At 63.7% G+C, this 114,243-nt stretch carries 101 protein-coding genes (1 of these 101 running past the window's edge); 51 read left to right on the top strand and 50 right to left on the bottom strand.

All coding sequences use genetic code 11. The features are described from left to right. Positions 1-109: 109 nt before the first annotated feature. The 11 genes from rplQ to ACZ1JY_RS00840 all read left to right on the top strand — a co-directional run bounded on the left by rplQ (position 110) and on the right by ACZ1JY_RS00840 (position 10,878). A complete protein-coding gene (gene rplQ, locus ACZ1JY_RS00790; RefSeq protein ID WP_118074227.1) occupies positions 110-535 on the top strand; it encodes a 50S ribosomal protein L17 in 426 nt (141 codons plus the stop codon). A 136-nt stretch (positions 536-671) separates the two neighbouring features. Beyond that, positions 672-2,801 carry a prolyl oligopeptidase family serine peptidase gene (locus tag ACZ1JY_RS00795; RefSeq protein WP_465130038.1) on the top strand — a complete coding sequence of 710 codons (2,130 nt, stop codon included), beginning with the start codon at positions 672-674 and terminating at the stop codon, positions 2,799-2,801. A 65-nt stretch (positions 2,802-2,866) separates the two neighbouring features. Then, positions 2,867-5,101 (top strand): prolyl oligopeptidase family serine peptidase, encoded by a 2,235-nt coding sequence (locus ACZ1JY_RS00800; protein ID WP_465130039.1) that lies wholly within the window; start codon positions 2,867-2,869, stop codon positions 5,099-5,101. Between the two features lie 127 nt (positions 5,102-5,228). Continuing rightward, entirely contained in the window at positions 5,229-5,837 is a 609-nt protein-coding gene (locus tag ACZ1JY_RS00805; protein WP_465130040.1) for a hypothetical protein, read from the top strand. A 121-nt stretch (positions 5,838-5,958) separates the two neighbouring features. Beyond that, positions 5,959-6,507 (top strand): hypothetical protein, encoded by a 549-nt coding sequence (locus ACZ1JY_RS00810; RefSeq protein ID WP_465130041.1) that lies wholly within the window; start codon positions 5,959-5,961, stop codon positions 6,505-6,507. 114 nt (positions 6,508-6,621) lie between these two features. Beyond that, complete coding sequence (locus ACZ1JY_RS00815; RefSeq protein ID WP_039335200.1) at positions 6,622-6,945, top strand: DUF1476 domain-containing protein; 324 nt, start codon at positions 6,622-6,624, stop codon at positions 6,943-6,945. Continuing rightward, a complete protein-coding gene (locus tag ACZ1JY_RS00820; protein WP_039335197.1) occupies positions 6,945-7,178 on the top strand; it encodes a BolA family protein in 234 nt (77 codons plus the stop codon). Before ACZ1JY_RS00815 ends, ACZ1JY_RS00820 begins: the two co-directional genes overlap by 1 nt. Before the next feature lie 24 nt (positions 7,179-7,202). Next, positions 7,203-7,526 (top strand): Grx4 family monothiol glutaredoxin, encoded by a 324-nt coding sequence (gene grxD / locus ACZ1JY_RS00825; protein ID WP_118074223.1) that lies wholly within the window; start codon positions 7,203-7,205, stop codon positions 7,524-7,526. Positions 7,527-7,834: 308 nt separating this feature from the next. After that, the gene (locus tag ACZ1JY_RS00830) at positions 7,835-8,632 is read left to right on the top strand and encodes an NUDIX hydrolase (RefSeq protein WP_465130042.1); all 798 of its coding nucleotides are present in this window, start codon (positions 7,835-7,837) and stop codon (positions 8,630-8,632) included. A 400-nt stretch (positions 8,633-9,032) separates the two neighbouring features. After that, positions 9,033-9,494: a hypothetical protein gene (locus ACZ1JY_RS00835; protein WP_465130043.1), complete on the top strand. Its 462-nt coding sequence runs from the start codon at positions 9,033-9,035 to the stop codon at positions 9,492-9,494. An 85-nt stretch (positions 9,495-9,579) separates the two neighbouring features. Continuing rightward, positions 9,580-10,878 carry a metal-dependent hydrolase family protein gene (locus tag ACZ1JY_RS00840; protein WP_465130044.1) on the top strand — a complete coding sequence of 433 codons (1,299 nt, stop codon included), beginning with the start codon at positions 9,580-9,582 and terminating at the stop codon, positions 10,876-10,878. Here the strand turns inward: ACZ1JY_RS00840 and ACZ1JY_RS00845 are convergent. Then, positions 10,875-11,246, bottom strand: a complete 372-nt coding sequence (locus tag ACZ1JY_RS00845) for a winged helix-turn-helix domain-containing protein (protein ID WP_118074813.1) — start codon at positions 11,244-11,246, stop codon at positions 10,875-10,877. The two genes, ACZ1JY_RS00840 and ACZ1JY_RS00845, sit on opposite strands and share 4 nt — an antisense overlap. 66 nt (positions 11,247-11,312) lie before the next feature. Here ACZ1JY_RS00845 and ACZ1JY_RS00850 point away from each other — a divergent pair, with 66 nt between their 5' ends. Next, the gene (locus ACZ1JY_RS00850) at positions 11,313-12,449 is read left to right on the top strand and encodes an aminotransferase class I/II-fold pyridoxal phosphate-dependent enzyme (RefSeq protein WP_465130045.1); all 1,137 of its coding nucleotides are present in this window, start codon (positions 11,313-11,315) and stop codon (positions 12,447-12,449) included. Here the strand turns inward: ACZ1JY_RS00850 and ACZ1JY_RS00855 are convergent. The 4 genes from ACZ1JY_RS00855 to ACZ1JY_RS00870 form a co-directional block, all read right to left on the bottom strand. Next, entirely contained in the window at positions 12,446-13,486 is a 1,041-nt protein-coding gene (locus ACZ1JY_RS00855) for an alcohol dehydrogenase family protein (protein WP_465130046.1), read from the bottom strand. The genes ACZ1JY_RS00850 and ACZ1JY_RS00855 overlap by 4 nt on opposite strands. Positions 13,487-13,499: 13 nt before the next feature. Continuing rightward, entirely contained in the window at positions 13,500-14,726 is a 1,227-nt protein-coding gene (locus ACZ1JY_RS00860; protein WP_465130047.1) for an acyl-CoA dehydrogenase family protein, read from the bottom strand. Between the two features lie 11 nt (positions 14,727-14,737). Next, positions 14,738-15,475, bottom strand: coding sequence for an SDR family NAD(P)-dependent oxidoreductase (locus tag ACZ1JY_RS00865; RefSeq protein WP_465130048.1), 738 nt, complete (start codon positions 15,473-15,475; stop codon positions 14,738-14,740). Between the two features lie 119 nt (positions 15,476-15,594). Next, positions 15,595-18,018 carry a TonB-dependent receptor gene (locus ACZ1JY_RS00870; RefSeq protein ID WP_465130049.1) on the bottom strand — a complete coding sequence of 808 codons (2,424 nt, stop codon included), beginning with the start codon at positions 18,016-18,018 and terminating at the stop codon, positions 15,595-15,597. Between the two features lie 149 nt (positions 18,019-18,167). On the opposite strand from ACZ1JY_RS00870, the gene ACZ1JY_RS00875 reads away from it, so the two are divergent. Next, on the top strand, positions 18,168-19,217 hold the full coding sequence (locus ACZ1JY_RS00875) for an AraC family transcriptional regulator (protein ID WP_118074218.1): 1,050 nt from the start codon (positions 18,168-18,170) through the stop codon (positions 19,215-19,217). Here ACZ1JY_RS00875 and ACZ1JY_RS00880 read toward each other — a convergent pair. After that, the gene (locus tag ACZ1JY_RS00880) at positions 19,199-20,167 is read right to left on the bottom strand and encodes a LysR family transcriptional regulator (protein ID WP_465130050.1); all 969 of its coding nucleotides are present in this window, start codon (positions 20,165-20,167) and stop codon (positions 19,199-19,201) included. The genes ACZ1JY_RS00875 and ACZ1JY_RS00880 overlap by 19 nt on opposite strands. Before the next feature lie 100 nt (positions 20,168-20,267). Between ACZ1JY_RS00880 and ACZ1JY_RS00885 the strand changes: the two genes are divergently transcribed. From ACZ1JY_RS00885 to ACZ1JY_RS00910, 6 genes are all read left to right on the top strand, one after another. After that, positions 20,268-21,815, top strand: a complete 1,548-nt coding sequence (locus tag ACZ1JY_RS00885; protein WP_465130051.1) for an acetyl-CoA acetyltransferase — start codon at positions 20,268-20,270, stop codon at positions 21,813-21,815. Continuing rightward, positions 21,802-23,019: a CaiB/BaiF CoA transferase family protein gene (locus ACZ1JY_RS00890; protein WP_465130052.1), complete on the top strand. Its 1,218-nt coding sequence runs from the start codon at positions 21,802-21,804 to the stop codon at positions 23,017-23,019. Before ACZ1JY_RS00885 ends, ACZ1JY_RS00890 begins: the two co-directional genes overlap by 14 nt. Positions 23,020-23,161: 142 nt before the next feature. Beyond that, complete coding sequence (locus tag ACZ1JY_RS00895) at positions 23,162-25,108, top strand: TadE/TadG family type IV pilus assembly protein (RefSeq protein WP_118074811.1); 1,947 nt, start codon at positions 23,162-23,164, stop codon at positions 25,106-25,108. Next, on the top strand, positions 25,105-25,689 hold the full coding sequence (locus ACZ1JY_RS00900; protein ID WP_465130053.1) for a TadE/TadG family type IV pilus assembly protein: 585 nt from the start codon (positions 25,105-25,107) through the stop codon (positions 25,687-25,689). Before ACZ1JY_RS00895 ends, ACZ1JY_RS00900 begins: the two co-directional genes overlap by 4 nt. After that, positions 25,683-26,351: a TadE/TadG family type IV pilus assembly protein gene (locus ACZ1JY_RS00905; RefSeq protein WP_465130054.1), complete on the top strand. Its 669-nt coding sequence runs from the start codon at positions 25,683-25,685 to the stop codon at positions 26,349-26,351. Before ACZ1JY_RS00900 ends, ACZ1JY_RS00905 begins: the two co-directional genes overlap by 7 nt. A gap of 126 nt (positions 26,352-26,477) precedes the next feature. Next, positions 26,478-26,909, top strand: coding sequence for a CHRD domain-containing protein (locus ACZ1JY_RS00910; RefSeq protein WP_465130055.1), 432 nt, complete (start codon positions 26,478-26,480; stop codon positions 26,907-26,909). 875 nt (positions 26,910-27,784) lie between these two features. Here the strand turns inward: ACZ1JY_RS00910 and ACZ1JY_RS00915 are convergent. The 5 genes from ACZ1JY_RS00915 to ACZ1JY_RS00935 all read right to left on the bottom strand — a co-directional run bounded on the left by ACZ1JY_RS00915 (position 27,785) and on the right by ACZ1JY_RS00935 (position 33,733). Beyond that, a complete protein-coding gene (locus ACZ1JY_RS00915; RefSeq protein ID WP_168905413.1) occupies positions 27,785-29,014 on the bottom strand; it encodes an argininosuccinate synthase in 1,230 nt (409 codons plus the stop codon). A 102-nt stretch (positions 29,015-29,116) separates the two neighbouring features. Then, on the bottom strand, positions 29,117-29,293 hold the full coding sequence (locus ACZ1JY_RS00920; protein WP_162896088.1) for a hypothetical protein: 177 nt from the start codon (positions 29,291-29,293) through the stop codon (positions 29,117-29,119). Between the two features lie 107 nt (positions 29,294-29,400). Then, positions 29,401-30,744 (bottom strand): aldehyde dehydrogenase family protein, encoded by a 1,344-nt coding sequence (locus ACZ1JY_RS00925; protein WP_465130056.1) that lies wholly within the window; start codon positions 30,742-30,744, stop codon positions 29,401-29,403. 115 nt (positions 30,745-30,859) lie between these two features. Then, positions 30,860-32,377: an acyl-CoA carboxylase subunit beta gene (locus tag ACZ1JY_RS00930; protein WP_465130057.1), complete on the bottom strand. Its 1,518-nt coding sequence runs from the start codon at positions 32,375-32,377 to the stop codon at positions 30,860-30,862. A gap of 81 nt (positions 32,378-32,458) precedes the next feature. Then, the gene (locus tag ACZ1JY_RS00935; protein WP_465130058.1) at positions 32,459-33,733 is read right to left on the bottom strand and encodes a class I SAM-dependent methyltransferase; all 1,275 of its coding nucleotides are present in this window, start codon (positions 33,731-33,733) and stop codon (positions 32,459-32,461) included. A gap of 136 nt (positions 33,734-33,869) precedes the next feature. On the opposite strand from ACZ1JY_RS00935, the gene ACZ1JY_RS00940 reads away from it, so the two are divergent. Next, complete coding sequence (locus tag ACZ1JY_RS00940) at positions 33,870-35,918, top strand: S46 family peptidase (protein WP_465130059.1); 2,049 nt, start codon at positions 33,870-33,872, stop codon at positions 35,916-35,918. A 51-nt stretch (positions 35,919-35,969) separates the two neighbouring features. Here ACZ1JY_RS00940 and ACZ1JY_RS00945 read toward each other — a convergent pair whose 3' ends face one another. Both ACZ1JY_RS00945 and ACZ1JY_RS00950 read right to left on the bottom strand, forming a co-directional pair. Then, positions 35,970-36,344 (bottom strand): glycine zipper 2TM domain-containing protein, encoded by a 375-nt coding sequence (locus ACZ1JY_RS00945; protein WP_118074207.1) that lies wholly within the window; start codon positions 36,342-36,344, stop codon positions 35,970-35,972. Positions 36,345-36,557: 213 nt separating this feature from the next. Beyond that, positions 36,558-38,006, bottom strand: coding sequence for a porin (locus tag ACZ1JY_RS00950; protein ID WP_465130060.1), 1,449 nt, complete (start codon positions 38,004-38,006; stop codon positions 36,558-36,560). A 295-nt stretch (positions 38,007-38,301) separates the two neighbouring features. On the opposite strand from ACZ1JY_RS00950, the gene lepA reads away from it, so the two are divergent. Then, positions 38,302-40,119, top strand: coding sequence for a translation elongation factor 4 (gene lepA / locus ACZ1JY_RS00955; protein ID WP_118074206.1), 1,818 nt, complete (start codon positions 38,302-38,304; stop codon positions 40,117-40,119). Positions 40,120-40,125: 6 nt separating this feature from the next. Here the strand turns inward: lepA and ACZ1JY_RS00960 are convergent, their stop codons facing one another. Both ACZ1JY_RS00960 and ACZ1JY_RS00965 read right to left on the bottom strand, forming a co-directional pair. After that, positions 40,126-40,398 carry a hypothetical protein gene (locus tag ACZ1JY_RS00960; RefSeq protein ID WP_465130061.1) on the bottom strand — a complete coding sequence of 91 codons (273 nt, stop codon included), beginning with the start codon at positions 40,396-40,398 and terminating at the stop codon, positions 40,126-40,128. Positions 40,399-40,461: 63 nt separating this feature from the next. Beyond that, positions 40,462-42,234, bottom strand: coding sequence for a DEAD/DEAH box helicase (locus ACZ1JY_RS00965; protein WP_465130062.1), 1,773 nt, complete (start codon positions 42,232-42,234; stop codon positions 40,462-40,464). Positions 42,235-42,490: 256 nt separating this feature from the next. Here ACZ1JY_RS00965 and ACZ1JY_RS00970 point away from each other — a divergent pair, with 256 nt between their 5' ends. From ACZ1JY_RS00970 to ACZ1JY_RS00980, 3 genes are all read left to right on the top strand, one after another. Next, positions 42,491-43,402, top strand: a complete 912-nt coding sequence (locus ACZ1JY_RS00970; RefSeq protein ID WP_465130063.1) for a CmcJ/NvfI family oxidoreductase — start codon at positions 42,491-42,493, stop codon at positions 43,400-43,402. 57 nt (positions 43,403-43,459) lie between these two features. Beyond that, entirely contained in the window at positions 43,460-43,948 is a 489-nt protein-coding gene (locus tag ACZ1JY_RS00975; protein WP_465130064.1) for a flavin reductase family protein, read from the top strand. A gap of 254 nt (positions 43,949-44,202) precedes the next feature. Then, positions 44,203-44,898 (top strand): Crp/Fnr family transcriptional regulator, encoded by a 696-nt coding sequence (locus ACZ1JY_RS00980; protein ID WP_118074203.1) that lies wholly within the window; start codon positions 44,203-44,205, stop codon positions 44,896-44,898. A gap of 78 nt (positions 44,899-44,976) precedes the next feature. Here the strand turns inward: ACZ1JY_RS00980 and ACZ1JY_RS00985 are convergent, their stop codons facing one another. Continuing rightward, positions 44,977-47,448, bottom strand: a complete 2,472-nt coding sequence (locus ACZ1JY_RS00985; protein ID WP_465130065.1) for a TonB-dependent receptor — start codon at positions 47,446-47,448, stop codon at positions 44,977-44,979. Between the two features lie 312 nt (positions 47,449-47,760). Next, positions 47,761-48,447: an OmpW/AlkL family protein gene (locus ACZ1JY_RS00990; protein WP_118074201.1), complete on the bottom strand. Its 687-nt coding sequence runs from the start codon at positions 48,445-48,447 to the stop codon at positions 47,761-47,763. A 235-nt stretch (positions 48,448-48,682) separates the two neighbouring features. On the opposite strand from ACZ1JY_RS00990, the gene ccoN reads away from it, so the two are divergent. The 12 genes from ccoN (at position 48,683) to ACZ1JY_RS01050 (ending at position 61,624) form a co-directional block, all read left to right on the top strand. Next, positions 48,683-50,329, top strand: a complete 1,647-nt coding sequence (gene ccoN, locus ACZ1JY_RS00995) for a cytochrome-c oxidase, cbb3-type subunit I (protein WP_118074808.1) — start codon at positions 48,683-48,685, stop codon at positions 50,327-50,329. Between the two features lie 24 nt (positions 50,330-50,353). Further along, positions 50,354-51,103: a cytochrome-c oxidase, cbb3-type subunit II gene (gene ccoO / locus ACZ1JY_RS01000; RefSeq protein WP_465130066.1), complete on the top strand. Its 750-nt coding sequence runs from the start codon at positions 50,354-50,356 to the stop codon at positions 51,101-51,103. After that, positions 51,100-51,270 (top strand): cbb3-type cytochrome c oxidase subunit 3, encoded by a 171-nt coding sequence (locus ACZ1JY_RS01005; protein ID WP_118074199.1) that lies wholly within the window; start codon positions 51,100-51,102, stop codon positions 51,268-51,270. Before ccoO ends, ACZ1JY_RS01005 begins: the two co-directional genes overlap by 4 nt. Then, the gene (gene ccoP / locus ACZ1JY_RS01010; protein ID WP_118074198.1) at positions 51,263-52,198 is read left to right on the top strand and encodes a cytochrome-c oxidase, cbb3-type subunit III; all 936 of its coding nucleotides are present in this window, start codon (positions 51,263-51,265) and stop codon (positions 52,196-52,198) included. The genes ACZ1JY_RS01005 and ccoP overlap by 8 nt, the downstream gene beginning before the upstream one ends. Positions 52,199-52,221: 23 nt before the next feature. Further along, positions 52,222-53,739 carry a cytochrome c oxidase accessory protein CcoG gene (ccoG, locus tag ACZ1JY_RS01015; protein ID WP_465130067.1) on the top strand — a complete coding sequence of 506 codons (1,518 nt, stop codon included), beginning with the start codon at positions 52,222-52,224 and terminating at the stop codon, positions 53,737-53,739. Further along, positions 53,736-54,206, top strand: a complete 471-nt coding sequence (locus ACZ1JY_RS01020) for a FixH family protein (RefSeq protein WP_465130068.1) — start codon at positions 53,736-53,738, stop codon at positions 54,204-54,206. Before ccoG ends, ACZ1JY_RS01020 begins: the two co-directional genes overlap by 4 nt. Then, complete coding sequence (locus ACZ1JY_RS01025) at positions 54,203-56,326, top strand: heavy metal translocating P-type ATPase (protein ID WP_465130069.1); 2,124 nt, start codon at positions 54,203-54,205, stop codon at positions 56,324-56,326. Before ACZ1JY_RS01020 ends, ACZ1JY_RS01025 begins: the two co-directional genes overlap by 4 nt. Next, the gene (gene ccoS / locus ACZ1JY_RS01030; protein WP_039335141.1) at positions 56,323-56,472 is read left to right on the top strand and encodes a cbb3-type cytochrome oxidase assembly protein CcoS; all 150 of its coding nucleotides are present in this window, start codon (positions 56,323-56,325) and stop codon (positions 56,470-56,472) included. The genes ACZ1JY_RS01025 and ccoS overlap by 4 nt, the downstream gene beginning before the upstream one ends. Further along, a complete protein-coding gene (locus tag ACZ1JY_RS01035) occupies positions 56,469-56,729 on the top strand; it encodes a hypothetical protein (RefSeq protein ID WP_162896087.1) in 261 nt (86 codons plus the stop codon). Before ccoS ends, ACZ1JY_RS01035 begins: the two co-directional genes overlap by 4 nt. After that, a complete protein-coding gene (hemN, locus tag ACZ1JY_RS01040) occupies positions 56,719-58,068 on the top strand; it encodes an oxygen-independent coproporphyrinogen III oxidase (RefSeq protein WP_465130070.1) in 1,350 nt (449 codons plus the stop codon). Before ACZ1JY_RS01035 ends, hemN begins: the two co-directional genes overlap by 11 nt. A 133-nt stretch (positions 58,069-58,201) precedes the next feature. Continuing rightward, positions 58,202-58,816: a bifunctional 4-hydroxy-2-oxoglutarate aldolase/2-dehydro-3-deoxy-phosphogluconate aldolase gene (gene eda, locus ACZ1JY_RS01045; RefSeq protein ID WP_118074194.1), complete on the top strand. Its 615-nt coding sequence runs from the start codon at positions 58,202-58,204 to the stop codon at positions 58,814-58,816. Between the two features lie 24 nt (positions 58,817-58,840). Further along, positions 58,841-61,624: a phosphoenolpyruvate carboxylase gene (locus tag ACZ1JY_RS01050; RefSeq protein ID WP_168905426.1), complete on the top strand. Its 2,784-nt coding sequence runs from the start codon at positions 58,841-58,843 to the stop codon at positions 61,622-61,624. A 118-nt stretch (positions 61,625-61,742) separates the two neighbouring features. Here ACZ1JY_RS01050 and ACZ1JY_RS01055 read toward each other — a convergent pair whose 3' ends face one another. The 16 genes from ACZ1JY_RS01055 to ACZ1JY_RS01130 all read right to left on the bottom strand — a co-directional run bounded on the left by ACZ1JY_RS01055 (position 61,743) and on the right by ACZ1JY_RS01130 (position 76,769). Further along, complete coding sequence (locus ACZ1JY_RS01055) at positions 61,743-62,840, bottom strand: potassium channel family protein (RefSeq protein WP_118074192.1); 1,098 nt, start codon at positions 62,838-62,840, stop codon at positions 61,743-61,745. Between the two features lie 51 nt (positions 62,841-62,891). Next, entirely contained in the window at positions 62,892-63,956 is a 1,065-nt protein-coding gene (locus tag ACZ1JY_RS01060; RefSeq protein WP_465130071.1) for a HupE/UreJ family protein, read from the bottom strand. 43 nt (positions 63,957-63,999) lie between these two features. Continuing rightward, on the bottom strand, positions 64,000-65,346 hold the full coding sequence (locus ACZ1JY_RS01065; protein WP_465130072.1) for a tetratricopeptide repeat protein: 1,347 nt from the start codon (positions 65,344-65,346) through the stop codon (positions 64,000-64,002). 5 nt (positions 65,347-65,351) lie between these two features. Then, positions 65,352-66,077 (bottom strand): DUF4331 family protein, encoded by a 726-nt coding sequence (locus ACZ1JY_RS01070; RefSeq protein WP_465130073.1) that lies wholly within the window; start codon positions 66,075-66,077, stop codon positions 65,352-65,354. Next, positions 66,077-66,748, bottom strand: coding sequence for a hypothetical protein (locus tag ACZ1JY_RS01075; RefSeq protein WP_465130074.1), 672 nt, complete (start codon positions 66,746-66,748; stop codon positions 66,077-66,079). The genes ACZ1JY_RS01070 and ACZ1JY_RS01075 overlap by 1 nt, the downstream gene beginning before the upstream one ends. 177 nt (positions 66,749-66,925) lie before the next feature. Beyond that, positions 66,926-68,329, bottom strand: coding sequence for an SLC13 family permease (locus ACZ1JY_RS01080; RefSeq protein WP_118074805.1), 1,404 nt, complete (start codon positions 68,327-68,329; stop codon positions 66,926-66,928). Positions 68,330-68,401: 72 nt separating this feature from the next. After that, entirely contained in the window at positions 68,402-69,202 is an 801-nt protein-coding gene (locus tag ACZ1JY_RS01085) for a phosphoadenylyl-sulfate reductase (RefSeq protein ID WP_465130075.1), read from the bottom strand. Positions 69,203-69,225: 23 nt separating this feature from the next. Then, a complete protein-coding gene (locus ACZ1JY_RS01090; protein WP_465130076.1) occupies positions 69,226-69,657 on the bottom strand; it encodes a DUF934 domain-containing protein in 432 nt (143 codons plus the stop codon). Further along, complete coding sequence (locus tag ACZ1JY_RS01095; protein WP_465130077.1) at positions 69,650-71,302, bottom strand: nitrite/sulfite reductase; 1,653 nt, start codon at positions 71,300-71,302, stop codon at positions 69,650-69,652. The genes ACZ1JY_RS01090 and ACZ1JY_RS01095 overlap by 8 nt, the downstream gene beginning before the upstream one ends. A gap of 1 nt (position 71,303) precedes the next feature. Then, entirely contained in the window at positions 71,304-71,600 is a 297-nt protein-coding gene (locus ACZ1JY_RS01100) for a DUF2849 domain-containing protein (protein ID WP_465130078.1), read from the bottom strand. After that, positions 71,597-72,367, bottom strand: coding sequence for a uroporphyrinogen-III C-methyltransferase (cobA, locus tag ACZ1JY_RS01105; protein WP_465130079.1), 771 nt, complete (start codon positions 72,365-72,367; stop codon positions 71,597-71,599). Before cobA ends, ACZ1JY_RS01100 begins: the two co-directional genes overlap by 4 nt. Before the next feature lie 188 nt (positions 72,368-72,555). Next, a complete protein-coding gene (locus ACZ1JY_RS01110; protein WP_465130080.1) occupies positions 72,556-73,497 on the bottom strand; it encodes a mechanosensitive ion channel family protein in 942 nt (313 codons plus the stop codon). Then, a complete protein-coding gene (gene metC / locus ACZ1JY_RS01115) occupies positions 73,494-74,729 on the bottom strand; it encodes a cystathionine beta-lyase (protein ID WP_465130081.1) in 1,236 nt (411 codons plus the stop codon). Before metC ends, ACZ1JY_RS01110 begins: the two co-directional genes overlap by 4 nt. 39 nt (positions 74,730-74,768) lie before the next feature. Next, positions 74,769-75,611, bottom strand: coding sequence for a 3-mercaptopyruvate sulfurtransferase (gene sseA, locus ACZ1JY_RS01120; RefSeq protein WP_118074182.1), 843 nt, complete (start codon positions 75,609-75,611; stop codon positions 74,769-74,771). Positions 75,612-75,733: 122 nt separating this feature from the next. Continuing rightward, complete coding sequence (locus ACZ1JY_RS01125; protein ID WP_118074181.1) at positions 75,734-76,186, bottom strand: hypothetical protein; 453 nt, start codon at positions 76,184-76,186, stop codon at positions 75,734-75,736. Between the two features lie 370 nt (positions 76,187-76,556). Then, the gene (locus ACZ1JY_RS01130; RefSeq protein WP_465130082.1) at positions 76,557-76,769 is read right to left on the bottom strand and encodes a hypothetical protein; all 213 of its coding nucleotides are present in this window, start codon (positions 76,767-76,769) and stop codon (positions 76,557-76,559) included. Between the two features lie 257 nt (positions 76,770-77,026). Between ACZ1JY_RS01130 and queF the strand changes: the two genes are divergently transcribed. Then, a complete protein-coding gene (queF, locus tag ACZ1JY_RS01135; protein WP_118074179.1) occupies positions 77,027-77,479 on the top strand; it encodes a preQ(1) synthase in 453 nt (150 codons plus the stop codon). A 5-nt stretch (positions 77,480-77,484) separates the two neighbouring features. Here the strand turns inward: queF and ACZ1JY_RS01140 are convergent, their stop codons facing one another. Continuing rightward, positions 77,485-77,985: a helix-turn-helix domain-containing protein gene (locus tag ACZ1JY_RS01140; RefSeq protein WP_168905439.1), complete on the bottom strand. Its 501-nt coding sequence runs from the start codon at positions 77,983-77,985 to the stop codon at positions 77,485-77,487. A gap of 324 nt (positions 77,986-78,309) precedes the next feature. Here ACZ1JY_RS01140 and ACZ1JY_RS01145 point away from each other — a divergent pair, with 324 nt between their 5' ends. Continuing rightward, a complete protein-coding gene (locus ACZ1JY_RS01145; RefSeq protein ID WP_465130083.1) occupies positions 78,310-79,224 on the top strand; it encodes an aldo/keto reductase in 915 nt (304 codons plus the stop codon). A gap of 630 nt (positions 79,225-79,854) precedes the next feature. On the opposite strand, the gene ACZ1JY_RS01150 is transcribed toward ACZ1JY_RS01145, so the two are convergent. After that, positions 79,855-80,229 carry a hypothetical protein gene (locus tag ACZ1JY_RS01150; protein ID WP_162896083.1) on the bottom strand — a complete coding sequence of 125 codons (375 nt, stop codon included), beginning with the start codon at positions 80,227-80,229 and terminating at the stop codon, positions 79,855-79,857. A 287-nt stretch (positions 80,230-80,516) separates the two neighbouring features. On the opposite strand from ACZ1JY_RS01150, the gene ACZ1JY_RS01155 reads away from it, so the two are divergent. From ACZ1JY_RS01155 to ACZ1JY_RS01170, 4 genes are all read left to right on the top strand, one after another. Continuing rightward, complete coding sequence (locus ACZ1JY_RS01155) at positions 80,517-82,079, top strand: hypothetical protein (RefSeq protein ID WP_162896082.1); 1,563 nt, start codon at positions 80,517-80,519, stop codon at positions 82,077-82,079. 93 nt (positions 82,080-82,172) lie between these two features. After that, positions 82,173-84,851: a TonB-dependent receptor domain-containing protein gene (locus ACZ1JY_RS01160; protein ID WP_465130084.1), complete on the top strand. Its 2,679-nt coding sequence runs from the start codon at positions 82,173-82,175 to the stop codon at positions 84,849-84,851. Positions 84,852-84,947: 96 nt separating this feature from the next. After that, positions 84,948-85,307 (top strand): ArsR/SmtB family transcription factor, encoded by a 360-nt coding sequence (locus ACZ1JY_RS01165; protein WP_168905673.1) that lies wholly within the window; start codon positions 84,948-84,950, stop codon positions 85,305-85,307. Beyond that, positions 85,291-85,779 carry an SRPBCC domain-containing protein gene (locus ACZ1JY_RS01170; protein WP_465130085.1) on the top strand — a complete coding sequence of 163 codons (489 nt, stop codon included), beginning with the start codon at positions 85,291-85,293 and terminating at the stop codon, positions 85,777-85,779. The genes ACZ1JY_RS01165 and ACZ1JY_RS01170 overlap by 17 nt, the downstream gene beginning before the upstream one ends. 2 nt (positions 85,780-85,781) lie before the next feature. Here the strand turns inward: ACZ1JY_RS01170 and ACZ1JY_RS01175 are convergent, their stop codons facing one another. Both ACZ1JY_RS01175 and pobA read right to left on the bottom strand, forming a co-directional pair. Further along, on the bottom strand, positions 85,782-86,456 hold the full coding sequence (locus ACZ1JY_RS01175; protein WP_465130086.1) for a response regulator transcription factor: 675 nt from the start codon (positions 86,454-86,456) through the stop codon (positions 85,782-85,784). Positions 86,457-86,562: 106 nt separating this feature from the next. Continuing rightward, positions 86,563-87,732: a 4-hydroxybenzoate 3-monooxygenase gene (pobA, locus tag ACZ1JY_RS01180; protein WP_168905676.1), complete on the bottom strand. Its 1,170-nt coding sequence runs from the start codon at positions 87,730-87,732 to the stop codon at positions 86,563-86,565. A 113-nt stretch (positions 87,733-87,845) separates the two neighbouring features. Between pobA and ACZ1JY_RS01185 the strand changes: the two genes are divergently transcribed. Beyond that, complete coding sequence (locus ACZ1JY_RS01185) at positions 87,846-88,691, top strand: helix-turn-helix domain-containing protein (RefSeq protein WP_465130087.1); 846 nt, start codon at positions 87,846-87,848, stop codon at positions 88,689-88,691. A gap of 25 nt (positions 88,692-88,716) precedes the next feature. Here the strand turns inward: ACZ1JY_RS01185 and ACZ1JY_RS01190 are convergent, their stop codons facing one another. After that, a complete protein-coding gene (locus ACZ1JY_RS01190; protein ID WP_465130088.1) occupies positions 88,717-91,413 on the bottom strand; it encodes a TonB-dependent receptor in 2,697 nt (898 codons plus the stop codon). A gap of 78 nt (positions 91,414-91,491) precedes the next feature. Next, positions 91,492-92,448, bottom strand: a complete 957-nt coding sequence (locus ACZ1JY_RS01195; RefSeq protein ID WP_465130089.1) for a hypothetical protein — start codon at positions 92,446-92,448, stop codon at positions 91,492-91,494. Positions 92,449-93,117: 669 nt separating this feature from the next. On the opposite strand from ACZ1JY_RS01195, the gene ACZ1JY_RS01200 reads away from it, so the two are divergent. Genes ACZ1JY_RS01200 through ACZ1JY_RS01215 form a run of 4 tightly spaced genes read left to right on the top strand, consistent with a single transcriptional unit; the run spans position 93,118 to position 96,393 of the window. Then, positions 93,118-94,251: a cobalamin-independent methionine synthase II family protein gene (locus ACZ1JY_RS01200; RefSeq protein WP_465130090.1), complete on the top strand. Its 1,134-nt coding sequence runs from the start codon at positions 93,118-93,120 to the stop codon at positions 94,249-94,251. A gap of 5 nt (positions 94,252-94,256) precedes the next feature. Further along, positions 94,257-94,655 (top strand): nuclear transport factor 2 family protein, encoded by a 399-nt coding sequence (locus ACZ1JY_RS01205; RefSeq protein ID WP_465130091.1) that lies wholly within the window; start codon positions 94,257-94,259, stop codon positions 94,653-94,655. Beyond that, a complete protein-coding gene (locus ACZ1JY_RS01210; protein ID WP_465130092.1) occupies positions 94,652-95,395 on the top strand; it encodes an IclR family transcriptional regulator in 744 nt (247 codons plus the stop codon). The genes ACZ1JY_RS01205 and ACZ1JY_RS01210 overlap by 4 nt, the downstream gene beginning before the upstream one ends. Then, positions 95,395-96,393, top strand: a complete 999-nt coding sequence (locus ACZ1JY_RS01215) for a nucleoside hydrolase (protein WP_465130093.1) — start codon at positions 95,395-95,397, stop codon at positions 96,391-96,393. The genes ACZ1JY_RS01210 and ACZ1JY_RS01215 overlap by 1 nt, the downstream gene beginning before the upstream one ends. A 27-nt stretch (positions 96,394-96,420) precedes the next feature. Here ACZ1JY_RS01215 and ACZ1JY_RS01220 read toward each other — a convergent pair whose 3' ends face one another. The 8 genes from ACZ1JY_RS01220 to ACZ1JY_RS01255 form a co-directional block, all read right to left on the bottom strand. Further along, entirely contained in the window at positions 96,421-97,260 is an 840-nt protein-coding gene (locus ACZ1JY_RS01220; protein WP_465130094.1) for a beta-etherase, read from the bottom strand. A gap of 251 nt (positions 97,261-97,511) precedes the next feature. Next, entirely contained in the window at positions 97,512-98,900 is a 1,389-nt protein-coding gene (desA, locus tag ACZ1JY_RS01225; protein ID WP_465130095.1) for a syringate O-demethylase, read from the bottom strand. Between the two features lie 288 nt (positions 98,901-99,188). Next, positions 99,189-99,446 carry an ATP synthase F1 subunit epsilon gene (locus ACZ1JY_RS01230; RefSeq protein WP_039335066.1) on the bottom strand — a complete coding sequence of 86 codons (258 nt, stop codon included), beginning with the start codon at positions 99,444-99,446 and terminating at the stop codon, positions 99,189-99,191. 143 nt (positions 99,447-99,589) lie between these two features. Beyond that, positions 99,590-101,032: a F0F1 ATP synthase subunit beta gene (gene atpD / locus ACZ1JY_RS01235; RefSeq protein WP_465130096.1), complete on the bottom strand. Its 1,443-nt coding sequence runs from the start codon at positions 101,030-101,032 to the stop codon at positions 99,590-99,592. A gap of 28 nt (positions 101,033-101,060) precedes the next feature. Further along, entirely contained in the window at positions 101,061-101,933 is an 873-nt protein-coding gene (locus tag ACZ1JY_RS01240) for a F0F1 ATP synthase subunit gamma (RefSeq protein WP_465130097.1), read from the bottom strand. Positions 101,934-101,993: 60 nt separating this feature from the next. After that, positions 101,994-103,523, bottom strand: a complete 1,530-nt coding sequence (atpA, locus tag ACZ1JY_RS01245; protein WP_465130098.1) for a F0F1 ATP synthase subunit alpha — start codon at positions 103,521-103,523, stop codon at positions 101,994-101,996. Between the two features lie 31 nt (positions 103,524-103,554). Beyond that, positions 103,555-104,109 (bottom strand): F0F1 ATP synthase subunit delta, encoded by a 555-nt coding sequence (locus ACZ1JY_RS01250; RefSeq protein WP_465130099.1) that lies wholly within the window; start codon positions 104,107-104,109, stop codon positions 103,555-103,557. 167 nt (positions 104,110-104,276) lie between these two features. Next, the gene (locus ACZ1JY_RS01255; protein ID WP_465130100.1) at positions 104,277-105,833 is read right to left on the bottom strand and encodes a S1C family serine protease; all 1,557 of its coding nucleotides are present in this window, start codon (positions 105,831-105,833) and stop codon (positions 104,277-104,279) included. Positions 105,834-105,985: 152 nt separating this feature from the next. On the opposite strand from ACZ1JY_RS01255, the gene ada reads away from it, so the two are divergent. After that, entirely contained in the window at positions 105,986-107,032 is a 1,047-nt protein-coding gene (ada, locus tag ACZ1JY_RS01260; RefSeq protein WP_465130101.1) for a bifunctional DNA-binding transcriptional regulator/O6-methylguanine-DNA methyltransferase Ada, read from the top strand. Between the two features lie 3 nt (positions 107,033-107,035). After that, positions 107,036-107,905: a lysostaphin resistance A-like protein gene (locus ACZ1JY_RS01265; RefSeq protein WP_465130102.1), complete on the top strand. Its 870-nt coding sequence runs from the start codon at positions 107,036-107,038 to the stop codon at positions 107,903-107,905. A gap of 30 nt (positions 107,906-107,935) precedes the next feature. On the opposite strand, the gene ACZ1JY_RS01270 is transcribed toward ACZ1JY_RS01265, so the two are convergent. The 3 genes from ACZ1JY_RS01270 to ACZ1JY_RS01280 form a co-directional block, all read right to left on the bottom strand. Next, positions 107,936-109,483, bottom strand: a complete 1,548-nt coding sequence (locus ACZ1JY_RS01270) for a tetratricopeptide repeat protein (RefSeq protein WP_465130103.1) — start codon at positions 109,481-109,483, stop codon at positions 107,936-107,938. 90 nt (positions 109,484-109,573) lie between these two features. Next, positions 109,574-111,124 carry a cryptochrome/photolyase family protein gene (locus ACZ1JY_RS01275; RefSeq protein ID WP_465130104.1) on the bottom strand — a complete coding sequence of 517 codons (1,551 nt, stop codon included), beginning with the start codon at positions 111,122-111,124 and terminating at the stop codon, positions 109,574-109,576. A gap of 48 nt (positions 111,125-111,172) precedes the next feature. Continuing rightward, on the bottom strand, positions 111,173-113,338 hold the full coding sequence (locus ACZ1JY_RS01280) for a primosomal protein N' (RefSeq protein WP_465130105.1): 2,166 nt from the start codon (positions 113,336-113,338) through the stop codon (positions 111,173-111,175). A gap of 70 nt (positions 113,339-113,408) precedes the next feature. Here ACZ1JY_RS01280 and ACZ1JY_RS01285 point away from each other — a divergent pair, with 70 nt between their 5' ends. After that, a complete protein-coding gene (locus tag ACZ1JY_RS01285) occupies positions 113,409-114,092 on the top strand; it encodes a DUF4197 domain-containing protein (RefSeq protein WP_168905691.1) in 684 nt (227 codons plus the stop codon). Between the two features lie 94 nt (positions 114,093-114,186). Continuing rightward, a protein-coding gene (gene fsa / locus ACZ1JY_RS01290) for a fructose-6-phosphate aldolase (RefSeq protein ID WP_168905692.1) crosses the window boundary here: on the top strand, positions 114,187-114,243 show its start. 597 nt of this gene lie beyond the right edge of the window; 57 of the gene's 654 nt are visible here — the first part of the coding sequence; its start codon is at positions 114,187-114,189; the stop codon falls past the right edge of the window.

The raw sequence follows: 114,243 nt of genomic DNA on the forward strand, positions 1-114,243 counted from the left end.
ATGGTTTTAGCCGAGCCTGGCTTGGCGAATTACGGGATTTGGTCAGCCCGCTAACTGACCTGGATCGGGGTACCTCGTACGGCCCCCCTACGAACGGAAGGGAAATACCATGCGTCATAAACTTGGCCAGCGTAAGCTGGGTCGTACTTCTGCCCACCGCATCGCGATGCTGCGCAACATGGCTGCTGCGCTGATCAAGCATGAGCAGATCACCACGACGACGCCGAAGGCGCGCGAACTGCGCCCCTACATCGAAAAGCTGATCACGCTGGGCAAGAAGGGCGGCCTTTCGAACCGTCGTCTCGCCCATGCCCGTCTGCTTGACGACGCCCAGTTGCAGAAGCTGTTCACCGTTCTGGCCGAGCGTTATGCCGACCGTAACGGCGGCTACACCCGCATCATCAAGGCTGGCATCCGCGCTTCGGACGCGGCGCCGATCGCCGTGATCGAACTGGTCGACCGTGATACCTCGGCCAAGGGCCAGGATTCGGGCCCGGTGATGACCGCCGATGAAGACGAATACGAAGCCGCGTAATTCGCGTTTCGGTTCGACTGACGAGATTGACGGGCGGGGCCATTGGCTCCGCCCGTTTTTCTTGAGTGGGACTTGTGCGTGACAGGGAGGCGGCTAGTTTCGGCTGCAACCGAATGATTCACCGGAAAGCCTTCCCATGCCTTTGCGCCAATTCCTGTTCGCCACTGCGGTGGCGGCCGTCAGCCTGTCTGCACCTGCCCATGCCGGAGAAACAGCCGTGAACTATCCCGAGACCGACCGGGGCCCGGTGGTCGAGACCCATTTCGGCGAAAAGGTTGCCGATCCCTACCGGTGGCTGGAAGCGGACGTTCGCGTTGACAGCAAGGTTGCGGCCTGGGTCGAGGCACAGAGCAAGTTGACCGATGCCTATCTCAAGGCGCTGCCGGAGCGGGCCGGGTTCGAGAAGAAGCTCAAGGGGCTGTTCGACTATCCCCGTTGGGGCGTGCCCCGCGAGGAAGGGGGGCGGCTGTTTCACACCTACAATTCGGGCCTGATGAACCAGGCGCAATTGCTGGTGCGCGATGCAGCCTCACCGCAGGGACGCGTGTTGCTGGACCCCAATGGCTGGGCGAAGGATGGGGCAACCGCGCTTGACGCGTGGGAGCCTTCGCCGGACGGCGGAACCCTTGCCTATACGGTGCAGGACGGCGGTTCGGACTGGCGGACGATGAAGTTTGTCAGTGCGAGTGACGGGAAGGCGCTGTCCGACGAAATCAAGTGGGTGAAGTTCAGCGATATTGCCTGGGTCGGCAACGATGGCGTGCTCTATTCGCGCTTCGAGGCACCGAAGGAAGGCGAGGCGTTCCAGGCGCTGAACTACAACCAGACCGTGTGGTATCACAAGCTGGGCACGCCGCAGACCGAGGACCGGCCCGTCTTTGCGACGCCTGACAAGCCGAAGTGGGGACACGTGGCGCAGGTCAAGGGTAAGGGGCGCTGGCTGGTGGTGACGAGCCATGAAGGCACCGATCCCCTGTCAGCCGTGTTCGTGGCGCCCATCGGCAAAGCGGATTGGAAGTTGCGGCCGCTAATCCCCGACATGACCGCGCAGTGGGATTGTTTTGACGCGACAGGCGATACGCTGTGGTTCGTGACCAGCAAGGACGCGCCGCTCAAGAAAGTGGTGAAGGTCGACCTTTCGGGGGCCGAGCCGGTCTGGACTACGGTGGTGGAGCAGAGCGATGCGAACCTCGACGGGGCGGCGATCGTCGGGGGCAAGCTCTATCTCAATTACCTGCGGGACGTGAAATCGCAGATCAAGGTCTACGCCCTTGACGGGACGCCAGCGGGTGAGGTGGCGCTGCCGGGTATCGGATCGATCACCGGCTTCTCCGGCAAGCCCGGCGACCGGACCGGATACTTCGGTTTCACCAGCTTCACCACGCCCGGAACCGTCTACAGCTTCGACGCGGCCAGCGGCAAAGTGGCGTCGTGGCAGAAGGTGCCGCTGAACTTCGTGCCCGAGGACTACAAGGTCGAGCAGGTGTTCTATCCATCGAAGGATGGCACGAAGGTCCCGATGTTCGTGGTCAGGCGCAAGGATGCAAAGGGGCCGGTGCCGACGATCCTGTATGGCTACGGCGGCTTCAATATCTCCTTGCCGCCAGCCTATTCGGCGGCGCGCATGGCCTGGCTGGCGAGCGGTGGGGCCTATGCCGTTGCGAACCTGCGTGGCGGCGGGGAGTATGGCGATGCCTGGCACGATGCCGGGCGGCGGGCCCGCAAGCAGAACGTGTTCGATGATTTCATCGCGGCAGGTGAATGGCTGATTGCCAATGGCGTGACGGCGAAGACCGGTCTTGCGGTGGAAGGCGGATCGAACGGCGGGCTGCTGGTGGGCGCGGTGGTGAACCAGCGGCCCGACCTGTTTGCAGCGGCGCATCCGGCGGTGGGCGTGATGGACATGCTGCGCTTCGACCGCTTTACCGCTGGGCGCTACTGGACCGATGACTACGGCCGGCCCGATGTCGAGGCGGACTGGCGGGTGCTGCGGGCCTATTCGCCCTATCATAACGTGAAGGCTGGCACGCCATATCCGGCGCTGCTGGTGACGACGGCGGATACCGACGACCGTGTGGTGCCGGGGCACAGCTTCAAGTATGCCGCCGCGCTTCAGGCCGCCGGACTTGGGCCGAAGCCGCAACTGATCCGCATCGAAACCCGCGCGGGGCACGGATCCGGCAAGCCGATCTCGAAGCTGATCGAGGAAACGGCTGACGTCTATGCCTTTCTGGCGCATTGGACGGGGCTGAAAGCCACGGACTGAGGGATAAGGGCATCTCCCGCAGCACGTTGCGTTGTGCTAGGCTTGTGCCAACGATGATGCGGGAGATGGCAAGGTCTGCGCGCGGCCTGTTGGGCGGCGCACTTCTGTTGGCGGCGCTGCTGCCAGCAGGCCGGACAGTTGCGGACAGTTCCGAAGCGGCCTTTCCTGAGGCCACTGGCGGCTCCAGCCCCGGTAGCGGCAAGGCCATGCTTGTCCTGCCGAAGACAGCTTATCCAGCGACCCGGGCCGATGCGCTGGTCGAGCAGGTTTTCGGGCAGCGGGTTGCCGATCCCTTCCGCTGGCTTGAAGCCGATCCGCGCACCGATGGCGCGGTTGCTTCGTGGGTGGCGGAGCAGAACGCCTTGAGCGGGGAATATCTGGCAAGGCTCCCCGGCCGTGAGCGGTTTGCCGGTCGCATTCGCGCCCTGTTTGATTTTGAGCGCTATGGCCTGCCGCGCAAGGCGGGGCGCAGCTATTTCTACACACGCAATTCCGGGTTGCAGAACCAGTCGGCGTTGTGGGTCCGCAAGGGCGTGGAGGGCAGGCAGCGCCTGTTGATCGATCCGAATGGCTGGAGTGCCGATGGTTCACTGGCACTGGCGCAATGGGAGCCATCGCCCTCGGGAAGGTACGTTGCCTTTGCGGAGCAGGAGGCGGGCAGTGACTGGCGCACCTTGCGCGTCGTCGATGTCGGGACCGGACGCATCCTTGATGAGCGCATCGCCTGGGCCAACGACACGGATATTGCCTGGGTGGGCGACGAGGGTTTCCTCTATTCCCGCTTTCCCGCGCCACGGCCGGGCGATGATCCGCGGGCGCCGCGCTTCAACAAGGCGGTGTGGTTCCATCGGGTAGGCACTGCGCAGGATCGGGACGAACTGGTTCACGCAACGCCCGGGCAGCCGGAGTTGAGCCACAAGGCGCTGGTAACGAGTGACGGACGCTGGGCCGTGGTGATCAGCGAGGTCAGCACCGACAAGCGCAACGCGGTGCATCTGATCCAGCTTGGTGGCAGGCGGGCAGGGCAGTGGATCGTCCAGCCGCTGGTTCCGGAGATCGCCGACCACTGGCGCCTGGTGGCAGGAATTGGCAATCGCTTGTGGTTCCTGACCGATCGTGGCGCGGCGAACTATCACCTGGTCAATATCGACCTTGCCCAACCCCGGAAGGGCTGGGCCGTGGTCGTGCCCGAGCGCGGCAATACGCTGGAAGGCGCGCGGATGATCGGCGACCGCTTCCTGCTGTCCTACCTGAAGGATGGCCAGACAATTGCGGTGATGACCGATCGCAGCGGCAGACCAGGCAAGGCGATCACGCTTAACGGCATCGGCACGGCAAGCGGTTTCGGCGGACGGCCGGGCGATGCGGAGACGTTCTACCAGTTCACCAGCTTCAACCTGCCGCCCGCGATCTACCGCATGGACCTGCAGAGCGGCGCGGTGACACCGTTTGCTGTGCCCAAGATGGCATTCGATCCGGCAGACTATCTGGTCGAGCAGCGCCAGTACCCTTCGAAGGACGGGACGATGGTGCCGCTTTACGTCGTGCGCAAGAAGGCGCTGGCGGCGGCAGGCAAGCCGCTGCCGACCCTGCTCTATGGCTATGGCGGTTTCGACATTGCCCTGACGCCGGGCTATTCGCCGGTGCGCATGGCCTGGCTCGAGGCGGGCGGAGCGTTCGCCTTGGCAAGCATCCGTGGCGGCGGCGAGCTGGGGCGCACCTGGTACGAAGCAGGGCGGCGCGAGAAGAAGCAGAACAGCTTCGACGACTTTATCGCGGCAGGCGAATACCTTGTGAAGGAAGGCATCGCGGCCAAGGGCGGCCTTGCGATCCAGGGCGCATCGAATGGCGGCCTGTTGGTGGGAGCAGTCGTGAACCAGCGGCCCGACCTGTTCGCCGCGGCCAATCCCGATGTCGGCGTGATGGACATGCTGCGGTTTGACCGTTTTACCTCGGGCCGGTTCTGGGTGGACGATTATGGCCGTCCTGATCGCGAGGGGGACTGGCACACGTTGCGCAGCTATTCGCCCTATCACAACATCATCGGGGGCAGGACCTATCCGGCCATCCTCGTGACCACTGCGGATAATGATGACCGCGTGGTCCCGGCGCACAGCTTCAAGTATGTGGCGGCGCTGCAGTCGGCTGACATCGGTGAGCGGCCGCGCCTGTTGCGGGTGGAGGCCCGCGCGGGGCACGGGGCGGGCAAGCCGGTGGACAAGGTGATCGGCGCAGGCGCGGATGTGCTTTCGTTTCTGGCCTACTGGACAGGGTTGGCGGCTAACGCGCAGGGCAAGTGATATCGTTCAGGTTGGCTGGTGTTTATCTGAACAAACCCTGTCGGCCCGGTTCAGCGTCTTATCACGGCGAATCAGGCAAACCTTCATGCATGGCGGGAAAGGCCCGCCGCTTTGAAGGATCTGAGCCATGAAGACTTTTTCCAAGGCCCTGGTCGGAACTGCTGCCGCCGCCGCGGTCGCGGTGTCTTCGGCCTCTCCCGCAGTTGCCCGCGATCATCGCGGCGGCATCGACGGAGGTGACATCATCGCTGGAGCGCTGGTGATCGGCGGAATTGCCGCCATCGCTGCTGCGGCAAGCAACAACAACGACCGCGACTATGACCGCTATGGCTATGGCGATGACTGGCCCAATAGGGACTGGAGGGTCCGGGACGGTTGGAACGACGGGCGCTATCGCGATGGCTACTATGGCCGCGGCAACCCGCGCCAGGCAATCGAACAGTGCGTGCGCACGGCAGAGCGCAACGCTGCCCGGTACAGCTATGGCCGGGCCGACGTTACCGACATCCGCGACGTGAGGAACACCCGCTGGGGTTATGAAGTGCGCGGTCGTATCGCGGTGAACACGCGCGGGCGCGATTGGCGCAGTGGCGACCGCTACTACGGTAACGGTTGGGGCGGCGACTATCGCGGCTGGAACAACTCCCTGCGCGGTTACGACAGCGGCTCGTTCAAGTGCAAGGTGGAGCGGGGCCGGGTGGTCGATCTCGACTACAGCGGCATTCGCGGCCTCTGACGCATGAAAAGGCAGGCGGTTCAGGCATCGGAAAGCCTGGGCCGCCTAGCCCTGCAGGAATGACGGGCGCCGACGGCCAGCCCATGGATCGGGGCAGGCGGTCGGTTGTGGAGGGATGATGATGGCGGGACGTTTTTCCAGGATTGCAATGGCGCTGGCCGCGCTGGCGACGACGGCACTGCCGGTTGCTGCCGAAGCCCATGGACGCTGGGATCGCGGCGGCTGGGGCGGACGCGGATGGCACCGCGATCGCGGCGGCATTGACGGCGGGGATGTGCTGGCCGGGCTGCTGATCATCGGCGGCATCGCGGCGATCGCCACGGCTGCCAGCAAGGCCGAGAAGAAGCGCAATGCGCCCGAGGACGATGGCTATCGCTATCGCCCCGAGGTCGATCAGCGCAACGATCAGCGGGACGTTCAGCGCGACCGGCAGCCCGACGACTGGCGCGATGACAGCCGGGCAGGCGTCGGCTCGCGCGGATTGAACGACGCGGTGGATTCCTGCGTCACCGAAGCCGAGCGGACGGGTGAGGTGGACGAGGTCTACGACGCTACTCGCAATGGCGATGGCTACCGGGTGTCCGGCACGCTGCGCAATGGCGACCGCTTCTCCTGTGATGTGAGCCGCGAAGGCGGGGTCCTGCTCGACATTCGCCGCGGGCGGATCTGAGCCGGCCTGCCAGCCTTTCACACTCCGGGCAGTGTTTCTTTTCGTGACGCCTTGCAGGGAACGCGCTCGCTGATTATCGGCTGGAGAAACCCTTTTACGAAGGATATCCGGCCGATGACCACGTTCGACGATCGCGAGAAGGCTTTTGAAGCCAAGTTCGCCCGTGACGAGGAAATGATGTTCCGCGTCCACGCCCGCCGTAACCGTCTGCTGGGCACCTGGGCCGCCGAGCGCATGGGCCTCGATGCAGCCGAGACCGAGGCTTATGCCAAGTCGGTCGTGCAGGCCGATTTCGAGGAAGCCGGCGACGAGGACGTCATCCGCAAGCTGCTGGGCGACCTGGTTTCGGCCGGGATCGAAACCGACGAAGCGGAAATCCGCGCGGCGATGGAAGCCAAGCAGGTCGACGCTCGCCGCCAGCTGATGGGCGAAGCCTGATGGCAATGCCTGCGGCCGAGATCGAGGCGATGATCCGTGCGGCCTTGCCGGACGCAGAGGTCGAGATCACGGACCTTGCGGGCGACGGCGACCACTATGCCGCCCGTGTCACATCTGCCGCCTTTGCTGGCCTGAGCCGCGTCAAGCAGCACAAGCTAGTCTATGATGCGCTGGGCGGGCGCATGGGCGGCGAGCTTCATGCCTTGCAACTGACCACTGCCGTTCCCAACTGAGGGCGGAAAGGAAACTCATCCACCATGTCGACCGAGCAGCGCATCTCCGAAATCGTCAACGGCAACGACGTCGTCCTGTTCATGAAGGGCACGCCGCTGTTTCCGCAGTGCGGCTTTTCCAGCAAGGCCATTGCCATCCTCGAGCATCTGGGCGTCGAATACGCCTCGGTTGACGTGCTGCAGGACATGGAAATCCGCAGCGGCATCAAAGCGTATTCCGACTGGCCGACGATCCCGCAGCTTTACGTCAAGGGCGAGTTCGTGGGCGGTTCGGACATCATGATGGAGATGTTCCAGGCTGGTGAATTGCAGCAGCTGATGGAAGATTCCGGCGTCAAGGCAGCCTGAACTCCACAACGAGAGCGTTTTGGGAGGCGCGGTCGGCAATGCCGGTCGCGTCTTTTTTGTGACTTGCTTGTTGTGGGAGGTCCCGGGAGAGGCGGAGCCATAGAGACCGGGGGGACTGGCTCCGCCTCGAGAAGAAGCTACTCTTCGGGACATCAAGACATAAGCATGTTCCGTGCCAGTTTGCGGAATAGCCCTGTTCTTCTGGTTTTTCCTATCGCGAGGTCATGAGGTCGATTGCGACGATGTAAAGCGATCCGACAGTTTCTCCAGGGTTGGCAAGCGCGCGTTGGCGGGACATGATTGCCAAGATGGAAACGCACGATATCGAGCCCGAAAACTGGCTGAGCAAGACCACTCCCGCGGCAACCGTGATCATCTTCCGGCATGCCCCTGCCGGTGGCGCGCCCCAGATTCTCATGGTGGAGCGCAATGCCAGTCTGAAGTTTGCCGGTGGCGCGACCGTCTTTCCGGGTGGCAAGATCGATGCATCGGACTTTACGCTGGCGGAAAGCCTGGCACGGGGCGGTGGGGATGACCTGGATGACCTGGCGGCGCGAGTGGCTGCTGTCCGCGAGACCCTGGAAGAGACCGGCCTGGTGGTTGGCATATCGGGCGAGGTTGATGGCAGGCTTGCGGCCGAAGCGCGCCGCATGCTGATTTCGGGCGGTGATCTTGCCCCGGTACTGGCCGAGTTTGGCTGGCAGCTTGAGGCAGATCGCCTGGTGCCGTTCGCCCGCTGGTGGCCTAAGCACCGGACTGAAAGAATTTTCGACACTCGCTTCTATCTCGCCAACCTTGGCACAGGTGCGGTTGATATCGAGGTTGATGCCACCGAGAACCGGCATCTCTTCTGGGCGAGCGCGCAGGAAGCTCTCGATCTTGCCGAGGCGGGCAAGATCAAGGTCATCTTTCCGACGCGACGCAATCTTGAGCGCCTGGCATTGTTCGGCAACTACGACGAAGCGCGCAATCATGCCGAGACGACACCGATCGGCACGATCAGCCCGTTTGTGGAAGAGCGGGAAGGGCGGCGCTGGCTGATGATCCCGGACGGGTTGGGATACCCGGTCCGTGGCGAACCGCTCGACATGGCGCAACGAGGCTAAGCGTAAATCCTTAGGCTGGCGGTCAGATGCTGTTGGTGACCTTTGTGGCACTGTGATGTCGAGGAGCCATCATGTCGGGATTGCCGGTACTGTCTGCCGAACGGCCATCAGAAGTTGCCGAGAGCATCGCGCTGACCACCACGGCGCCGCGACCCGCCAGGCGGGAAGACGCGCCTGTTCGTTCGCCAGTCCATCAGTTGCAGGATGAGCTGTTGGCCGGGCGATTCGGGCAGGCGGAGGGTGATTCGCCACCGGAAAGTGCCTCGGGCTGGGTCCGCCTTGCGTTGCCACTTGGGCTGTCGGTTCTGCTTTGGACTGTAATTTTTGGATTTATTAGGATCGTTTCTGGACCTTTCGTGCCGTAACGAATTGTTGAGAGGCTTGGGCAATGATCCTGCGCATGCGTAGCCCACTCGATCTGCTGACACCTGGTCAGATTTCCCGCACCGCCCGCGTTGTTGCAGTTGCCAGCGCGGTTGCGCTCAGCTTCGGTTATGTGACAAACGAGCTGTCCGTGACGACAGCCGGGGTCGGGTCGTTCTTTCTGGCGTGCTCGCTGCTGCTGGCCGCTCCCCGTCAGCGAGCGACCGAGCTGCTTGGCGCTGTGACGGTATGGCAGTGCTTTGCCGAGTTCCTTTCGACCGTGCAGAGCGGGCAATTCGCGATCTGGCGGCTGGGCGTATCCATTGCCACGCTCGGCTGCGTCATGGCGGTGATCCGCGTGCAACATCTGCGCGAACTCACCCGCCAAAGCCCTGACATGCAGCTTCAGCATCTTGATCGGCGCACTGTGAACGGCATGGGCATCCTGCCCCGGACCGACGCACAGCTTGCGGAACTGCGGCAAGAGGAAGCGGCCTGAATCCGCTTCAAGGGAAAAAGGACGGCACCGCTGGTTGCCGCTCCTTGTTGCGCAGGTATGATGGCGCCATTCGAAAGGATGGCGGATGCGGATTGTCACACAGGTTCTTGCTGCTGCCCTGACCCTGGCGTCAACGCTCACACTTGCGGCCCCGTCGTCTGCCGGCGATCGAACCGAGGCGCTGACCCTGTTGCGGCCGGACGCTGTGTTCGATGGCGAGACCGCAGTTCTGCGCAAGGGCTGGGCGGTTCTGGTCAAAGGCAACCGCATAGAAGCGGTCGGCCCTGACATCGTCGCGCCAGCCGAGGCTTCGGTCATAGCTCTGCCCGGCACGACCCTCATGCCGGGCATGATCGAGGGGCATTCGCACCTTTTCCTTCACCCCTACAACGAGACGGCCTGGGACGATCAGGTCCTGCACGAACCGATTGCGCTGCGCACCGCTCGCGCCACTGTCCATGCGCGGGTGACGCTGATGGCGGGGTTCACTACCGTGCGCGATCTTGGCACCGAAGGGGCGGGCTATGCCGATGTCGGGCTGAAGCGGGCAATCGAGCAGGGGATCGTGCCGGGGCCACGCATGCTGGTGGCGACACGCGCCATCGTCGCGCCGGGAGCTTATGGGCCGCGCGGCTTTGAGCCGGGCGTCGTTGTGCCTCTGGGAGCAGAGGAAGCGGGCGGGCCGGACCTGATCAATGCCGTGCGGCGGCAGATCGGCGCCGGGGCGGACCTTGTGAAGGTCTATGCCGACTATCGCTGGGGACCAGGCGAGCCGAGCCGACCTACATTTACCGAAGCGGAACTGAAGGCCGTGGTTGAGGCCGCGCACGGGGCCGGACGGCAGGTTGTTGCCCACGCCAGCACGGCAGAGGGCATGCGCCGCGCCGTGTCAGCTGGTGTCGATACGATCGAGCACGGCGACGAAGGGACGCAGGAGGTGTTCGCGGCGATGAAGGCCAAGGGCGTTGGCTTCTGTCCGACGCTTGCCGCAGGTGATGCGATTGCGCGTTATCGCGGATGGAATGGCGAGGCGCCGGTGCCCAAGGGCGTGCAGGAAGGGTTTGACGCGCTCGCCAAGGCCCGCAAGGCCGGGGTCGCCATCTGCATGGGCGGAGACGTCGGCGTCTATGCCCATGGCGACAACGCGCGGGAGGCCGAATTGATGGTCAAGGGCGGGATGACGCCTGCCGAGGTGGCAATTGCGGCCACATCGGGCAATGCGAAGATGTTTGGCATCGCTGACCGGCTCGGCAGCGTGAAGACGGGAATGCTGGCCGATCTGGTGGCGGTGGAGGGCAATCCGCTCACCGACATTAGCGTGATCCGCAAGGTCTCGCTGGTGATGAAGGACGGAGTGCTGTGGAAGGGGCCGGTCGGGCGCTAGGCCTTCTGGCTTGCTTTCGGCTCCTTGAGCATGGCGCCTGCCAACGCGGCATAGTCCGGGCAATCCGACGTCCCCGCAAGGCGTTCTTGCAGCGCGCGATAGTGTTGCAGAACGGCAGTTCCCAGCGCGGTCAATCTCGCCCCGCCGCCTTTGGCGCTGCCGGGAGAGGTTTCGACCAAGGGTTCTCGCCAGCAGCGGTTCATGGCATCGACCAGCAGCCACGCGCGGCGGTAGCTCATGTCCATCGCGCGCGCTGCGCCGGAAATGGAGCCTGCGCGGTCGATCGCATCGAGCAGGTCGGCCTTGCCGGGGCCCATGGCAATCTCGTCGCCACAGTAGAGCTGGATCTTCAGTTTGAGGCGCTGCATCGGCGGCAAGTTATCGGCGCGGTCGGCAGGGTTGCAACTTGTTTCGGTGGCAACTAGCACGCTGCGATGATCGCCGAAGTCGAACCGTTCCACGCCATCGCCGTTTCCCGCATCGCGCACGATATGGAGGCGGCGGGAGCCAGTGTCATCCATATGGAGTTCGGCCAGCCATCGACCGGCGCTCCGGCCAAGGCGATTGCCCTGGCGCACGAGGTGCTCGACAGCGAGGCGATGGGCTACTGGGAAAGCGTGGCCCTGAAGGACCGCATCGCCCGCAGCTATGCCGAGAACTATGGCGTTACGGTGGAGCGCGAGCAGGTGATCCTGACGTGCGGCGCTTCGCCCGCTTTCGTGATGGCGTTGTCGTGCCTGTTCCGGCCGGGTGCGCGCATCGCTCTGGCGCGGCCGGGCTATGTTGCCTACCGCAACTCGCTGAAGGCCATGTACCTCGAGCCGGTCGAGATGGATTGCGGCCCGGCCGAGCGGTTTCAGGTCACTGCGGCGGCGGTCGATGCGCTTGACCCGGCGCCCGATGGACTGATCGTGGCGAGCCCGGCCAATCCGACGGGCACGATCATCGAGCCTGCAGAGCTTGTCGCAATTGCCGAGGTTTGTCGCCGGAAGGGGATCAGGGTGATCTCCGACGAGATCTACCATGGCCTGAGCTATGGGGCGAAGGCGGCGTCGATGCTCGAGCATCTGCCCGATGCGGTGATCGTCAATTCGTTCTCGAAATACTTCAGCATGGCGGGTTGGCGCCTCGGCTGGCTTGTGGTGCCGCCTTCGCTGATCGATGCAGCGCGGGCGCGCATGGGCAGCCTGTTCCTGACGCCGCCGGTGCTGGCGCAGAAGGCTGGTCTCATGGCGTTCGAGTGTCGTGACGAGCTGGACGGGCATGTCGAGACATATGCCCGGAACCGGTCGATCCTGCTGGAGGCGCTGCCCCTCATGGGCCTCGGACGCATTGCGCCGCCCGATGGCGCGTTCTACATCTATGCCGATGCGAGCGAGTTCACCGACAACAGCCTGGCGCTGTGCGAGGAACTGCTGCGCGATACTGCCGTGGCGACTGCGCCGGGGATCGACTTCGACCCAGTCAACGGCAAACGCTTCATCCGCTTCAGCTTCGCGGTTTCCACGCTTTTGGTGGAAGAGGCGATGCGCCGGATCGGGCCGTGGTTTGCGGCACGGAGGAAGGGTTAGTCGGGGGCCAGCACCATTTTGAGCGCACCTGCCTCGCGCGCCTCGAACAGGCGGTAGGCTTCGGCGCCCTGTGACAGGGGCAGGCGGTGGCTGATGTAGCGTTCGGGCTTGAGGCGGCCCGAGGCGACCAGCGGGAACAGCGCCGGCAGTTCCTCGGGCACGGAGCAGGTGCCGACGCGGAAGGTCAGGCCGCCGGCAAAGGCGCGTTCCAGCGGGAAGGGGAAGCGTCGCGACTGCTGGACGCCAATGACCGAGACGGTGCCGCGCACGCGGACCAGGCGCAGGGCCATGTCCACCGTGGCATCGGCGCCGACGACTTCGATGACGCAGTCCAGCCGCCTGCCGTGGGTGTCCTCCTTGATGCGTGCTGAAGCTTCGTCGGGATGGAGGGCAATCGCGCCGAGACTTTCGGCAATGGAGCGGCGTTCGGCTACAGGATCGATGGAATAGACCACGTGCGCGCCCATGACGAAGGCGCTTTCGACGACCATCAGGCCGATCGGGCCTAGGCCGATCACGCCAACCGACGCGCCGGGGCGGATGTCCGCCTGCCGCGCGCCGAACCATGCGGTTGCGAGGGCATCGGTCATCATCAGGGCCTGGTCGGTGCTGACGCCATCCGGGATCGCAACGGCGTTGGCATCGGCGGCGGGCACGCGCACCGCTTCGGCCTGTGAGCCTTGCAGCTTTGCCGAAAGGCCGTAGCAGCCCGATCCGTTGTTCTCGCAAGTGTTGACCACGCCTGCGAGGCAGGATCGGCAGGCGCCACAGCCGACCGCCGCCGGGATCATCACCTTCTGGCCCACCTTCAGGCGATGGACGCCGCGGCCGACCTCGACCACTTCACCCACGGCTTCGTGGCCGACGCAAAAGCCGACGTCTTCGGAGAAGCCGTGGCCATGATAGATGTGCAAGTCGGAGCCACAGATCGAGCAGGCATCGACCTTGACGATGGCATCGCGATCCGAGTGGAGCGCGGGATCGTCCATGCTTTCGTGGCGGATGTCGCGAGCGCCGTAATAACGCAGAGCTTTCATGGCAGCGGGTCCTTCAGCGGGCGTGCGAGGCGACGTATTCGGCGATCTTGAGCTTGCCGAGCTGGCTCATGTGCACTTCCTCCGGGCCGTCGGTGAGGCGGACGTAGCGGTTGAGGGTGAAGAAGTAGGCCATCGGGCCGTCCTCGCTGACGCCCATCCCGCCGTGGACCTGGATCGCGCGGTCAGCGACCTGCTGTGCCATCGAGGGCGCGACCACCTTGATCGCGGCGATCAGGTCTCGCGCTTCCTTGTTGCCCTTGCGATCCATCGCATCGGCCGCCTTGAGCGTGAGCAGCCGGGCCATTTCCACCTCACAGAAGGAGCGGGCGACGTCCTGCCGCACGCTCGACTGGTCAGCCAGCTTCTTGCCGAAAGCGACGCGGCTGTCGGCGCGGCGGGCCATCCATTCGAGCGCGCGCTGCGCCTGGCCGATCGAGCGCATGCAGTGGTGGATGCGGCCGGGCCCAAGGCGCCCTTGCGCGATCTCGAAGCCGCGTCCTTCGCCAAGAACCATGTTGGCGCGTGGCACGCGGACGTTGTCGAAGCGCAGTTCGACTTCGCCGCCCGGAGAATTGTGCGAGCCGAAGACCTTGAGGTGGCGAACCACGGTAACACCGGGCGTGTCGCGCGGGACGAGGATCTGCGAGTGCTGGCTGTGGCGCGGTCCGTCGAAGAAGGTCTTGCCCATGACGATCATCAGTTCGCAGCGGGGGTGCATGGCGTTGGAAATCCACCACTTGCGCCCGTTGATCACGTAGTCTTCGCCATCGGGGATGATCGAGAGTTCAAGGTTGGTGGCGTCGGACGAGGCGACCTGCGGTTCGGTCATCACGTAGGCCGAGCGGATCGTGCCTTCGAGGAGCGGGCGCAGCCAGCGCTCCTGCTGTTCGGGGCTGCCGAACTTGGCAAGAACTTCCATGTTGCCGGTATCGGGAGCGGAGCAATTGAATACCTGACTCGACCACGGCACGCGGCCCATGATTTCGGCCAGGGGCGCGTATTCCAAGTTGGTGAGGCCGGGTGACCATGCGCCATATTCATGGGGCAGGAACAGGTTCCACAGGCCGGCCGCGCGCGCCTTGTCCTTGAGCGGTTCCATCCCCGGCCATTCGGCCCAGAGGTTCTGCTGGTCATGGACGAAGTCATAATAGTCCTGTTCGGCCGGATAGATGTGCTCGTCCATGAAGGCTTCGAGGCGAGCGAGGAGGTCCTTGACCTTGTCGGTATGTTCGAAGTGCATCCCGGAATCTTTCAGAGCGAGAGGCCGCCGTCGACCACGAGAGTGTGGCCAGTGACGTAGGAAGCGAGCGGGGAGGCGAGGAAGATTGCGGCACCGGCCATGTCGGCAGGGGTCCCCATCCGGCGTTGCGGAATGCTGGCGAGCGCCCCTTCTAGGCGCTGCGGGTGGGCAGTGGTGACCTTGGTCAGCTTGGTGTCGACCAAGCCGGGGGCGAGGCCATTGACGCGGATACCCTCAGACGCGAGCGCTTGCCCCAGCGTCTTGGTCAGGCTGATCGCGCCGGCCTTGGAGGCAGCATAGGCGGGGTTGCCGATATTGGCCTTGAGACCGGAGATCGAGCTTACGACAATGATCGAGCCGCTGCTTTCGGCAAGCTGCGGGCGGAACTTCATCGAACAGTGCATCACGCTGTCGAGATTGACGGCCATGACCTTGTCCCAGCCTTCCCGCGCGAATTCTCCGCGCTTGTAGACGACGGTGCCTTGGCAAAGGACGAGCACATCGAGGCTGGAAGCGGGGAACGGGGCGGCCGCGATGGCATCAGGATCGCCGACATCGACGCAGGTGTAACCGAGACCGGAGAGATCGGACCCTTCGGCAGGATCGTAGTCTTCCGCCCTTGGCCGGGTTCCCCAGACGTGGACCGTGGCACCGCGTTCGCGGAAGGCGTGGGCGATGCCGTTGCCAATGCCGCTGGAGCCGCCGACGACAAGGACATGCCTGCCGGTGAAGTCTGTATCGTCGATCATCATTCTCCCTTTCGGCCGCTGCATGCGACTCTGTGCAGTCAGCTTAATGGCCCATTCGCCACGCAAAAGACCCTCGCCATCTTTCGAAAGCGAGGGTCTTTGCATCCATTCCTGCGAGGTCAGAACGAAGCGCGGACGCGGATGCCGTAGGTGCGTGGCGAGCCCGGATAGGCGTTCTGGTCGCCGGTCTGGAGCGGCGTCGGGAAGGACTGGGTGAACCACGTCTTGTCGAACAGGTTCTGCACCCAGCCTTCGATCAGCAGACCGGTCTTGGGCAGCTTGAACCCGAGGTTGGCGTTGACCAAGGTCACCGCGCCCTGTTCGGCCGAAGTGGCCGTGCTGATCAACTGGCGGCTCTGATACTGCGCCTGCACGCGGGCCAGCACGCTAAGGTTGTCGTTGACCGGCTGGTCCAGGTTCAGCGTGGCATTGCCGGAGAACTTCGGGCTGAAGCGGAAGCGCGAGCCCGACAGGACCGGGTCGATGTTGCTATCCTTGCCGTACTGGGCATGCGGGATCCACGTGCCATCGAGGCCGAGCGTCAGGCTGTCGGTGATCTGGAACAGGTTCTCGATTTCGAGGCCGTAGTCCTTTGCCGACTTGGCATTGAGCACGGTGAAGCGCAGCCCGATGAACTGCGCGATCTGGAGATCGGACAGGTCATAGTAGAAGAAGGCGATGTTGGTGCGGGCGCGTCCGTCGAGGTACTGGAACTTGCCGCCGACTTCGAATGCGTTGACCTTCTCCGGCTTGTAGCGCGGGTTGAGCGGGGCCTGTGCCGGCGCATTGCCGAAGAAGCCGATGCGGATGGCGGCGGGCAGGGCATTGTAGACAGCCGCGTTGTTGATCAGCGTGCCCGCCGCGTTGACGTCCATGTTGACGCCGCCCGCCTTGAAGCCGCGGTTGTACGTTGCATAGAGCATGATATCGTCGTTTGGACGGTACTGAAGGCCAAGAGTGCCCGAAAGCGCCTTGTTGGTCGTCGTGGCGTCGTATGCCGGCGACGGGGCGATGCCGAGCAGGGTGAACACATCTGTCGGGTTCGGGCGATAGAAGGCGTTGTTGAAGAAGCCGCGCTTCTTCTCGATCGAGTAGCGCACGCCAGCGATGACGTTGAACTTGTCGTTCACCGCGAAATCGAGGTGGGCAAAGCCTGCATAGGACTTGGCCGTGCCGCCCATGCGCTCGGTGGTCCACGTGCCGGGGGCGGCGTTAGCGGTGCCCGGCGCGACGCCGAGGCTGGCGAAGATCGCATCCCAGTAGAACTGCGCCTGGTTGGCCCAAGGCAGGCTGCGCCCCATCTTGAGCTTCTCGTCCGAGAAGAACAGGCCGAAGACCGCCTCGGCGTTGAGCGCCGAAATCTTGGTGTTGTAGGTCAGTTCCTGCGAGATGAAGCGGCTGGAGAAGCTTTCGTTGTAGCGGAAGATGTCAGCGCCCGAGAAATCAGGGTCGAGATCGCGCTGGTCGACGGTGAACTTGCGCACAGCCGTGACGGACTTCAGCGTCCCTTCGCCAACCTGAGCGTCGATCAGCATGGTGCCGCCGTAATCCTCGATCTCCTGCTGGCCGTTGCCATTCAGGGTCTGCTCGAACTTGGAAGGATCGCGCGCGGGCAGCTTGCGGCCGGTCGGCGTCATCGACGAGGCCGGGATCAGGCCGGCAAGCACGCCGAGGAACTGCTGGCTGCTGGCCGGCTGGTAGAGCGTCAGCAGGTCGATGATCGGCTGAGTCGGACCATCAATGAACGCCGAGGTGGCGTAGCAGCAGTTGCCCTGGCTGTGTGAGTAATCGCCGATCAGGCGGACGGTGAGATTCTCGCTCGGTTCGAACAGCAACTGCGCCTTGACCGCGCGGGTCTTGTTGTCGTTGAGGCTCTGGCCGGTGGTGCTGTCGGTAAAGAAGCCATCGGCCGATGAGGCGAGTCCGGCGATGCGGAATGCCACCTTGTCGGAAAGCGGAGCGTTGATGGCGCCGCGGGCAATCAGCGTATCGTAATTGCCGTAGGTCACTTCAACGGCACCATTGACGTCGTTGAGCGATGGCGATGCCGAGGCGAGCAACAGGGCACCGGCGGTGGTGTTCTTGCCGAACAGGGTGCCCTGCGGGCCGCGCAGCACCTGCAGGTTGTCAATGTCGAGGAAGTTCTGCAGCGCCGCTGCCGCGCGGGTGCGATAGACCCCGTCGATGAAGACGCCGACCGAACCTTCGAACGAGCGGCTGTTGCCGGTCGTGCCAAGGCCACGGATGATGAGGTTCGCGCTCGACGTTGCGATGTTTGTGACGCGGAAGCTGATCGAGGGACTGATGGCCTGAATGTTGGCGACGTTTTCGACGCGCGCCTGCGCGAGGGTTTCGGCGTTGGCCGCCGTTATCGCGATCGGCACGTCCTGAAGGTTCTCGGTCCTGCGCTGCGCCGTCACGATGATTTCAGCGAGGCCGGTGGCAGACTGTTCTTCGGCCTGCTGGGCGTGCGCGAGGTTCGGCACGGCGGCCGAGGCGACGATTGCGGCCAGTGCTGCGTTACGCAAGTACAATGCTTTCAAGGCTGCCTCCCATGCGCCGCCTTGTGGCGGCTGTAATTGGTGTTCCAGACGCTGTCCCTGACTGGACAGAAGCTGGCTGCATCGGCATTGTGCGTTTAATCGCTTAATTGATCTTGACGGATCGCGGCACACTATTGTCAGATTGCATCATGATGGAATCGGAAACCGGTCTCGCACATTCCAGCGCCATGCGTCAGTTCGCCCACTTCGCGGAGGTTTCAGGGCTCGACCTGAGAAGCCTTTGCCCTCCTGACGTGTTCGCCCACGTGGAACAGGCCAACGAGGCGGAATGGCTGCCGGCAAGCGCCCATGTCGACGTTCTGCAGGCAGCTGCGATCGCATCGGGCCGCGAGGACCTCGGCGTGGCGTTCTCGATGTGGTGCAACGTGCGCGGCTTTGGCCCGATCAGCCTGCTGTGGGATCATTGCACCACGCTTGACGAGGCGACCCGGATAACGCGACGCTACATGCACCTCGAAAGCGCGGCGATGCGGTCGAGCACTGACATCACCGGTCATGAGGCGGCCTTGCGCCATGTGCTCATGGTTCCGGCACGGTTCGGCGGTTCCCAATTCCTGCAGGCTACGCTGACGCTCCAGTTGCGCATCACGCGAATGCTGCTTGGCGAGGAGTGGACGCCGATCAGGCTGGAGCTGGATCATCCGGCGCCGCAGAGTTCGCGATACCATCAGGCGGTGTTCCGCTGTCCGATCGAGTTTGGATCCGATCGCTGCGCGCTGGTCTTCCGCAAGTCTGACCTGCATCGGCCTTCGCAGCGAGCCAATCCCAACATGGTTCGCTACCTTGAGAGGCAGTTGGCCCAGGCCGACAGCCAGTGGCCCGGCGACCTTATGCAGCAGGTGCGCTACTTCATCGCCACCAATCTCACCGAGCGGCGGGCAAACCTGCCGCATGTCGCGGGGCTTGCCGGTCTTTCGCCGCAGAGCCTTCAGCGCCGCCTCGCGGAACGGGGCACGAGCTTTGCGGTCATTCTCGAACAGGTACGCAAGCACACTGCCGACGAGTACTTCCGCACTGCGCGAAGGCCCAACCTGACCGAACTGTCGCATCGCCTGGGCTATACCGATGCCAGCGCGGCAAGCCGCTTCCTGCGCCAGCATATGTCGACCGGAGCGCGGGCCCTGATGGCGCAAGCGCGCCCGCGCAAGGGCCCCGACGGTCAGTCGATAAATGCCTGAGGCACAAGCGATTCTGCAATTTTCCAGAGCTGCTCCTCGCTCGCCCCGCGCATGTGGCGAGAGCTGCGCAGAACCGCCAGCTCCGTGACGACGGAAAGGCCTGCGACGGGCCTGTAGACCACGTTCCCATGATCTCTGGGGCGAAATTGCGCTATGGAGATCGCCGGGATGCGATACTCGCGGCAGTATCGTTCCAGAGCGAAGGCGTGGGCTTCGGGCGGAAGGAAGCCTGTCGCCCCGGCAGCCGCAAGCCACGTCGATATCGGTTGGTACAGGCTCTTGCCGTGCAGCGGCGCGAGCATGGCAATGACCGATCCGGACAAAGCAGCCTGCGGCACGACGTCGAACCGGGCGAGCGGATGCTCTTGCGGAATGGCAAGGCCGATCGGTTCGCGGCTCAGCGTCAGGCGTGGCAGGCCATCGGGAATTTCAAGTTCGCCGCATTGCTGGCGCGCCATGTCTGCAAGATACTTGTCATGGGGCACGACCGCGGCAACGACCAAGGCAAGGTCGACGGTGCCCTTGATCAGGCCTTCGCACAGGGAATAGGCAAAGTCGTTGTCCACCCGCAGCGATATGTCCGGAATCTCGCGCGCGATCGCCGATAGCAGCGCTCCATGCTGGGGCAGCTCGAACGTATAGATCGGCGCTCCGAGGACGATCCGGCGATCAGGTCGGTCCCGCCAGGCGGCGAGCTGCGCGGCGAAGGCGTCAGCCTGAGCGACGAAAGTGCCGGCCTGGTCGAGTAGCGCCCTGCCAACCGGTGAAAGTTGGACCGCGCGCGTCGTCCGGTCGAACAGACGCTGGCCGATCTGTTCTTCTAGCTTGCGGATCTGCGCAGACAGGCTGGGCTGCGTCAGGTTCATGCGCTTCGCCGCGCGGCCGAAGCTGAGTTCCTGCGCAAGTGCGAGGAAGCATCGGATCGCTTTCACATCAACATCGGACTGCATCGCGTCTATATATTCGGACTCACTATAAATCGAAAGATTAAATCGATTGGACGCTGCGACCGAGCGCTCCTAGCCTGCCGAAAAAGCAGGAAAGGATGCCATGCCCCTGTCGGAAAACACCCCGGTCATTGTCGGGGTTGGCCAGTTCGTCGAACGGATCGACGAGCCCGGATATGTCGGCCTGTCGTTTGCCGATCTTGCGGCTGCGGCAGCCCGCGCGGCTCTTGCCGATACGCAAGCAGGTCCGGCGGTCGCTGCGCTGGTGCAAGCGGTCGGTTCAATCCGGACGTTCGAGGAATCAGGCGCCATGCAGGTTCCGTTCGGCCGGGCCGACAAGCTGCCGCTGGCAGTTGCCCGAAGGCTTGGCATCAAGCCTGAGGTCGCGATCCTCGAGAAGGTGGGGGGGCAGTCTCCGCTGGCCCTGCTGGCCGATCTTGGAAATCGCATCGCGGCAGGTGCCGTGTCCGCAGCCTTGATGTTCGGCAGCGAGGCGATTTCGACGGTGCGCCATCTCGTGGCCAAGGGTGAGTTGCGGGACTGGGCCGAGAGCGATGACCCCGATGCGATGGGTGTGCAGTGGATCGACAAAGGCCTGGGCTTTGAAGGTACGCTTTCGGCCACCAGCATAGCCCATGGCATTCGCGCACCGGTTACGGCCTATGCCTTGTGCGAGAATGCGCGCCGAGCGCGGCTGGGGCTGTCGCGCGAAGCCTATGGCCGCGAAATGGGGAACCTGTTCGCGCCGTTCACGAATGTTGCGGCAGGAAATCCCTATAGCGCAGGCGCGGTCAAGCCGATGAGCGCCGCGGAGATTGCCACCCCCAGCGAGCGCAACCGGATGATCTGCGATCCCTATCCGCTGAAGCTCGTCTCCCGCGATCAGGTGAACCAGGCAGCGGCGCTGGTGGTGATGTCGGCCAAGGCGGCGCGCGGGGCCGGAGTGCCCGAAGACAGGTGGATCTATCTTCATGGGGCCGCCCTGGCCAACGAGCGAGAACTGCTGGAACGGCCGGATATCGGGGCCTATCCCGCTGCAAATGCTGCCATCGCCGCCGCGCTGTCGCAGGCGAACGCCACCGCGGACGCAATCGCAGCGTTCGACTTCTACTCCTGCTTCCCCGTTCCGGTGTTCAATGCCGCGATAGACGGGCTGGGCCTTGCGGCAGACGATCCGCGCGGTCTGACGGTTACCGGCGGCCTTCCCTACTTCGGCGGCGCTGGCAACAACTACTCCACCCATGCGCTGGCGAGCATGGTCGAGGTCTTGCGCGGCAAGCCTGGAGCCAAGGGTCTGGTTGGCCTGAACGGAGGCTTCCAGTCCAAGTATGGTGCAGCGGTACTGTCCAGCGAACCGCGTGAATGGCCGGGGTGCCAGAGTGCGGAACTGCAGGCGCAACTTGATGCCGTGCCGATGGCCACCATGGCGGTTGCAGCGCAAGGGCAGGGCCGCATCGGCACATTTACGGTGATTTTTGCCAAAAGCGTGCCCGAGCAGGCCATCGTGATCGGCGAACTCGACACAGGTGGGCGCTTCGTTGCCACCACGCGCGATGCCACCACCGTTGCCACGATGCTGGAGAGCGATCCGCTCGGCAGGCGCGTCGTGATTACGCCTGGTGACAAGAGAAACAGCTTTGCGTTTGACTGAAGGGACAGGGCAGGTGGCGGAAAATCCGGTTCTCCTTGAGGGCATCCGCGTTGTCGATCTGACAACCGTGGTCTTCGGCCCTTATGCCACCCAGATCATGGCGGATCTCGGCGCAGACGTGATCAAGGTCGAGGCGCCCGGCATTGGCGATGCGTTTCGCTGGTCGGCAAGAGCAGCGGTGACGCCGGGCATGGCACCGGCATGGATGGCGCTCAACCGTGGCAAGAAGTCCGTTGCCCTCGACCTGAAGGACGAGGCCGACCGCGCCGTCATGCTCAAACTGCTGCGCGATGCAGACGTGTTCGTGGTGAACGTGCGGGGCAAGGCGCTTGAGCGGATCGGGCTGGATTACGAGGCGCTCAAGGCCGTCAATCCCGGATTGATCTACGTCCATTGCGTCGGCTTTGGTCAGGACGGTCCCTATGCCGACCTGCAGGCCTACGATGACGTGATCCAGGCGGCGACCGGCACGGCGACGCTGTTGCCTCGTGTCGATGGCAACCCGCGCCCGCGCTATCTCCCGTCGCTCATCGCCGACAAGGTGGCAGGCCTGCATGCCGCCTATGCAGCAATGGCCGCTATCGTGCACAAGCAGCGGACAGGCGAAGGGCAAAGGGTGGAAGTGCCGATGTTCGAGGTGTTTTCAAGCTTCATGCTGCTTGAACACCTTGGCGGCAAGACGTTCGACCCACCCAACGGGCCTGCGGGCTATGCACGGCAGATCGATCCCGATCGCCAGCCTTTCCCAACAGCCGATGGCTGGATCAGCATCGTTGCCTATACCGACGATGCCTGGATACGCATCTTCGCGCTGCTCGGGCAGCCGGACTTCCTGAATCAGGAGCACCTCTCGACGCCGCAACTTCGGTTGAAGGCCCAGCCCGAACTGTATCAGGCGATAGCGCGGTTCACCCCGGCCTTGCCGACTGCGGAGATCTTGGCGCGGTGCCATGCAGCCCAGATCCCCGCGCAAGCGGTACGCGATCTGGCCGACGTGATGGATGATCCGCATCTGCAGGAGACAGGGTTTTTCCGCCGACGCGAGCACCCGGTGGAGGGCGCATACTTCGAGCAGGCCGCTCCGGTGCGTTTTGCGGTTTCCGGGAATGGTAAACCGGTGCTCTTCCCGCCGGTGGGCGGTGCCAACAGTGAGGAGGTCAGGGTTCACGGATGGCAGGCTTTTTCAGCCACTAAAGATGGTTAAAATATGTGTTTGTTTCTATTGATAAAACTACGGATTAAATACGACTAAAGCTCCTATGAATTCCCGATAAAGGTAAGGTTCTGGAAACCGTCTTGAGCCGCTTTAGCCAGTGTCAGCGATGGCAAGGGCAAAGCGGGACGGCATGGCGAGGTTCATCAGAAGGCTTTTTGCGAGCACTGGCGGCAGCGTTCTGCCGATCGCTGCTGCCAGCGTGCCGGTCATCGTCGCGCTGATCGGCGGCGGGCTTGATATCAACCGGGTCTACAAGGCGCGCAACCGGCTGCAGACGGCTTGTGATGCTGGCACACTCGCCGGACGACGCGCCGTTACGACCAACGGCTATGACACGGCCGCGCGGAATCAGGCAAACGCCTACTTCAATACCAACTTCGTGGAAGGTGAGCTTGGTGCGACCGGGACAACATTCACCACGGCATCGGCCAACAACGGCAATCTGATCTCGGGCACGGCTTCGACGACGGTTCAGACGGCAGTGATGAACCTGCTGGGCGTGGAAACGATCCCGGTCAGTGTGGCCTGCAGCGCCACGATGGGCGTGGGCAACAGCGACATTACCATGGTGCTCGATACCACCGGCTCCATGGGCAACACGCTGTCCGGCACCAGCCAGACCCGCATCCAGGCGCTGCGCGTGGCAATGAAGAACTTCTACGATACGGTTGCCACGGCCACGCAAGGTTCGAACGCGCGCATCCGCTATTCGTTTGTACCCTACAGCTCTTCGGTGAACGTCGGGCGCCTGATCTACAATCTGGACCCGGCCTACCTTGCCGACACGTGGCAAATCCAGTCCCGCGAACCAGTTTACAATACCATTACCGAGCAGGTTTTCACAGGCTGGGCTGCACCGGTCAACACCAGCGAACAGACCTATTCGACCGAGATTGTCGGCAGCACCTCACAGTACAGTTCAACGAACTACACCTCGCAAGCAAATTGCAACAATGCGCGCCCTGCCGACCTCGCATGGGCCAATAATGGCAATGCCACGACCAGCAGCTCGACCGTCACCAATGGCAGCGGACAGCAGGTCGTGACCACGACGACGACGCAGCCGCAACGCAAGACGACTTACCTTTGCCAGCAGACCAACAACAATCGCTGGCGGGTGTTCTCGTTCAACACCACCCGCAACTACATCATGCGCAGCTATGCCACCTCCGATCCCATCTACGAGACACGTACCCGCCAGGAGTTTGCCAGCTGGGCGTACAAGGAAGTCAGCGTAGATACGAGCGTCTACAAGACCTTCGCAGCCGTCAGCAAACCCAACGGCACCAGCGGCGCGGCAGCAAGCTATACCTGGGGCGGCTGCATCGAGGAGCGCGAGAGCGACGCTACAGACAGCATCAGCTATTCGAGTTCTGACGGCATGTCGCCGTCTACCGCGCTTGACCTCAATGTTGACATGGTGCCGGACGACGACCCCGACACGAAGTGGGGGCCGATGTGGCCCGAGCTTGCCTATTATCGGACAGTATCTAACTGGCAGGGTACATTCCTGACCAACGCGGTGCAGACTTCCCAAGGTAGCCGAGCTACTTCCAAGTGCCCTTACCAAGCGCAACTGCTGTCAACGATGAACCAGTCGGCGTTTTATTCCTATGCGGACTCGTTGATCGCAGACGGATCAACTTATCATGACCTTGGCATGCTGTGGGGACTGCGATTGAGCTCGCCGCAGGGGCCGTGGGCAGACACCGTGAACATTGCGCCCACCAACGGTGGCAAGGTTTCGCGCCACATCATCTTCATGACTGACGGGCTGATGGAGCCGAGCAACACGATCCAGTCGAGCTATGGCATAGAATGGCATGACCGCCGGGTTACCGACGATGGCGTGAGCAATCAGGCGGCCCGGCACACGCTGCGCTTCCGCGCCCTTTGCGATAACGCCAAGGACAAGGGATTTCGCGTGTGGGTCATCGCCTTCGCCTCGAGCCTCACTTCGGACCTGACCTACTGCGCATCGAGCAACAGCTCGTTTCTGGCGACAAATGCGACACAGCTGAACAGCGCCTTCCAGGAAATCGCGAAGAACGTGGGCGAATTGCGGGTGTATCAATGAAGAAACTTCTTACCCTGCGCGGCGAGAACGGCGGCGTCACCACCATCGAATTCGCGTTTGTGGCTCCGGCGTTCCTGCTGGCGCTGGTGGGTTGCCTCGATCTTGGCCAGATGGTTTATGCCAAAGGTGTCCTGGATGGCGCGGTCGAGAAGGCTGCACGCGATTCCACGCTGGAGACCGGCGACACCTCCGTTGCCGACGCCAAGGTGATCAGCGCCATGCGGCCGATCGTGCCCGGCGCGCAGGTGACTTCCACCCGAAAGAGCTATTACGACTTTGCCCGCACCAACAAGGGTGAGCCGCTCGACGACAGAAATGGCGATGGGGCGTGCTCGCCGGGCGAGGGGTATACTGACGAAAACGGCAACGGATCGTGGGACGAGGACCTGGGCCGGACCGGCAATGGCGGCGCGAACGATGTGATCGTCTATACGGTGCGGGTGCAATACGATCCCGTGTTCGCCGTGCCCATCGTGCCGCTTGACTGGAGCCGGCGCGAGATCACCGCCATTGCGGTGAAGCGCAACCAGCCTTTTGCGCTGCAGGACGGCAGCTACGGCTCGACTCCGCGCGTATGCTGAGGACAGTTTCCGCCAAACTAGGCCGTTGTGCCAAACGTCTCGCTCGGGATCGCTCGGGCGTTTCCGTTGTCGAGTTCGCGATCATCACGCCGTTCATCCTGTCGATCGCGCTCTACGGGCTCGAAGTGGCCTACATGAACTCTGTCGACATGAAGATCAGCGAGATCGCGCTGTCGCTGGCGGACAATGCTTCGCGCATCGGCCAGACTGACAACAGCGTGGTCACGCCGACAGTCAGTGAAGGCGATATCAACGAGGTCATGCGTGGCGCGCAGGAGCAGGCAGCAGGCCTTGATTTCGCGGCCCGGGGCAGGATCATTCTCTCAAGCCTTGAACGCGATGCCGCAACGGGGAAGCAGTACATCCGCTGGCAGCGCTGCTACGGGCGGCTATCGCGGCAATCCGCTTATGGCAATGACAGCACGCGCAACGGGTTGAACGGTACGGCGCTGGCCGGAATGGGAAGCGGGCCGACCAAGATCACGGCGTCGGCCAACAGCGCGGTGATGTTTGTCGAAGTCTACTATCAGCATCGGGGGCTGATGGGTGATCTGTTCGTCGACAATCCCGTGATGCGCAAGGAGGGAGCATTCCTGATCCGCGACAACCGCAACCTCACGCCGGGGGTTACCGGAACAGGCGGGGCCTATCCCTGTGGCTGAGCGGAGCCAGAACTGACAGCTTGCGCGCAATCAATTTCCGCAAGTGCCAGGAGGGTGTAGTCTGGCGGAGTGGCTTGCAGTCAGGCGGAGTCGCTTGCGAACGGGCCGAAACAGGGAGAGATCGCGATGAAGCATGCAGACCTCGCAGCGATGACCGCCATGATTGCCCTGGCCGCAGGAGCAACCAGCCCGGCTGTGGCCAAGCCGGTAACACTCGTCGCCACGCTTGGCGGCGCTGCCGAGACGGCGGGCGGCGATCCCGATGGCATGGGCGGCTTCAAGGCCGACGCCGATGACGAGACTGGCGATTTCTGCTTTACCTTGTGGGCCGACAAGATCGCCAAGCCGACCATGGCCCACGTCCATGAAGGCACCGCCGGCAACGACGGCAAGCCGGTCGCCGCGATCGACGTGACCGGCAAGGACAGCGATGATTGCATCGCGATGGAACCTGAACTTCTCAAGAAGATCGTCGCTGCGCCGGGAGTCTATTACGTCAATGTCCATACCGCCGATTTCCCGAAGGGTGCGGTGCGGGGGCAGCTTAAGGTGAAGTGACCCGCCTGCTCGCTCCACAGGTTGGAGGTCGCGCGGGAGAACAGCAAATGGGGGCCAGCATTGCTGCCGGCCCCCACTCTACGTCCGTTCAGGCTTGTCTGGTCGCGGCTGGCTTCGACCATTTCGCGCTGGGCTGTCATTGCTGACGGCCAAACGCTGCCTGGCGTTGCCTGACGGAGCGCGCTTTGCGCTTGGCGGTCGTCGAGGCGGATGCCGTCCGGGGCGCGTAGCCCCTGGGCTGCTGCCGATCCGTGCTTTCGCACAAGGTCGCGCCGCTATCCGTCCTTTCGTCCGCCTGCGCCGGTCGAGTGCAGGCACTCCTCCGTCGCTCCGCATTTCCGCGACCGTCCCGGTTGCGCTTGCAAGCGATCCGGTAAAGCCGTTCGTGGGCGTTTCCCCTTCGGCCGGTGGCCCACTTCCGTCCAGACCGATATCTGGCCGGTAGGTTGCCCCCGTTCGGCGGGGTGAAATGCTGTCCGTCACCTTTGTCTGCGCCGCATCGCGCCGGATGGAGACCGAAGCCTGACCGCGCGCTGCACCGTGGAAAACGATGCCGTTTTGCATTCCGTGTCCGATCACGAAAGCCGCAGTTTCGCGCATCCGCAGATCAGCCCGAAGGTGCCTGCCGGTTGGTTACGCTGCAAACTGTCCGTGTTCGTGCCGTTGTGCACTTAATCCTGAAAGTTCAGGGCTTTAAGTCCTGATTTCCAAGGCTTTGTGCACTCTCGACATGTAAAAGCTGCGCCTCATCCCTGAGTCGCGCAAGCAAAAAGTGCGGGAGTTATCCACAACCCCCGCACCTTTCGGTGGATAGTTATTGTGCAGCGCCGAAGCGCAGCAATTAGCGGCCCTGTTGCGCCAGCAAGCGCAAGAGTTTACTGGTTTCTCTGCGCCAGAAGGCGCAACCGGAGCGCGTTCAGCTTGATGAAGCCCGCCGCGTCCTTCTGGTCATAGGCACCGGCATCGTCCTCGAACGTCACGTGGCGTTCTGAATAGAGGCTGTCGGGCGACTTGCGGCCAACGACCGAGGCATTGCCCTTGTACAGCTTGAGCCTGACCGTACCGTTGACCCGGGCCTGGCTGTGGTCGATCGCCGCCTGCAGCATCTCGCGCTCGGGGCTGAACCAGAAGCCGTTGTAGATGAGCTCTGCGTATTTGGGCATGAGCTCGTCCTTGAGGTGCGCCGCACCGCGATCGAGCGTGATGCTTTCGATCCCGCGATGGGCGCGAGCATAGATCTCGCCGCCCGGCGTTTCATACATGCCGCGGCTCTTCATGCCGACGAAGCGGTTCTCGACGAGGTCGAGACGGCCGATGCCATGCTTGCGGCCAAGGTCGTTGAGCGCAGCCAGCAGGGTGGCCGGCGACATCGCCTGACCATTGAGCGCAACGCCGTCGCCCTTTTCGAAGTCGATGGTGATGTATTCCGGGGTATCCGGCGCGTCTTCGGGATTGACCGTGCGCGAATAGACGTAGTCCGGGGTTTCTTCCCACGGATTTTCCAGCACCTTGCCCTCGGACGAGGTGTGGAGGAGGTTCGCGTCGGTCGAGAACGGGCTTTCGCCACGCTTGTCCTTGGGGACGGGGATCTGGTGCGCTTCGGCCCATGCGATCAGCGCGGTGCGGCTGGTGAGGTCCCATTCGCGCCACGGGGCGATGACCTTGATGCCAGGTTCGAGCGCATAGGCCGACAGTTCGAAGCGAACCTGGTCGTTGCCCTTGCCGGTCGCGCCGTGGGCGACGGCGTCGGCGCCGGTTTCCCGCGCGATCTCGATCAGGCGCTTGGAAATGAGCGGGCGGGCGATCGAGGTGCCGAGCAGATAGTCGCCCTCGTAACGGGCGTTGGCGCGCATCATCGGGAAGACGAAATCGCGCACGAATTCCTCGCGCAGATCATCGATGTAGATGTTCTCGTCGGGCACGCCCATCAGCTTGGCCTTGGCGCGCGCGGGCTCAAGCTCCTCGCCCTGGCCGAGGTCGGCGGTGAAGGTCACCACTTCGCAGTTGTAGGTGACCTGCAGCCACTTGAGGATGACGGAAGTGTCGAGGCCGCCGGAATAGGCGAGGACGACCTTCTTGATATCTGACTTGTCAGGACCGGACATGGGCGGAGCGACTCCCCTTGAATAACGCGCCGCGCGCCTAACAGGCGGGGGGCAGGGGTGCAACCAAAGCTTGAATACCCTGCCTCACCGAGACCTCCGGGCTCAGGGATCGAGTGATCTGAGAAGTTCGCATACGCTCGCGCTTAGGGCGTGCATCTTGAGTTCGTCCGCCAGCATCAGCGACTGGTAGAGGTGGTGGCGAAGTACGTCGGTGGTGATCTCGGCGACGCCCTCTACCAGATTGGCAGCGCTTGCTGCGTGATAACTCAATGCCGACACGAGGCGCCTCCCAAGACGAAGGCGGCGGAATGGTGCGCGGCCGCCTTTGTACCGTTTGGTGCAGCAACCTCCGGAGTTGCGTCTGGTTCCGAGGCTTGGGGCCTGGCTCAGCTGTGCCGGTAGATCGCGCGCTCGTGGCTGAAGCACTTGAAGCCGAAGTATCCGTGATAGCTACCCATGCCGCTGGTGTTCACGCCGCCGAACGGCAGGTTGTTCTCAAGGTAGTGCGAGAACACGCCATTGACGGTTACGCCACCTGACGAGGTGCGGGCGAGGACCTTCTCGATGTTGTCCTCGTCCTTGCTGTAGACGTAGAGCGCCAGCGGCTTGTCGTGTGCCTCGATGTAGCCGATGGCCTGGTCGAGGGTGTCGTAGGTCATCACCGGGATGACCGGGGCGAAGATTTCGTCCTGCAGGATCGTCATCTGCGGTGTCACGTCGGTCAGCATCGTCGGGTGGACGGTAAGGTCAGCGGCTTCGAACGTGCCGCCAACGGCAACGGTCGCGCCCTTGGCAACGGCATCGTCGAACATTGCCTTCACCCGGTCGAAGTTCGCCTTGTTGACGACCTGTGCGATGCTGTCCTTCTTCAGCGCGCCGCTTTCGTCATAGAGGTTCTTTGCGACGTTGGCGCGAAAGCCTTCCACCAGCGCAGCCTTCTTGTCTTCCTTCACGAACACGTAGTCAGGGCTGATGCAAGCCTGCCCGCCATTGAACTGCTTGGCAGCGGCAAGCTGCGCGGCGATCTGGTCGATGTCGGCGCTGTCGTCGACGATGACCGGAGACTTGCCACCGAGTTCCAGAGTCACGCTGGTGAGGTGCTTGGCGGCGGCGGCCATGACGATCCTGCCAACGCGGGGGCTGCCGGTGAAGAAGATGTGGTGGAAGGGCAGGTCCAGCAGGGCAGTTGCCACCGAAACGTCGCCTTCGAACAGCGCCACGTCCCTTTCGTCGAAAGCTTCCTTGATGATGACCGAGGCGATCTTCGCCGTGGCCGGGCACAGGTCGGTCAGCTTGACGATGCAGGTGTTGCCGGCCGCAATGGCGGCGGCCACCGGGCCGAGGGCGAGGCCGAGAGGGAAGTTCCACGGCCCGAGGATCAGGCAGACGCCGCGCGCCTCATAGGCGATCTGCGCGCGGTCCGCGGGGTTCAGCGAGGTCTGGACTTCCGTCGGCTTCATCCACTCATCGAGATTGTCGATGTTGCGCTGGATGTTGGCGGTAACGTTGAGCACTTCGGTAACGCGGATTTCGCCGACCGGCTTGCGGGTGTCTTCCAGCACGGCTGCGACGATGTCGTCCGCGTGGGCTTCCACCGCAGCCTTCAGGCGCGCGAGCTTCTCCTTGCGCACATCGGCGCTGGAGGCTTTTGCTTCCCACATGTGCGCCTGCTGGAGCGCGAAGACGCGGGCGATGTCGGCGAAAAGGTCGGCTGCGGTAGGAGCGGTCATCGAAAGGCACCCTGCTGAGATTTGTTCGTTAGTCTTGCTAACGAACAGTCTCTTCGATGGCAACGTCTCGGCGAGTTTCATTCCATTGCCAGTGCCGCAGATTTCACCTGATGGCTCAGGGCAGGGTCCGCCAGGCCAGATCGGCGAATTCGCAGAGCAGGGGACGGGTGTCTCGTGGATCGATGATGTCTTCCACACCGAAACGCTCGGCGGTGCGGAAGGGTGAGCGCACCCGGTTCAGCCGGTCACGGATGCTTTCGAGGTGCGCTGTCGGGTCCTCGGCCGCCTCGATCTCTGCCTTGTAGGCGACCTCGATACCGCCTTCGATGGGCAGGCTGCCCCAGTCCCCCGATGGCCAGGCAAAGCGGTACTGGAAGTTCTCCGCATTGCTCATCGCGCTGCCGGCGATGCCGTAGGCGCGGCGGACGATAACGGAGCAAAGCGGCACGGTAGCCTTGTAGATCGCATTCATCGCCTGCACGCCGTAACGGATCGTGCCGGTACTTTCGGCGGTGTGGCCGATCATGAAGCCGGGGTTGTCGACCAGGTGGACGATCGGCAGGCGGAACTGATCGGCGAGCTTGATGAAGCGTTCGGCCTTCTCGCTGCTGCGCGCATCCCATGATCCGCCGAGATAACTTGGATCGCTGGCCAGCACTGCCACAGGCCAGCCGTCAAGCCGGGCAAAGGCGGTGATGACAGCGCGGCCCCACAGACGACCCATCTCGAACAATGAATCCCTGTCGACCACGGCGTCGAGCAGCCGGCGCATGGAGTAGACCTGCTTGGCCTCGCGCGGGACAAGATCGATCAGGAAGTCCTCGCGCCTTTCGGCCGGGTCTGTCGCGGCGGCGCGAGGGGCAGGGGCACCGACGTGGCTCGGCAGGTAGGAGAGGAACCGGCGGGCACGGGCGAACGCCTCGGCTTCGCTGGCAACTTCCTCATCGACCACGCCGTTACGGGTGTGGATGGCGCTGCCGCCAAGCTCTTCCTTGCTGCGGTCTTCACCGATGGCGGAAACGACTGCCGGGCCTGCAGCAAACAACTGGGAGAGGCCCTTGACCATGATCGAATAATGGCTGGCGACAACGCGCGCCGCACCAAGGCCAGCAGTCGGGCCGAGCGATAGAGCGACGACCGGCACGGTCTCGAGGTTCTTGACGACTTGGCCCCAGCCGGGCGTGGCCGGGACGTAAGTCGCGCCAATGTCTTCGAGAGTCCGCACCGATCCGCCGCCGCCGGTCCCGTCGATCATGCGGATCAGCGGAATCTTCAGGGTGTGCGCCATCTGCTCGCACTGGATGAACTTGCGCGCGATGGCGGCGTCGGCTGCCCCACCGCGCACGGTGAAGTCATCTGCCGAGGCGACGACCGGGCGCCCTTTGATGTTGGCGCGGCCGAAAATCAGGTTGGAGGGGGCGAGATCGAGCAGTTCGCCGTCAGGCCCGTAGGAGCCTTTGCCGGCGATCTTGCCGATCTCGCGAAACGATCCGGCATCGACCAGCCCGGCAATGCGCGCGCGGGCATCGAGCTTGCCGCGGCCGTGCTGGCGTGCGACCTTTTCGGCGCCGCCCATCTGCTCGGCCAGCGCCTCACGACGGCGCAGTTCCTCGACCTCGGGTTCCCAGCTCAAGCGATGTCCTCTCTGTTTATGAGAGGCAGTTCACTCGATTTGCCCCAACAGCGCAATCGCCATTGCTTGACGCATTCGCGCCTACTCCGCCGCCTTGCGCTCCAGATGCCATTCCGGCGCTTCGTCGAGAGCGGACAGTCGCGTCCATTCCTGCTGCATGTAGTCGCGGGTCATCGGCAGCGCGCTGCGACGCTTCACGCTCTGGATGTGGAAGTTGACCATGCCGCCGTGGCGGAAGCTTTGCTCGGCTCCGGCAAGGTAGAACTGCCACATGCGGAACAGGCGCTCGTCATAAAGCGCGACGATCTCCTCACGGTGCATGGTGGCGCGGCGGTACCATTCGGCCAGCGTATAGGCATAGTGGTAACGCAGGACCTCGATGTCGCCGACTTCCCAGCCGGTCTTCTCCAGTGCGGAAACCAGTTCGCTCATCGCCGGGATGTAGCCGCCCGGGAAGATGTACTTGCGCGTCCACTTGTCGGTCGTTCCCGGTGCGCCCTTGCGGCCGATCGTGTGGGTCAGCATGATCCCATCAGGATCGAGCAGTTCATTGGTTTTGGCGAAGTATTCGCCGAAGTTGGGCGCACCGACATGTTCGATCATGCCGACGCTGGTGATGCGATCGAACTGGCCCTGCACATCGCGGTAGTCGATCAGCTGGAACTTGACCTTGTCGGCCACGCCGGCCTCCTCGGCGCGCTCCTGCGCGAACCTGATCTGGTCAGGGGCGAGGCTGACGCCCAGCACTTCGCAGCCGAAGTGACGGTTGAGATAGAGCGCCAGACCGCCCCAGCCGCAGCCGATGTCCAGCACGCGCATCCCTGAACTCTGCCCCGGCACCAGCCGCAGCTTGGAGGCGATCAGCGCCTTCTTGTCGACCTGAGCGCGCTCCAGCGTGTTTTCCGGATCGCGGAAGTAGGCCATCGTGTATTGCCGGTCCTCGTCGAGGAACAGCTCGTAGAACTGGCGGGTCAGGTCGTAGTGGTGAACGACGTTCTTCGAGGCCTGCGCCCGCTGGTTGATCTGGTCGATGCGCGAGACGACCTTTGAAAGCGCCTTGCGGACCGGGCCCTTGCGGTCAATCCCGCCGGCGTTGCTGGCATTGCCCATGACGAACAGGACGAAATCGCGCACATCGTGCGGCGGTTCGATGACCATGCGTCCGTCCATGTACGCCTCGCCCGCGCCGACTCGCGGGTCCTTGGCGACATGCATGGCCGCGCCCTTGTCCGTGAAACGGATCTTCAGGGGCGGGGCGGATGGCTCGCCATAGGCATACTCCTTGCCATCATGATCGATTACGACAAGCTTACCCTTGCGGATCAGCCTTTTGAGCATCTGGTCTAGCAGCCACATGCACACAGGTTATGCGAAGCCGATCCTGTCGCAAGGCTTTATTGACGAACAGTGCATGTAACATTGTCACTTTAAAATCCGTTCATGTCGTGCAATGGTTAATGCGATTGCAATTGTAACTTTCAGGACCGGGTGCATGGCCAAGTTCCGTCTCGCTGCTTCCGCTGCGCTGCTGGCGTTGTCGTTCCATTCCTCGCAGGCGCTGGCCGATGAAGGTATGTGGACTTTCGATGCTTTCCCCACGGCCAGGATGCAGAAGGACTATGGCTGGGCACCAGATGCCAAGTGGCTTGGCCGCGTGCAGGCCGCTGCGGTGCGCCTGACCGGAGGGTGCTCGGCCAGCTTTGTTTCGCCCGAGGGGCTGATCCTGACGAACCACCATTGCGTCGTCGAATGCGCGCAGGACAACTCCACCGACAAGCGCGATCTCCTGAAGGACGGCTTCGTGCCCACCCGGCGCGAGGAGGAACTCAAATGCCCGGGCCAGCAGGCCGAGGTCGTAACCGCGATTTCCGACGTGACCGCGCGGGTCAAGGCGGCGATCGGCGCTTCGACTGGCGAAGCGCTGGTCAAGGCGCGCGATGCGGAAGTGGCGAGGATCGAGAAGGACGGGTGCAAGGATGGCAAGACCACGCGCTGCGAGGTGGTGACGCTGTTCGGAGGCGGGCAGTACAAGCTCTATACCTACCGCAAGTATTCGGACGTGCGGCTGGCCTGGGCGCCGCAGTTCCAGGCAGCCTTCTTCGGCGGCGATCCCGACAATTTCAATTACCCGCGCTATGCGCTCGACGCTGCGTTCCTGCGGGCTTACGAGAATGGCAAACCGGTTCCAACTCCTGCCCATCTCTCATGGAACTCTCGCGGGCCGAAGGTAGGCGAAGCGACGTTCGTGGTGGGCAATCCGGGTGCAACGCAGCGGCTATTCACCACCGACCAGATCGCCTTCCAGCGTGAGGTTGGACTTCCGCTGACCACCACGATCCTGTCCGAACTGCGCGGGCGCCTGATCGCGGCCATGGACAAGAGCCCGCAGCAGAAGCGTGAGGGCGCTGACGAACTGTTCGGCATCGAGAACAGCCTCAAGGTCTATATCGGGCGGCAGAAGGCGCTGAACGATCCGGCGTTCCTCAGGATGCTGGGCGATGCCGAGGCGGACCTGAAGGCGAAGACCATGGGCAAGCCGGGAATCGGCGATCCTTGGGCGGATACCGCCAAGGCAGTGCAGGCCTATCGCGACATCTATGTGCCGTGGCGTTTCATCGTGCCGCACTCGGCGCTGATGGATCAGGCCATGAAGCTGGTGCAGGGCGCGGCAGAGCGGGAGAAGCCCAACGCCGAGCGTCTGCCGGAATTTCGCGATTCCAGCCTCGAACTCACCGCCAAGACGCTGCTCGACGAGGCCCCGGTCTATCCGTGGATGGAGCAACTGGAGCTGGCATGGAGCCTGTCGAAGGCGCGCGAGTATCTCGGCGCCGATGATCCCGATACCCGGCTCCTGCTTGGCAAGGAATCGCCGGAGGGCCTGGCCGAGCGGCTGGTTGGCGGGACGACGCTGGCCGATCCGGCCGCACGCAAGGCGCTGTGGGAAGGCGGGCGCAAGGCTATCGAGGCATCGTCCGACCCGATGATCGTCTATGCCCGCAAGATCGACGCACGCGAGCGGGAACTGAAGAAGCTGGTGGACGAACGCTATGCCGGACCTCTGGCCGAGGCGGGAGCCCGGCTCGCCGATGCGCGGTTCATGGCCTATGGCAACAATGTCTATCCCGACGCCACGTTCACGCTGCGCATCAGCTATGGGAAGGTCGAAGGCTGGAAGGAGCGCGGGCGGGACGTTGCGCCGGTCACCACCATCGGCGGCGCATTCGACCGGGCGACAGGCGCCGAACCGTTCGATCTGGCCAGTGCATTTGCGGCGAATGAGGCGAAGATCGACAAGTCCTTGCCGTTCGATTTCGTCACGACCAACGACATCATTGGCGGCAACTCAGGCTCGCCGGTAATTGACCGCAACGGCAGCGTGATCGGCGCGGCGTTTGACGGCAATATCCATTCGATCGGTGGCAACTATGGCTATCAGGGCGCGTTAAACAGGACCGTTGTCGTGAGTACGGCAGCAATCCAGCATGCCTTGGAAGTGATCTACCCGGCGCCGGCGCTGGTCAAGGAACTGGTCCACAAATAGCAAAAGGGGCGGCTCCGCAGAACCGCCCCAATATGTCTGGCTGCAATCCGCTCAGCGGCAGCGACCGCCGCTGCGTTCGATCTCCCGACCGAGCAGCGCACCACCGGCTGCGCCGAGGATCGTGCCGAGCGCACGATCGCCGCGCGTGTCGATGGCACGGCCCAGAAGCGCGCCGCCGGCCGCGCCGATGATCAACCCGGTCGTGCCGTTGCTGCGCTTGCAATAATAGCGACCGTCGCGACCGCGCCAAACCGTATCGCGGCTGCTGATGCGGCGCGGCTCGAGATAGCGACCGCGGCTGTCATAGATGCGGTCATGCTTGGCCCGATGACCGTGAGCCGGAGCCCAGTGCGGGGGATCTGCCAGGGCCGGTGCAGCGGGAAGGGCGATGGCCGCCAGGGTTGCGGCCAGAATGGTCTTTCTCATGGGATGCTCCCGTAGTCGAAACTATGCTTGCAGTTCGGTTGAACCGATTTGCTGCGACAACGGCGATCCTTGCGGCACGATCCACAACGTCGGATGAACGGGCGAGACTTGTGCGCAGCAAGCGACGACCCGCCTTTGGCCTGCGATAAGCGGACGCCAGCGGGTAGCCATTCCTTCGGTGCCGGAGTGCCCGATACCCTCAGGAGCGAGAGTTCAGTAGTTCCACTGCACCTGCGCGCGGATCACGTCGCCCTTGGCCTGCCCGGTCCGTCGTTCGTCTGCTTCGGTACGGGAAACATTGGCGTAGTTGAGCGTCACTTCCAGCTCCTTCAGCGGGAGCCATTCGACGCCCACCTCGTACTCGTCGGTTTCGAGGCGGGGTGCGTTGATGGCGCTCTTCCAGCCACCGCGGTACTTCTGCCAGCGTGCGAACGGAATGAGCTGGCCGATCGGGGTTTCCGGCATGCGGTACATGGCCATGACATAGCCGCCGGACGCGCGTTGCGAACGGATTGCGCCAAGCGTGCGGTCCCACTGTGGCGCAGTCCCGAAAGTCCATTCGGCCTGGATGCCGAAGGGCTTGGGATAGATCATGCCGTGAAAGTTCACGTGGTTGTCGTCATAGGAGATCGTCGAAACGCCACCGGTGCGGATTTCCGGGCGGAACTGGTTGCGCATCGCGGTCACGCCGAATTCCGCGACCTGCCCGTCAAGGCCAATGCCGTCGAGCCGGAACGGCATCGTCGCCATGGCAACCGTCATCAGCCCGCCGTTGCGTTCCACCTTGTTGATGCCCTGCCCGTTGTAGGCGGCAAGGGCGAAGGCGCCGTAATTGCCGAACAGCTTCTGGCCATCCTGGGTAAGCTCGTCCCAGATCTTCTGGATTTTCGGGGGGGTGTAATAGAGTACCACGCCAAGGTCGCGCTCTCCGGGAACCGGCGCGTTGATCGCATCGGTACGATCCAGGGGCACACGGTTCGACGAGCTCTGCAGGTTTTCCCAGCCGTAGGGCACCTTCGATTGGCCAAGGCGCACCTTCAGGGTCTTGGCCTTGTCGAGGAACACGTCGGCGTAGGCATCGCGCATCTGGAAGAAATGCTGGCGCGATTCATTGGCCGACTGGTTGCTGACCGCAGCGGCCATATCGCCCTGCATATAGAGCGAGACGCGGTCGGAGATGTCTCCCTGCACGACAAGGCGCGCGCGGCGAAGCGTGAAGTTTCCGTTCTCGCTGATCCCGCTGTCCTGCACTGAACGCAGGCGCGATACGCCCGCAGGCGCGTTCTTCGGGCCGCGGACGATCTCGTTCATGCGCAACTGGGTGTAGCCGCGGATCATCAGCTTCTCGTGCCAGGCCTTCTTCTTGGGCGCAGGCTTGGCCTCGGGCGTCGCTGCAGCAAGCACTACCGGTTGAGCGGCGGCGGTGCCGGTTTGCGACGAGGCTGTCGTGGCTGGGGCCGAAGTTGCAGCAGGGGCAGAAGCAGCCACTTGCGGAGCAACCTGGGCGGACTGCATGGCCTTGACGATGGCCTTCAGCTCATCGACCTGGCGCTGAAGATCGGCGATCTTTGCGTCCTGATCTTCCGCCGCTGCCGCGACTTGCGGTGCAGACAGGAAGACGGTTGCTGCCAGAGCCGCCTTGAACGCCTTGCTTGCCGACACTTTGCTTCTCCGTTCACTGTGTTGCCGGAGCCGCTAGGCGCTGAAAATGACGGGTTTGTGACAGTCAGTTGACGCAATGGCGGATTTCGCTTCGAGAAGTTCGACTTATCTTTCTGATTCTGCACGGAAAGATAATATTTCGGCTTTGTGTCCGATGTCGAAAAACTGACCCGCATCTGCAAAGAATCGCGCTTTGGTGCTTTCGCCAATGCAGACTCGGGCCATCGTGACTCGCAGGTGCACACCTGCTAACGGCCCTCCGGTGCGCACCGCACCGCTTCATTCAAAGACCGACATGACCGACCTTTCGCTGATCCGCAATTTCTCCATCATCGCCCATATCGACCACGGCAAGTCGACGCTGGCGGATCGTCTGATCCAGTACACCGGCGGCCTTTCCGAGCGTGAAATGTCCGAGCAGGTGCTCGACAACATGGACATCGAGAAGGAGCGCGGCATCACCATCAAGGCGCAGACCGTGCGCCTTGATTACAAGGCCAAGGACGGCAAGACCTATCAGCTGAACCTGATGGACACGCCGGGCCACGTCGACTTCGCCTATGAAGTGAGCCGCAGCCTTGCCGCGTGCGAAGGCGCGTTGCTGGTGGTGGATGCGGCGCAAGGCGTGGAAGCGCAGACGCTCGCCAACGTCTACCAGTCGATCGAGCACGACCACGAGATCGTGCCGGTGATCAACAAGATCGACCTGCCCGCCGCCGAGCCTGAGAAGGTCAAGGCGGAGATCGAGGACGTGATCGGGCTTGATGCCAGCAACGCGGTGATGACCAGCGCCAAGTCCGGCATCGGCATCGAGGAAGTGCTCGATTCCGTGGTGGAGCGCATTCCGCCGCCGAAGGGCGACCGCACCGCGCCATTGAAGGCCATGCTGGTGGATTCGTGGTACGATCCTTACCTCGGCGTCGTCATCCTCGTCCGCGTCATCGACGGCGTGATCAGGAAGGGCTTGCAGGTCAAGTTCATGGCCGGCGGGACCGAGCACCTGATCGACCGTGTCGGCTGCATGCGGCCGAAGATCGAGACGCTCGACGAACTGGGCCCGGGCGAAATCGGCTTCATCACCGCGCAGATCAAGGAAGTGGCGCAGGCCCGCGTGGGGGACACGATCACCACCGTCAAGCAGGGTGCCAAGGAAGCGCTGCCGGGCTTCAAGGAAGTCCAGCCGGTGGTGTTCTGCGGCATCTTCCCGGTCGACGCAGCCGAGTTCGAAAAGCTGCGCGAGAGCATCGCCAAGCTTCGTCTGAACGACGCATCGTTCAGCTTCGAGATGGAATCGAGCGCAGCATTGGGCTTCGGTTTCCGCTGCGGCTTCCTCGGATTGCTGCACCTCGAAATCATTCAGGAACGCCTCAGCCGCGAGTACGATCTCGACCTGATTACCACTGCACCTTCAGTGGTTTACCGCATCCAGTTGCGCGCCAGCCGCAATGACGATGCGCGCGAGATCCTGCTGCACAATCCGGCCGACTACCCCGATCCCAGCCGTATCGAACAGATCGACGAACCGTGGATCAAGGGCACCATCTACACGCCCGACGAATACCTCGGCTCGGTGCTGAAGCTGTGCCAGGACCGTCGCGGCGTGCAGACCGGTCTGACCTATGTCGGCGGGCGTGCGCAAGTGACGTATGAGCTGCCGCTCAACGAAGTGGTGTTCGACTTTTATGATCGCCTCAAGTCGATCAGCCGGGGCTATGCCTCGTTCGACTACGAGCAGATTGGCCTGCGCGAGGGCGATCTGGTGAAGATGAGCATTCTCGTCAACAACGAGCCGGTCGATGCGCTGTCGATGATCGTGCACCGCAGCGCTGCCGAGGCGCGCGGGCGTCACATGTGCGAACGCCTCAAGGACCTGATCCCGCGCCACCTGTTCAAGATCCCGGTCCAGGCGGCAATCGGCGGCAAGGTCGTCGCGCGCGAGACGATCGCGGCAATGCGCAAGGACGTCACCGCCAAGTGCTATGGCGGCGACATTACCCGCAAGAAGAAGCTTCTGGAAAAGCAGAAGAAGGGCAAGGCCCGCATGCGCGAGTACGGCAACGTCTCGATCCCGCAGGAAGCCTTCATCGCCGCGCTGCGCATGGGCGAGGAATAAGCCGCCTTACTGTGGTTGAGACTGCATCGGCGTAGTGCCGTCGGCCGAGGAGCGATCCTCGGCTGGCATGTTGGCGGCTGTATTGGCCCCGGCGCCTGATGGCGTGCCGGACGGGTTGCCGTCATATACCCCGCCCATGCCCTGATTCTCAGGGATATCCTTGGCATCCATCGGCTGCGTCGGCTTGTCGGCCGTATCGCACGCGCCCAGCATCAGGGCGAGAGGCAGCGCCAGCGCGCCGAGCAGGCGGAAGGTGGCAGGTTTGGGTATCTGGGACATGCAAAAACTCCGGCTTGAACGGTAGTCCAAGCCGGAGCTGCTGATTTCGTTCCGCCGGTTTGATCAGCGTGGCTGGGCTGGGCCCTTGCGGTGAGGCCTTCCCTGAGGGCGCTGGCCTGCCGGGTGCGGGCGGCGGGGGCCGCGATGGTCTTCGCCGCGCGGGCCATCATTGCGGTGGAACTTGCGCGGGCCATCGTTGGCGCCGCGGCGGTTGTCGCGCGCCATTTCGCGCGGACCATCGGGCGCGGCCTCGATGTGGATTCCGTTCTCGTCCTCGCCCTTGGGATCGGCGGTGCGGCGCACGGCATCGGCGAAGCGGTCGGCAATGGCGCGCGGGACCTGGAACCAGGTGTCGTTGGGAGCAATGCGGATCGCGCCGATTTCCTGGCGCGAGACGTGGCCGCGGCGGCACAGCGTCGGCAGGATCCAGCGCGGATCGGCGTTCTGGCGGCGGCCCACGTCCATGCGGAACCACACCACATCGTCAAAGCCGGGGCGGTGCGCAGCCTGCTTGCGGCCTTCGTCGGAGCCAGAGAGCAGCTCTTCGGGCTGGGGCAGCGCGGCGCGATGGGCGCGGACCAGCGCTGCGGCCAGTTCCTCGGCACTGCGCTGTTCGAGCAGGGTGCGGGCAATGTCGAGATCGGCCTCGTCCGGCTCGACCGGCGCGAGGATCGTTTCGAGCAGGCGTTCGCGGTCCTGCGCGCGGATTGCTTCCGGCGTCGGCACTTCGGCCCACTCGGCGTTGATCTTGGCTCCGCGCAGCATCATCTCGACGCGGCGGCGGCGCGGGAATGGCACGATCAGCACGGCGGTGCCCTTCTTGCCGGCGCGGCCGGTGCGGCCGGAGCGGTGCTGCAGCGTTTCGGCATCGCGCGGGATTTCCACGTGGATGACAAGGCTGAGCGACGGCAAGTCGATGCCGCGCGCTGCGACGTCGGTAGCGACGCAGACGCGGGCACGGCGATCGCGCAGGGCCTGCAACGCGTTGTTGCGCTCCGACTGGCTATGCTCGCCCGAAAGCGCGACGGCGGTGAAGCCGCGTTCGACCAGCGTGGCGTGGAGGCGGCGGACGTTGTCGCGCGTGGCGCAGAACAGCATCGCGGTTTCCGCTTCGTGGAAGCGCAGCAGGTTGACGACGGCAGCTTCGATCTCAGCCGGGGCAACGGCAACGGCGCGGTAGGCAATATCGCCATGGCCGCGATTTTCGCCAACCGTGGAGATGCGCAGCGAGTTCTTCTGATAGCGCCTTGCCAGAGCCTCGATCGGCTTGGGCATCGTCGCCGAGAACAGCAGGGTGCGGCGGTTTTCGGGCGTTGCGTCGAGCAGTTCCTCGAGGTCTTCACGGAAGCCCATGTCGAGCATCTCGTCAGCCTCGTCGAGAACGACGCACGCGAGCGCCGAGAGGTCGAGCGCACCGCGTTCTAGGTGGTCGCGCAGGCGGCCGGGCGTGCCGACGACGATATGCGCGCCGCCCTGCAGCGTGCGGCGTTCGCGCGAAGGGTCCATGCCGCCGACGCAGGTGGCGATGCGCGCGTGGGTCGGCGCGTAGAGCCACTGCAACTCGCGGCTGACCTGCAGCGCGAGTTCGCGCGTCGGCGCCACGACCAGCGCGAGCGGCGCGGTGGCAAAGGGGAGGGCGCTTTCATCGCCGATCAGTTCGGGCGCCATGGCAAGGCCGAAGGCCACGGTCTTGCCCGAGCCGGTCTGTGCCGACACGACGAGGTCGCGGCCAGCAGCTTCGGGTTCGGTGACGGCAGCCTGGACCGGGGTCAGCGCGGTGTAGCCATGCGCTTCGAGAGCCTGCGCGAGCGGGCTGGGGAGGTGTGCAAAAGTCATCGTCAAAATCGCCATTCCTGCCGCCGGAGCGACATTCGCATATGTGTTGGGCCAATATCGGCTGGGTGGCCGGGTGATTTACCCGGCACGAATCGCCTCAGCCCGTTCCCACACAGTGCACGGCGATACCTGTGCGGCGGCCCCTACACGCCTTTTGCGCGTTTGGCTTGCATTTCTTTTCAAGGCGCCACTTGATTAGGCAGCCTAACATATGGGAAGATCGCCGCAATCAGGAACGAGGCCTTGGGAGAGGCAGATGAACGAGACTGCGCAACTTGCACCGATCGAGGACTCTGTCCGCCGCGCGCCCGCGCTGATCCGCTATCTGGGAGAGGGGGACTACGTCACGCGGCGCTATGTCTCCCAAGGCGCGGAGATGAATACCGGGGACTATTTCGATTACCCCTGCGAAGTGCGCGACGGAATGACCATCCGCGATCACTTCACGCTCGACGTGCATGGCTTCGTGCTCGGCAAGCATCGCTCATCCATTGCCGACTTTCATGACAGGCCAGCGGTCGATGCGGCCTATCTTGCCGAAGTCGAGCAACTGGTGACGCGCCTTTCCGGGGCGAGCCGCACTGCTGCCCAAGGGTGGATGATCCGGACGTCAGCCGATCTCTCGGCAAGGGCAAAGCAAAAGGTGGAAGGGTACAAGCACTCCGGCGGCATCCAGCCCCCGGCTGGCGAAGCGCACGTTGATTACAACGAGATCACCGGGCGTCGTGCCGCCGCCCGAGTCTATGCCGACCGGTTTCCCGACGGGCCGGGGTACAAGCGCTACATCTGCTTTTCGCTGTGGCGCACGTTCTCCCCCGGGCCGCAGGACTGGCCGCTGGCCGTATGCGACGGGCGTACGGTGCGTGACGAGGAAACGGCAGCGAACACGCTGTTCGTAGTGGACGAATTTCCCACGGGCGATGCCCTGACCGCGCCCGTCGAAGGCGAGGACCAGATGATCGCAGCCACGATCTTTCGCCATCGCGAACGGCATCGCTGGTGGTATTTCTCGAACATGCAGACCGATGACGTCCTGCTGTTCAAGTTCCAGGACAGCGACCATTCGGTGACCTGGCGCTGCCCGCACACGGCGTTTCACGATACCAGCCTGCCCGATGCGCAGACGCGCGAAAGCATCGAGGTGCGCTGCATCGCCTTTTTCGAATAGTCTCGAGTCATTCGGGGATGGTTGACGCGCGCGCGATTTGGCGACAGGCGGGCGCGCATGATCGATTCCCGCCATTTCCGTAACGTCCTCGGCACCTGGCCCACTGGTGTCTGCGTCATCACTTCGGTCGAGTCGGACGGAACCCGGCACGGTCTGGTCGTGGGCTCGTTCAGTTCGATTTCGCTCGATCCGCCGCTTGTAGGCTTCTTCCCCGACAAGCGATCGAGCACCTGGCCCAAGATCGCGGAAACGGGCCGGTTTTGCGTGAACGTTCTGGGCGCCGACCAGCTGGAGCTGTGCAAGCGCTTCGCGGCCAAGGCCGAAGACAAGTTCGCCGAATTGGCGCACGATCACACGCCGTCGGGGATGCCGCTGCTCGAGGATGCAATTGCCTGGATCGATTGCACGGTCGAGCGGGTCGAGGACATCGGCGATCACTTCCTCGTGGTCGGCGCAGTCGAGGCGCTGGACCGGCGCGAAGAAGGCACGCCGCTGCTGTTCTTCCGGGGCCAATATCACGACGTGACGCAGCTCCCCGCGCTCTGAATTCTGCAGCAATCCTAAAAATTGTTGGTGTTTTTGACTTCCGTCAACGCGGGCTCGGGCGCGCGCGGATAGTCATGACTTCGACGAAGCGGGGTGGATGCACCCCACCGGCCTCCGCCCCGCTTCGGCGATTTCTCCCCAACTCGGGCGGCCCGGCAGAAACGGACCGCCCAATTTTTTCGTGCTTCGGAGAGCCCGAAGACCGATCCTTTTCGCCAATTGCCCGAAATGGTTCGGAATGATAACGAAGCGCCATGTCTTCCTGTGATACCTGTGTCGTCCGCAATCGTGCCATTTGCGCCGGACTCGACAACCGTGAGATTGAAGCCCTCAATCAGATCGGTCGACGCAGAGTGGTGACGGCGGGCGAACCGCTGATCTGGGAAGACGATGATTCGCTGCTCGTCGCCAATGTGATCGAAGGCGTCCTCAAGCTGACCACCAGCACGGAGGACGGGCGCGAGCAGATCGTCGGCGTTGCCTATCCATCGGATTTCATCGGCCGCCCCTTCGGCCAGACCAGCAGTGCCAGCGTGGTCGCGCTGACAGACGCGCGTGTCTGCGTGTTCTCCCGCAACGATTTTGACCGCTTCGCCCGCGAACATCCCGAGCTTGAGCACAAGCTGCTGGAGCGCACTCTTGCGGAACTCGACCGCACGCGTTCGTGGATGATGCTCCTCGGGCGCAAGAACGCATCGGAAAAGATCGCGACCTTCCTGCTGGAAATGTCCGATCGTCTTGCCGAGACGGGCTGCACTCCCGCGTTTGGCCCCGCCAAGCGCTTTTCGCTGCCGTTCTCGCGCCAGCAGGTGGCCGATGTGCTGGGCCTGACGATCGAGACGGTCAGCCGTCAGTTCACCAAGCTCAAGAACGACGGCGTGATCGAACTGCCCTCGCGTCGTGAGGTCGAGATTCTCAACCGGCAGGCGTTGGTCTCGCTGGCGGGCTGATCCCGGCCTCCAAGGCTTCGGATACGAAAAAGGCCGGCCCCTTGCGGGACCGGCCTTTTTCTTGTCCGACCCGGAAGATCAGAACGACTTGCGCACGGTCATGCCGATCTTGCGCGGCGTGCCGACGTTGTAGCCGAGACGTGCACGGCCACCGCGTTCGCGGTCCAGCGAAAGCAGCGGCGTTTCGTTGAACAGGTTGTTGGCATAGACGAGGACCGAAAGGCCGTTTTCCCAGTTCAGACCCGCCGAAATGTTGACGAGGTTGTAGCTGGGCAGCTGGTAGGATCCGAAGTTGTAGTTGCCACCGCCATAGGCGCCGGTTGCCGGATTGAAGAACAGCGAGTTGCTGAATACGCCCGCGCCGGCTTCCTGATCCGAGGGCTGGGTGAAGCGGTTGCCGACATGCTGGAAGCTGGCATTGGCCGAGAAGTCCATGCCATTCGACACTTCGGTCGTATAGCCCGCAGTTGCCGACATCTGGAACTTCGGCACGGTCGGCAGGCGGTTGCCGTCACGGATTCCCGCAATGATCGCGCCGGTGCCATCCTTGACGCTGCTGTCGAACTGCGATTCGATCACCGAGCCGTTGACCGCGAGCGAGAAGCCCATGCCAAGCTCGGCAGCGAGTTCCATTTCAACGCCGGTGGTGTGGGCCTTCGGCACATTGAACACCACGCGCGACGAGCAGCTTCCGGCGTCGGCCGTGACCTGCAGGTTGCGGATGTCGTTGTAGAACGCAGCCGCATTGAAGGTGACGGGGCCGCTGGCGAGCTTCACGCCTGCCTCATAGTTCCACAGGCTTTCGTCCTTGTAGGTCTGGCTGTTGCCGAAGATGACCTTGTCGTTGGCCGAGCAGAGCGGCAGGTTCAGCGGGTCGTTCACGCCACCAAGACGGAAGCCCTTCGAAGCCTGCAGGTTGATCGAGAGATCCCGGCTCGGCTGATAGCTGACGATGAAGCGGGGGTTGAACCCGTCGCTCTTGGTCTTGTCGGCAATCCGGCGGTCACCGTTGGCGAAGACGCCGCCCGAGATGAAGTCGCGCGATTCCTTGAAGTCGTAGTAGCGGCCGCCGGCGGTCATCTTGAAATCGCCGATCTTGTAGCTGGCTTCACCGAAGATCGCGAACTGCTCGATGTCGTAAGGGATATCGGCGTTGTACGGCGAGTTCGCGGGGAACCCGTTGGCGATTGCCGCATCGGTCGACACGAACGGGGTCCGCAACGCCGGATTGGCGTTGGGAACGCGGCACGTATTTTCGGCCTGGCAGAGGGCGGCCAGGAACAGGTTGCCGAAGGCGTCGTAACCCGGGGTGGGCAGGCGCTGTGCGTATTTGCGGTCGATCTTGCTGTAGAACCCGCCAAGGACCCACTGGAGCGGACCCTTGCCTGACGAGGCAAGGCGCACTTCCTGCGTCCAGGTCTTCAGCTTGGTGCCATCGCGCAGGTTTGAAGGCAGGTTTGCGCCCGGTGCCACAAGCGGTTCCAGACCGGCGAACGACACCGATACCGAACCAGTCAGGGCCGAAGCATCGCGGCTGACCAGAATATCGCGGTTGATATAGGTCGTGACGCTGGTGACCTCGATCGAATCCGAAACGGGCGCCGAGATCGTGAGATCAGCCAAGGTGGTCTTGTCGCGGAAGCCTTCGCGCAGCTTCAGGTACTGCGTGTTTTCCGGCAGCGCGGGAGCGCCGGCCAGTGGGCTCTGGTAGAAGTGGTACACGTCCGCGCGGTTGAAGCCGTTGGTCTTGATGTCCTGGTAGACGATGCGCGGGGTAATCTTCACGCCGGCGACAGGCTCGAACAGCACTGCTGCGCGCACGCCGTAGCGTTCGCCGTCGTTGATGTTCTTGCCGGCAGCCGGGCCAACTGCGTTGATGAAGCCGGCAAAGTGCTCGCCATAGCCGACGACGCGCAGCGCGGCGTTCTCGCCCAGCGGCACGTTGACCGCGCCCTTGGCCGAATAGCCGACATCGCCGCCGTCGAGCACGTTGACGTCAGCGGCGACCTGGCCTTCGGTGGAGCCGAGCTTTGGCTGGTTGGTGATGTAGCGGACAGTACCGCCGACCGAACCCGAACCGAACAGGGTGCCCTGCGGGCCGCGCAGCGTCTCCACGCGATTGAGGTCGAACAGGTCGAAATCGGGCGTGAACAGCGAGAGCGAGGTGACGGATTCGTCGAGGTAGATGCCGACCTGTTCCTTCACGCCGGGCTGGTCGCGGACGATCTGGCCGGCCGAGACGCCGCGTACCGAAACCTGGCTCTGGCCGGGCCCGAGGTTCTGGACAGTGAGGCCAGCGACCGAGCGCGAAATGTCCTCGATCGAGGTGGCGCCGGTCTTCTCGATATCGGCTGCGGTCTGCGCGTTCACCGAGAACGGCACTTCCTGGATGGTCTGGGCGCGCTTGGTGGCGGTGACGACGATTTCGTTGCCGGTGCCGCCGTCTTCAGCCTGTGCTTCATCGGCGGACTGGGCAAGGGCGGGCGTCGCGATCACCAGCGAGGCGACGGACGAGAGCAGAATCCTGCGAATGCGGGCTGGGTTAGCCATTGTTGTATCCTCCCAAAATGGCGCAAATGTCGTTGCGATGGCAACTTGTTCGTTGACAAGCGCTGGAGTTCCCATGCGCCAGGGCAACGGGTCGGCGCAATCAGGCTTTGGGGAAGTTCCGCCTATTCAGCCACACCTGTGGCGGCAACGCAACAGGCCTGAAACGCCCTGAAATGTTGGGATTCGTAAGTTCGACAAACGAAAAAGTGGCGGGCAGGAAACCAGCGAGGCGATCCCAGAACCTCGTGATCTCCTGCCCGCCGTCCCCAGATCCGGCGCGCGTGGGGGGCGCCGGACGGGAAGGGGATTTCGTCAGAAGCGGTAGGCCAGCCCGGCGCTCACGACCCACGGGTCAAGCGAGTGCTTGGTGGTCAGGACTTCGGCATTGCCCGCGTAGAAATGCGCGGTCGTGTCCTGGAAGTACTTCTTGGCATCGATGCTGACGCCAAGGCCCTTGTCGTTGACGGGGATGTCCACGCCGGCCTGAAGAGCAAAGCCGACTTCGTTGGACATCTTCACCTTGGTCACGCCGAGGCCGGTGATGCTCGAGCCGGGCTTCTCCCCGAAGATCAGGAACATCGACGGACCTGCACCGACATAGGGCTTGATTCCGCCGCCCAGCGGCAGGTGATACTTCAGGGTCAACGTGGCCGGCAGGACCAACACGTGATCAACGATGTTGGTTGCTGGCGCGAGGGCACCGACGCCGCTGACATGGTGCTGGGTGAAGCAGCAGATCGTCTCGGCCGAGATGTTCGGCGTCAGAAAATACTCGACCGCAAGCGTCGGCACGTAGTTGTCGTTGGCCTTGGTCTGTGCGCCGGTGGTCAGGCCCAGCGGGTCGTTCTTCACTTCCACGATCTTGCCGTCCGGAAGCACGCCGGTGCCGAGCACCTTGACCTGCAACTTGCCTTCGGCCGAGCCGGCAAGGGCCGGTGCCGGTGCAAGCGCGGCGGCTGCGAAGGCCAGGGGCAGGGCGGCGGTAATCAGCTTCTTCATTGCTCTTGTCCTGCGCCACGGATGGCCAGCCCCTCGCTGGCCCCAGATCGTCCATGGCTTGGACAGCCTGATGCACCGCACCGAATCATCAGACATTGACGAAGCGCAAAAATGCGAAATCGCGATCTTCGACCAAAGTATAAGACTGATTTTGCGTGATTTGACTCCGATCAATGTTCCTTCCCTCCCGTGGGTGCAGCGCGACATGCACATCACTCATGGAAGGGAAGGCTCCATGGAATCGGCACTATCGCGCACAGGGCTATGGCTCGTTGCGCTCCTTATCGCCGTCGCCGCCTGCGCTGCAGCCGTCGACACGGGTTTCGCGATCCACATGGGCATCGTCGCGCTCGCCTGCATCCTCGGGCTGATCGTCACGCTGCGCGGGGTGGATCTGTCCAAGGCCATCCTGGCCCCAGACCAGGGCCGCTATGACGACGACGTGATCCGCTGGGGCGTGATCGCGACAGTCTTCTGGGGCATGGCCGGGTTCCTGGCCGGACTCTACATAGCATTGCAACTGGCGCTGCCGGTGCTGAACCTCGGTCTGGAATGGACCGCTTTCGGCCGCCTGCGGCCCTTGCATACTTCTGCGGTCATCTTCGCTTTCGGAGGCAACGCGCTGATCGCCACGTCGTTCTACGTCGTGCAGCGCACTTGCCGGGCGAGGCTGGCCTTCCCCGGCCTCGCCCGTTTCGTGTTCTGGGGATACCAGCTGTTCATCGTGCTGGCGGCAACCGGCTACCTGCTCGGCATCACGCAGGGCAAGGAATACGCCGAGCCGGAATGGTACGTCGACCTTTGGTTGACCATCGTCTGGGTGGCCTACCTCGCGGTCTTCGTCGGCACGATCGTCAAGCGCACCGAACCGCACATCTACGTGGCGAACTGGTTCTACCTGTCGTTCATCGTCACCGTGGCGATGCTGCACATCGTCAACAACCTGAACTGGCCCGTCAGCTTCGTCGGCAGCCGCAGCTACCCGATTTTCGCAGGCGTGCAGGGCGCGCTGGTGCAATGGTGGTACGGCCACAACGCGGTCGGCTTCTTCCTCACCGCCGGCTTCCTGGCGATGATGTACTACTTCGTCCCGAAGCAGGCCGAACGCCCGGTCTATTCCTACCGCCTGTCGATCATCCACTTCTGGGCGCTGATCTTCCTCTACATCTGGGCAGGTCCGCACCACCTCCACTACACCGCGCTGCCCGACTGGGCGCAGACGCTGGGCATGGTCTTCTCGGTCATGCTGTGGATGCCGAGCTGGGGTGGGATGATCAACGGCCTGATGACGCTCAACGGCGCCTGGGACAAGGTCCGCACCGATCCGATCATTCGCATGATGGTCATGGCGCTCGCCTTCTACGGCATGAGCACCTTCGAAGGCCCGATGATGTCGATCAAGTCGGTCAATAGCCTGTCGCACTATACCGACTGGACCATCGGCCACGTTCACTCCGGCGCACTGGGCTGGAACGGAATGATCACCTTCGCCGCGGTCTATTACCTCGTGCCGCGCTTGTGGAACCGTGAACGCCTCTACAGCTTGCGCATGGTCAACTGGCACTTCTGGCTCGCGACCGTGGGCATCGTCTTCTACGCCGCTTCGATGTGGGTGGCAGGCATCACTCAGGGCCTGATGTGGCGCGAATATGGCGCTGACGGCTACCTGGTGAACAGCTTTGCCGAAACCGTCCTTGCGCTGAAGCCGATGTTCTTCCTGCGCGCCTTCGGTGGCCTGCTTTACCTCGCAGGGGCCGTGGTCATGACGATCAACGTCTGGCGCACGATCCTCGGCCATCTGCGTGACGAAGCGCCGATGAGCGACGCCGCCTACGATCCCGAAAAGGACCGTCCGATCCTCGCCGCGCCTGCCGCAGCCTGATCAGACGCATCCGGAGAAAATCCCATGACGACAATCGTGGAAAAGCACAAGAAACTGGAGCGCAACGTGACGCTCCTTGGGCTCGCGGCCTTCGCCGCGGTGACCGTTGGCGGCATCGTCGAGATTGCCCCGCTGTTCTGGATCGACAACACGATCGAGAAGGTGGATGGCATGCGCCCCTACACGCCGCTCGAGCAGGCCGGACGCGACATCTATGTCCGTGAAGGCTGCTATGTCTGCCACAGCCAGATGATCCGTCCGTTCCGTGACGAGGTCGAACGCTACGGCCACTACAGCCTTGCCGCGGAATCGATGTACGACCATCCGTTCCAGTGGGGCTCCAAGCGCACCGGGCCAGACCTTGCCCGCGTCGGCAATCGCTACTCCGACGAATGGCACGTGCAGCACCTGAAAGATCCGCGCGCCGTGGTGCCGGAATCGATCATGCCCACGTACGCGCATCTGGCCGAGCATGACCTGAACCCGGGCGACATGACCGCAGAGCTGAGCACGCTCTACCAGGTCGGGGTGCCCTACTCGAAGACCGACATCGACAAGGCCAACGAGGACCTCAAGACCCAGGCCGATCCCGACGCCGATGCCAGCGATCTGCTCAAGCGCTATCCCAAGGCTCAGGCGCGCGACTTTGATGGCGATCCGAAGCGCCTGACCGAGATGGATGCGCTTGTCGCCTATCTCCAGATGCTCGGCACGCTGGTCGACGTGAATGCCCCTGCCGCGCAGGAGAAGCTCGCGAAGGAGAAGGGTCGATGAGCACCCACTCCACCTACGACCTGCTGCGGCACCTCGCCGACAGCTGGGGGCTTGTGGTCATGACGGCGATTTTCCTGGGGCTGAGCGCATGGCCGTTCCGTCCCGGCGCCAAGCCGCTGAACCGCGAAGCCGCGAACTCGATCTTCAAGGACGAAACCGATGTCTAAGCAGCGCATCGACGACGCAACCGGCGTCGAAACCGTCGGCCACGAATGGGACGGCATCGAGGAACTGAACAATCCGCTGCCGCGCTGGTGGCTGTGGAGCTTCTACGCCTGCATCGCCTTTTCCATCGCCTACTGCGTGGTCTATCCGGCCTGGCCGATGATCGACAAGGCGACGGCAGGAACCTTCGGCTGGACCAGCCGCGGCCAGCTCGATCAGGAAATGAAGGCAGAAGCCGCCCGGAAGGCCGGCCTCATGGCAGAGCTCGACAAGGCCTCGATCGAACAGATCGCTGCCGATCCGCGCCTGCGCCGCGCCGCGATCGACGGCGGCCGCGCCGCGTTCAAGGTCAACTGCATCCAGTGCCATGGCAATGGCGCGGCTGGCAGTGCGGGTTATCCCAACCTCAACGACGACGACTGGCTGTGGGGCGGCGACGTCGCCACGATCCACCAGACGCTTGTGCATGGCGTGCGCCAGCCCGGCGACGACGCCACGCGCATGAGCCAGATGCCAGCCTTCGGGCGCGACGGCATACTGACTCCGGCGCAGGTGCAGGACGTGGTCAGCCATGTCCGCGTGATCAGCGGACAGGAAAGGCCGAGCGGCTCTTCGCAGCGCGGTGCCGAAATCTTCGCCGCCAACTGCGTCGCTTGCCACGGGACCAACGGGGAGGGCGGACGGGCCTTCGGCGCGCCGAAGCTTGACGATGCGATCTGGCTCTACGGTGGTGACCGCAAGGCGCTGACCCAGACGGTGACCAACGCCCGTTACGGGGTGATGCCATCGTGGGGTGCGCGTCTCGATCCGGTGACGGTGAAGATGCTGGCCACTTACGTCCACTCGCTGGGTGGCGGCGAGGAAGCTCCGGCTCCTGCCGCTGATCCTGCCGCTCCCGACACTGCCGCAGCCCCCGCTGCTGCCAAATAACCCGAACACAGGACAACACGGTCATGACTGCGCACGATCCCAAACTCCGCGCGGACCACTCGAATGAAATCGGCCTCTACGAAAAGCGCAAAGGCGTTTTCCCGAAGGCCATCAACGGACCATTCCGCCGTTTCAAGTGGCTGGTCATGATCGTGTGCCTGGGCATCTACTGGGGCACCCCGTGGATCCGCTGGGACCGCGGCCCCTACGCGCCCGACCAGGCGGTGCTGATTGATTTGGCACACCGCCGGTTCTTCATGTTCGACATCGAAATCTGGCCGCACGAATTCTATTTCGTGGCGGGCCTGTTGATCATGGCCGGCATCGGCCTGTTCCTCGTCACCTCGGCGGTGGGCCGTGCCTGGTGCGGCTATGCCTGCCCGCAGACGGTGTGGACCGACCTGTTCCAGCACGTCGATCGCTTCGTTGACGGTGACCGCAACGCGCAACTGCGCCTGCAAAAGGCTCCGTGGACCGCGGCGAAGATTGGCAAGCGCGCGCTCAAGTGGACGATCTATCTCGCGATCAGCTTTGCCACCGGCGGCGCGTGGATCTTCTACTTCGCCGACGCGCCGACGCTACAGTACGAGTTCTGGACCGGCACTGCCGCGCCCGTCGCCTATGCCACCACCTTCGTTCTGACGATGACCACGTTCATCTTCGGCGGTTTCATGCGCGAGCAGGTGTGCATCTATATGTGCCCCTGGCCGCGCATCCAGACGGCCATGCTCGACGAGAAGAGCCTGATCGTCACTTACAAGGACTGGCGCGGCGAACCGCGCGGTTCGGTCAAGAGCGCGGTCAAGGCGGCAACTCCGCTGGGCGATTGCATCGACTGCATGCAGTGCGTCGCGGTCTGCCCCACCGGCATCGACATTCGCGAAGGGCCGCAGATCGGCTGCATCACCTGCGCGCTGTGCATCGACGCCTGCGACAAGGCCATGGCCGACGTCGGCCGCCCGCGCGGCCTGATCGACTACTGCACACTGGTCGATGCCGAGAAGGAGAAGCGGGGAGAGGAACCGACGCCGGTCCTCAAGACCATGTTCCGTCCGCGAACGCTGATCTACCTCGGCGTGTGGTCGGCGATCGGCGCGGCCATGCTGTTCATGCTCGGCCAGCGCGCGCGGCTCGACATCTCCGTCGCCAAGGATCGCAACCCGGAGTTCGTGACGCTGTCTGACGGGACGATCCGCAACGCCTACACGATCAAGCTGCGCAACATGGAAGAGCGCCCGCGGACCTTCCGCGTCGCTCTGGAAGGCCTCGAAGGCGCGGCCATGTTCACCGACGAGATGGACGCTGCCGCCGCCAAGCGCGATCTAACGTTCCGCGTCCCCGCCGACACCACGCAACGCCTGCGCATCTACGTCGTCGACCAGCGTCGTGTTGAACACGGCGAGCACCATCGGGAACACCACGAAGGTCACCACGAACGGGGCCGCGGCGAATTCGCCTTCGTACTGACCGCGCCCGACGATGAAGGCGGCACGGACCGCAGCGAAACCAGCTTCACCACTCCGGAAGGACACGGCGAATGACCCAGCACAGCCGTACCGCTCGCCCGTTCACCGGCAAGCACATCACCCTGATCCTTGTGAGCTTTTTCGGCGTAGTCATCGCCGTCAACGTTCTCATGGCGCGTCTGGCGTCATCCACGTTCGGCGGCGTCGTGGTCGAGAATTCCTATGTCGCCAGCCAGCAGTTCAACGGCTGGCTCAAGGAAGCCAGTGCCGAGCAGGCGCTTGGCTGGAAGGCCGGCATCGCTCGCGACGGGCAGGGCAGGGCGGCCATCACCCTGCGTGACCGCACCGGTCGGGCCATCGCTGCGGCGAAGGTTACGGCCGTGGCCGAACACCCGCTTGGCCAGCGTCCCGAGACGGACCTGACCCTACGCGAGACCGCACCGGGCACTTACGCCGCTCCGCTGGAAGCCGGCCGCTGGCGCCTGCGCGTGATGGTCGAGGCCGAGGGCAAGGTCTGGCGCACCGTGGGCGAAGTGCTGTGACCGCCGCTGCCCGTCTGCGCGCCGTACCTGCGGATGCGGTCCACACCGTGCTTGCCGTTCCCGGCATGCATTGCGCCGGTTGCATGGGCAAGGTCGAGCGCGCCCTGGCTGCGCTGGATGGCGTTGCCAGCGCGCGGACCAACCTGACCGCGCGCACCGTGGAGGTGATCCACGCTCGCCAGGTCGAAATGCCCACGCTGGTCGCCACGCTCGCGGCCACTGGCTTCGAGGCGCAACCGCGCGAGATCGAGGCCGAGCCTGTCTCGGCGGTCAAGCCGCTGCTTGCACCGCTCGGTGTCGCTGCCTTTGCCTGCATGAACGTCATGCTGATGTCGGTCAGCGTCTGGTCCGGCGCCGATGGCACCACGCGGTCGCTGTTCCACTGGGTCTCGGCGATGATCGGCGTGCCGGCCATCGTCTATGCCGGACGCCCGTTCTTCACCTCGGCGTGGAAAGTGCTGCGCCACGGCAGGACCAACATGGACGTGCCGATCTCCATCGGCGTGACCATCGCCACCGGCCTGTCGTTCTACGAAACGCTGACCGGCGGCACTGAGGCATGGTTCGATGGCGTGCTGATGCTGCTGATGTTCCTGCTGGCAGGCCGCGTGCTCGACGCCATGATGCGCGACCGCGCCCGCTCGGGCGTCGATGCACTCCTGCGGCAGGTGGCTACCGGCACTATGGTCGTCGAGGCAGACGGCGCAACCCGCTGGCTCGATACGAAATCGCTGCAGCCCGGCATGCTCATGCGCGTGGCAGCCGGCGAACGCCTCGCCGCCGATGGCGAAGTCCTGCGCGGCACCACCCGCTTCGACCAGTCGCTGCTGACCGGCGAAAGCGCCCCGGTCGAAGCGGCTCCTGGCACGCTGGTCCACGCCGGAACGCTCAACGTCGATGCCCCGGTCGACGTGCGCGTCACTGCCATCGGGCAGGACACCGCCCTGTCCGAAATCGCCCGGCTGATGGAAGCGGCAGGCCAGTCGCGCTCGAAGTTCGTGCGCATCGCCGACCGCGCCTCGCGGCTCTACGCGCCCGCTGTCCACACCTTGGCTGCACTGACGTTCGCCGGATGGATGATCGCCGGGGCAGGGGTCTACCAGTCGCTGGTCATCGCCATCGCGGTGTTGATCATCACCTGCCCATGCGCACTCGGCCTCGCCGTGCCGGTGGCGCAAGTCGTCGCGGCAGGCGCGTTGATGAAGAAGGGCATTCTGGTCAAGGACGGTTCCGCGCTCGAACGCATGGCCGAAGTCAACCGCATCCTGCTCGACAAGACCGGCACGCTCACACTCGGCCGTCCCGTGCCCGATGAGGTAGCCTTGGGCGCGCTGACCGATGCACAAGCCTCGGTTGCCATGGCCCTTGCCAGCCACAGCCGCCATCCGCTGTCGCTCGGACTGGTCCAGGCGCTTGGCGCACGCGGCGTGCGGGCGGCAGTCCTGGAAAATGTGCGCGAGGAAGCAGGGCAGGGCATCACCGCACGCTGGAACGGTCTGGCGGTCGCGCTGGGCCGTCCTGCCTCGTCGCAAGGCATGGCAACGGCCTTTCGCATCGAAGGCGATGCCGTCCGCGTCATCCCCTTCGCCGACCGCCTGCGCCCCGATGCGCCCGAAGCGCTTGCGCAGTTGCAGGCTCTTGGCGTCGATCCTTCGATCCTGTCGGGCGACTCCGTCCCGGCGGTGGCCGCCGTTGCCCGCGCCACTGGCCTGACGGCGCAAGCCGCTGCCTCTCCGGCCGACAAGCAGGAAGCGCTCCAGCGCCTGCAACGTGTCGGCTGGAAGGTAATGATGGCAGGCGACGGCCTGAACGATGGTCCCGCGCTCGCTGCCGCCAACGCCTCGATCGCGCCCGGCTCGGCCAGCGATGTCGGACGGCAAGCGGCGGACATGGTCTTCACCGGAGAGTCGCTCCTCGCCATCCCCCGCGCGGTCCGAGTCTCGCGGGCGACCATGCGCGTCGTCCGCCAAAACTTCGCGCTCGCCATCGGCTACAACGTGCTGGCCGTGCCGTTGGCCATCCTCGGCCACGTCACCCCGCTGATCGCGGCCGTCGCCATGTCGACCAGTTCGCTGATCGTCGTCGCCAACTCGCTGCGCCTTGCCGGAGAGACGAAATGAACGGCATCGCTTTCATGCTCCCGATCGCGCTCGGCATGGGTCTGTTCGGGCTGGCCGGCTTCTTCTGGGCCCTGAAGCGTGGCCAGTTCAGCGATCTCGATGGCGCTGCGGCGCGCATCCTTATCGAGGAAGAGGACCAGCCATGAGCCGACTCATGCGCTTTCTCGCGCCACTGGCCGTTCTGCAGATGGCCAGCCCCGCGCCGTCGCACGCCAGCGTCATGATGGTCGCCTCCTGCGGCGGCAGCGGTGCGCCAATCCCGATCCGCATCCCCGCCAAGGACGATGGCAGCGAGAATCTGCCCTGCTGCAAGATTTGTCATATCTCAATGCGCAAGCGCGCCAGCGCCGATAGCTGTTGTGACAATGGCGATGACGGAGAAGGCGAAGGCGATGGCTGCTGACATGATGACCGGGCCTGAAGTCTTCGGCCAGTGGACCTATTGGCCCGAGCTGCTCGAACGCCCGGTCCCGCGCTACACCAGCTATCCCACCGCTGCCGAATTCGTCGAGGAGAGCTTCGAGGATCGTCAGCGCGAAGCGTTGCAGGCCCTGCGCGGTACGGTCTCGCTCTATCTCCACATCCCCTACTGCAAGGAAATCTGCTGGTACTGCGGCTGCAATACCGGCGCCGCCAACAAGACCCAGCGCCTCGCTGCGTACATGGAGGCGCTCCACCACGAGATCGATCTGGTCTCGCGCCTGCTGCACCCATCGGTAAAGGTCTCGCGCATTGCTTTCGGCGGCGGCAGCCCCAACGCCATCAAGCCCACCGATTTCGTCCGCCTCGTCGACAAGCTGACTCTCAGCTTCCGTCTCGAGAAGCCGGTCCTGTCGATCGAGCTCGATCCCCGCACGCTGGAGCCGGGCTGGTTCATGGCGATCCGCGGTATCGGCGTGATCAAGGCCAGCCTCGGCGTGCAGACGCTAGACGCCCGCGTTCAACAAGCGATCGGCCGCGTGCAGCCACGCGACAATATCGAACGCGCCGTCGCAGGCCTGCGCAAGGCGGGTGTCGATTCCATCAATTTTGACTTGATGTACGGCCTGCCGTTCCAGAATGACGACATTCTCGCCGAAACGCTGGTCCAGTCGGTCGCCATGGGTGCCGATCGCTTTGCCCTGTTCGGCTATGCCCATGTGCCCCACATGATCCCCCGCCAGCAGCGGATCGATGCCAGCGAACTGCCGGACCAGCGCGCGCGCTTTCGCATGGCCGCCGAAGGGTATCAGCGTCTGGTCGGTGCCGGGTATCAGGCCGTCGGCTTTGATCATTTCGCTCTGCCGGACGACGATCTTGCCGTTGCCTCGCGCTCGGGCACGTTGCGGCGCAATTTCCAAGGCTTCACTGAAGACCAGTCCGAAGTCCTCATCGGCCTCGGCGCATCCTCGATCAGCGAATTCCCCGAGCTTTACGTGCAAACCGAGAAGAACGCCGGCCGTTACCGCATGCTGGTCGGCGCCGATCAGCTGCCGGGACGCAAGGGGATCGTGCGCACGGCGGAAGATCGCCGTCGCGGCGGGATCATCAACGATATCCTTTGCCGGGGCCGGGCCGAGATCGACGCTGATCTTCTGGCCATGAACCGCAGCCGCCTGGAGCCGTTCGTCGCGCGGGGCCTCGCCCGTCTCGAAGGCAACGTGCTCATCCTCTTGCCGGGCAATGAACCTTACGCCCGGTCAATCGCCTCGGTATTCGATGCCTATCGCACCGGTGAGCGCCAGTTCAGCTCGGCCGTGTGACGTTCCTGCAGTCCTGCGTTTCCCAAGAATAGCTATGCGCCTGCCCTTAGCAGGTGCACAATCCGGCTGAGTCGGGTTAAGCCCGCTTCCATCAAAGGAAGCGCGCAGGCAGTTCTGCGCCAGGGGAGACGCCATGAAGCCGATCGAATCCATCATGCGCACCGCGCCGGTCATCCCGGTTCTGGTGATCGAGGACGTCGACCACGCGCTTCCCGTCGCCCGCGCGCTTGTGAAGGGCGGTCTGCGTGTGCTCGAGGTTACCTTGCGCACGCCTGCCGCGCTCGATGTCATCCACGCGATGAAAGCGGTTGAGGGTGCCATTGTCGGCGCCGGTACGGTGACCAATCCCGACGAGCTCAAGGCTGCCATCGATGCAGGTGCGGAGTTCATCGTCTCGCCCGGCCTCACCGAAAATCTCGGCAAGGCCGCCGTGGCTTCGGGCATCCCGTTCCTGCCGGGCATCGCCTCGGCGGGCGATATCATGCGCGGTCTCGACCTTGGCCTGAACCACTTCAAGTTCTTCCCCGCTTCCACTTCGGGCGGACTTCCCGCGCTCAAGGCTCTGGCTGCGCCGTTCTACCAGTGCAAGTTCTGCCCCACCGGCGGCATTACCGCCGCCACCGCGCCGGAATGGCTGGGTTTCGATCCGGTCCTGTGCGTCGGTGGCAGCTGGGTGGTCGGCAAGGGCACGCCCGATGAAGCAGCGATCGAAGCCGCAGCGCGCGAAGCCTCGGCTTTGGGGAAGTAACGAATTCAAGGGAATACAAGGGCCATGAAGACGGTCGCCAAGCTCAAGGCCAGGTTGCAGAAACTCCATGAGCGGACGGCCGAAACGCCGCTGTTCAACCCGGTCTTCCAGCTCAGCCACGATCTCTCGCGTTCGCTTGAAGGTGGCGAAATTTCCTTGTCCGACATGGACGCGCTGGTTGCCGAGCTGGAGTGCGAGGCGCTGAAGAGCCGTGCAGCGCGCCTCAAGCGCCTTGTCGCGCCGACCTCCGCTACCGAAAACCTCGCGCAGATCGAAGCGCTGAACCCGGAAGAGGCGGGCTTCTCCGAGTTCCGCCAGCGTTGGGAAAAGCCGCTGCTCCACGCGGTATTCACCGCGCACCCAACATTCCTGCTCAGCCCCGCGCAGTCCGACGCTGTTGCCACAGCCGCCCTGTCTGATGATCCGCAGGCCTCGACCGTCTGCACCGTCCCGCACGAAGGCCCGAAGATCACGCTCGAGTTCGAGCATGTCGAAGTCTGCAACGCCATCCAGCGCGCCGCGAAGGCTCGTGACGCGATCAACGCCACGCTGCTCGGCCATGCCCGTCAGCGCTGGCCGGGCCGTTGGCTCGATTTCAGGCCGCTGCCGTTCCGCTTCGCCACTTGGGTCGGCTATGACATGGATGGCCGCACCGATATCGGGTGGACCACGTCTATCGCCTTCCGCTTGCGTGAGAAGGCGCTGCGGCTGGGCAGCTATGCGGCGTCGCTGCGCGCGATCGACGATTCCCACCCGCTGCTCGCCACGCTCGATGCCGCTCACGCTCATTCATCCGAGATGGCCGAGCTGTTCTCCTCGCCGCTCGACAGCCCCGAAGCGCTTGCCGCCGCCGCCAACCGCCTGAGCGCGGACGATGATGCCAAGCTGCTCAGCCTTGCTCCGCTGATCGAGTCGCTGGAAAGCGAAGCGAAGAAGGCCGACGAGGCCAAGTCCATCCCGCTTGCCACGCTCGCCGCGGCGATGCGCGCCGATGGCCTCGGCATCGGCTGGATCCACTTCCGCGTGAACTCGTCGCAGCTGCTCAATGCGCTGCGCCGCCGGATCGACCCGGAAGGCACGCTCGATCTCGGCAGCAAGAGCGCGCTGTCGCGCCTGCGCGAACTCCTGGCCGACGTGAAGCCGCTGCGCGTCAACTTCGGCGCGCTCGCGATCGAGACCAGCACCGCGATGCGCCAGTTCCTGGTCATGGCGAAGATGCTTCAGCACATCGACGCCGATGCGCCGATCCGCATGTTGATCGCCGAATGCGAACAACCGCAGACGGTGCTGGCCGCGCTCTATTTCGCCAAGCTGTTCGGCATCGAAGGCAAGGTCGACGTCTCCCCCCTGTTCGAGACCGAGACCGCACTGGAACACGGTGGCCGCTTCCTCGAAGCTTTGCTGTCCGAGGAATCCTACCGCAGCTACGCCCGAAAGCGCGGTCGCGTTTCGATCCAGACCGGCTTTTCCGACGCTGGCCGCTTCATGGGGCAAATCCCCGCAGCGCTCGCCATCGAACGCCTGCAGGGCCGCCTTGCCGAAGCGATGAAGGCCAACGGCCTGACCGACGTCGCCGCGCTGATCTTCAATACCCATGGCGAATCCATGGGCCGCGGCGCACATCCCTCGGGATTTGCCGACCGCCTGACCTGGCCGCTGTCCGGCTGGGCGCGCCGCCGTTTTGCCCGCGCTGGCGTGACGATCGAGCCGGAAGCGAGCTTTCAGGGTGGCGACGGCTATCTGTTCTTCCGCAACGATGAACTCGCCCTCGCTACGCTTACCCGCATTGCCGAGCACGAGGCGCGCGATCAGGATCTTTCGGCCAAGGACCCGTTCTACGACCGCACCGATCTCAGCCTCGATTTCTACCGCTCGATCCGCCGCGTTCAGCGCGAACATCTTGAAAGCGCGACCTATTCGCGGGCGTTGACGGCGTTCGGTCTGGGCCTCCTCAAAGGCACGGGCAGCCGTGTCTCGCGCCGCCAGTCCGACATTGGCGCCGACCGCACGATGAGCCTGCGTCAGATCCGCGCGATCCCGCACAACGCGATCCTCCAGCAGATCGGCTATCCGGTGAACGTCATCGCCGGAGCAGGGACCGCTGCCGGCGAGGAGATGGAGTCGGTCGCCGAACTGCTCGGGCGCTCCGAACGTGGCAACCAGCTGGTGCGCCTGCTGCGCGCCGCCAACGGTCTCGCCTCGATCAAGACCGTGGCCGCTCATGGTGAGCTGTTCAACTCTGCCTACTGGGCCAGCCGTCCCTATCGCGGCACCGAAACCGCGCTGGAAGGCGCATGTCTCGCGCTTGCCGAATACCTGACCAAGGATGACAGGTCCGGGGTCTTCCGCCGCCTGACCTCGCGCCTGCGGGTCGATTGGATGAAAGTCCACCGCCTGCTCTCGCTCGTGCCCGGGCAAAAGGCCGGACGCGATGCCGCGCAGGACGCCGACCGTCGCAACATCGGCCTGCTGCAATCGGTCCGCCTTGCCCTGTTGATGCACATGTTCATCCGCGCTGTTCAGGTCCCGCCGTTCGCCCGCTCGAACGACGTCAGCCGCGAGGATGTGCTGGAAATGGTCCTGTCGCTCCGCGTGGACGACGCGCTCGCCCAGCTGCGCCGCGCTTATCCGGTGATCGAGCCCGAAATCACCGATTTCCCGGTGGACGAGCCGACCGATTATCCCGACCATCGCGGCGAGGACTACGGCGCCATCCGCGCCCGCTTCATCGACCCGATCGACCGCGCCCACGCCCTCAACATCCGCGTCGCCGTCGCTATCGCCAACTACTTCGGCGCACACGGGTAACTGAGAATCCTCCCCATTCTTCCGCAGGACAAATGGGCCAGATACCTATGATCCTCCCCATTTTTCCGCAGGACGAATGGGGAGGCGGCCGCGTCAGCGCTGACGGAGGGGCAATTCGTCACCCCACAAACGACCGCCCATGCCGCACCGGTGCCTTCACTGCACTGAACACAGCCCCGGCTGACAGCCTGCTACCACGCACGACCAGCATCACCTTGTCGCCCTGTTCCAGCGTCACATCCTCTCCGGGGTGCTGGATCGACTGGCCACTCGCCCGATCGATCTGCACCACGAAGAACGCCCCGTTGCCGCGGCGCTCGGCCTCGCCGACAGTCTCGCCATTGAGGGCGCTGTCCGCCGCGATCTCGACCATTTCGATGTCGAGCCCGAAGTCGTGCAGGTTGCGCCGCACTGCGCCGATGTCGTCCAGCTGCCCAGTGGCGGGGTAAAGGATCATCTCGACGATGCGCTCGGCGCCGATGTGCGTCGGCATCACCACCTTGTCGGCGCCGGCATGGAACAGCTTGTTCTCGGTCGTCGGCGCCTCGCCGCGGGCGATGATCTCGATGCCCGGATTGAGATTGCGCGCCGATAGCGTGATGAACACGTTCGCCGCATCGTCGGGCAGGACCGATGCCAGCACCTTCGCCCGCGCGATCCCGGCAGCCTTGAGCGTCTCCTCGTGCGTTGCCTCGCCTACCATGCACAGGAAGCCCTGCGCCTTGGCATCCTCTGCCTTGGCATGGTCGCGCTCGAGGATCAGGAACGGCTTCTTCGCCTCGGTCATCGCCTTGGCCAGTTGCACGCCGATGCGGCCGTAACCGCAAATGATCACGTGGCCGGTCAGCTTCTCGATTTCGGTCATCATCTTGTCCAGGCCCAGCAGGCGGCGAAATTGGAAGAGGGTGAACACTTGCACCAGCGCGCCGGTCAGCACGATCATTCCGGTGCAGCCCAGCATGATCGTCGCGCTCGTCCACCAGCGCAGGAACAGGGTGTCGACCGGGCGGATCTCGCCATAGCCCACGGAGAACACCGTCAGCAGCACCATGTAGGCGGCATCGCCGAACGGCCAGCCCGCGTAGACGAACCCGCACGTCGACACGACATAGACGGCGAGCACAAAGATCAGCGTCCCCGTCAGCAGGCGCAACGGCGATCCGAGCACTGAATTTGCCCCCTGCGTCAGGGCAGAGCTGTCATCATCGCGTATCATTCACAGCCCCCTCGGCCTCCTGATAGGGTGCCGCGGCCCGATATGTCCATATCAGGAAAGGCCCAGTCTCTCCGTCAGCCAGACAAGGGCGGCGATACCGGTCAGCACTGCCAGAGCCAGCCTTGCGCGATGTCCATGTCGCCAGCGGGCCAGCATCAAAAGGACCGGCAGAGCAAGCGCAACAACGCCAAGCTGCACCGCCTCGATGCCAAGGTTGAAGCCAAGGATGGCGACGACGCGCGTGGTTGTGCCAAGGCCGAAGTTGCTGACCAGCGTGGCGAAGGCAAGCCCGTGGACAAGGCCGAACAGCCCCGCCACCACCGGCTCCTTCCCCGGAAATAGCGGCCGTGCCGCGTGAATGGCAGAGACCAGCACCGATAACGCGATGCCGGCTTCCACCGGCTGCGCGGGCAGGCGCACGCCGAAAAACGCCGCAAGGATCAGCGTTGTCGAATGGCCGATGGTAAAGGCGGTGACGATCCACGCCAGCTTGGCAAACGTCTCGCGCGCAGGTCGCGGCGCCAACCAGCGCCGCCGTGCGGCCAGAAGTGGTGCGGGCAGCAACAGCGCCAGCAGGAACAGCAGGTGGTCGTACCCTTCGGCAATATGATGCGCGCCAAGCCCGAAGGCGTTGGCAAACAGGCTGCCGAGGCTAGCGTGGCCACGGTTGACCAGCAATTCGCTGCGCCCCGCCGTCAGCGCGCCGACCAGTTCGCGTTCGCCCAGTACACCGCCCGCCAGATCTCCATCGACCACCAGCAGCGCAAAGTGGCTCGGAGCCTCGCGCGTGACCACGTGCCAGCGCCACAGCAGTGACCGGTCCGAAGCTCCGGGCGGCGGCGCTAGCGATAGTTCGAGATGCAGGTCGGGCGGTCCGGCAATCTGCTCGAAGGCGATGCGATCCACGGCAATGCGCCACGGCCGCCCTTGCGCATCCAGCACCGCCATGTCCGCCAGCACCCGCGCCCGCGCCATGGCAAGACTGTCCGGGCTGTTGTCTGTCAACAGGCCGGTCGCATAACCGAACTCGGCCTGCGGCACGACCACGTCGGCCTTGACCAGCCCCGGCGCAAAGTCGAGCCGGATTTCCGAATTGGGCGTCAGATGGGCAGCCACGGGGCTGGCGAGGCAAAGCCAGACCAGCGCAGCCAGCAGCGCCCTAATCGTGACCGAACCAGATGTAGCGCGCCGCGGGATCCATGGCCTTGGGATTGAGATCAAGCGCGTCCTCCCGCGCATCTTCGGCGGCATCGGTATCTCCAAGCGCGGTGTGGACGTCGGCCAAGGCAAGGTAAAGCCCTGCGGTTTGCCATCCGGTCTTTTCGGCGCGCTCCAGCGTCGCGAGAGCGCCCCTGGCATCGCCGGTCAGCAGTTGCGCGCGCGCCAGCAGGATAAGGCTCGCGCCATGCGGGCGCGCCTGCGCGTCGGCCTTGGCAACGGCCAGGGCTTTGGCCGGATCGCCCAGCGCCAGCTCATGTTCCACCAGATGCGCAGCGGCGGCTTCGGGCATAAGGCGATAGCGCTCCGCCCACAGTGCGCCAGCCTTGTACGCCCAGGCCCGGCTTTCCGCCCCGCGCCCCTGCAAGCGGAGCGTGAATGCCAGGGCGTCCATGATCTCGGGCAGGGGAGCCTTGGCCAGCACAGCCTCGTATTGCTTCACTGCGCCAGCGACATCGCCTTCGAGCGCTTTGTGTTGTGCGACATGCGCCATGGCAAGCGGATTGCCGGGGAAGAACCCGTCGGCAAAACGTGCCCATTCGCCAGCCGCCTTCCAGTCGCCGGTGCCATAGGCGATCGTCACTCGCTGCAAGCTGACCTGCGATTTGACGTAGCGGCTCAGCTTCGGCGCACGCAGCACTGCGTTGATCCGGCGGCGGGCCAGATCAGGATCGCCTGTCCGCAAGGCCAGCATCGATTGCCTCAATGCAACGGCGGCGTTGTTGTCGTATTCCTCCGCCCGGGTGAATGCGAGGCGCGCGGCTTTCATGTCTCCGCGCTGGAAGGCGATGTCCCCCTTCAGGCTCCATGCACCGGCAGACTCCCCGTCGTCTGGCTCACCCACTTGCGCAAAAAATCGTTCGAGTCCCTTGTCGGCAGCCTCGAGCCTGTGTGCCAGCACCGAAACCTCGGCGCGCGACAGGCTGGGCCCGGCCGGGAAGGGGGCGCCCGCCATGCTCTTGTCCAGCAATCCGTCCGCCTCGGCGAGATCCTCATAAGAGCCAATCGCGCGAAAGCGCCTGACCAGAGCCCGCGCCAGAACCTCCTGCCGCAGCCACTCGTCCGGACTGGTCGCCAATCGCGCGCGTGCGCCATCGACAGCAACTTGCGCTGCCTGTTCCAGCTCCAGCTGGTTGCGTGGTCCGAACCATGGCTTGACTTCCGAAGGCAGCGGATCCGGTGGGCCTTGCCGAGCCTTGTATCTGTCAAAGGCAATGCTGGCGGCGGTTATCAGGAAAACCGCCGCCAACAGGATCCACGGCCACTTCGGGCCGGGCTTGTCACTCATACGTGTCAGGACTTCGTAGCGCAGATCTTGAGCTGCAGCTTCTCGACATCGTCGCCAATCAGGCCGAACAGCTTGTTCAGTTCGCTGATATATTCGGCGTAATACTTGTCACCGGCAATGTCGCCGGTCGGCGTATCATCGTTGAATGTCAACTTCATCGACGATCCCACAAGCGCGGTTGCGATGGCGGGATTGCCCATGCGGTCCACACTGACATAGGCCGAATCCGGATCGGTCCGGAAATCGAAGTTGCTGCCGGTACCCGTCGCCACCTGCGGCGTTCCGTTCGGCGTTGGCAGGAACGGGAAGGTCAGCAGGAAGAACTTGTCGTTGCTGGGTGGGTTGAGTGGGACCGTGGCAAGGGTATTCGGACCTTGGCCGGTCACGCTCATGTCCAGCAGCAGCGTCGCCAGCAGAATGTCGACAACCGGGTCTGCAGGATGGCGCCCATTGGGGAAGCGCGTCGAACGTGTCAAATCCAGCTTCAACGTGTCAGGAATGATGAACGACTTCAGGTTTGCCCCGTTCTGGCCCTGAATCGGCTGCAGGAAGCAATTGGTCGAGTCATAGGCGACCGCTGTTGCCGTGGCCGTCGGAGTGGCGGTCGATGTCGTGCTCGGCAGCGGGGCGGGGACGACGACCTGGCTACCGGCGCCATCATCGCCGCAACCGACCAGCGTCAGGGCCAAGGCGAACGGCGTTGCGATCCGGATGATTTTGCGCAGGCTCATCAGATGTTCCCCCCAAAGCGGGCGGTCTGTCCCCAGACGCCGAGATTGGTGACCCCTGCGCCAAGGTTCGCGTCAGGGATTTCAAGCACGATCGCGGTATCGTTCTGGGTGTCGAAGAAATTGCGGTCGTTGCGGATGCGCAAGGTGCCGGTCGAACGAGTCTCGCGAAATCCGATCAGGTCGAAGAAGAACGGCTCGTCGAACAGGCCCACGCGAACCTTTACGCCACCCTTCTCGAGGTTTTGCTCCACCGGTCCTTCGACCACGCCCGAAACGCCCGGAATGCCTTCGACCCGCACGCCCCATTCGCCAGGATTCTGCCCCCTGCCGAAGCGATACTTGATCGTGAATTCCGGCGTGTTCGCCGGGGCCGCCGTCGAGATGTTGATCTTGTATAGCACATCGCGATCGTAATAGAGCGGCGTCGTTCCGGATGCTGATACCGGCCCTGCGAAGGTCATCGCGATCTTGGTCGTGCCGTTGGAATGCCAGGCGAAGACGTCGGCGATATCGGCCGGAATGTCCGGGTTGGGATCTACGCCGCCGTCGGTGCGACTGGGCGGATCGAGGTGGTCGGCGCTCTCCGCGACGCCTGTCGGTACCAGCATCAGCGCGGCGAGGCTTGCGGCCCCGGCGCTGCCCGCCAGCAGTGTCTTGAAAATGCGGCGCACGGCGAATCTCCCCACTTCGGAATCAGACGAAAGAACGTGCGACCACTCTTTCGCCTCATTCTGCGCTGTCGGCTGTGAACTGGTTCACAGGGAGTCAGCGGGAGGCCTCTTTCCGAGACGTTAAACCATTTTGCACCTAATCGTGAAGCCCAAATCAAGCAAAACTACGTAACATATTCATGAAAAGGCAGCGACGCTCCAGACCACGCCGACCAGCAGGAACACGCCAACCACGTCGAGCGCAAAGCCGGCCTTCACCATCGCGCGCATCGAACAGTGTCCGGTAGCCCAGGCGAGGGCGTTGGGGCCGGTCCCCGCCGGCAGCATGAACCCCCAGGTCGCGGCAAAGGCTGCCGGAAGGGCCAGCAGGATCGGATCGGCTCCCAGCGCCGCGACCAGCGCTGCCACCACTGGCATGATCCCGCTCGCCGCCGCAATATTGCTGGCGAACTCGGTTACAACGATCACGAAGGCCACCAGCACCAGTGCCACCACCGGCAGCGGGACATGGGCAAGCGGCAGCAGCATCTCGCCCATCCACTTGGTCAGCCCGCTCTCGGTCATGCCCATGGCCATGGCAAGGCCACCCCCGAACATCAGCACCACGTCCCACGGCGCGCGATTGGCTTCCGGCCAGGTCAGCATCGGGCGGCCGGTGCCATCAGGCAGGAAGAACAGGATCAGCCCGGCAATCGCCGCCACCGTGCCATCGGTGAAGCCGCCCTTGGGAAACACGCCCTCGATCAGCGGCTGGAATACCCACGCCAGGAAGGCCAGCAGCACCACCGGCAGCAACCGCCGCTCGGCCACGCTCCATTGCGCGGAATGGCCGATGGCATCCCGCGCGGCCGCAGGATCGAACGCATCGTCCTTCAACTTCTGCACCCGCGCGATGATCCACGCCGCAATCGGCACGGCGGCAACCGCAATCGGCACGCCGTACATCGCCCACTGCAGGAAGGTGACCCTAGTCCCCAGCGCCTTCTCGATCAGTCCCGCCGCGATGGCATTGGTCGGCGTGCCGATCAGGGTGGCAAGGCCACCAATCGATGCGGCAAAGGCAATGCCCATGGGCAGCGCCCCGGCCATGCCTCCGGTCTCGCCCTCGCGCACGCCGCCCGCGCGAAGCATGGCGATCGCCATCGGCATCATGATGAGGGCAGTCGATGTGTTGGAGATAAAGCTCGAGAGCACGGCGGTCGCCGTCATCACGCCCAGCAGCAATTGCCCCGGTTTCGCACCCGCCAGACCCATGATGAACAGCGCCAGCCGCCGGTGCAGCCCGGTCCGCTCGATCGCCAGCGCCAGAAACGCGCCGCCCACGAACAGGAACATGATCGGCGAGTAATAGGCGCCCGCCGTCTTGTTGGCATCGGCCACGCCGGTCAGCGGCAGTACGAGAAAGGGCAGGAAGGCCGTTGCCGAAAGCGGCATCGCCTCGGTCATCCACCAGGCCGCCATCCACCAGACGAGGCCCGCCGCGCTCCATGCCGCATCGGGCATGCCGGCCGGCGCTGCCGCCAGTTGCGTTACAGCAAACCCCAGCGGCCCTGCCCAGAACCCGATCCTGCGCGCATCCAGTGCCAACCGATCACTCCCCCATGTCCCGGCGAAGGGACCTAGCAGAGCACTGTCACGACTGGCAAATGCCGATCAGAAGATCGGGTCGTAGCCCGGAGGCAGTTCGTCGCCCGGCTTCTGGGCGTCTGTGGGCGAGTGGATCCCGCACTCGGTCTTGTCCCAGCCCTTCCACCGGCCCGAACGCGGATCTTCACCGGGCGCGACCTTGCTGGTGCAGGGCGCGCAGCCGATCGAGGGATAGCCCTGCGCCACCAGCGGATGTGCCGGCAGGCCGTGCTGGGCGAAGTAGCTTTCCAGCGCCGCCTTGTCCCACGACGCCAGCGGGTTGATCTTCAACCGCCCTTGCGCGTCGGAATGGTCGATCTCGAAGCGCGGCAGCCCCGCGCGGGTCTTCGACTGGAAGCCCTTGCGCCCGGTCAGCGAGGCATCGAAATGCAGCAGCGCCCTGGCCAGCGGCTCGACCTTGCGGATCTCGCAGCAGCCATCGGGGTCCCACGACCAGCGCAGCCCGTTCTCGTCCTTCTTTGCGATCACTTCGGGGTCAGGCTCGATGATCTGGAGATTGGTCATCCCCAGGAACCCGATCAGCTCGTCACGGTAAGTGACGGTCTCGGGGAAGTGCTTGCCGGTTTCAAGGAACAGCACCGGCACAGAAGGGTCGACCTCGGCAATAAGGTGAAGCAGGACAGCACTTTCCGCGCCGAAGCTCGAAACAACCGCAAGATCGCCCGCCAGCCCGTCGCGGATCACCGAACGCAGCATCTCGTGCGTGTCGGTGCCCCGGAACAGGTTGTTCAGGCGGATCGCGTCCGTCTCGGTAAAGCGCGGGCGCACATCGATCAGATCGATCTTGCGATTTACGGTGCTGTCCATACTTTCTGTCCTTCTCCCGCAGCTCAGGCGGGGTGACGCTTCGCCCAGATTGCCGGGCGACCGTCGACGGTCTTCTGGTAGACTTCCGGCCAGGTCGCGAAGGCCTTTTCGGCGGCCTCGGCGCTGATTGCCTGGTTCGGTGCAAAGCTGTCGAACCCGCAGCGGCGCATGTGCGAAAGCTGGTCCAGCAGCACGTCGCCCACGGCCCGCAGTTCGCCGGCATAGCCATGCTCGCGCAGGATACGTGCCGCCGAATAGCCGCGCCCGTCGGTATAGGCCGGGAAGTTCACTTCCACGAGCGCGAGCCGATCGAGATGCGGCAGCAGCGCGCGCGCATCGTCGCCCGGCTCGATCCGCACAGCCGTTGCGTTGCTCTGGTCGGCAAAGGCGTCGACCGTCACCGCCGGATCGCCCACGGGTTCGTCATCGCGAAAACGCAGGTTCTGCTCAACCATTTGCAGTCTCCTTGGCGTAGATCGCCTCCTTGAACGGAGCCATGCCGATGCGGCGGAAGGTATCGACAAAGCGCTCCCCTTCGGCGCGCTGGGCGAGATAGACATCAGTGGCCTTTTCCACCGCATCGACGATGCCGTCCTCGTTGAAACCAGGACCGGTGATCGTGCCCAGCGAGGTGTCCGCGCCTTCGCATCCGCCGAGCAGGAGCTGGTAGTTCTCCACGCCCTTGCGGTCGACGCCGAGGATGCCGATGTGGCCTGCGTGGTGATGCCCGCAGGCGTTGATGCAGCCTGAAATCTTCAGCTTCAGCTCGCCCAGCTCGCGCTGACGGCCGAGGTCGGCAAAGCGCTCCGAGATCTTCTGCGCCACCGGGATCGACCGCGCATTCGCAAGCGCGCAATAATCCAGACCCGGGCAGGCGATGATGTCGCCGATCAGGTCGAGGTTGGCAGAGGCAAGGCCCGCTTCGTCGAGCTTCTGCCACAGGCCATAGAGGTCAGCCTTCTTCACATGCGGCAGCACGATGTTCTGCGCATGGGTCACGCGCAGTTCGTCGAACGAATGCTCGAGCGCCAGGTCTGCCATCAGGCGGATCTGGTCAGCCGTGGCATCGCCCGGAATGCCGCCAACCGGCTTCAGGCTGATGTTCACGATGGCATAGCCCGGCTGCTTGTGGGCATGGACGTTCTGGTCCACCCACAGCGCAAAGTCGGGATCGGAAAGGTCCAGCTCGTCAGACGCATTGGCGTCAAAGCCCGGCTGCTCGAAGTAGCCCTTGATGCGCTCCAGCTCAGCCGCAGGCGGTTCGAGGCCCAGCGTCAGGATGTGCTTGAACTCTTCTTCCACCTGGCGACGGTATTCGTCGGCACCGATCTCGTGGACGAGAATCTTGATGCGCGCCTTGTACTTGTTGTCGCGGCGGCCATAGCGGTTGTACACGCGCAGGCACGCCTCAAGGTACGAGATCATCTGCAGCGGCGGCACGAAATCGCCGATCACCGGAGCGATCATCGGCGTGCGGCCCATGCCACCACCAACGTAGAAGCGGCAGCCAATCTCGCCGGCATCGTTCTGCACCAGCTGGATGCCGATATCGTGCAGCTTCATCGCCGCGCGGTCGGTTTCCGAACCGATGATGGCGATCTTGAACTTGCGCGGCAGGTAGTCGAACTCCGGATGGAAGGTCGACCACTGGCGGAGCAACTCGGCATAAGGGCGCGGATCGACCAGCTCGTCCGCAGCGGCACCGGCGAACTGGTCGGCGGTGGTGTTGCGGATGCAGTTGCCGCTGGTCTGGATCGCATGCATCTCGACCGATGCGAGATCGGCCAGAATGTCCGGCGCGTCCTGAAGCTTGATCCAGTTGTACTGGATGTTCTGGCGCGTGGTGAAGTGGCCATAGCCGCGGTCATACTTGTCCGCGATATCGCCCAGCATGCGCATCTGGCGGCTGTTCAGCGTGCCGTAGGGAATGGCCACGCGCAGCATGTAGGCGTGAAGCTGCAGGTAGAGGCCATTCTTCAGCCGCAGCGGCTTGAACTGGTCCTCGGTGATGTCACCGGCGAGGCGGCGCTCCACCTGATCGCGGAACTCCGCGACGCGGGCATCGACCATCGCCTGGTCGTATTGGTCGTACTGATACATCTCAGATCACCCAGGTGCCGGCGTCAGGGTCGGCAGGCTTGAGGGAAAGGTCGAGGCGGACGGTCGGCCCGAGGGCGCGAATGCGGTCCTTGATGTGCGCCGGGCGCACGCCTTCGTCGGTCACGGTGGCTTCGATCACCTGCGTGTCGGTGACGATCTGCTTGGCGTTCTCGCGGGCGATGATCGCCTCGGCATGTTCGCCTGCTTCCACCGCATCGTTGACATGGCGCGACCAGCCTTCACCGGTCCACCAGATCACGTCGCCGGTGCGCAGATTACTTCCGGTAATGATCTTCACTGAACCGCCTCCAAAACTTGCTTCAATTCCATCATGTCTCCCCGGCCTGCCACTTCGCCGATCACGATCAGGGCAGGGCTCTTGACCTTGTTGTCCGATACCAGCGGCCCCAAAGCCGCCAGCGTCCCGCGCAGTACCCGCATCTGCGGCCGCGCGGCATTCTCGATGACCGCTACCGGCATGTCGGGCGCAAGCCCGTCTGCCATCAGCTTTTCGGCAATCGCTTCCGAAGTCGCCACGCCCATATAGATCACCAGCGTCCTGCCAACCCCGGCAAGACCTGCCCAGTTCTGGTCGGTCAGCCCCTTGCACTGGCCCGCCACGAACGAGACGATGCTTGCCGCGTCGCGGTGGGTGAGGGGGATCATTGCCGAAGCCGCCGCGCCCATCGCTGCACTGATGCCGGGGATGACCTGCACCGGCACGCCTGCGGCAAAGCAGTCTTCCGCTTCTTCGCCGCCACGCCCGAACACGAACGGATCGCCGCCTTTCAGGCGCACCACGTCGTTCCCGGCCAGCGCCTCGCGCACCAGCAGGGCGTTGATCTCTTCCTGCCGCATCGTGTGGCGCGACCGCTGCTTGGCGACAGAGATCATCCGGCAACCCTTTGGCGCCATGCCCAGGATCGCGGGATCGACCAGCCCGTCATGCACCAGCACCCGCGCATTCATCACCAGCCGCGCCGCACGCAGCGTCAACAGATCCGGATCACCGGGGCCTGCGCCGACAAGGAATACGGTTCCGACTCTTGAAGAGGGATTGCTCATGCGGGCCAGATGGGCGCGGGCGAGCCAAGTCACCAGCGAGAATGCTTTTCCCCCCGCCTAGATGTTCTTTAGCGCCGCAGTGAAACCGGTCACACGATCTTCGATATCTAACGTCACCCCGGGCCTGACCCGGGGTCCCGCTTTCACTTTCACTTCGGGCGACGGTGCAGAACAAGCGGGACCCCGGATCAAGTCCGGGGTGACGGTGGAGAGTGAGGATAACCTTCGCCCCGCAAAGCCTCCACCAGCACCCGCAATCCCTCGCTGTCCTTCAGGCTCAGATCCTGCTGCGGGAACGGAATCTCCACCCCGTTGTCCCTGAACAGTCGCCACACCGCCTTGAGAATGTCCGACCGCACATTGCCCACGCCGCCCTCGGGATCGTCAATCCATACAACGATCGTCATGTCGATGCTGCTCGGCCCGAATGCGCTCAGCAGCACGCCGGGCGAGGGGAAGGACAGCACGCGCGGTACGCCACCCACGGCCTCGAGCATCAGCTTCTCGACCTGTTCCAGATCGCTGCCATAAGCCACGCCGACGGGGATGTTGATCGCCACCTCGCGCGAGGAGTACGACCAGTTCTCCACCTGCTGGGTCATCAGGTTCTCGTTCGGGATCAGGTACTCGCGGTTGTCGCGTGTTGTGACCGAAACCGCCCGGATGCCGATCTTCTTGACCTCGCCGAAGGAATTGCCCTTGCCGTCGTTCACCGCGATCACGTCGCCCGGCTTGATCGAACGGTCCATCAGCAGGATGATCCCGGCGATCAGGTTACCGAAGGTCTTCTGCAGGCCAAAACCGATGGCGAGGCCAAAGGCGCCGGAAAACACCGTCAGGGCCGTCAGGCTGATCCCGAGCACGTCGATCCCGACAAGGATCGAGATGCCCCAGACCACGATCGTCGCGATCTTCTCGCCCAGAAGCTGCTGCGTGCGGTCAAGGCTGGTAAGCCGCCGGAACAAACGCCGCGCCAGCTTGCCGATCAGCTGCGCCGCCACGATCACCAGCAGCATCACGATCACGATGCGCAAGGCGCCCCACACCGAGATGTGATAGGTCCCCAGATCGAACCCGATCTCGTTCAGCGCGCGGATCACTTCGGCCACTTGTTGCCTGAAGCTGTTCATGCGCTCGCTCCCGCCCAGGCGGCAAGCCCGCGCTCGAGATCGGCAATCAGGTCGGCGCTGTCCTCCAGCCCGATGGAAAGACGCACGCCGAAGCGGTCCTCGGCGTCCATCCCCTTGAGCGGCCACTGGCTGGCAGTGCGAATGCTCGCCGGATCGACCGGCGTCGCCAGGCTCTCGAACCCGCCCCACGAATAACCGATGCCAAACAAGGACAAGGCATCGATCAGCGCATCACGCGCCTCGCTCGTTCCACCTTTCAAAACGAAGCTGAACAGGCCGCAGCCGCCGGTGAAATCGCGCTTCCAAAGCTCATGCCCTGGCGACCCAGGCAGCATCGGGCACAGCACCCGCGCCACTTCCGGCCGCCCCTCCAGCCACCGCGCAATTGCCAGCGCAGATGCAGTCTCGGCCTCAAGCCGGTGCTTCATCGTCCGCAAACCGCGCAGCATCAGCGCAGCATCATCGGGCGAGACCACCGTTCCCAGACCCTGCGAGCGAAGCCGCAGCTTGCGATACCACTCCACCCCCGCACTGGCGCTGCCCATCATGCAGTCGGAATGGCCGGAAACGTGCTTGGTCAGGCTCATCACCACGATGTCCACACCATGGCGCAGCCCCTGAAAGCCGAGTGGCGAGGCCCAGGTATTGTCGAGCACGCTGACGATCCCGCGCGCCCTGGCCGCTGCAGCAAGGGCGGGCACGTCCTGCACTTCCATGGTCAGGCTGCCGGGGCTTTCCAACAGGACGCAGCGGGTCCGTTCGCAACAGGCCGCTTCGAAGGACGCAAGGTCGGTCGGATCGAACCAGCGCGTCTCGATCCCGAAGTCCTTCAGCAGGCCGCGCCCCATCGCCCGCGAGGGTTCGTAGGCGTTGTCGGTCATCAGCAGCACGTCACCGGGACGCAGCACCGTCAGCAACGCTCCGGCGATGGCTGCTACCCCCGAGGGATAGAGCACAGTTCCCGCACAGTTACCCTCGAGTTGGGTCAGTGCCTCGCAGAGTGCCCACTGAGTTGGAGATCCCCTGCGCCCATAGTAAAAGCGCCCATCCTCGTTCGCCGGATGGGCGCGAAGCGCTGACATATCGGGATAAAGATGCGTCGAGGCGCGCCATACTGCGGGGTTGACGACCGCACCGGGATGGCCCGGCGTCCCCGTCCACTCCTCGCGCCGCCCGGCCAGCACGCCCCGCGTCGCCGGCCCAAAATTCTCGAAATCGTCAGAACTGCTCATGGCCTCGGGCGATAGCAGCAATGATCGCCGACAGGAACCTCAGGCCGCGCCGGTCGCCTTCGGCGTCGCCGGGTCCATCCCCCATTCGCTCCACGATCCGTCATAGAGCGAGACGTCTTCCTTGCCGATCAGATGGGCCGCAAAAATCAGCACGTTGGCGGTCATTCCTGAGCCGCAGGACGAGATCAGCGGACGCGACAGGTCGATGCCGGCAGCTTCGAACAGGTCCCGGATCGCATCGGGCGATTTCCACGTGCCATCGGGATTGAAAAGACTGGAATAGGGCAGGTTTCGCGCGCCGGGGATATGGCCGCTTGCCAGCGCCGGGTTGGTCTCCGGGACATCGCCCGTGAAGCGTCCGGCGCCCCGCGCATCCATGACCTGTTCGGCGTTGCTGTCGAGATTGGCGAGCACATCGGCCTTTGAACGCACATGGCTGTCATCGGACCACACTGTGAAGTGGCGTTGTCTCAAGGTTTCAACACCTTGTGCGCACTTGCGGCCTTCGGCTTTCCACTTGGCGATCCCGCCATCGAGCAGCGCCACATTCTGTGCACCGAACTTGGTCAGCATGAACCACGCCCGTGTCGACGTCTTCACCGGGCTGTCATCATAGATCACGATGCGGCTGCCGTCGCCAAGGCCAAGGGTCTGCATGCGGCTGGCGAACTTTTCGGCAGAGGGCAAGGTGTTGGGCACGGGCGAGGCTGTATCGACCAGCTCGGCCAGATCCATGAAAACGGCGCCGGGAATGTGGCATGCCTCATATTCAAGGCGCGGAACGCGACCATGCTCTGGCAAGAATGCCGTAGCGTCGACAATACGTAGATCGCTCGCGCCCATTTCGTCCGCGAGCCACTGGGTCGAAACCAGTGAGTCCATGGTTAACCGTGCTCCTGCCTGCTGCGCGACCCGTCTGGCGCGGGTTCGTTGGATCGAGACTAGACGCCGCAATCGGGTGCGTCGACCACAAAAACGGACAGACGCGCGACCTTTCCGAGAAATTACGCAAAGGCCGGAACGGTAAGAGCGCGCTGGCTGATCTTCGGATAGATGCGCGGGCCGAGGTCCAGGCGGAAGGGTTGGAGCCTTTGCCCCGCGGCACCGTCCTCCAGCCCGACAACGAAGGCAGCGCGCATGGTGAACGGTCGCCCATCGACCACGGCCGTCACTTCAAGCCTGACGATCGGCACGAACAATGCGGCACTGCCATGGCGGATCGGGGTGATCTCGGCCAGCGGCAGACGGATGTCGCCCGACACTTCGATGATCTCGCCAGCGCCCACGCTCTCCAGCCGATGCAATTGCGGCGCATTGCGCGGGTCGAGCTGGTCCTGCTGGGGCCGCGAGGCGTGAGCCGCGGTCATCCCGCCTGCAATCACCACGTCGCGCGCCTGCGCTGTTGCCGTCAGCACCAGCCGATAGGAAAGCGTGGCATTGACGAGGCTCGCGCTCATGCGCGCGGCGGCAAGGTCAAGCGCCAGGGCGGGGGCTGGCGGGGTCGGACGGGGCGAGGGCGGCGTGGCAAGGGCCTCGGCTGGAGACCTGGCTGGTAATACAGGCGGTTCGAAAACGGCCGGCGGAGGTGCTGCGCGACGTCGCCGCAGGAGCGCCCAAGATCCGCCTATCGCAAGCAGGGCAACAAGCGCTGCCCACAGCCAGTATGCCGAAATCCTCCGCTCAGACGCTGCGGGAGCCGCCACCACCGGCCTCGAGGAGGGCAGGACCGGCTCCGGCAGTTCAGTTGCTGCGACCGTGGGTTGCGGAGGCGGGGGCGCGCTTTCGGCTGTTTGCGTAGGTCTTTCGGCGGACTTGGCTTCGGATGCTTCAGCGCCAGCCGCTGGTCGAGGCACGGACCTCGGCGAAGGTAATGCCACGGGCGCTGCGGGCGAAGGAGCCGGCGCCGGTACCGGCACGGTCACGACCGGTTGCGAGGGCGGTGCAGCGGGCTGCTCTGTCGTCGCCCGAGGCGGCGGCGCATCGGGAACGACTGGCCCTTGCGCGGCGGAACTCGGCTTTTGCGACGGGGGCAATTGCCATGTGGTGGCATCCTGCGCGGATGCAGCGCCTGCGCAAAGCGCAAGCGTCGCTGCCGAAGTTACGAATGACCCCGAAAAAAACCTCATCGCCGTGGCATGACTGCCCGCCAGTTTAATGCCCCGTGAACCAAGAGGCACGATCGGGCCACTTGCTCCCGGCCTGCGACGGGTGCATGGGCGAGCCACTTCCTTTCTTACTTCAAGCGATCGCATGGTGGCGGATCAAGTCGCACCGCCTGCGCGTCCAGAGGCCAGACAATGACCAAGACTCCTCTTTTCCTCGGGCAGAACTCCGCCCTGCCGGCATCGCCGGACGAAGCCGTGCTCGATTATGTGCCCAATCCGCGCCCGGGCACGCTTTACATGATCCGCTTCGCCGCGCCCGAGTTTACCTCGCTGTGCCCGGTGACGGGGCAGCCCGACTTCGCCCATCTGGTAATTGACTATGCGCCGGGCGAGACGATCGTCGAATCCAAGGCACTCAAGCTGTTCCTCGGATCTTTCCGCAATCACGCCGGCTTTCACGAGGACGTGACCGTCGGCATCGGCCAGCGCCTGTTTGCCGAGATGAAGCCGCAATGGCTGAGGATCGGTGGGTACTGGTATCCTCGCGGCGGCATTCCGATCGACGTGTTCTGGCAGTCGGATGCCCCGCCGGCGGGTCTGTGGCTGCCTGACCAGGGGGTTGCGCCCTATCGTGGTCGGGGCTGAAGGCGTCAGGCCGCAAGCCAAGGCGAGCCGGGGCTTTTTTCCTCGGCTCGTTCAGAACGCTGCGATTGCCGCCCCGCCTTTGACGGGGTGATGCCCAACGCAATCTTTTCCCAGCCGCTTTCGGTCAGCGATACCCAGATGCGCCGCCGGTCGGCAGAGTCCGGTTCGCGCAGGATCAGCCCGGATTCGTGGAACATGGCCAGCCAGCGCAGCACCGTTGCACCCGGCACATTCGCGCTGAGGCCCAGACCGGTCACGGAGATGCGCCGTCCCTCGGCCTGATTGATGAACAGTTCCAGCATCAGGTCCCATGCAGGATCTGCGACCTGGATGTTCGGGAACAGCTCCTGCCGGTGACGGCGAGCACGGATTTCGCTCTTGGCGATGGCAACGAGGTCTGCGGTGGAAGGAGGCGTTTCCAGCGACGTCTGCTGTTCCGGTGCAGAAAGCAATTCGTTGAGCAGGAGCGTGATCCTTGCGATCCTTTCTCGTTCCTGGCTGTTCATTGACATACCCCCGGGCCACCCCCACGAGACATATGCTGTAATGTCATTTGCCTTGCAATTACAAACCTTTGAATACCAATGAAAAATTAGGAAATATTAACCTTTTGGCCGTCGCTGAGCGGATTGGGCGAAAATGGACCGCCGGGTTTGCGCTCAAACGGTGCGACGAGACCTTCCCAACCCGGGAACCTGCAGTCATCCCGTTGTTTTCTCCCGCAGGAATTTGCGCCTTTTCGCGGTGACGTTCCCTGCTGGCCCCATCGGCCAGCCGTCGCTATTCTCCCGGCCGGATAGCGCAACCGCGCCACCAATCAGGACTTCTTCATGAACGAATTGCCCCTGCCACCTGCTTTCCGCCCGCTCGGGTCTTCCGGCATTGCCGTTTCGCCGCTTGCCTGGGGCATGTGGCGCCTTGCCGAGGACGGCCGCAGCGTGGCTGACGCGGCGAAGCTGGTTCACGCAGCGCTCGACGCCGGGATCACCTTCCTTGATACCGCCGACATCTATGGGTTTGACGGGCAGGCAGGCTTTGGCGATGCCGAGGTTTTGCTGGGCGAAGTCTTCGCCGCAGAACCTGCGCTGCGCGATCGCGTGGTGCTGGCCACCAAAGGCGGCATCCTGCCGCCACTGCCCTATGACCAGAGCCGGGACTATCTGCGCTCGGCGATCGAGGATTCCCTGCGACGCCTGCAGACCGACGTTATCGACTTGTGGCAGATCCATCGGCCGGACATCCTGGCCCATCCGCACGAAACTGCGCGGGTCCTCGATGATGCGGTGGCTGCGGGCAAGGTACGCGCCCTTGGCGTATCAAACTTCACCACCCACCAGATCGCCGCACTCAACCACTTTCTGGGGGAAAAGCTGGCGACGACCCAGCCCGAGATCAGCCCGCTGCAGATCAACTGCTTCGAGAACGGCGAACTCGATCAGGCAATGCAGCTGGGCCTGACGCCGATGGCCTGGTCGCCGCTTGGTGGTGGCCGTCTGACAGGACCGAAGCTGGATCGCGAAATGGCAGTGGCTTCCGCGCTCGATGTCGTGGCCGACGCGCAGGGCGTATCCCGCGCAGTCGCGGCATATTCATGGCTCCTGGCGCATCCTGCGGGCATCGTGCCGATCATCGGATCGCAAAAGCCGCAGCGCATTGCCGAGGGCGCAGCCGCGCTCAAGGTGCGGTGGACGCGAACGGAGTGGTACGCCGTGCTCGTTGCGGCGCGGGGTGAGCGGCTTCCGTAGCTCCTCCTGCACCCGATACGAACCGACGTTTCACAGGGTCAGATGCTAGGCGGCGTGGACAAATTCCACAACGCTACGGTTGCCCTGTAAAAGGCCTTGGCGAGGCGCGAGGGCGCAGGAAGAGTGGGCCTCTTTCAAGGCCGAGCAACGCTGCCAAGGCCTTTTACAGGGCAACCCCTGCGGGGCTGGACCAAAAACCGCCATTTCGGCGTCGGCTCGTCGCACAATATTCCCGATATTGCGCTTCCTCGCCTCCTTGAACTGGCGGTTTTTGCCTCCAGCCGTGGCGCTGTGGAATTTGTCCACGCCGCCTAGTGCCCGCCTGTTGCTATCTTCGGCCGGTCGCCGTGGTCAACGATGGGAACGTCGCCTCCTGACCCAGCGCCCCTTGCGCAAGCGCTTGATGCTCTCCTCGCAGCGCTCACACTTGCCGACGTAGCCATCAAATTCAAACGACACTTCTGATCGTACCGGGCGATGATAGCCCAGCAAGCATTTCAACGAGACCATGAAACCCACCCCAGAGTTACTTCCAGAGTGAAGCAAAGAATCTCCGCTTTGAATATTCAACGAAAGTTATTTTGCGAGATCGTTTTTCACTTTTCGCACACGCAAGAATCCGAACAGCGATCAGCGCAGTGCAAGAACCTCGTTGGTTTCCAGTCCGCGCATCGCAAGTGAGGCGGCACGGCGGGAATCGACCCAGCGCCCATCGGACAGCTGCACGTCATAGCGCTCGTCGCTCGATGCTGCGTCGCGGTAGAACTCGGCCGCCTTCTGCTTCTCCCCCACCAGCTTGTAGGCCGTTCCCAGGTTGATCAGAGCCAAGGGATCCTGCTTCTGCACAAGATCGCTGTTCTCGATCTTGGCAATCGCCGCGCGGGGACGGCCAGCCATGATTTCATGATAGCCGACATCACCGCTCTCGATAGCAGGCGCCGGCACTGTCAACGTGGCGGGAGCCTGTGCCATCAGTGCGGCTGCGAGAAACAGAGTTGCGGACATCGAGACTCTCCTTTGCTTGTCGGCCTTGCGCATTCGGTCAGCGCTTCGGCTTGTTGAGTCTGATTATGCATCCGATGGCGGCGACTGCAATCAAAGTGAAACATTGTCACAAAACTGCAATTTTCTATCCGGCAGATTTCCGTGCTGTCGTCACAAATGTCAAATAACCGTCAGATATTCTGACTTATTTCTGTCAGGAAACCGCAAAGTGGCTGTCACTTTGCAGGCCTAGATCACCCCTCGACCCGGCGGGAATCGCTCCCGCTGTTATCCATGGGGGATACCAAGTGAAGAAGTTCCACGGCCTTATGCTCGTTGGCTGCAGCGGATTGGCGCTCGCTGGCTGCGGCCCGACCGACATCGCCTCGCCCGGCACCGGCGGCAACGTTGTCATCAACCAGCCGACGCCGACGCCGACGCCGACCCCCACGCCAACCCCGACTCCGACCGTCACCGCCGCGGCTGGTTGCCCGACCATCGAAGACCCCACCGGGCTCACCGATGCCGGTACGGTCACTTCGGCGCAGGGCTCGTGGCGCGTGTGCACGCTGCCTGCCCGCATCACCCGTTCGACCACGCTGCCCAAGATCGCCGGGCTGCTCTATTCGATCAACGGTCGCGTCGATGTCGGCACCGATGCCGGCTTCAGCAGCACCAGCACTGGCGTTACGCTGACGATCCAGCCGGGCGTGATCCTGTTCGGCAACACCGGCACGTCCTGGCTCGCCGTCAACCGCGGCAACAAGATCAATGCGGTCGGCTCGGCAACCGCACCGATCATCTTCACCAGCCGCGACAACGTGCTCGGCCTCAACACCGAAACTTCGCAGGGGCAGTGGGGCGGCGTCGTGCTGATGGGCCGTGCGCCGATCACTGACTGCACCACCGGTTCGGTCGCCAGCGGATCTACTGCCAGCACCTGCGAACGCCAGACCGAAGGTTCGGCCGACCCCGCCCTGTTCGGTGGCACCAACAGCGCCGACAGCAGCGGTGCCATGAAGTACGTCCAGATCCGTTATTCGGGTTACGTGCTTGGTTCCAACTCGGAACTGCAGGCTCTCACGCTTGAAGGTGTCGGTTCGGGCACGGAACTGGACTACATCCAGAGCTACAACAGCTCGGATGACGGGGCCGAGTTCTTCGGCGGCACCGTGAACATGAAGCACTACATCTCTGTCGGTGCCGATGACGACAGCCTCGACATGGACACCGGCGTCCAGGCCAACCTGCAGTACCTGTTGCTGATCCAGCGTTCGGGAGCAGGTGATACGCTGATGGAGCTCGACAGCAACGGCAACGAAAGCCAGACGCCGCGTCAGGTTTCGCGCATTGCCAACTTCACGGCGATCCAGCCTGCCACCAGCAGCAACAACGAAGCCAATGGCCAGGCGGCGCTGTTCTTCCGCGGCAATTCCGACATCAGCCTCTACAACGGCGTCGTCGTCGCTCCGGCCAACCAGTGCATCCGCATGAACGGCTCGGGCGGCACGGCCTCCTCGACCCTGACTGCGCGTTCGGTGGTCATGTCCTGCGCAGGCACTGGCGATGATCGCTTCATCGGCACGGGTGCCTACACCGCTGCGCAGGTTGCGGGCTTCTTCGGCTCGGGCTCGAACAACAACAACGCCGGTTTCACGCCCACTCTGGCAAGCCTGTACATCAACGGTGCCAACGAAACCGCCGTCACCGCGTTCAACGTGACCACGCTGTCCTCGTTCTTCTCGACGGCGGCCTACATCGGCGCGGTCCGTGACAGCTCGGACACCTGGTACGCCGGCTGGACCTGCAACAGCGCTGCGGCAAACTTCGGCACCACCAGCCAGTCCTGCACGCTGCTGCCGATCACCTGATCGGCGCCTTTCGGGAAATCCGGGGGGTGGCCGGCAACGGCTGCCCCCTTTCCCGCACCACGGAACTTTCCTTTTCCCCAGGGGGGACGACAGATGAATACCTCGCGGCTCGCACACCTGCTGCTGCTGTCCACCGCGCTGCTCACGCCGGCGCTTGTCCATGCGCAAGAGGCCGCGCCGGCGCCGTCTCCGGCTCCGGAAGCTTCCGCCGATCAGGCCGCGGCGGATCCGCAGGCCGAAGATCAGCCGCAGGAGGCCGCCCCTGAAGTCTCCATTCCCGGTGGCGAGATCGTCGTGACCGGACAGCGCGATCGCAACCTGCAACGCGCCGCTCCGCAAGTCGTTTCGGTTCTCGGCACTGCCGAAATCGCGCGGACCGGCGAAGGCAACATTGCCGGCGCACTCGGCCGCGTGACCGGCCTCAGCGTCGTCGGCAATGGCTATGTCTATGTGCGAGGCCTCGGCGATCGCTACTCGCTCGCGCTGCTCAACGGTTCTCCCTTGCCGAGCCCCGAACCGCTCAAGCGCGTCGTCCCGCTCGACCTGTTTCCCTCGAGCATCATCGCCTCGTCGCTGGTGCAGAAGTCCTACTCGGTCAACTATCCCGGCGAATTCGGCGGCGGCGTGGTGAACCTCACCACCAAGTCGGTCCCGCAGGAAGCCTTCGTCAATGTCGGCATCGGCGGCGCCTGGGATACGGAGACGACCAACCAGCTTGGCTATACCTACTATGGCTCGAGCACCGACTGGACCGGGTTCGACAACGGCCAGCGTGATTACACCAAGGCCCTGCAGAGCTTCTTCGCCAGCGGCGAGCGCCTCTCCTCGGGCAATGTCGATGCCGTTGCCGTGGGGCAGGGCATCGTCAACACCCGCAATGGCCTCACCCAGCGCATCCCCAACATGCCCGGTAACGGCTCGCTCTCGCTTTCGGCGGGCAAGTCGTTCGAGCTTGGCGGCGCGACACTCGGCATCATCGCCACCGCCGGGTACAACAACAAGTGGCTGACCCGTGACGTTCTGAGCCAGACATCGGTCGAATCCGATCTCGCTGATCTGCAGTCCGATTTCCGCCGCGTCACCACCGACAACCGCATCGTCGTCAACGGCATGCTGGGGCTGGGCCTGGAATTCGGGCGCAACAAGATCCGCTGGACCAACCTCTACATCCGCGACACGCTAAAGCACACGCGCATCAGCCTGGGCCAGCGCAACCAGACCTCGGCGGACTGGCAGCAGCAGGAAACCGCCTGGTACGAGCGCCAGCTGATCGACAGCCAGATCGTCGCCGAATTGAAGCCGCTCGACGGCCTCAGCGTTGACCTGCGCGGCGGCTATGCCAATTCGCAGCGTGAAGCGCCTTACGAACTCGGCTTCGAGTATGTGCGCACCAATGTCGCTTCGGACCCGCTTGGCCAATTTTTCGTCAACAATCTCGATGGCAATGCCGGTCGCGCCAATGTCAGCTTCTCCGATCTCAACGAAGACCTGTGGTCGGGCGGGATCGACGTGTCCTACAAGGTTTCGCCCGCGATCACCGCGACGGTCGGCTACGCCTATACCGATACTCGCCGCACCAGCTCGCGCCGCGACTTCCAGTGGCGTGCGGTCGATCTGCCCGATGGCGTGAACCTGTTCCGCCCCGACTACCTGCTCAGCAATGCGGTCATCAAGGCATTCAACATCGGCCTCGTCGATACGAACGAAGGCAATCCCGCCTTCCTCGCCACCTTGAAGAACCACGGGGCTTACGCAAAGATCGATGCGCAGCTGACCGATACCCTGCAACTCGATGCAGGCGTCCGCTACGAAACGGCGAAGATGGCCGTATCGGCGATTCCGGTGTTCAAGGACGTCACGGCTATCACGGCGCCGACCAGCCTGAACAACGACTACTGGCTGCCGGCGGCCACGCTGACCTGGTCGTTCCGCGATGACATGCAGTTGCGCGCCAACGCGTCGAAGACGATCGCCCGCCCGCAATTCCGCGAGCTGATCTACCAGTTCTACTTCGATCCCGACACTAACCGCACCTATCGCGGCAATCCCAACCTGCAGGACAGCACGCTGACCAACGCCGAGGCCCGCTACGAGTGGTACTATGCGCGGGATCAGCGCTTCTCGATCGCCGGTTTCTGGAAGCGCATCGACAAGCCGATCGAAAGCTTCGTCAGCCTCGAGAGCGACAACTTCATCACCAGCTTCGCCAATGCGCCGAAGGCCGATCTCTACGGCGCGGAAATCGAGCTGCAGAAGTACTTTGACCTCGCCGACTGGGGCGGGATGTGGGAGTCGCGCCGCTTTGCCGTGATCGCCAACTACACCTACACCAAGTCGAAGCTGAAGGTGAAGGAAGGCGACCAGACTTCCTACTACCTCGCCGCATCGACCCGTGCGCTGGACTACTTCCGCGATGGCGCACCCCTGACCGGGCAGAGCGAGCACATTGCCAACGTTCAGCTCGGCCTTGAAGACACCGACAAGCTGTCGCAGCAGACCATCCTGCTCAGCTACGCCAGCAAGCGCGTCTTCAGCCGCGGTCTGCTCAACACCGGCCAGCCCGATGTCATCCAGGACCCGGGCCTGCGCATCGACTTCGTCGCGCGCCAGGGCTTCAAGCTGTTCAAGAACGATCTCGAACTCAAGTTCGAAGCACGCAACATCACCGGTCGCCGCAACTACGAATATCAGCAGTCCGGCGCCAACCGCGTCGAAGTCAACTCGTACGACGTGGGGCGCACCTTCGCCCTGTCGGCATCGATGACGTTCTGACGCCTTTCACCAGTCAATCCACCTCGAGAGGCGGCTCCGAAGCGGGCCGCCTCTTTTTTATTGCCGTATCGGCCAGATCGTGAAATACTGAACTACATGGTTCAGCATTGTGTGTCCGATATCGATGCCACATTCGCGGCGCTTTCCGATGCCACCCGGCGTGGGATCGTCCTGCATCTCGGGCAGGCAGACGCTTCGATCAGCGACCTGGCCGAACGCTTCGGCATGACGCTCACCGGCATGAAGAAGCATGTCAGCGTGCTGGAAGCCGCGGGGTTCGTGGCCACCGAAAAGATCGGTCGCGTGCGCAAGTGCCGGCTGGGGCCAATGCGCCTGGACGAGGAAGCCGCCTGGATCGAGCGTTATCGCCAGTTATGGGACGCCCGGTTCAACGCACTGGACAATGTTCTGGAAGGCATGATGCAAGGAGAGATCGACGATGACCGACAAGCTTGAAAGCGCCGACCCGCACACGCGGGTGGAGCGCCCGTCCGACCTCGAACTTGTCGTGGTTCGGAACTTCAACGCGCCAGTGCATCTGGTCTACCGCGCTTGGGCCGATCCCGCGCTGTTTCGGCAATGGTGGGTGCCGCGATCCTACGGCATGACGCTGATTTCGTGCGAGATGGACGTGCGCGTGGGCGGCACCTATCGCCTCGAGATCGGCCACGCTTCCATGGACCAGCCGATGGCGTTCTTCGGCACCTATCTCGAAGTCGAGCAGGACCAGCGGATTGTCTGGACGAATGAGGAGAGCCCGGAAGGGGCGGTGACCACCGTCAGCTTTGTCGCGCACGACGGCGGCACCGAAGTCACCATCTCCAACCTGTTCCCGAATGCCGAAGCGCTCGAACAGGAGCTTGCCTCAGGTGCATGCGACGGCACCGCCGAGAGCCTGCGCCAGCTGGAGGAATTCCTGCAGGCCTGACCTCAAGGCCGGTCGAGCACATACCCCATTGAGCGCACCGTGCGCAGCGGCGATCCTGCGCCGACATCGCGCAAGGCGCGGCGCAGGCGGCTGATCCAGGCGTCGACGGTCCTCTCGTCGATCGGCTGGTCGTGCTTGCCCAATGCCGCAATCAGCTGCGTACGGCTGAACACGTGGCCGGGCTTTTCCATCAGATAGCGCAGCAGGCGCATTTCGTTGGGCATGAGCAACAGCGGCTTTTCGCGCCAGCGGGCCTGCAGCGCGGCAAGGTCCAGCGTCAGGTCGCCCAGCCGCAACACCCGCGCCGGCGCTTCATGCTCCGGAAGCTGGATCGACAGCACCCGGTCGAGGATCGCACCCCGGTCCACCGGTCCGACGATATAGTCGTCAGCCCCCGCGCGCAGGGCGCGGCGCTTGGCCTCGGCATCGTCTTCCTCGAGGATCATCGTGATGTGCGCTTCCTGCCCGAGACTGTCCCCGCAGCGCAAGCGACGACACAGTTCCAGCCCGGACATCTCGTCAAGCACCCAGTCTATGAACGCCCATGGCCGCCCTTCCATGAGGGGCAGGGGGGCCTCCGATTTCCAGCGGTGAAACACCACGCGCAGATCGGAATGCACGAAGGGTTCGCGTCCTCCGGATAGGTTGCCTGTCAGCAGGATGTCGATGTGCCGCATGAAAAGAAAGCCCCTGTTTCCAGGAGCTTTCTGTATCGACTTTGTGACGGTGAAATGACGATGTTACACTGCGCCGGCCGACCTTTGGGGCAGGCCCTGGCAGCTGTTACACCGGCAGACCGACGTAGTTCTCGGCGATGCTCGTCTGTGCGGCCTTGCTGGAAGCGATATAGTCCAGCTCGGCCACCTGCATTGCGCGCTCGAACGGGCCATCCTCGGGGAAGCGGTGCATCAGCTTGGTCAGCGACCACGAGAAGCGCTCGGATTTCCACACCCGGGCCAGTGCCTTGGCGGAGTACCCTTCGATCGCGTCGTTATCGCCCCGCTTGAAGAAGCTGCTCAGGGCTTCGGCGGCGTAATGGACGTCGCTTGCGGCAAGGTTCAGGCCCTTGGCACCGGTCGGCGGGACAATGTGCGCCGCATCGCCGCACAGCAGCAGGCTGCCGTGGCGCATCGGTTCGAAAACGTAGGAGCGCAGCGGCGCGATCGACTTTTCGATGGAAGGCCCGCGCGTCATGTTCGCCGCAGCCTCCGGCCCGAGGCGCACCGCCAGCTCGTCCCAGATGCGCTCGTCCGACCAGTCCTCGACCTTCTCGGTCAGCGGCACATCGACATAGTAGCGGCTGCGCGTGTGGCTGCGCATCGAGGCGAGGGCGAAGCCGCGCTCGTGATTGGCATAGATCAATTCATGGTTGCACGGCGGCACGTCGGCAAGGATGCCAAGCCAGCCGAACGGATAGACCCGCTCGAATTCGCGCGCCACGCTCGCCGGGATGGCCTTCCGGCTGGGGCCATGGAACCCGTCGCAACCGACGATGAACCGCGCATCAATGCGCTGTTCGCTGCCCTCAAGCGAATAGGTGACGTAAGGGGCGTCGCTCTCGATGGCATGGAGAGCCACATCGCTGGCGCCATAGATCACCTGCAGCCCACGCTCGGGCGCGGCGTCCATGAGGTCGCGGGTGATCTCGGTCTGGCCATAGACCACCACGGTCTTGCCGGTGAGATTGGCGACATCGATGCGGATCAGGCGTTCGCCATCGGCGAGATTGAAGCCTTCTTCCACCAGGCCCTCGGCCTTGAGGCGAGCATCGAGGCCGAGCCGTTCCATCAGCCCGACGGTGATCTGCTCCAGCACACCTGCACGGATGCGGCCAAGGATATAGTCCGGCTGCTGCCGCTCGACCACGACGCAGTCAACGCCCTCAGCCTTCAGCAGGTGTCCGAGCAGCAGGCCGGCCGGGCCTGCGCCGATGATGGCGACCTGAGTCTTCATGACAGTTCTCCCACGCGCCCGCACTGGGATGCGGGGTCAATGCTGGAGAATTTGACAGAAGCGCGGTTGCGGGTGAATGCAGCCGCAGGACAAACTGCTAGCACTTTCGGGACATGACCGAGGCGATACCAAGATATGCCCTCTATGGTGAAGGCACGGCGCGGAACACCGGCGGTTTCGCCCATATCGAGACCATCGCGGAGCGGAGTGCCCTGCACGATTGGGAAATCGGCATTCACCGCCACGATCATTTCGTTCAGGTTCTTCTGGTAGAAGAGGGACACGCTGCAGTGACCCTCGATACCATCACCGTCGGGCTCGAAGGTCCGGCGCGCGTGATCGTGCCCGCCGCCGCCGTCCATGGCTTCCGCTTCCGCCAGGGCACCCGCGGATTTGTCCTCACCTTGTCCACTGACTTTTCCACAAGGGCAGCCGGCCCGGCCGATCCGTTGCTCGGCGCTCTGGCACGCGGCGGTTCTGCGCCGCTTGGCCCCGAAGCTGCCCGCCGCGCCGTCTGGCTCGCGCGTGAAATGCTCGGCCTTCAACAGGAATGGCAGCAGCGCGATCCATTGTTCATGGCGCTGGCTGAAAGCCTCATCCGCACAATCGCCCGCGAGGAGGACGCTTCCGATCCGCAGGAGCGTGCCGACCGGCGGCTCGATCGCTTTCGCCAGCTTGTCGAACTGCATTACCGCCAGCACCGCGATCTCGATTTCTATGCCGGCGCGCTCGGCCTTACCCGCCGCACGCTGTCGCGTCTCACCGCAGCGCGCCTCGGCTGCAGTCCGATGGACTTGATCCACCGCCGCCTCGCCCTCGAAGCCCACCGTTTGCTGCGCTACACCAATGCCACGGCGGCACAAGTCGCCGCCGAACTCGGCTTCGAAGACCCCAGTTATTTCTCCCGCTTCTACCAACGGGTTACCGGCAGGCGACCTTCACAGGACAAGGCGGCCTAGGCGTTGTGGAATTTGTCCACGCCGCCTAGAATACCTTGCGCAGTTCGAGCGCCACGGTGCGCCCGATCGGATCGCGATAGGCGGGCTGAAAGCCCAGTGGCAGATCCCCATTCGCTGCAGTCACCCGCTGGCGGGCATTACCGATGTTGTCGACGACGAGCGAAATGCGCGCGCCCTTCCAGAACGGAGACTTGGGCACGAGCGAGCCCATGTCGGCAATCGCGCGCAGGTCGAACGTGCTGATCGGCTGGAACGTCAGCTGGTTCGGCGCGGCTTGCGAGCCATAGAGCAGCTGGCTCTGCCCACGCCTGCTGGCTGAAAGCCGGAACCCGCTTGGCCCCCGCATCACCGAGACATTGGCGGTCGTCAGGTGCCGCTGCTGACCGCCGCCGATGCCGATTGCGCCACCCGAAAGCAGGTTCACTTGCCCCAGAGCTGCTCGGATCACCGAAGTGCTCTCCAGCACGATGGTATGCGCCGCATTGACCTGCATCGTCATCCTCGGCCCATAAGCCCTGGCCTTGCCATTCGCATCGAGCGGCATCGGCTCCAGAGGCACAGCAAAGCTCGTGCCCAGTCGCAATTGCCGCGAGCGCAGCCGGTCAAAGTTCACCGTGCGATTGTCCACCAGCGTCAACCGCCCGCTTGCATCGCGCACGAAGCGGTCGGGGAACGCCGCCACCACGGCCTGCGTCGGCAAGGGCAGGGCACCGAACTGGTTGCGCGTGTCCGAAATCGAATAGTCCGCGTTGACCTGCAGTTTGTAGCGGGACCATGGCGATGCGGACACAGACAGCGTGCGCAAGCGTTGCGTCTCGCTCCTCAGGCTGCCGCCGCCGCCGTAGATCGTCGTCACGGGCACCGTCTCGCCACGCACCGGATCGAAGTAGGGCACGTTCTCGGCAATCGTGCTCGGCGCGGCGACAAGTTCCAGCGGAATGGCCCGCCCGTCACGGTTGTCGGTCAGGTTGAAACGCAGCCATGCCAGCGGCCGCCAGTTGAGTGCAAACGCATGCTCGTTGATCCGCCCGAACTGCCCCAGCCTCTGTCGCGAGACGTCTGCTGAAACGTCTATGTCGCCCAGCGCGCCGAGAAAATTTCCCGCCTTGCTCGTCAGCGGCACGGTAACGCCTGCGCGCAGTGTCCAGTCGTTGCGCTCGATCCTCGAATCGCGGCCCTGCTGGTCCGTCGCATCCAGCGTGCCACCGCCCAGCGCGCCGCCCCCGCGCACTTGCACCGTGCCTGCAGGCAGCCCGAACAACGGTCCCTGAACATCGAGCCGTACCTCGCGCGCAGTGGTCTTGTTGCGCGTGGTGCGCACGGAAAGCGGAATGAGCGCGGCCAGCCCGTCGGCAAAGGGATTGATCGTCGGATCAATGGCGATCAGCCCTCCGGCTACTGTGCCATTAAGGATGCTGCCCGAGGCGCGCTCGCGTTGTTCGTAGCGGCCCAGCAACGTGCCTTGCCACGGCCCCCGCGTCGCGATCAGGGATGCCGTCAGGCTCCTTGCGTCGCTGCGCGTATCGTAGCGCAAGGGCCGCGAGGCGTCGCTCAATGCCAGCACCACCGGTGTCGTGAACAGACTTGCCGGATGATCCGCCGCCAGGAGAAACCGCGCTGTCGGCAAGCCGTTGAGGCTCGAAGCCGTCGTGCGGCCGATCCGCCCGTTGAACGAAAGCGAAAGCCATGGGGCCAGCGTCTTGTTGCCTGAAAGGCTGGCTTCGAGCGGCTGCGACGCGCCGCGCAGCGTGCGAAAGTCGCCGATCCGGCTGTCGTTCACCTTGTTGGCGAAAGGCACCAGACTGGCCAGCGTCGGCGTCCCGGCATTCTGCGGCAGCGCGATCGTGCTTACCAGGCTCCCGGCAAGCGCCGAAAGCGCCGGGTCGATCTCCGTGCCCCGGAAAGAGATCACATTGCCCAGCGGAGCAAACGGTATGATCGAGTCCGGCCGCACCAGATTGCGGTCGGTTTCGAAGAGGTTGTCCGATTGCGATGCCTTGACCGAAAGGTTGATGCGGTCACGCTTGCGGATGAAGGTCAGTTGCGCCTCACCCCGGCTCAGGCCCCAGTCCCCCTCGGTGGCGATTTCGCGGCTGCCGGTCACGGTGAGCGTCTTGACCGCAGGCTTCAGCACGATGTTGTAGACGCGCTGCGTGGATCCGCCACCGACGCGCGCGGCTGACCCACGTGGTAGCGTTTCGATCTTGCGCACGGCTTCTACGGGGTAGTCGGATATGTCACCGATGTCGCTGACCGGCTGGCCGTTTACCAGCACTGCCGGCTGATCGTCGCCGTTCTCATCCTGGATCTGATTGACCAGTTCGCCAACCGTGCTGGCACCGTAGGATGCGATGCGGTCTTCCTCGTAATCTTGCTCAGGCGCGACGTCGGACAGTTGCGATACGATGGCGCGATCGCCCACGACCACGATCTGCCGGTCAAACAGTGGAACCGGCAGTTCCAGCCCGGACGGCCGCGTTTGCGCCGATTCGCTTTGCGGCGCGCCGTCACCACTGCCCGAGCCTGCCTCTTCACTGCCATCGGCAGCACCGTTGGCCGCATGGGCCGCGACCGACAGGCAGGACAGCACCAGTGCAGGTATCGCAAGTCCCGGCCTCAGCGTGCCGAGGCACTGCAAGCGCGGCGCAGACCAGACGGTCCGTCCGCTCTTGTCAGAGCTCTGCCCATTGGCGGGGTAACAAGGGTGACGAGGGGCTGTCATCAGCGTCGTGAAAAGGCGCAAGGCTCCACCGGCCATTGCCGATGGAGCCATAGACACCCTCACCCGAGGTCAGATCGCTCAGGCGCCCGGAACCGAGATATAGGTCCCGTTCGAGGTCTGCGAACCGCCGCCCCACGGAGCCGTATTGAAGTAGGTCGTGTTGCAGTTGGTGCCGACATAGCCGTTCTGTGCGGTCCAGATGCCCGGCAGCCTCTTGGGCGAAATGCAGACGACGACCTTTTCGGCCAGCCAGTTGCCGACTTCTGTCCACGGGCCAGCAGCAGCTTCATGCCCGGCAACGCCATAGACGGTGTTGGTTTCGTCGATCGTCTGGTTCGAAGTCAGCTCGGGTGCGGCCTCCGGCGCATTGTCGATCCACTGTTCTTCAACCGGATCGACGGCGTCGGCGGTCTTGATGAACAGGCATTGTGCGTGATCTTCGCCCCAGAACGGCTGCGCCGAACCGTTTTCCGTAAAGCGTGCGCACGCCGTTTCAACCGCAGTGACATTGCCGTTCGCTTCGGGATCGCGAATGTAATAGCCCTGGACCGGCGAACCCTCGACCGCGGGAATGTGGGTCTCGCTGTAGCGCGTGTATTCGCAGTTGTAGCTCACCGTGGTGGTGGTGGAATAATCGGCGGTGAAGTCGTATTCGCTCGCGGGCCAGTTCTTGTTCTTGGCAACCTTGTCACCGAACAGGTTCACGCTGCCCCCGGTGCGGAAGGGCATTCCTTCAATGGTGAAGCCTGAATAGGTCGGCGTGCCGGTGCCAAAGCGGGTGTCCGGCGTTTCCACGCGGTTGCTTTCGACCGGATCAGCATCGGCCTGACCGGTTTCGACGACTTCCACGGTCAGCGAAGGACGGCCGTCATGCAGCGGCGCAGTCAGCTTGGCAGCAAGGTCAGCGTCGCACACGCCTGCCATTGCAGTGGTCGTGTCGCCTGAAAGCGTGATCGCCAAGGCCGGCGTGATTGCCAGCGGGCTCAGCGAAGAGGCGCACAGAGCGCCGATCGTCAGGATCTTTACAGTCTTCATTTGGGAACTCCCCCAGCAGTTGCGCTCGAAGTCCCGGACCCCCATGGTCGGGCGTTAACCTTGAGTGCTTGAGCGCGACTCGCCGGTTTATCGAGTTATAGATGCTTAATACGTAATTAATGGTATGGTTAGGAGTCATAAAGTGTTAATGATCCAAAGCGGGACTGTCTTTCGAATAGTCATTAAAACATGTGAGATTATCTAAAGTTCAAAATCCTTTACTTCTCTGGATAAGTGATTTGCTGTTTATTCGAGAGATTTTTCGACCATCACCGCCATCGCAAATTTCACTTCATGAAACGACCTTTTTGGATTTCTGGAAACGCGTTTTCACCTTGGACCGTCAGCCATCGCAAACAGCGCTCCAAAACAACTTTCCTACAGCGTCAGTGCTGCGGCAAACTCCGGTCATGCACAAATTCGGATTCGCCCCTTTCGGAGCTACTGCGTCGCTGCCACCGCCGTGGCCTCGTCTTGCGGCTCGACGGACGCAAGCGGGCCGTCGAAATGGCGAAATCGGTGGGGCTGAATGTTTTCTCTTTGAACTGTGTAAACCCGTAAACCCCAAGGCAGCGGCGCTCTGGCGAAAACCCCGCAAATCCGCTTGTTTCGACCGCGAACTGCGCTATGAATTTTTCATGGATATGAACTGCGGAAGAGGCAACTGAAATGGCCAAGATCAAGACAACCCACGTCGGCAGCCTCCCGCGCGGCGATGAATTGACGCCCCTGCTGCTCGCCCGAGACAAGGGCGAAGCATACGACGCCGCCGAATTCGATGCAAAAGTCTCGGCCGCAGTCGACGCCGCAGTCAAGATGCAGGTCGATGCCGGCGTGTCCGTGGTCTCCGATGGCGAGCTCGGCAAGGTCGGATATTCGACTTACATGATCGAACGCCTGTCCGGCTTCGGCGGCCACATTGATCGCAAGCCTGCGGCGGACCTCGCCGAAGTGCCGAACCTGGCCAAGAAGCTCTCGGCGATCATGGGCAGCCAGGAGTTCGTCCGCGCCTCGTGCATCGGCCCGGTTCGCAAGGTCACGCTGCAGCCGCTGCATGACGACATCCGCCGCTTCAAGGCCGCGCTCGCCAACCACGCGGCGCCCGATACCGAAGCCTTCATGAATGCAGCATCGCCGGGCCTGATCACCGCCTTCCAGGTCAACCGCCACTACCCCAGCCACGAAGCTTACCTCGCCGACCTCGCCGATGCGATGCGCGAGGAGTACGAGACCATCGTGAACGAGGGGTTCTACCTCCAGCTCGATTGCCCCGACCTCGCGATGAGCCGCCACACCGGCTATCAGGACATGTCGGAAGAGGACTTCCTCAAGGTCGCCGCCGCCAACGTCGAGGCGCTGAACGCGGCAACGGCCAACATTCCGCCCGAGAAGATGCGCATGCACATCTGCTGGGGCAACTACGAAGGCCCCCACGACCACGACATCCCGCTCGAACGCGTGGTCGACATCGTGATCAAGGCGCGCCCCGCCACGATCCTGTTCGAAGGCGCCAATCCCCGCCACGAACACGAATGGACAGTGTGGCGGGACGCCAAGCTGCCCGATCACAAGATCCTTGCGCCGGGGTTGATCGACACCTGCTCGAACTACATCGAACATCCCGAACTGATTGCCCAGCGTATCGAGCGCTTTGCCGGCTTCGTCGGCGCCGACCGCGTGGTTGCCAGCACCGACTGCGGCTTTGGTACTTTCGCAGGGTACGGCAAGCTCGATCCGATCGTGACGTGGCGCAAGCTCAAGTCGCTGCGCGAAGGCGCGGACATCGCCGCGAGCCGCCTGTGAGCCAGGTGAGCTTGACTCCTGAAGACCGCCGCGCCGCGGAGCATGATTGTGCCCGCCTCGTTGCGCTCTACGCCAACCTCAACGACGAGGCGCGGTGGGAGGAGGTGGCAGCGCTTTATGCCGAGGATGGCGTCATGTACCGTCCGACTGCGCCTGATCAGGGCGTGGAAGGGCGCGAGGCCATCCTTGCGGCGTTCAAGGCAAGGCCGCCGCGCACCACACGGCATGTCTGCTCGAACGTGGTGATTGACGTTGAAGGCCCGGCCACAGCACGAGGCACCAGCGCGATGCTGCTTTTCACGGGCGAGGGCGCGCCGCTGGTCGGCTCCTTCCACGATCGCTTCGTGCTGACTGCCGAAGGCTGGCGGTTTGCCGAGCGGCGCGGGAGCTTGACGTTCAAGTGAACGCCCCTGCCGCCTCGAACCCAGTGAAGTCGGCGATGCGCACGCTCGACGTGATCGAGTACGTCGTCGCAAACCGCCAGGGCGCTGTGGCGCAGGAGATCGCGGGCGCGCTGGCCATTCCGGTCAGCAGCCTGTCCTATCTGCTCGCCACCTTGACCGAGCGTGGCTACCTGACGCGGGAAGGGCGGCGCTATTTGCCGGGGCCGGGGCTGCAGCGATTGCGCGCGCCGGACGCTGCGCTCACGCTCGAGGATCGCGTGGCCCCGCTGGTGCGGGCCTTGCGCAGCGAACTCAACGAGACCTCCTCGTTCATGGTCCGCCGTGGTTGGGAAGTGGAGGCGCTGGTCACCGAGGCCAGCGACCAAGCGCTGCGCTATGCCGTCGATCCCGGCACGCGCCGTCCTCTCCATGCGCTGGCTGCTGGCAAGATTATGGCGGCGTGGCTGCCGCCGGCCGAGATGGAGCGCTATTTCGCCGAGACCGAGCGCGCCAAGCTGACGCCGCAGACGCGGACGACCGAGGCAGAACTGCGTGCAGACTTTGCCCAGATCATGGCCACTGGCTTCAGCCTCGCCCGGGAAGAGGCGACGGTCGGGATCTGCGGCATGGCGGTGCCGGTGTGGATCGACGAGCAGCTTGCGGGGGCTTTCAGTGTGGCCGTCCCGGCGGTGCGATTCGATGAACAATTAGCCGAGCGGGTGCGCCAGTTGCTGCTGCGCTTGGCAGGAGCGGTAAAGTGATGAAGCGCAGGTCTTTTCTTGGGGCTCTGCCAGCGGCTGCAGGTCTGATGGTGGTCCCCGGCCTTGTGCGAGCGGCGGCCGATCAGCGACGCTTCCGGGTGATTTGCGATAACGATTTTTCAGGAGATCCGGACGGCCTGTTTCAGCTGGCGCATCACTTGCGCTCGCCTTCGGTCGAGGTGCGGGCGATCATCGGGTCGCATCTCCACGCTGATGAGAAGTGGGCCAAGTCCGACCATCAGGCGACCGATGGGGCAAACCGGGCGCGCGAACTGCTGGAAGTCATGGGGCTGACCGGCAAGGTCCCGGTCTTCGTCGGCTCCGAGAAGGCCATGATCTCCGCGTCCGTCCCGGCGCGCTCGGCGGCAGCCGATGCGATCATTGCCGAGGCGATGCGGGACGATCCCTTGCCGCTGTTCTATTGCGCCGGCGCTGGTTTGACCGACCTCGCTTCAGCCTTGCTGTTCGAGCCGCGCATCGCCAAGCGGCTGACGCTGGTGTGGATTGGTGGGCCCGAGTATCCCGGCCTTGGCCTGCCCGTGCCCGGTGGATCGCCGGGCGAGTACAACATCACCATCGATGTCGCCGCGGCTCAGGTGGTCTTCAACCGCTCCGACGTTGCGATATGGCAAGTGCCGCGCAATACCTATCGGCGGATGCTGTTCTCGATGGGCGAACTCGAAGCGATGAAAGAGAGCGGCGGGACCGGTGCCTGGTTGGCGGGCCAGATATCGGGCCTGTCCGAGGCCGCGGCCAAGATGGGCCTGAAGGTGGGCGAGGCCTATGCCCTTGGTGACAGCCCGCTGGTGACGCTGACTGTTCTGCAATCCTCGTTCGAGCCTGATCCATCCTCCAGCGACTATGTGATGATCCCTGCTCCGATCGTGCAGGCAGACGGCACCTTCAAGCCGAACCCTGAGGGCAGGCCGATCCGCGTCTATGTGACCATCGACACCCGACTGACCTTTGGCGACATGATGGCCAAGCTCAAAAGGTAAGGGCCGGATCGCTCCGGCCCCGATTGCTTATTTCTTCATGCCTTCGGTAATGCGCTGGGTTTCTGCGCGGGTCGAATCCGGGCCGGTGTTGCGCTTGTAGATGCCGCCTTGGCCTGCAGCGCGATTGAACAGGTCGGGATCGCCTTCGCGCTGTTGGAGGCCGAAAAGGGGGAATAGCCCGGGGTGACGCCCAAGGCCACCGTAGAGATCAAGGCAGCGCTCGATCCACGGGCGGAGCGGATCGTCGTTGGCGAGCACCGGGGTCTTGCAGACCGAAGCGGTGAACAAGATGCCCCCCATGATGCGGAAATCGGCATAGTTCGGCGAGGAACCGCCGAGCCATTCGTGCTGGCCAAGCGCAGCGCGGAGCGGCTCGAGCGCGGCGCTGATCTTGGGCAGGCGCTCTTCGCGGCCGGCCTGCACGTCCTCAAGCTTGCGGCCGAGCATCTTTTCGCGACTGTGGGTGACGTATTCATGGTCGGCAGGCACGGACAGGTCGCGGTAGTCGGCACAGAAACAGAACATCCACGGGCCGACGGCCGCCTTCCAGAACCAGTGGTCGAGCGCCTTCAGCGTGACGGCGACGCTTTCGTGCGGGATCAGGGTTGGCCGGTCAGGATACTTGGCATCAAGGTATTCGACGATGCCCCAGCTATCCAGCACCCATTCGCCGTCGTCGACGATGGCGGGCAGGCGCTCGGTCTTGCCGCCGGTGCGCTCAAGAATGCCGGTGAAGCCGCCGGGTACGACGTCAAGATCAAAGCCCTTGTGCTTGAGCGCGTACTTGGTTGCCCAGACGAAGGGGCTGATCGTCGCGCCGGTGGAAAGGGCGAGGTCATAGAAGGTGATGGTGTTGTTGGCGGCCATGGGAATCCTCTCTCGTCGTTGCGAGCAGTTTGCCAGATATTGTTAGTAACACAAACGAAATCTGTGTTTTTGTCTGGGTCGGTCGGCATCCTTTGACAAGGTCAGGATGAGCGGGATTAAGGTTCTGATCGAGGACCAATTCCCCGCTCAGCCTGAGCCTGTCGAAGGCCTAGCCTGCCACCCAAACGCAAAGAGCGCCGGACCCGTCGGGATGGGCCGGCGCTCTCGCATTCGGGCTGTTGCCCTCAGTCTTACTTCTTCGTGCGCCAGCCTTCGGCATAGTTGTCGCGCGCCACTTCCGAATAGGGAACGGCGGCAACGGTAGCCTTGATCTCGGTCTGGACGTGGGGTTCGACGGTCGGCTTGGTGGTGCCGCCATCGGGTTCACCCCACAGCAGGCTGACCTCGGTGCCGGGCTCGACGTAACCGGGTTCCATCATCGCGAGGGTGAGGAACTTGCCTTCGTTGGCGGTATAGCCGATCCAGGTGGAAAGGCCGACCAGCTTGCCACCGGCGAGGACCTGATCGAACGGGTGCATCGAGTACACAGCGCTCGGATACTCCATGAACTTGGCGCGATCGCCCTTGCTCAGCGCCGAGGACTGGACGCGCATGACGTCTTCATTGTCGAGAGCCAGGGTCACCTTGGTGCGATGCTTGCCTTCTGCGGCCATCTTCTCGAGCGCGGCGCGGCCGATGAAGTCATGGTCGAACTTGACGAAGGGGCCGTAGCCGAGATCCCACGGCGTGGTGTAGTAGCCTTCGATGGTTTCGGGCACGTAGCTGCCGCCGACCGAGCACTTGGCCTCGTAAGAATTGGCCGAAAGCCATTCACGGTAAGGGCGCAGCGCCTCGCCAGTGTAGATCGCCGGGAAGGGCGAGGGGATCCAGCCCGATTCCAGCGTGTTCGACGAGTAGGCGCGACCCCCGACCAGCGCCATCTGGAATTCCTTGCCAGCCTCGACCAGTGCGGCGTGGACGGCGCCATAGTCTTCCCACGGGCCCATCAGCTCGAAACCGGGCTGGCCGGCCATGCCATGCCGCAGGGCGCGCACTTCCTTGCCGCCGATGGTCATGCGGGTCATGTGGAAGAACTTGAGGTCGGGCGCGGTCTTGCCGGTGGCCTTCTCGATGATCTTCATCGCGTTCGGGCCCTGGATCTGGAAGCGGTAGGAGTTGCGCTTGCCATCGGTGCGCATCGCCCAGCGTTCGTCACGCTCGACGGTGACGTTCCAGTTGCCCGACGCCGCGTGGTATTCGACCCATTCGATCGTCGGCGCGCGGCCGACGAGGTTGAAGTGGTTCTCGTCGAGGTAGAACAGGATCACGTCGCCGATGACGTAGCCATCCGGGGTGACGGGAACGAACTGCTTGGCGCGATCGGGCTGGAAGTTCTTGAACGAGTTGATGCCGAGGTGCTCGAGCATCTTGAAGGCGTCAGGTCCCTTAACCGCGAGATCGACCATGTGGTACGACTGGTTGTAGAGCACCGCCGAATGCGCCCATGCCCACTGTTCGTTGCGCCAGTTCGAATACTCTGCCGGGACGCCGGGGTAGACGTTGGGGCCGACCTGCTGATTGCGGACGAAGTTTACAAGGTCACCGGCGTTCTGGATGACCTGTTCGAGGGTCTGGGACATTTCTCAAGCTCTCCCGATGCGATTTCACGGATATGGACTCGTCATGCCTCATTTTCGCGTGCTTGAAAAGTTCGGAATGCTGAATTGGGTGAAATATTGTATGTGCTGCATACGGAGTGTCGCGCTTTGCATCCTTCGACAAGCGCTGGATACGCGGGTGTTTGAAAAGGTGGTTCACTAACCAATCCCGCTCAGCCTGAGCTTGTCGAAGGCCCGTCTTCGCAGTCACGCAAACGAAAAAGGGCCGGTCCTTGCGGACCAGCCCTTCTGCGTGTCGGTTTCGGCGGATCAGCCTTCGACGTGCTCGGCGAGAACCGTCAGGCCCTTGGCGCCGACTTCGGCGAAGCCGCCCTGGACCGTGATCTCTTCAGGCGCCGAACCTGCCGACTTGTAGACCTTGATCGTTCCGTCCTTGACCGTCGACATGAACGGCGCGTGGCCTTCCAGCACGCCGAATTCACCGTCGGTGCCGGGAACGACCACCATGTGGACCTCTTCCGAACGGACGAGGCGGGCCGGGGTGACGAGTTCGAAGTGAAGGGACATTTCATTCCTCGCATGCTCTCTCCCCTTGAGGGGAGAGATACGAAGGCTTGGCAGCTTGTCTGCCTAGCCGAAGTTGAGAGGGGGAAGGGCGGTGCAACCCCTCTCCCAACCCTCTCCCCTGAAGGGGAGAGGGCTAGAGAGCCTTAAGCTTCAGCAGCCAGCTTCTTGGCCTTTTCGACCGCTTCGTCGATGCCGCCGACCATGTAGAACGCGGCTTCGGGAAGGTGGTCGTACTCGCCGTCGACGACTGCCTTGAACGAACGCACGGTGTCTTCGACCTGGACGAACTTGCCCGAGATGCCGGTGAACACTTCGGCGACGTGGAAGGGCTGCGACAGGAAGCGCTGGATCTTGCGGGCGCGGGCGACGGTGAGCTTATCCTCTTCCGAAAGCTCGTCCATGCCGAGGATCGCGATGATGTCCTGCAGCGACTTGTACTTCTGCAGCGTTTCCTGAACGCGGCGAGCGGTCTGGTAGTGCTCTTCACCGACGACGGCGGGCGTCAGCACGCGCGAGGTCGAGTCGAGCGGGTCAACCGCCGGGTAGATGCCGAGTTCCGAGATGGCGCGGTTCAGCGTGGTCGTTGCGTCAAGGTGAGCGAACGAGGTGGCCGGGGCCGGGTCGGTAAGGTCGTCGGCGGGGACGTAAATCGCCTGCACCGAGGTGATCGAACCCTTGGTGGTGGAGGTGATGCGTTCCTGCAGCGCGCCCATGTCGGTGGCGAGCGTCGGCTGGTAGCCCACGGCCGAAGGAATACGGCCAAGCAGTGCCGACACTTCCGAACCCGCCTGGGTGAAACGGAAGATGTTGTCGACGAAGAACAGAACGTCCTGGCCTTCCTGGTCGCGGAAGTATTCTGCCATGGTCAGACCCGACAGAGCGACGCGAGCGCGGGCGCCCGGGGGCTCGTTCATCTGGCCGAACACGAGGGCGACCTTCGAGCCGTCCGGGGTCGGGTTGCCATCGGCGTCCTTGGCGATAACGCCGGCGTCGAGGAATTCGTGGTAGAGATCGTTGCCTTCGCGGGTGCGTTCACCGACGCCTGCGAAGACCGACACGCCGCCGTGGCCCTTGGCGATGTTGTTGATCAGTTCCTGAATGAGAACCGTCTTGCCCACGCCGGCGCCGCCGAACAGGCCGATCTTGCCGCCCTTGGCGTAAGGAGCGAGAAGGTCGATGACCTTGATGCCGGTCACGAGGATCGCGGCTTCGGTCGACTGCTCGATGAATTCCGGAGCCTTGGCGTGGATCGGAGCGGTCTGCTCGGCACCGACCGGGCCACGCTCGTCGATCGGATCGCCGACGACGTTCATGATGCGGCCGAGGGTCTTGGGGCCGACCGGCACCGAGATCTGCGCGCCGGTGTCACGCACGGGCTGGCCGCGGGTCAGACCGTCGGTCGAGTCCATCGCGATGGTGCGGACGGTGTTTTCGCCGAGGTGCTGCGCAACTTCGAGAACGAGGCGGTTGCCGTTGTTGTCGGTTTCAAGCGCCGAGAGAATCGCGGGGAGTTCGCCCTCGAACGCGACGTCGACGACGGCGCCGATGACCTGGCTGATCTTGCCGGTAGCTACTGCGGTGGCCATTTTCGTTTCCTTGCCTTCTATGTCGTCGTCAGAGCGCTTCGGCGCCCGCGATGATTTCGATGAGTTCGGTGGTGATCGCGGCCTGGCGGCTGCGGTTGTACTGGATGGTGAGCTTGTTGATCAGCTCGCCCGCATTGCGCGTCGCGTTGTCCATCGCGGTCATCGACGCGCCCTGTTCCGAGGCTTCACGCTCGAGCAGTGCACCGAAGAGCTGCGTGGTGACGTAGCGCGGCAGCAGTTCCTCGAGGATTTCCTCCTCGCCCGGCTCGTATTCCACCACAGAGTCGACAGCGACGGTGCTGGTGGGGGCGGGGACCGGAATGATCTGCGTGGTGACCGGCTGCTGCGTCAGCGCGTTCTTGAACACCGGGGCGACGAGGTGGGCGACGTCGAACTTGCCGGCCTCGAACATGGCGATCAGCTCACGCGCGATGGCGGCTGCTTCGTCAAAGCCAGGTGTGCGCACGTTGCTGGTGTCGTATCCGGCGGCGATGCCGTTCGGATAGTCACGGCGGATCGGTGCGCGACCCTTCTTGCCGACGAGGTAGAACATCACCGTCTTGCCAGCGGCTTCAAGCGCGCGCGCCTGCAGCTTGGCTTCCTTGACGAGGTTCGAGTTCAGACCGCCGCACAGGCCCTTGTCGGTGTTGACCACGACAAGGAGGTGGCGCTGGTTAGAGCCGGTGCCGCGCATGAGCAGTGGACCATTGTCCTGGCCTGCGACCTTGGCGGCAAGGCTGCCCATGACTTCCGCGAGGCGGCTGGCATAGGGGCGTGCGGCTTCGGCAGCCGCCTGCGCCTTGCGCAGCTTGGCCGCCGCGACCATCTGCTTGGCCTTGGTGATCTTCTGGGTCGACTTGACCGAGTTGATCCGGCCCTTGAGTTCCTTCAGCGAGGCCATGACGGCTCCCTTGATCCGTCACCCCGCCGCGCTGGACGGGGTGGCGTTGACTTCAAAGACTTAGGCGAACTGCTTTGCGAAAGCGTCGAGCGCCGCGACCAGCTTGCCCTTGGCTTCGTCGCCAAGGTCCTTGGTGTCGCGGATCAGGCCGAGCAGGTCAGCGTGCTGCGTGCGCAGGAAGCTGAGCAGTTCGGCTTCGTACTCGGTGACGCGCGTTACCGGAACGCTGTCGAGGTAGCCTTGCGTACCGGCGAAGATCACGCAGGTCTGCTCTTCGAAGCCGAGCGGCGAGAACTGGGGCTGCTTGAGCAGCTCGGTCAGGCGCGCACCGCGGTTGAGGAGCTTCTGGGTCGAAGCGTCGAGGTCCGAACCGAACTGGGCGAAGGCCGCCATTTCGCGGTACTGGGCAAGCTCGAGCTTGATCGAGCCGGCCACCTTCTTCATCGCCTTGGTCTGGGCCGAGGAGCCGACGCGCGACACCGACAGACCGACGTTGATGGCCGGACGGATGCCCTGGTAGAACAGGCCGGTTTCAAGGAAGATCTGACCGTCGGTGATCGAGATCACGTTGGTCGGGATGTAGGCCGAAACGTCGCCCGCCTGGGTTTCGATGATCGGCAGGGCGGTGAGCGAGCCAGCGCCGTTCTCGTCGTTCATCTTCGCAGCACGCTCGAGCAAGCGGCTGTGGAGATAGAACACGTCGCCGGGGTAAGCTTCGCGGCCCGGCGGGCGGCGGAGCAGCAGCGACATCTGGCGATAGGCAACGGCCTGCTTGGAAAGGTCGTCGTACACGATCACGGCGTGCATGCCGTTGTCGCGGAAGAATTCGCCCATGGTCGCACCGGTGTAGGGTGCGAGGTACTGCAGAGGAGCCGGTTCCGAAGCGGTTGCGGCGATGACGATGGAGTATTCCATCGCGCCGTTTTCTTCGAGCTGGCGGACGATCTGCGCGACGGTCGAGCGCTTCTGGCCGACGGCGACGTAGATGCAGTAGAGCTTCTTGCCTTCATCGGTCCCGGCGTTGACGGCCTTCTGGTTGATGAAGGTGTCGATCGCGACGGCGGTCTTGCCGGTCTGGCGGTCACCGATGATCAGCTCACGCTGGCCACGGCCGACGGGGACGAGGGCGTCAATTGCCTTGAGGCCGGTCTGCACGGGTTCGTGCACCGACTTGCGCGGGATGATGCCCGGAGCCTTGACTTCGACGCGGGTGCGAGTGGCGTCGACGATCGGACCCTTGCCGTCGATCGGGTTGCCAAGAGCGTCAACCACGCGGCCGAGCAGGCCCTTGCCGACGGGCACGTCGACGATGGTGCCGGTGCGCTTGACGACATCGCCTTCCTTGATCTCGGCGTCCGAGCCGAAGATCACGACGCCGACGTTGTCGGCTTCGAGGTTCAGGGCCATGCCCTTCACGCCGTTGGCGAATTCGACCATCTCACCGGCCTGGACCTTGTCGAGACCGTGGATGCGGGCGATACCGTCACCCACCGAGAGAACCGACCCGACTTCCGACACCTGGGCGTCGGTGCCGAAGCTGGCGATCTGGTCCTTGATGACCTTCGAGATTTCAGCGGCGCGGATTTCCATGTTCTGTCCTTCCTGGAACCTGTGCGGGCCGTTAGGCCTTCATCGCCTGGGCGAGAGAATTGAGACGGGTGCGGATCGAGCTGTCGATCATCTGGCTGCCGATCTTGACGACGAGGCCACCGAGAATGTCGGGATCGACACTGGTCTTGAGCTTGATCGACTTGCCGGTGCGGGCCTTCAGCTTTTCAGTGAGGGCGGCGACCTGTACGTCGTCGAGCGGGTGAGCGCTGGCGACTTCGGCGCTGACTTCGCCGCGATGGGCGGCAGCGATCTGGCCGAAGGCGCGGATCACGTCGGGCAGGGCCGAGAGGCGGCGGTTCGAAGCGAGCACGCCGAGGAACTTCTTGGTCAGGTCACCAAGGCCGAGCAGGCCGGCAACCGAATCCATCGCGCGACCTGCTGCATCGCGGCCGAGCTGCGGGTTGCCGATCAGGCCCTTGAGGTCAGCCGATTCGCGCAGTGCAGCATCGAGCTTCTCGAGATCGCCTTCGACCGCCGAAACGAAGCTCTGTTCATTGGCCAGATCAAACAGTGCCGAGGCGTAACGCCCTGACAGGCTGGCCGTAATGCCGCTGGAAATCTCCACGCGCCGAAGTTCCTTCATCCAGGATAAGCCGAGGCAGACCATTGCCCGGCGATGAACACCGGGTGGCCTGCAGACGGGGCGCGCCTAGCAACGTCAGGCCGATATGACAAGATGCGACTTGGCTTCTTGTGCATAGGTATGATCGTGTTTTTCCTGATGCGGGGCGATCAGGGAGCGGGTTGGCAGTTGTAGCGCATCCGTTCGTTGGGTTCAGGCGGCAGAAGCGCCTTGATCGACTGCTGGTTCTGGCCGAACTGGCGGGCAGCTTCTTCGCCCGCGCCGCATGCGGGCGCATTGAGCCTGGCGCGTGCGGCGCGAGCCTCGGTCATGGCATCCAGCCCCACCAGAAACCGCTCCACCGTGTAGGTCCGGGATTGTGGATCATACGAATTCACCGAGACCGTCTCCTCGCCATTCGGGACAAGGATTCGGCTCCAGCCATCGTTGGCGAGGCCGTACTGGGTCTTTCCGTTCATGCAGCCGCTTTCAGTCCACTCGATCGGAACATCGGTGATATCCGAAACAGTGACGCGGCTCCGTTCGGGATCGAGCACGCAGATCATGCGTCCGGAGCCGGCACGATCGAGTGCTGCTGCCGATGCGCTGGAAGACGTGTGTGGCTGTTCGAGCTTTTCCCGTGCGCGACTGTCTATCGATGCAAGTGACGGCCGCAGGAACCAGACAGCGACGGCGGACACCAGCAAGGCTGCGGCTCCAAAGATGTGTTTGCGCTGGAACTTGCCGCGGCGTCTGGAGGCCTGGACCATGCCCCAGCCACCGGCGCCAAGTGCACCGACGAGAAGCAGTGCGGCCAGGGCCATGCCGTTGTCGCGCTCGGACAGGACGGCCATTTCGGCCTCGCGGCGCGCAGTTTCGAACTGCTGCTGGCTGGCTTGCGCGCGTGCGTCGCGTTCGGCAGCCATGCGCGCCTGCTCTCCCGCCGCGCGTTGCGCTTCGGAGCGATCGAGGTCCGCGATCGAGCGACAGGGCAGGCCGCTGCTGTGCACATCAACCTTGGCGCGGAGCAGGAAGGCCGAGATCTCGCGCATCGAAATGGCGAAATAGAACGACGAATCGGTGCTGTTGTCGCTGACCGTGCCGAAGGAGTTGACGCCGATCACGCGGCCGCAGGAATCGAGCAGGGGGCCGCCCGAGTTGCCCGATCCCAGCGGGGCGGTGTGCAAAAGGGTATCGAATGACCGCGAAGAGCGCCCACCTGACAGATAGCCGCGCGTCTTGACCGCTTCCTGCGGCGTGACAAGATCGGCCATCGACAGCCCCTGCGCCAGATCGACGTTGCCGGGATAACCCACGGCATAGACCTCGGAACCGTCTGTAGGCGCGCCGGGAAAGAGCGTGATCGGTGTAAGGGTGCCGCCACCTTCGATGCGCAACAGGGCAAGATCATTGCCGGGCGAATAGGCAACCAGCTTCGCCGGATAGCCGTTGCGGCCTTCGGCGGGGACGACGCCAGCGATGAGCGTGTCGTCCCCGCGCAGCTCTTCGACGACGTGGGCATTGGTGACGATCAGGTTCGGGGTTACGGCAAATCCTGTGCCATGGGTGATCAGCCGGGCCCGATCCCCGTCGCTTTCGATGATCACCACGCGAACCACGGATCGGCTTGCCGCGCTGATGTCCGCGGGGTCGGCAAGAGCGACCGGTGCGGATCCAAGCGCCAGTAGGGCAACCAGAAAGGCGATTAACTGTTTGGCGACACGCATGGAGGCGCTTTTTGCGCTGATTTGCTTTGACCGCAAGGTGCGGGACGCTTTGGTGGCGCAGTGTGGCCAGATTCTCTCCACAACGAGGAGACGAAGCGATGCACGATGCGACACAGGCTTGCCGAGATCGTTCTGCGCATTATCGACAGGACATGGGCGCAACTGCGGACATTCCCGACGATGAAGCCTGGCGTGCTGTGCTGGCGCGCGATCGCGCTTTTGACGGGCGTTTCGTCACTGGCGTGCTGAGCACCGGCATCTATTGCCGTCCATCCTGTCCGGCCCGGCATCCACGTCGTGCCAATGTCCAGTTCTTTACCGACGGGGTTGCGGCAAGAGAGGCCGGTTTGCGCCCATGTCTGCGCTGTTCGCCCGATGACGTTTCGCGCGATGAACGCGCGGTGTTGATGGCGATCGAGGCGATCAAGGCGGCGGGGCAGCCTTTGGCGCTTGCCGACCTTGCCGAGCGCTGCGGCTATTCGCCAACGCACTTTCAGCGGGTTTTTGCAAAGGCGACCGGGCTTTCACCCGCGGCCTATGCGCGCGCGCTGCAGAAGGAGCGCATGGCTGAAGCGCTGTCGGGCGCGGGCAAGATCAGCGATGCGATCTATGACGCCGGGTTTTCCGGACCTTCGCGATTTTACGCTGCGGTAGAGGAGCGCTTGGGCATGACGGCTTCGGCTTGGGCAAACGGCGGGCGCGGCGTGACGATCCGCTGGGCAGTGGTGCCGACCTCGCTGGGCGCGATGCTGGTCGCGGCGACAGAACGCGGCATTTGCCGACTGTCTTTCAACGAGGATGCAGCGACTTTGCGGGCGCGCTTTCCCAATGCCGCGCTGGAGCAGGGCGGCGAAGATTTCGCAGGCCTGCTTGAGCAAGTGATTGCGGCGGTGGAGACGCCGGGAGACCATTCGCATATCCCGCTCGACGTGAAGGGCACTGCTTTCCAGGAAGCGGTGTGGCAGGCACTCCGGGCCATTCCACCGGGAGAGACGCGCTCCTATGCCGAAATCGCCGCAGCGGTCGGCAAGCCCGGCGCGGTGCGCGCGGCGGGATCGGCTAACGGGGCCAACAACGTGGCGGTGCTGATCCCGTGCCATCGCGTGATCCGCTCGGACGGCTCGCTTGGCGGCTATGCCTATGGGCTTGAGATCAAGCAGCGATTGCTCGACAAGGAGCGCGAAACCAACCGGGGGTAAGGCATGGACGATCTTCAGACGGCAAGACCGGGCATCTTGCGCAGGATCATCGCCTTCCCGTTGACACTGATGATTCTCGAGTTCCTTGCCGTTGCCATGGCTGCGTCTGCTGCGACGGTTGGTCTGAAAGGTTTGTTTTCGCACGGAACGCCCGGCTACTTCCTTGGCGGCCTTGGCGTGGCTGTTCTGGCAATACTGGTCTACCTCGCTTGCACTCGCTGGATCGAGCGGCGGTCGGCCCACGATCTTCCGCTTGCGACCATGACCAAGGACCTGCCGCTTGGAATTCTGATCGGCGGCGCACTTTTCACCCTGATGACGGGGATTGTCGCGCTGCTGGGCGGACTGTCTGTCGAAGGCGTGAATGGCATTGGCGCGCTGTGGGCGATGCTGGCGATGGCGGTCACCTCGGGGACGATCGAGGAGATTCTGTTCCGGGGCATACTGCTGCGGCACGTCGAGGCGATGCTTGGCACCTGGACAGCGCTGGTTGTCACCTCGGCGCTGTTCGGTGCTGCGCACCTGGCCAACGACGGGGCGAGCCTGTTTGCCGCTTTTGCGATTGCAATGGAGGCCGGCATCCTGCTGGGCGCGGCTTACCTCTGGAAGCGACGGTTGTGGATTCCGATCGGCATTCATGCCGCGTGGAATTTCACCCAAGGGTGGGTATTCAGCGTGCCGGTATCAGGGGGCAATGCGCCCGAGGGCCTGCTGATAACGACCCGCAACGGACCTGACTGGCTGACCGGCGGCGCGTTCGGCCTGGAGGCAAGCGTGATCGCCATGCTGGTGGCGACCGGCGCGGGCTTGCTCCTGCTCCTGCGCGTCATTCGTGAGGGCGGTATAAGGCCGCCCATGTGGGCGCGGCGCTGACGGAGCGGTCGCCTCGTCAGTGCCGAGGCATCATTGACTTTCGCAGGCGTCTTCCTCTGCCGTACAAGGTTTCTCTGGTTGCCCTGTTGACTTCCAACGCTCGATCCGGGCGAGGAGGGATTTGCCGTACTGTCCGCCGTGAGGATCGTTGGCGAGGATGCGCGCATGGGCGATAGCGTCATCGAACCGCCCCTGGTTCGCCTGGTCCCAGGCAAAGGCTGCGCGTATGCTGTTCGCCTCCGGCGCGAGTTCGAGCGCCCGTCGCAAGGCGTAGCGCGCAGAACCGGGTATATCTGCCGACTCGCTGCTGTAGCTCTGGAACAGCGTCCAGAACGCGAAGGAATCGTAAGGTGATGCGTCGCTGGCCTTCTTGACCCAGCTTCTGGCCGCAGTCCAACGTTCGGGCGCCCTGATGGACAGGTTCTCGAGCCGGTGCATCTCGATTTCGCCCTTCAGGAGGTTCGCCCGCGCCATCCCTGGCGCCAGTTTCAAGGCAAGTTCGTTGAACTTCTCGGCCTCGTTCCACAAGGCGATCTCTCTGGCCGTATCATCGGTGTTGTTCGCGAGCGCCTGAGCTGCTCTTGCCAACTCGTAAGCGGCATTGGCGGACTGCGGATTTGCCAGAGCGATCTGGCGCAGTTCGCCAAGCGCCTCTTCCTCGCGCTTGTCGATGAAGCGCATGAGGTGGAGGGGCACGATGGCCGAATCGACCGCCGACAAGCGTTCGAGGGCAGGGGCGGCAGGCTGCGGCAAGGGCGTGGCGGAACGTGAGAACTTGATGCTTCCGCGCATGTACTTGTCGAGTTCGCGATCGAGCTTCTTCAGGTCACCGAATGCAGCGGTGCCGGCTTCGTCCGGTGGCATTCCACCAGCCACGAGCGAGAGGTAATTGCCGAGCTGGCCCTTGCGCTCTTGGCTCGTGCTGAGAAAGTGCACCAGCAGCCAGGACTTGCCGTAGAACAGATCCGAATTGTGCCCCTGCTTGCCGGCCAGCACATCGGTCAGAGGCATGTCGTCCCGCGCAAGGCTCCACGCTCTATGGCGAGCCGGACGGCCAAGGTCGAAGCGGCCCTGACTGTCGAATTCGACGGTGGAAAGATACTCCGCAAAGCCTTCGACGTACCACGAGGGATAGGCGAAGCGGAAGTTTCGGAACATCAGGAAGTGGGCGTATTCATGAAACAAGGTAGTCTGGGCACCGAGTTCGAGTTCCGACATGGCGACTTCGCGATGCGAAACGATGAAGCGGCCTTCGATGTCATGCGAGAAGAACCCCGCTACCTCCGGGACCTTGTACATTGCGCCGACCGCAGCCTTGTTCGGCAGCAAGTAGATCGGCAGCGGCATGGCATTGGGATCATCCGGAATGCCGAACATCTGCCGTACCAGAAAATCGAATCGTTCGAGGTCATTTGACAACTTCGTGGCAAGTTCGACGCTGCCTGCACTATGCAGCGCGAAATGGCGGGAGTTGAGTCTGTACCAGCTTTCTGCGGCGGCTGGTGTAGTTGCTGCTGCAAAGATGCTTGCGCCTACGGCGATGGTCCGCAGGAACTTCTTGAACGCAGAAATATTCACGCCGGATCTACCACCCATTGTCAAACCACTTAGGAAGAGCAGTCCTTCATTCTGGCATTATCGGCAAGCACAATCTTCACCGGATCGATTTCAGCCCCAAGTTGATGGCTGGTCGGAAAGACTGTCCAGGAAAGCCTCGGCACTGGCGATGTATTCATGACGCCGATCTTCGCTCATCCTTCGCCATGTCGCATAGGGTTGGGCGAGCCGATGATAACCCGCCAGCCGCTTTTCATTCCGTGCAAGGAAGTGCCAGTAGAGTGCATTGAACGGGCAGGCAGCGGGGCCGGTCTTCTGCTTCACGTTGAAAGTGCATTTGCCGCAGTAGTCGCTCATGCGGTCGATGTAGGCTCCGCTGGCTGCATAGGGTTTCGACGCCAGACGGCCTTTGTCGGCATGAAGGATCATGCCCGACACATTGGGCAGTTCGACCCATTCATAGGCATCGGCAAAGACGATCAGATACCATTCGGCCACTTCGCGGGGGGCAAGGCCGGCAAGCAGCGCGAAATTGCCGAGCACCATCAACCGCTGGATGTGATGGGCATAGGCATTGTCCCGAGTGGTGCGAACGCATTCGGCGATACAGTGCATCGGCGTGTCGCCCGTCCAGTAGAATTCGGGGAGCGGACGGTGGGCATCAAGGCCGTTGGCATCAGCGAGCCCCGGCATTTCCAACCAGTACATTCCGCGGATATACTCCCGCCAGCCAATGATCTGGCGGATAAAGCCTTCGACGGCTTCCAGCGGTGCGCGGCCTTCGCGCCATTCCGTTTCGGCGCGCTGGCACAGGTCCTGCGGGTCGAGCAGGCCGATATTGATCGCAGGCGAGAGCGCTGCGTGAAACAGGAAATCCTGTCCCGACACCATCGCGTCCTGATACTTGCCGAACAATGGCAGTCGGTCCTTGAGGAAAGCGTCGCGCGCCTGCTCGGCCTCGGCACGGGTTACCGGCCAAGCGAATTTATCCAGCGAGCCGAAGTGCCTTGCGAAGCGGGTTGAAACCATTTCGAGCACTTCGCGCGTCGTGTCGTCAGCCTTGAATGCCGGCAGCCCCGGTGGGGCGAGGCCAGCTTCGGGGCCACCGCGATTCTCCGCATCGAAGTTCCAGCGGCCACCGACCGGCTTGTCCCCATCCATCAGCAGCCCAGTCTTGCGGCGCATCTCCCGGTAGAACCACTCCATGCGCAATTCGCGGCGACCTGCACCCCACTCGAAAAAGTCGGGGAGGGGGCAGATGAAGCGGGTATCGGGCAGGATGCGAACGCGAACGGGGAGGTCCGTGCGCCACTGCTCCATTGCCTGCCGTACGCGCCATTCGCCTGGCTCGGTAACCTGCACGCCGCGTGCGTTGTGGCGTTTTATGGCGCGGGCAACTTCGCCGGTGAAGCTGCCGGTGTTTTCAGGGGCATCGAGGCGGACGTAATCGACCATCCAGCCAGCTTCGCGCAATTCCTCGGCGAAGTGTCGCATGGCCGAGAGGATCAGCGCGATCTTGGCCTTGTGGTGGCGAACGTAAGTGGTCTCCTCGACCACTTCCATCATCAGGACCACGGTGTCCTCAGGCCTGAGGTCGGCAAGACTGGAGATGTCGGGCGAAAGCTGGTCGCCGAGGATGGGAACGAGAACGGGGCCGGTCATCCTTGCGGAATGGCCGAGTGGCGGTTTCGTTCAACCTGACCCTAAGGGTCAGACAAAGCTGTAGGGATCAATATCAACGGCGACGCGCACGCCCGGCGGGAAGCGCAGCGGGTCGAGCCAGTTGCGGATTACCCGCTGCAGTTCGGTGGAACGGCGAGCGTTGATGAGCAGGCGATAGCGATAGCGGCCCCGCAGCAGCGATAGTGGGGCGGGTGCGGGGCCAAGGATCAGCACATCGTCAAGGCGCGGAGCGGAGCCTCCGATGCCCCTTGCAGCGTCGCGCGCTTCGGCTTCGTCCTCGCTGGAGACGATTATTGCCGCCCAACGACCGAAAGGCGGCGCTCCGGCATCACGCCGGGCTTCGGCTTCGGCGGCATAGAAGGCGTCACGGTCTCCGCTGGCCAGGGCCTCGATTACCGGGGCTTCGGGGTGCCGGGTCTGGATCAGCACCTCGCCCGGTTTTTCGCCACGGCCGGCGCGGCCCGCGACCTGCGCGACCTGTTGATAGGTACGTTCGGCCGCGCGAAGATCGCCGCCCTCGAGACCCATATCGGCGTCGATCACTCCGACCAGCGTAAGCTCGGGAAAATGATAGCCCTTGGTGACGAGCTGGGTGCCGACAATCACGTCGATCGCCTTGTTGCTTGCCATCTCGACGAACTCGGCGGCCTTGGCAGGGCTGGTCAGCGTGTCGGAGGTGACCAGCGCGACGCGTGCTTCAGGCAGGATCGCGGCGACTTCATCAGCGATGCGCTCCACGCCCGGGCCGCACGCGACGAGGCAATCGGGCTCGCTGCATTCGGGGCAGGCATCGGGCGGCGGGATCTCATGTCCGCAGTGGTGGCAGGCGAGGCGGCGCGAGAGGCGGTGCTCGACCAGCCAGGCGGAGCAGTTCGGGCACTGGAAACGATAACCGCAAGTCCGGCACAAGGTAAGCGGAGCATAGCCGCGTCGGTTAAGGAACAGCAGTGACTGTTCGCCCTTGCCGAGCCTATCCTTCAGCGCCTCCACCAACGGTGGCGCAATCCAGTGTCCGCGCTCGGGCTGTTGTTCGCGCAGGTCGACGATCTGGATGACAGGCATCGTTGCTCCGCCGAAGCGCGCAGGCAGGACCACGCGCTCATAGCGGCCGGCTTCAGCCATCTGCAGGCTTTCCAGTGCCGGGGTGGCGCTCGCCAGGATGACGGGCACCTTCTCGAAATGCGCGCGCATCACTGCAACGTCGCGGGCATTGTAGCGCACCCCGTCGTCCTGCTTGAACGAGATCTCGTGCGCTTCGTCGACGACGATCAGCCCGAGTTGGGCGAAGGGCAGGAACAGCGCGCTGCGTGCACCGACCACCACTTGCGCCGTTCCGGCTGCCACGGCCCGCCATGCGCGCCGCCGTTCCGACGACTTGAGCGAAGAGTGCCATGTAACCGGCGGCACCCCGAAGCGCGCTTCGAAGCGCTTCAGGAAAGTCTCGGTAAGCGCGATTTCCGGAAGGAGCACGAGGACCTGCCGCCCTTGCTCGATCGCGGCTGCGACCGCTTCGAAATAGGTTTCCGTCTTGCCCGAGCCCGTCACGCCGTCGAGCAGAAACGGATGGAAGTCATGTGCATTGACCGCCGCGACAAAGCGGGCAGCGACTTCCGCTTGTTCATCCGACAAGTCAGGCGCGGCGAAACCGGCGTCGGCAGGCGGATAAGGCCGGTCAGAATCGACCACCACCGGTTCAAGCAGCCCGGCATTGACCATGCCGCGTAGCACGCCATCGGAGACGCCGGCGATTTCCGACAGTTCGCGGATCGTTGCCTGCTGGTCCTGCAACAGGTCCAGAGCGATGAGACGCTGGGGCGTCATGCGTTCCGGCTCGCGGCCGGTCAGGCGATATTCGGTGACGGTGCCGCCGCCCTGCAGCGCGGCCGTGCTTGACAGCGCCATGCGCGCCACTGCCGCAAGCGGCGCGACGTAATAGTCGGCGGTCCACTCGATCAGGCGTCGCAGGGGTGCGGGCAGGGGAGGGACAGGGAGGACCTGGAGGAGGGGGCGCAGTTTCGCATCCGGAACTTCGGTTCCCGGCAGCCGTTCCGCTTCCCAGACCACGCCAATGATCTGCCGCGGTCCGAGCGGTGCAATGACGACGCTGCCCGGTTCCACGTCCATACCGGCGGGCACGCGATAATCCAGCGGGCCGAGCGCGGAATTGAAGACGAGGCATCGGACGCGGTTCATGTTCGCCGGTCTATATGGGGCTGCATCGCAACCGGCAAAGCCCGGGCGCAAAGGAATTGAGGAGAAAAACATGTCGCAGGCTTCCACCATCCTGAACCGCCGGGTCCTGCTTGGCGGCATGACGTCAGCTGCCGTGCTTTCCGTTGCCGGCTGCGCGAGCTATCCACAGTTCTCGTTGGAAGAGGCGGTGAGACGTTTGCTGTTCCTGTCGACCGATCGGGCCTTCGCGCGCTTGCTGGCACCGGGAGGGTTCTGGGACGATCAGGTGACGCGGCTTGCGCTGCCAGAGGCCATCGGCAACCGTGGCAGCGTTCTCGCGCGAATTCTGACTGGGCCGATCGTCAGGGACCGTCTGCAGCGCGCGTTCAACGACATGGCCTATGACGCGGCGGAACGCGCAGCGCCTGCGGTGACAGACGCCGTCCGGACGATCGGCATTCGCAATGCTCTGGCGCTGCTGCGCGGCAGCGACCCTATGGGGGCGACGGCGTTCCTGCACCAGGAGATGGGGACCAGCCTTGTCGAGATCATGGTGCCCGAATTCGGCGATGCGATCCGGGTGAGCCGTGACCCACTGTTGGGGCAGGTGCTGGGCGCGCTGACCGGTGTGGACGTCGGCGGCATCGCAAACTCGCTGGCTTACGAGGCGGACAATGCGATCTTCCGCGCGATCGGCCGGGAAGAGGCCGCCATCCGTTCGGACCCCCGTTCGACCAACGATCCGGTACTGATAGCCGCTTTTGGCCTGAAGTAGTCTGACAAATTCCCGCGCGCAGGCACTGACATTGGCCGAGGCTTTCCTTATAGGCACCGGGGAATCACTCCTCCCTGCTGGAAGGCCTCGTCCCATGAAGTTCTTCGTCGACACTGCCGATACCGCCGAAATCGCCGACCTCGCCGCCACC

The organism is Novosphingobium sp. BL-A-41-Hi4B-X5A, assembly GCF_055521705.1.

Bases quoted from the DNA above. Each gene is read 5' to 3' on its own strand.
- ACZ1JY_RS01280 (WP_465130105.1), bottom strand. From the start codon at position 113,338: ATGAACCGCGTCCGATGCCTCGTCTTCAATTCCGCGCTCGGCCCGCTG.
- ACZ1JY_RS00905 (WP_465130054.1), top strand. From the start codon at position 25,683: ATGCTGAGGACAGTTTCCGCCAAACTAGGCCGTTGTGCCAAACGTCTC.
- queF (WP_118074179.1), top strand. From the start codon at position 77,027: ATGACCAAGACTCCTCTTTTCCTCGGGCAGAACTCCGCCCTGCCGGCA.
- ACZ1JY_RS00865 (WP_465130048.1), bottom strand. From the start codon at position 15,475: ATGATCGACGATACAGACTTCACCGGCAGGCATGTCCTTGTCGTCGGC.
- ACZ1JY_RS00835 (WP_465130043.1), top strand. From the start codon at position 9,033: ATGCGTAGCCCACTCGATCTGCTGACACCTGGTCAGATTTCCCGCACC.
- desA (WP_465130095.1), bottom strand. From the start codon at position 98,900: ATGTCCCAGACCCTCGAACAGGTCATCCAGAACGCCGGTGACCTTGTA.
- pobA (WP_168905676.1), bottom strand. From the start codon at position 87,732: ATGAAGACTCAGGTCGCCATCATCGGCGCAGGCCCGGCCGGCCTGCTG.
- ACZ1JY_RS00875 (WP_118074218.1), top strand. From the start codon at position 18,168: ATGATGGAATCGGAAACCGGTCTCGCACATTCCAGCGCCATGCGTCAG.
- ACZ1JY_RS01175 (WP_465130086.1), bottom strand. From the start codon at position 86,456: ATGCGGCACATCGACATCCTGCTGACAGGCAACCTATCCGGAGGACGC.
- ACZ1JY_RS01125 (WP_118074181.1), bottom strand. From the start codon at position 76,186: ATGAGCGCGAGCCTCGTCAATGCCACGCTTTCCTATCGGCTGGTGCTG.
- ACZ1JY_RS01255 (WP_465130100.1), bottom strand. From the start codon at position 105,833: ATGCGTGTCGCCAAACAGTTAATCGCCTTTCTGGTTGCCCTACTGGCG.
- ACZ1JY_RS00860 (WP_465130047.1), bottom strand. From the start codon at position 14,726: ATGCACTTCGAACATACCGACAAGGTCAAGGACCTCCTCGCTCGCCTC.
- ACZ1JY_RS01110 (WP_465130080.1), bottom strand. From the start codon at position 73,497: ATGAACAGCTTCAGGCAACAAGTGGCCGAAGTGATCCGCGCGCTGAAC.
- ACZ1JY_RS01055 (WP_118074192.1), bottom strand. From the start codon at position 62,840: ATGATACGCGATGATGACAGCTCTGCCCTGACGCAGGGGGCAAATTCA.
- ACZ1JY_RS00900 (WP_465130053.1), top strand. From the start codon at position 25,105: ATGAAGAAACTTCTTACCCTGCGCGGCGAGAACGGCGGCGTCACCACC.
- ACZ1JY_RS00935 (WP_465130058.1), bottom strand. From the start codon at position 33,733: ATGTGGCTGCTAGACCAGATGCTCAAAAGGCTGATCCGCAAGGGTAAG.
- ACZ1JY_RS00840 (WP_465130044.1), top strand. From the start codon at position 9,580: ATGCGGATTGTCACACAGGTTCTTGCTGCTGCCCTGACCCTGGCGTCA.
- ACZ1JY_RS00970 (WP_465130063.1), top strand. From the start codon at position 42,491: ATGAACGAGACTGCGCAACTTGCACCGATCGAGGACTCTGTCCGCCGC.
- ACZ1JY_RS00975 (WP_465130064.1), top strand. From the start codon at position 43,460: ATGATCGATTCCCGCCATTTCCGTAACGTCCTCGGCACCTGGCCCACT.
- ACZ1JY_RS01195 (WP_465130089.1), bottom strand. From the start codon at position 92,448: ATGAAGACTGTAAAGATCCTGACGATCGGCGCTCTGTGCGCCTCTTCG.
- lepA (WP_118074206.1), top strand. From the start codon at position 38,302: ATGACCGACCTTTCGCTGATCCGCAATTTCTCCATCATCGCCCATATC.
- metC (WP_465130081.1), bottom strand. From the start codon at position 74,729: ATGAGCAGTTCTGACGATTTCGAGAATTTTGGGCCGGCGACGCGGGGC.
- ACZ1JY_RS01020 (WP_465130068.1), top strand. From the start codon at position 53,736: ATGACCCAGCACAGCCGTACCGCTCGCCCGTTCACCGGCAAGCACATC.
- ACZ1JY_RS00985 (WP_465130065.1), bottom strand. From the start codon at position 47,448: ATGGCTAACCCAGCCCGCATTCGCAGGATTCTGCTCTCGTCCGTCGCC.
- ACZ1JY_RS01190 (WP_465130088.1), bottom strand. From the start codon at position 91,413: ATGACAGCCCCTCGTCACCCTTGTTACCCCGCCAATGGGCAGAGCTCT.
- ACZ1JY_RS00805 (WP_465130040.1), top strand. From the start codon at position 5,229: ATGAAGACTTTTTCCAAGGCCCTGGTCGGAACTGCTGCCGCCGCCGCG.
- sseA (WP_118074182.1), bottom strand. From the start codon at position 75,611: ATGGACTCACTGGTTTCGACCCAGTGGCTCGCGGACGAAATGGGCGCG.
- ACZ1JY_RS00915 (WP_168905413.1), bottom strand. From the start codon at position 29,014: ATGTCCGGTCCTGACAAGTCAGATATCAAGAAGGTCGTCCTCGCCTAT.
- grxD (WP_118074223.1), top strand. From the start codon at position 7,203: ATGTCGACCGAGCAGCGCATCTCCGAAATCGTCAACGGCAACGACGTC.
- cobA (WP_465130079.1), bottom strand. From the start codon at position 72,367: ATGAGCAATCCCTCTTCAAGAGTCGGAACCGTATTCCTTGTCGGCGCA.
- ACZ1JY_RS00895 (WP_118074811.1), top strand. From the start codon at position 23,162: ATGGCGAGGTTCATCAGAAGGCTTTTTGCGAGCACTGGCGGCAGCGTT.
- ACZ1JY_RS00980 (WP_118074203.1), top strand. From the start codon at position 44,203: ATGTCTTCCTGTGATACCTGTGTCGTCCGCAATCGTGCCATTTGCGCC.
- ACZ1JY_RS00925 (WP_465130056.1), bottom strand. From the start codon at position 30,744: ATGACCGCTCCTACCGCAGCCGACCTTTTCGCCGACATCGCCCGCGTC.
- ACZ1JY_RS01215 (WP_465130093.1), top strand. From the start codon at position 95,395: ATGAAGCGCAGGTCTTTTCTTGGGGCTCTGCCAGCGGCTGCAGGTCTG.
- ACZ1JY_RS01170 (WP_465130085.1), top strand. From the start codon at position 85,291: ATGACCGACAAGCTTGAAAGCGCCGACCCGCACACGCGGGTGGAGCGC.
- ACZ1JY_RS00940 (WP_465130059.1), top strand. From the start codon at position 33,870: ATGGCCAAGTTCCGTCTCGCTGCTTCCGCTGCGCTGCTGGCGTTGTCG.
- ada (WP_465130101.1), top strand. From the start codon at position 105,986: ATGGGCGCAACTGCGGACATTCCCGACGATGAAGCCTGGCGTGCTGTG.
- ACZ1JY_RS01200 (WP_465130090.1), top strand. From the start codon at position 93,118: ATGGCCAAGATCAAGACAACCCACGTCGGCAGCCTCCCGCGCGGCGAT.
- ACZ1JY_RS00800 (WP_465130039.1), top strand. From the start codon at position 2,867: ATGGCAAGGTCTGCGCGCGGCCTGTTGGGCGGCGCACTTCTGTTGGCG.
- ACZ1JY_RS00830 (WP_465130042.1), top strand. From the start codon at position 7,835: ATGGAAACGCACGATATCGAGCCCGAAAACTGGCTGAGCAAGACCACT.
- ACZ1JY_RS01035 (WP_162896087.1), top strand. From the start codon at position 56,469: ATGAGCCGACTCATGCGCTTTCTCGCGCCACTGGCCGTTCTGCAGATG.
- ccoG (WP_465130067.1), top strand. From the start codon at position 52,222: ATGACTGCGCACGATCCCAAACTCCGCGCGGACCACTCGAATGAAATC.
- ACZ1JY_RS01240 (WP_465130097.1), bottom strand. From the start codon at position 101,933: ATGGCCTCGCTGAAGGAACTCAAGGGCCGGATCAACTCGGTCAAGTCG.
- ACZ1JY_RS01085 (WP_465130075.1), bottom strand. From the start codon at position 69,202: ATGGACAGCACCGTAAATCGCAAGATCGATCTGATCGATGTGCGCCCG.
- ACZ1JY_RS01065 (WP_465130072.1), bottom strand. From the start codon at position 65,346: ATGAGTGACAAGCCCGGCCCGAAGTGGCCGTGGATCCTGTTGGCGGCG.
- ACZ1JY_RS00845 (WP_118074813.1), bottom strand. From the start codon at position 11,246: ATGCAGCGCCTCAAACTGAAGATCCAGCTCTACTGTGGCGACGAGATT.
- ACZ1JY_RS01265 (WP_465130102.1), top strand. From the start codon at position 107,036: ATGGACGATCTTCAGACGGCAAGACCGGGCATCTTGCGCAGGATCATC.
- ACZ1JY_RS01275 (WP_465130104.1), bottom strand. From the start codon at position 111,124: ATGACCGGCCCCGTTCTCGTTCCCATCCTCGGCGACCAGCTTTCGCCC.
- ACZ1JY_RS01050 (WP_168905426.1), top strand. From the start codon at position 58,841: ATGAAGACGGTCGCCAAGCTCAAGGCCAGGTTGCAGAAACTCCATGAG.
- ACZ1JY_RS01220 (WP_465130094.1), bottom strand. From the start codon at position 97,260: ATGGCCGCCAACAACACCATCACCTTCTATGACCTCGCCCTTTCCACC.
- ACZ1JY_RS00820 (WP_039335197.1), top strand. From the start codon at position 6,945: ATGGCAATGCCTGCGGCCGAGATCGAGGCGATGATCCGTGCGGCCTTG.
- ACZ1JY_RS01285 (WP_168905691.1), top strand. From the start codon at position 113,409: ATGTCGCAGGCTTCCACCATCCTGAACCGCCGGGTCCTGCTTGGCGGC.
- ACZ1JY_RS01160 (WP_465130084.1), top strand. From the start codon at position 82,173: ATGAATACCTCGCGGCTCGCACACCTGCTGCTGCTGTCCACCGCGCTG.
- rplQ (WP_118074227.1), top strand. From the start codon at position 110: ATGCGTCATAAACTTGGCCAGCGTAAGCTGGGTCGTACTTCTGCCCAC.
- ACZ1JY_RS01150 (WP_162896083.1), bottom strand. From the start codon at position 80,229: ATGTCCGCAACTCTGTTTCTCGCAGCCGCACTGATGGCACAGGCTCCC.
- ACZ1JY_RS01185 (WP_465130087.1), top strand. From the start codon at position 87,846: ATGACCGAGGCGATACCAAGATATGCCCTCTATGGTGAAGGCACGGCG.
- ccoS (WP_039335141.1), top strand. From the start codon at position 56,323: ATGAACGGCATCGCTTTCATGCTCCCGATCGCGCTCGGCATGGGTCTG.
- atpD (WP_465130096.1), bottom strand. From the start codon at position 101,032: ATGGCCACCGCAGTAGCTACCGGCAAGATCAGCCAGGTCATCGGCGCC.
- ACZ1JY_RS01090 (WP_465130076.1), bottom strand. From the start codon at position 69,657: ATGGTTGAGCAGAACCTGCGTTTTCGCGATGACGAACCCGTGGGCGAT.
- ccoN (WP_118074808.1), top strand. From the start codon at position 48,683: ATGGAATCGGCACTATCGCGCACAGGGCTATGGCTCGTTGCGCTCCTT.
- ACZ1JY_RS00795 (WP_465130038.1), top strand. From the start codon at position 672: ATGCCTTTGCGCCAATTCCTGTTCGCCACTGCGGTGGCGGCCGTCAGC.
- ACZ1JY_RS00850 (WP_465130045.1), top strand. From the start codon at position 11,313: ATGATCGCCGAAGTCGAACCGTTCCACGCCATCGCCGTTTCCCGCATC.
- atpA (WP_465130098.1), bottom strand. From the start codon at position 103,523: ATGGAAATCCGCGCCGCTGAAATCTCGAAGGTCATCAAGGACCAGATC.
- ACZ1JY_RS00815 (WP_039335200.1), top strand. From the start codon at position 6,622: ATGACCACGTTCGACGATCGCGAGAAGGCTTTTGAAGCCAAGTTCGCC.
- ACZ1JY_RS01230 (WP_039335066.1), bottom strand. From the start codon at position 99,446: ATGTCCCTTCACTTCGAACTCGTCACCCCGGCCCGCCTCGTCCGTTCG.
- ACZ1JY_RS01165 (WP_168905673.1), top strand. From the start codon at position 84,948: ATGGTTCAGCATTGTGTGTCCGATATCGATGCCACATTCGCGGCGCTT.
- ACZ1JY_RS01140 (WP_168905439.1), bottom strand. From the start codon at position 77,985: ATGAACAGCCAGGAACGAGAAAGGATCGCAAGGATCACGCTCCTGCTC.
- ACZ1JY_RS01145 (WP_465130083.1), top strand. From the start codon at position 78,310: ATGAACGAATTGCCCCTGCCACCTGCTTTCCGCCCGCTCGGGTCTTCC.
- ACZ1JY_RS00965 (WP_465130062.1), bottom strand. From the start codon at position 42,234: ATGACTTTTGCACACCTCCCCAGCCCGCTCGCGCAGGCTCTCGAAGCG.
- ACZ1JY_RS01130 (WP_465130082.1), bottom strand. From the start codon at position 76,769: ATGGCAATTGCCCCCGTCGCAAAAGCCGAGTTCCGCCGCGCAAGGGCC.
- ACZ1JY_RS01070 (WP_465130073.1), bottom strand. From the start codon at position 66,077: ATGAGCCTGCGCAAAATCATCCGGATCGCAACGCCGTTCGCCTTGGCC.
- ACZ1JY_RS00885 (WP_465130051.1), top strand. From the start codon at position 20,268: ATGCCCCTGTCGGAAAACACCCCGGTCATTGTCGGGGTTGGCCAGTTC.
- ACZ1JY_RS00855 (WP_465130046.1), bottom strand. From the start codon at position 13,486: ATGAAAGCTCTGCGTTATTACGGCGCTCGCGACATCCGCCACGAAAGC.
- ACZ1JY_RS00910 (WP_465130055.1), top strand. From the start codon at position 26,478: ATGAAGCATGCAGACCTCGCAGCGATGACCGCCATGATTGCCCTGGCC.
- ACZ1JY_RS01005 (WP_118074199.1), top strand. From the start codon at position 51,100: ATGAGCACCCACTCCACCTACGACCTGCTGCGGCACCTCGCCGACAGC.
- ACZ1JY_RS00880 (WP_465130050.1), bottom strand. From the start codon at position 20,167: ATGCAGTCCGATGTTGATGTGAAAGCGATCCGATGCTTCCTCGCACTT.
- ccoO (WP_465130066.1), top strand. From the start codon at position 50,354: ATGACGACAATCGTGGAAAAGCACAAGAAACTGGAGCGCAACGTGACG.
- ACZ1JY_RS00960 (WP_465130061.1), bottom strand. From the start codon at position 40,398: ATGTCCCAGATACCCAAACCTGCCACCTTCCGCCTGCTCGGCGCGCTG.
- ACZ1JY_RS01095 (WP_465130077.1), bottom strand. From the start codon at position 71,302: ATGTATCAGTACGACCAATACGACCAGGCGATGGTCGATGCCCGCGTC.
- hemN (WP_465130070.1), top strand. From the start codon at position 56,719: ATGGCTGCTGACATGATGACCGGGCCTGAAGTCTTCGGCCAGTGGACC.
- ACZ1JY_RS00810 (WP_465130041.1), top strand. From the start codon at position 5,959: ATGGCGGGACGTTTTTCCAGGATTGCAATGGCGCTGGCCGCGCTGGCG.
- eda (WP_118074194.1), top strand. From the start codon at position 58,202: ATGAAGCCGATCGAATCCATCATGCGCACCGCGCCGGTCATCCCGGTT.
- ccoP (WP_118074198.1), top strand. From the start codon at position 51,263: ATGTCTAAGCAGCGCATCGACGACGCAACCGGCGTCGAAACCGTCGGC.
- ACZ1JY_RS00990 (WP_118074201.1), bottom strand. From the start codon at position 48,447: ATGAAGAAGCTGATTACCGCCGCCCTGCCCCTGGCCTTCGCAGCCGCC.
- ACZ1JY_RS00945 (WP_118074207.1), bottom strand. From the start codon at position 36,344: ATGAGAAAGACCATTCTGGCCGCAACCCTGGCGGCCATCGCCCTTCCC.